Source organism: Microbacterium faecale, from assembly GCF_014640975.1.
GTDB lineage: Bacteria > Actinomycetota > Actinomycetes > Actinomycetales > Microbacteriaceae > Microbacterium > Microbacterium faecale.
The window spans coordinates 2,410,973-2,522,258 of the sequence record NZ_BMHO01000001.1 but is presented as its reverse complement, the minus strand read 5'-3'; the positions used below and the strand labels follow the sequence as shown (position 1 = coordinate 2,522,258).

The window sequence follows — 111,286 nt, the reverse complement described above, 5'->3', positions numbered from 1 at the left end:
GCGTGGAGCCTCCTGGACCCCTTCCACGGCTCTGTGGAATGGACCGGCACCATCGCGCTGCTGTTCATGTCCCTGATGTCCGCCATGATCGGATTCTTCATCTCCGTCTCGTACAAGGCGCAGAAGGGGATCGAACTGCCGGAGGACCGCGAGGACGTCGACGTCGACGATGGGGACCCTGAGATGGGCGAATTCGCGCCGTGGTCGTGGTGGCCGCTCGTGCTTGCCGCCGCGCCCGCCGTGTTCGTCCTCGGACTCGCAACCGCGCACTTCCTCCTCCCGCTCGCGGTCTTCCTTCTCGCGATCTCGCTCGTCGGGTGGGCCTTCGAGTACTACCGCGGGCACTTCGCGCGGTAAGGCGAACCTCGACATCAGCCCCGGAGCTTCAGGCTCCGGGGCTTTGTCGTGTGCGCTGTGCGGCCCTGTGCGCCTCGTGAGGCGGCCCCTGTGCGCCCTGGGCACGTTGTCGGCCGCTTCGCGAGGGTGTCGCGCGCGTTGTCCGGCCGCTTCGCGAGGGCCGGGTGCGGAGGCGCAGTCCCGAGGCGACGCTGCGCGCCGCCTCCCGCCAGGCCCGTTGCCAGCGCCTCCGCACCCGACCCTCGCTCCGCTGCTCGTTCGCATACTTCGAGCGGGGCAGTGCACGTTTACGATAGCTCCGCTCCCGATTCGCGCGTGGCGGGAGGTCGGGACGAGGGACCTGCTTCCGGGTCCGGGACGTGCTTCGGGGCCGAGACGTGCTTCCAGGGCCGGGACGTGCTTCCAGGGCGTGGCAAGCGCCGGGGACAGCGACACGCGCCGGGGCACTGGGAGGGCCCGGGCGACGCGGGATGGCACTTTCGGCGGCGCTCGTACTGTGAACGCTTTCGGCGTCGATACTGTCCAGTTTTCAAGCGCCGCCGAAAGGCGACCCGGGCGCGCAAGGCGTTACGCAGTCGCTACGTGATCCGCTGCGGCTTCGTGCGTGGGGGTCTTTCCGTGCGCAGAGGGGCGTCACGCTGTCGATACGAGGCCTGTTGGCGTTCCGTGTGCGGAGGGGCACTACGCGCGCACTGCGTCGCGGTCCTCGCGATGCGGAGCGCTGGGCGCTTTCCCGCGACTCGCGGTGGGGGATGACTCGGGCACCAGGCGGATGAAGCGTGTCACGACGGTGAGTTCGACGAGCATCGCTCCGCGCGTGTCGTTAGCCGGTAGGCCCGCGGGGCCCGATCGCACGGTGAACATGTCTCTACGAGTGCGTCGACGCCCTTTCCGGTGCGTCAGCGGGCCGGAACGCACTCGCGGCCCTCGCCAGGGCCGGAACGCACTCGCGGGCTATTGACCAGGGCGCGAACGCACTCGCGGGGCCATGCCCATGCGCCAGGCGGGAGCGCACTTGCGAAGCGTTACGGGCGGGCCCGGGGCGCCGACGGCTGAGGCCCCGATCCGGGATGGATCGGGGCCTCAGAGGGGGAGTGGGTGCGAGGCTTAGTGCTTCGCGTCTCCTGACTCGATCTCGTCGTGGCCGCCAGGCTCGCCGTATTCGTGCAGGGCGTGCTTCTGGTGCTCGAGCGCGGCCTGGTACTCCGTGTTCGTGAGCGGCTGCAGACGGTCCTCGAAGAACCAGCGCGACATCGCGGCACGGAAGCGTCCCTTGATCCGTCCCTGGTCGTTCGGGCGGGGGATGAGCGGCTCGTACGTCTCTTCAGCCACGAGCTTCCAGCGCTCGTACTCGTCGACGGGCTTGTGCACTTCCTGGTACTCACCGCCGGGCAGGCGCACGATTCGGCCGGACTCGTAGCCGTGCAGCGCGATCTCGCGGTCCTTCTTCTGAAGCGCGATGCAGATGCGCTTGGTGACGAAGTAGACGAAGACGGTACCGATCGTGAGCAGCGCCTGGAGCGCGTGGATCACGCCCTCCATCGTGAGGCGGAAGTGCGTCGCGATGAGGTCGGACGAGGCCGCCGCCCACAGGACAGCGTAGAACCAGACGCCAGCGGCGCCGATCGACGTGCGCGTCGCCGCGTTGCGCGGACGCTGCGCGATGTGGTGCTCACGCTTGTCGCCCGTGACCCACGCCTCGATGAAGGGGTAGATCGCGACGATCAGGATGAACAGCACCAGCACGACGAGCGGGATCAGCACACCCATCGGATAGACCATGCCGAAGATCTCGATGTCGAGATGCGGCGGCGCGAGGCGCAACGCGCCGTCGGCGAATCCGATGTACCAGTCTGGCTGCGTTCCGGCCGACACAGGGGAGGGGTCATATGGCCCGTAGCCCCAGATCGGGTTGATCTGCACCGTCGCAGCGATGAGCACGAGCGCACCGAACACGATGAAGAAGAAGCCACCCATCTTCGACATGTACACGGGCATCATCGGGAAGCCCACGACGTTGTTGTTCGTGCGGCCCGGGCCGGCGAACTGCGTGTGCTTGTTCACGATCATCAGCACGAGGTGTACGGCGATGAGCGCGATCACGATGAGCGGCAGGATCAGGATGTGCAGGGTGTAGAGGCGTCCGACGATGTCGGTGCCCGGGAACTCGCCACCGAAGAGCAGGTAGGAGGTCCACGGACCGATGAGCGGGATCGCCTTGACCATGCCGTCGATGATGCGGAGGCCGTTGCCCGACAGGACATCGTCCGGGAGCGAGTAGCCGGTGAAGCCCTCGGCCATCGCCAGGACGAAGAGCACGAAGCCGACAACCCAGTTCAGCTCGCGCGGCTTGCGGAACGCGCCCGTGAAGAACACGCGGAGCATGTGCACGCCGATGCCGGCGACGAACGTCAGGGCCGACCAGTGGTGCAGCTGGCGCACCAGGAGGCCGCCGCGGATGTCGAAGCTGATGTTCAGCGTCGACTCCATCGCGGCCGACATCGGAATGCCGCGCATCGGTTCGTGGGCGCCCGTGTAGTACGTCTCGACCATTGACGCCTGGAAGAAGAACGTCAGGAACGTTCCCGAGATCAGGACGACGACGAAAGACCACAGCGCGATCTCGCCGAGCATGAACGACCAGTGGTCGGGGAAGACCTTGCGTCCGAGGGCCTTGATGAAGCCCGACATGCTCGTGCGCTCATCGAGGTAGTTCGCGGTCGCGCCGACGAACCGGCCGCCGAGAGGGGCCTTCTTCTCTTCGGTTTCGGTGGCGGTGCTCAATGCATCTCCCAGAAGCTCGGTCCGACAGGCTCCCTGAAGTCGCTGCGGGCGACGAGGTATCCCTCATCGTCAACGGTGATCGGAAGCTGCGGCAGGGGGCGTGACGCGGGGCCGAAGACGACCTTCGCCTCGTCAGACACGTCGAACTGCGACTGGTGGCACGGGCACAGCAGGTGGTGCGTGTGCTGCTCGTACAGCGCGACGGGGCAGCCGACGTGCGTGCACACCTTCGAGTACGCGACGATGCCGTCGTACGACCAGTCCTTGCGCTCTTCACGCTCGGTCAGCTGCTCGGGGCGCATGCGCACCATGAGCACCATGGCCTTCGCCTTCTCCTCGAGGTAGCCGTTGCTGTGCGACAGCCCGGCGAGCGACTCGGGGATCACGTGGAAAGCACTGCCGAGCGTGACATCGCTCGCCTTGATGCGCGTGCCGGCAGGGTCTCGCGCGAGGTGCTCGCCGGCCGTCCACATCGTCTGCTTGAGCAGGTCGACGGGACTGTTCTCCGCATCGTGCGGCGCGAGACCGCGGAAGAGCGTGACGCCGGGGAGGATCGAGGCGATGAGCGCCGCGAACAGCGAATTGCGGATCATCTTGCGACGACCGAAGCCCGACTCCTCGTCGGCGGTCTTGAAAGCCTCGACGACAGCGGCGCGCGTCTCATCGGAGCCACGTGTCGGGTGGCGCTCCTCGACGTACTCTTTGTCGCTCATGATCGCCTTGGACCAATGGATCGCGCCGATACCGATAGCGAGGAGCGCGAACGCGATCCCGAGACCGATGTACAGGTTGTTCGCTCGGATCGAGGTGTATTCCATGTCCTCGATCGGGAACAGCATGTACGCCGCTACGGCCCAGATGCTGGCGGCCACCGAGATGTAGAACAGTGTGTAAACCGTGCGCTCGGCGCGCTTGGCAACCTTCGGATCCTTGTCCGTCAGCCGCTCGCGGTGCGGCGGAAGCCCGGGGTTCTCGATGGGATCGTCGATCGAGACGGCGAGGCCCGAAGAAGGTCCCTGGACCTTCTCGACACCCTTCGAATCGTCGTTTGACATCGTGCTCCTTGTCACGTCCACTTCGTCAGACATGCTCAGTTCGACTTCGCCGTGATCCAGACGGCGATGCCGATGAGACCGCCGATGCCAAAGATCCAGATGAAGAGGCCCTCAGAGACAGGACCGAGCGAGCCCAGCGTGAATCCACCCACCGGGGTCATCTCCTGCTGGTAGATCAGGTTCGCGATGATGTCCTGCTTGTCTTGCTCGGACAGGTTCATGTTGCTGAACACGGGCATGTTCTGCGGGCCCGTCACCATCGCCGCGTAGATGTTGAGCGCCGAGGTGTCCATGATGTCCGGCGCGAACTTGCCCTCCGTGAGAGCACCACCGGCGGCCGCGACGTTGTGACACATGGCGCAGTTGATACGGAACAGCTCTCCGCCGTGTGCGACATCGCCTTCGCCGCTGAGGATCTCCTCGTCGGGGTAGTCAGGGCCCGGAGCGATCGACTGGACGTACTCCGCCATCGAACGGGTCTGCGTCTCCGTGAACTGCACCGGCTTCTGGTCCGCCTGCGGTCCGTGCATCTGCATCGGCATGCGGCCCGTCGACACCTGGAACTCGACGGCAAGTGCGCCGACGCCGTGGAGCGAGGGACCCACGCCCTCGCGACCCTGCAGGTCCATGCCGTGGCACGTGGCGCAGTTCGCCTGGAAGAGCTTTTCACCCTCTTCGACGCTGGCCTGTGCCGCGGGGGTGTCGTCGGTTGCCGCGACAGCGGCCGACGCACCGGCGTAGATCCCGCCGGTCATGAGGAGGCCGACGCCGATGAGGACGGCGGCGGCCAGGGGGCTGCGGCGGCCGCGTGAGCGGCGCTTGAACTTCGAGAGTGCCATGACGGTGATGTTGCTCCGCTCTTACTGCAGGAAGTAAATGACGATGAACAGGGCGATCCAGACCACGTCGACGAAGTGCCAGTAGTACGACACCACGACCGCGGTCGTCGCTTCCTTATGCGTGAAGCGCTTGACGGCGAATGCACGACCCAGTGCGAGGAGGAACGCGATCAGACCGCCCGTGACGTGGAGGGCGTGGAACCCGGTGGTGATGTAGAACGCCGCGCCGTACGGGTCGCTCGACAGCGTGATTCCCTCGGCGACGAGCTGCGCGTACTCCCACACCTGACCGGAGACGAAGATGGCGCCGAGGGCGAACGTGATCCAGAGCCACGTGATCATGCCCCACGACTTCCACCCCTGGCCCTTGACGTTGTGCGGCTGGAGGCGCTCTGCGGCCCAGACGCCGAACTGACAGGTGAAGGATGAGGCCACGAGGATCGCCGTGTTGATGAACGCGAATGGCACGTTCAACAGCTGCGTCTGCTCCTCCCAGAGACCTGGGGAGGTGCTGCGAAGCGTGAAGTAGATGGCGAAGAGACCGGCGAAGAACATGACTTCGGAACCGAGCCAGACGATCGTACCGACGGCAAGGGTATCGGGGCGCTTCACCGTTCTGGGCGCGGAGGCATGCATAGCTGGGTTCGTCACCCCACCATTATGGCCGATAAACGCGCGTGATTTTTGCACCCGTGAACAGGAGTGGCTGGGGCGCCCGCTATGACCTCGCCGTGAATCTCTCGGGGGTGAGGTGGGAAACCGCAGGTCAGCAGGCGAGAACACCCAATCGACGGGTGTCGATTTTCGTGGCAGGCGAACTTCTACAGCGTGTCGAGAAAATCCCGTGCCCTACTCTGGCGGGTATGACGCACACCACCTGGCCCGACGTTCTGACCGCCGTCGTGAAGGGGGAGGATCTCACCGTCTCGCAGGCGGAATGGGCGATGCGGCAGGTGATGCAGGGCGAGGCGACCGGCGCGCAGCTCGGCGGCCTGCTCATGGCGTTGCGCGCGAAGGGCGAGTCGGTCGAGGAGGTCATCGGTTTCCGTGACGCGATCCTCGACGCGGCCGTCCCGCTCGACGTCGACTCCGACGTGCTCGACATCGTCGGCACCGGCGGCGACCGCTACGGAACCGTGAACATCTCGTCGACGGCGTCCATCATCGTTGCGGCGACGGGGGTCCCCGTCGTCAAGCATGGCAATCGCGCCGTCAGCTCACTCACCGGCGCGAGCGATGTGCTCAGTGAGCTCGGCATCGACCTCCGCCTCAGTCCGGACGGTGTCGCGAGCGTGCTCGAGGACGCCGGGATCACGTTTGCCTGGGCTGCGGCGTTCCACCCGGGTTTCAAGCATGCGGCGCCGGTCCGCGCCGAGCTCGGGGTCCCCACCGCGTTCAATTTCCTGGGGCCGCTCGTGAACCCGGCGCGAGCCGAGGCAAACGCCGTTGGCGTCGCGTCCGCGGACGTGGTTCCGATCATCACCGGCGTGTTCCGCACGCGTGGCGCGACGGCTCTCGTGTTCCGCGGCGAGGATGGTCTCGACGAGCTGACGACGACGGGATACAGCCGGATCTGGCAGGTCTCGAACGGCGACATGCACGAGTTCGACATCCATCCGCGCGACCTCGGCATGAACACGGCGTCGATCGACGACCTGCTCGGCGGCTCGCCGGCCGAGAACGCGGAGACGCTGCGGCGCACGCTCGCGGGCGAACAGGGCGCGGTGCGTGACATCGTGCTGCTCAACGCCGCCGCCGGCATCGTCGCGTACCGGCTGTCGAGGGATCCGTCACAGGTTGACCGGAACATGATCGAGCGGCTGATCGAGGCGAAGGACGAAGCAGCGGCCGCTGTCGACGACGGCCGTGCGACGGCGAAGCTCGCGGCGTGGGTGGCCGCTTCCGCTCGAGCCGGGTCACACTGAGGGTCCGCTCGGCTCGCAGCGCGTACCATTGAAGGACACCACCGGAGGGGGAAACCTATGGAGTGGCTCGTACCAGTTCTGATCGTCGTCGCGGTCCTCGTGATCGCGGGCATCTACCTCTGGGCCACGTACAACTCGCTCGTCTCGCTCGGAACACGGGTCGACGAGGCGTGGAGTGGCATCGACGTGCAGCTCAAGCGCCGCGCCGACCTCATCCCGAACCTCATCGAGACGGTCAAGGGATACGCGGCTCACGAGCGGGCAGTCTTCGAGAACGTGACGCGTGCGCGAGCTGAGACGCTCGACGCGAGTGGCCCCGCGCAGGCTGGCGCCGCCGAGAACCACATGCAGCAGGCGCTGAAGAGCCTGTTTGCGGTCGCCGAGGCGTATCCGCAGCTGCAGGCGAGTCAGAACTACCTTCAGCTGCAGAACGAGCTCGTCGACACCGAGGACAAGATTCAGGCGTCGCGCCGGTTCTACAACGGCGGCGTGCGCGAACTGAACATCAAGATCAAGCAGTTCCCGAACAACCTCTTCGCTGGGGGGCTCGGCTTCACGGAGCGCGAGTTCTTCGAGGTCGAGGACGCGGCCGCGGTGCGTCAGCCGCCGCGCGTGCAGTTCTAAGTTCGTCGCGCGCGTGTTCGCTCCGCTGTCGGCAATAGAATCGGACGGATGAGCGAACATAGCCGGCGGCGCGGGCCGCACGATCGCGCGGCCGCGGGCGAGAGCAGCGGGTCCGCTGACGCGCCTGTCTCTGTGCCCCGTCCGCTCCGCATCGCCGCGGCATACGGGTGGCGGTTGCTCATCATCGTGGCCGTCGTCGCGGTGATCATCTGGCTCATCGTCCAGTTCAAGATCATCATCGTCCCGGTGCTGGTTGCCATCCTCTTCAGCGCTCTGCTGTGGCCTGCGGTCGCGTCGTTGATCGCTCTCCGGGTGCCGCGTCCGCTCGCGATCGTCATCGCGCTGGTCGGGACCGTCGCGATCCTGACGTGCCTGATCTGGCTCGTCGTCTGGCAGGTTGCGGAGCAGTCGGGCATCGTGCGCGAGCGTGCGATCGAGCGGTGGGCCGAGCTGCAGGAGTGGATTCTGTCGCTCGGCGTGCTGCCCGAGGAGTTCGTCAACGAGGTCGTCCTGTTCGTCTCCGGCTTCCTCGTCGACCAGAGCTCCGTGCTGCTCAGCGGCGTAGTCTCGTTCGGCTCCACGCTCGGTCAGGTGGGTGCCGGTGCGCTGGTCGCGCTGTTCACGCTCGTGTGTCTCCTGTACGACGGCGACGGGATCTGGCGCTGGACCACGCGGCTCTTCCCGCGCACGGCGCGCGTCGCGGTCGACCGCTCGGCGCGCAACGGCTGGTCGACCCTCATCAACTATGCGCGCACGCAGATCTTCGTGGCGTCCATCGACGGCATCGGCATCGGCGTCGGTGCCGCGCTGCTCGGCGTGCCGCTCGCCATCCCGATCGGCGTGACGGTCTTCCTGGCATCCTTCGTGCCGTTCCTCGGTGCGATTGTGTCGGGAGCGCTCGCGATCCTCATCGCGCTGGCGTACAACGGGCCGCTGATCGCTCTCGCGATGCTCGCCGTCGTCCTCCTCGTGCAACAGCTCGAAAGCCACGTGCTGCAGCCGCTCGTCATGGGGGCGGCGGTCAAGGTCCATCCGCTCGCGGTCGTCCTCGTCGTGCTGGCCGGATCCCTCGCGGGCGGCATCCCCGGGGCGTTGTTCGCGGTGCCGCTTGCGGCCTTCGTGAACGTCGTGGTGATCACCCTGTCGACGGGCTCATGGCGCACGGGAGACGTTCCCGAGAACGACGTGATCTGGCGCACGGAACCGAAATCGATCGGTCGCGCGAGCGACGAGGAGGAATGATGTCGAGCGTTGACGTACCCACGCTGAGCGAGTTCGAGGAGGCCGCGGCCGGCCTTGCGCCGGTGATCGAGCGCACTCCGATTCAGCAGTCGCAGCATCTCAGCGACCTGCTCGGCGAGAAGGTCGTGCTCAAGCTCGAGAACCTGCAGCGCACCGGATCCTTCAAGGTTCGCGGAGCGACGCACCGCCTCTCGCGCCTCACGGCGGAAGAGCGCGAACGCGGCGTGGTCGCCGCATCGGCCGGCAACCACGCGCAGGGCGTCGCGCTTGCGGCGCGTCAGCTCGGGATCCCCGCCACGATCTACATGCCGCTCGGCGTGCCGGTTCCGAAGCTGCTCGCCACGCGCGGATACGGGGCCGAGGTCGTGCTGGAGGGAGACGCCGTCGACGTCGGCCTGCGGCTCGCCGCAGAGCACGCGGAGCGCGAGGGCGCGGTGCTCATCCACCCGTTCGACCACCGCGACATCGTCGTCGGGCAGGGCACGCTCGGTCTGGAACTCATGGAACAGGTTCCCGACCTCGAGACGATCGTGCTCGGCATCGGCGGCGGCGGGCTGATCGCGGGCGTTGCGGCGGCCGCGAAGGCGAAAGCTCGCGCGATGGCCGCCGGCCGCGAGGTCCACATCATCGGCGTGCAGGCCGAGAACGCCGCGGCGTATCCGATCTCGCTGGAAGCGGGGGAGCCGACGCAGGTCACCACGCGCCCGACGATCGCCGACGGGATCATGGTCAACCGCCCCGGCGACGTGCCGTTCGCGCTGATCCGCGACCTCGTCGACGAGGTCGTCACGGTCAGCGACGACGACATCGCGCGCGCGCTGCTCGCCCTCCTCGAGCGCGCCAAGCAGGTCGTCGAGCCCGCGGGCGCGGTCGGCGTCGCGGCGATCATGGCCGGCAAGATCCGGGCCCACGGAACGACGGGGGTGGTCCTCTCGGGTGGCAACATCGACCCGCTGCTGATGCAGCGCGTCGTCACACACGGACTCGCGGCCGCCGGTCGCTACCTCACCGTGCACATCCCGTTGCCGGATCGTCCCGGACAGCTCGTGCAGGTCTCGGAACTGCTCGCCCAGGCCGGCGCGAACGTCATCGAAGTGATGCACACGCGCCACGGACAGGGCATGCAGATCAGCGAGGTCGTCCTGCAGATCTCCGTCGAGACGCGCGGTGAAGAGCACCGGCAGCTCGTGCTGGAGTCACTCCGCAGCGGAGGGTTCCGCCCGGAGGTCGTCCTGGAGTGACGCGGGCGCCGCGGGTCAGCCCGTGAACGTCTCCACCGCGACGATCTTCACGGGGATCTGCTTGCCGGTGGGTGCCTCGTAGGATCCGGTGTCGCCGACCTTCATACCGATGATCGCCGAGCCGAGGGGGCTCTGCTCGCTGTAGACGTCGAGGTCGGTGCTGCCTGCGATCTCGCGGCTGCCGAGGAGGAACTTCTCCTCGTCGCCGAAGATCGTCGCGGTGATCACCGTCCCGGGGCGCACGGTGCCGTCGGCCTCGGGGGCCTCGCCGATCTCCGCGTCCTTCAGGATCGCGGTCAGCTGGCGAATCCGGGCCTCCTGCTTGCCCTGCTCGTCCTTCGCAGCGTGGTATCCGCCGTTCTCGCGCAGGTCACCCTCATCGCGGGCGGCCTCGATGCGCTTCGCGATCTCCTCGCGGCCAACGGTCGAGAGATGCTCGAGCTCAGCGGCGAGCCGATCGTAGGCCTCCTGGGTGAGGAACGGGGCGTTCTCGCTAGACACGATGGTTCTCCTTCAACAGATCCGATGATCCGACGTGGGAATATCCGAGCAAATCTACCGGAGTCGGCAGTTGTTCACGAATCCCGTCGTCGCGAGCCCGACCGTCGGCACGGTGAGCGTGTGATCGCTCGTCACCGCGCCGCCGGGGATCTCGACGACGTCCCAGCCCACGACAGCGAACGTCTCGTCCATCGCCTCGATGACGCACGCGACGTCGCCCTCGTGGCTGGACGTGACGCGGAATGAGACCTCGACCTCGGCGTCGGAGACGACGGTGAATCCGAGATCGTCGACGTCGACGTTGCGCGCGGTTGACGTGACGACGCTCCATGCGAGCGCCGTGGCAGCGATGGCGCCAAGGACGACGAAGGCGATGATCCACGTGCGCGTGGCGCGGCGGGATCCGCGACCGTAACGGTCGTCGAGCTGTTCCTTCGAAGTCACCGAACGTCCTTCTGCAGCGGGGGAATAGGGTGGGGATGTTCCAGGTTAGTCGCCTTCGCTGTCGGGAGTCTCACGATGCTCAGCCTCGCCATCGTTCGTATGGGTCTCAAAGAGACGCCGGTTCCGACGCCGACCGTCGATCCGGAGTCGGTGACCCCCGGACCCTATGGCTTCCTGGTGGTTGTGCTCCTCGTCGTCGCCGTCGTGATCCTCGTGATCGACATGATGCGTCGTGTGCGTCGCGTGCGTTACCGGGCCGAGGTCAACGAGATGCTCGACGCAGAGGAACGCGCGGCAGAGGATGGTGTCGACGGCGCTGACGATGGGCCTGCCGACGACGACGAGGCGGGGCCTAGAGCGTCAGGTTAAACGCGGGGTCGAGCGCGATGAGCAGCGCCGCCGCCCAGTGGCAGAGGAAGGCGAGCACCGTGCACACGTGGAAGATCTCGTGGAAGCCGAAGTGGCGTGGTGACGGATTCGGGCGCTTGAGCGCGTAGAAGACCGCGCCGGCCGAGTACAGCAGGCCGCCGACGATCACGAGGATCATCATGGCGACGCTCGCGCGGAACAGGTCTGGCATGTACATCACGGCGGCCCAGCCGAGGGCGAGGTAGATCGCAACGTACAGCCAGCGCGGCGCACCGATCCACAGCACGCGGAACAGGATGCCGAGGAGCGCTCCGCCCCACACCGCGGCCAGCAGGATCGTGCCCTTCTCGGGCGGCAGCGCGAGCACTCCGATCGGGGTGTAGGTGCCCGCGATCAGGATCAGAATGTTGGCGTGGTCGATGCGCTTCAGGACGCCTTTGACGCGCGGACCCCAGCGAAAACGGTGATAGACCGCCGACGTGCCGAACAAGAGCAGCGATGCGACGGTGAAGACGGTCGACGCGAGCTTCGCGGGCGTGCCCTGCGCGAGGGTGATGAGCACGATGCCGGCAATCAGCGCGACGGGGGCCGTGCCAGCGTGGATCCACCCGCGCCAGCTCGGCGGTTCTTCGAGCGGCAGCGGTGCGTCGGCCTCGATGAATGGCAGTCGCGGCATGGGGGCGCCCGAGGTCGTCGGGGGGACCGGCTTGTCATGCGTGGCCATCCCGCGACTTTACGCGGGTGAGTATGCCGTCAGCGACACATACCGACGCAGAACCCGGCCGCGTTCACGCCGCGGGGTATCGTCGTGACGTGGTCATCAGCTCGCGAGAGAACGAGGGGACAGGTCCCCTCTACCGGCTGTACGCCTCGCGGCTTCGACGCCAGATTGCCGTGGACCGCGTGCCGGATCATGTCGCGATGATGATCGACGGCAATCGCCGCTGGGCACGCCAGCTCGGGTTCGAGTCGCCCGCCGACGGGCATCGCGCGGGCGCCGACAAGATGGTCGAGTTCCTCGGTTGGTGCGACGAGCTCGGCGTCGGCGTCGTCACGCTGTATCTGCTCTCCAATGACAACGTCATCAAGCGGGATCGCGCAGAGCTGCAGGACCTCATCGAGATCATCGCTGATCTGGCCGGACGGCTCGCGCGACGCGGAGACTGGCAGGTCCAGCACGTCGGACGCGAGGACACCCTGCCCGCGAGCCTGCTCGGCGCGCTGCGCGACGCGGCGACCCAGACGGCCGACAACAAGGGGCTGCACGTGAACCTCGCGGTCGGATACGGCGGCCGATACGAGATCGTCGACGCCGTGCGGAAGATCATCCAGAAGCACGACGAGCGCGGCGGAACGCTGGAGGAGCTTGCCGGAAGCCTCACGCCCGAGGTGATCGGCGAGCACCTGTACACCGGTGGGCAGAAGGATCCGGATCTCGTGATCCGTACGTCGGGGGAGCAGCGACTGAGCGACTTCCTCCTCTGGCAGAGCGCCCACAGCGAGTTCTACTTCCTCGAGGCCCTCGGCCCGGACCTGCGCGAAGTCGACTTCCTCCGGGCGGTCCGTGATTTCGGATCCCGCGATCGCCGCTTCGGAAAGTGAACGCGGTGTGAAACTCGCGACGAGGTCCTTCCGAATTACACGGTTGTGATTTAAATTCGAGGCATCGGGCAGAGCGCCCGGTCGAGTCGGCCTCACGGATCGCGACTCGTGGCCCCCAGGTCGGCTCGTGGTACCGGGCGAGACAGTCCGGCGAGGGGAGTGGGCCCGTGACCGCAGCCACATCCAAGGCCACCCGGAAGCGCTCGAAAGACGCGGCCCCGGCCGACGTCGACCTGCGCACATACGTGCTCGACACGTCGGTGCTGCTGAGCGACCCGCGCGCTCTATTCCGCTTCGCGGAGCACTCCGTCGTCGTGCCGATCGTGGTCGTGACGGAGCTCGAGAAGAAGCGGCACGACCTCGAGATCGGCTACTTCGCGCGTCAGGCGCTGCGGTACCTCGACGATCTGCGCATCGAGCATGGTCGGCTCGACTTCTCTGTCCCGACGCCCGCCGGCGGAACCGTGCGCGTCGAACTCAACAACACGGATCCGACGGTGCTGCCAGGGGGAATGCGGCAGGGCGACAACGACTCGCGGATCCTCGCGGTCGCCGCCCACCTCGCTACCGACGGACACGACGTCACGGTGGTGTCGAAGGACATGCCGATGCGCGTCAAGGCCGCGTCCCTCGGCATCGCTGCCGAAGAATATCTGGCCGAGCAGGCCGTCGACTCAGGATGGACGGGGGTCGCCTCGCTCGCGATGTCCGGTGACGAAATGAGCGATCTGTACGAGGCCGAGGTGACCGTGCACGACGACGTGCGCGGTGTGCCGAGGAACACGGGGCTCGTGATCTCGTCGGAGCGCGGCTCCGCGCTCGGTCGCGTGACGAGCGACGACGGTGAGCTGCGGCTCGTCCGGGGGGACCGAGAGGTCTTCGGGCTCCATGGGCGGTCGGCCGAGCAGCGCATTGCGATCGACCTCCTCCAGGATCCCGAAGTCGGGATCGTCTCGCTCGGCGGACGCGCCGGCACCGGGAAGTCTGCGCTCGCCCTGTGCGCGGGGCTTGATGCGGTGCTGGAGCGCCAACTGCAGAAGCGCATCATCGTCTTCCGGCCGCTCTTCGCCGTCGGCGGCCAGGAGCTGGGGTATCTGCCGGGGGACCAGGGCGAGAAGATGAACCCCTGGGGGCAGGCTGTCTACGACACGCTCGGCTCCGTCGTCTCCGACAATGTGATCGATGAGGTCATGCAGCGGGGCATCCTCGAGGTGCTCCCGTTGACGCACATTCGCGGCAGGTCGCTTCACGATGCGTTCGTGATCGTCGACGAAGCACAGTCGCTCGAACGCAACGTGCTGCTCACGGTGCTGAGCCGAATCGGGCAGAACTCGAAGGTCGTCCTCACGCACGACGTGCAGCAGCGCGACAACCTGCGCGTCGGTCGGCATGACGGGGTTGCGAGCGTCATCGAGACGCTGAAGGGCCAGCAGCTCTTCGGCCATGTCACGCTGACGAGGTCGGAGCGCAGCGAGATCGCCGCGCTCGTGACGAGCCTGCTCGAGTCGGACGAGCTGTCCTGACGCGAGAAGGCCCCGGAGCGCACGAGTGGTGCGCTCCGGGGCCTTTCGTCGTACCGGTCAGCCCGGGTGCGTCATCGACAGCAGATCGAGCTTCTCGTCGAGGTCGGCCTCGGTGAGCTCGCCGCGCTCGACGTAACCGAGATCGATCACGGCCTCGCGGACCGTGATGCCCTTCGCGACCGAGTGCTTCGCGATCTTCGCGGCCGCCTCGTATCCGATGAGCTTGTTCAGCGGGGTGACGATCGACGGGCTCATGCCCGCGAGTGCCGTGACGCGCTCGTGGTTGACCTCGAGACCGTCCACCGTCTTGTCGGCGAGGACGCGGCTCGCGTTCGCCAGCAGGCGGATCGACTCAAGCAGCGACGTGCCCATCACGGGGATCGCGACGTTCAACTCGAACGACCCGGACGCGCCCGCGAAGGCGATCGTCTGGTCGTTGCCGATCACGCGTGCGCAGACCATGAGGACCGCTTCGGGGATCACCGGGTTCACCTTGCCGGGCATGATCGAGGAGCCGGGCTGCAGATCGGGCAGGTGCAGTTCGCCGAGGCCGGTGTTCGGCCCCGAGCCCATCCAGCGCAGGTCGTTGTTGATCTTCGTGAGCGAGACGGCGATCGTGCGCAGCGCGCCGGAGGCCTCGACGAGGCCATCGCGGTTCGCCTGCGCCTCGAAGTGGTCGACGGCCTCCGTGAGCGGCAGTCCGGTCTCGGAGACGAGGTTCGCGATCACCTTCTGCGGGAAGCCGGCCGGGGTGTTGATCCCGGTGCCGACTGCCGTGCCGCCCTGCGGCACCTCGGCGACGCGAGCGATCGTCGCCTCCACGCGCTCGATGCCGAGGCGCATCTGGCGGGCGTAGCCGCCGAACTCCTGGCCGAGAGTGACGGGGGTGGCGTCCATGAGGTGCGTGCGCCCGGCCTTCACGATGCTCTTCCACTCGTCGGCCTTGCGCTCGAACGCTCGCGCGATGTGGTCGAGCGCGGGCACGAGATCCGTGAGGAGCGCCTCGGTGACCGCCACGTGCACGGAGGTCGGGAAGACGTCGTTCGACGACTGCGACGCGTTCACGTGGTCGTTCGGGTGCACCTCGCTGCCGAGTTTCTGCGTGGCGAGCGAGGAGAGCACCTCGTTCATGTTCATGTTCGAGCTGGTCCCGGATCCGGTCTGGTACGTGTCGACCGGGAACTGATCGTCGTATTCGCCGGTGACCACCTGGTCGGCTGCCCAGGCGATCGCGTCGGCGATGGCGCCGTCGAGCGTGCCCAGATCCTTGTTGGCGAGAGCCGCAGCCTTCTTGATGCGCGCGAGCGCGGCGATGTGGCGCGACTCGAGACCCTGGCCCGAGATCGGGAAGTTCTCGACGGCACGCTGGGTCTGCGCACGGTAGAGAGCGTTTGCGGGGACCCGCACCTCGCCCATCGTGTCGTGCTCGATACGGTATTCAGTCACTTCGTTGTCCTCTCCGTTCAGGCCGCCGCGGAATCGTCCGCGACTCCCAGGGTCACATCGGGCACGGCGGCGCCCTCAGCGAGTCGGTAGTTGGCTCCGACGATACCGAGTCGTCCCGAAGCCACGGCATCGCTGATCAGCTCCGACGAGTGCAGGATGGCGGTAATCGTGTCGCGCAGGTGCAGCTGTCCGACGCGCGTCGGGTCGATGGGGGCGTCGTCGTCGCCGTTGGCGATCTGTTCCTGACGCACGCGCCGTGCCGAAGGCACAATGGGCGAGACCTGACGCCAGATCGCCGGAGCGAGCGCCGGGGCATCGAACTCGAGGCTGTCGATCGCCGCGCGCACGGCGCCGCACTCGTCGTGGCCGAGCACGACGATGAGGGGGACCTCGAGGATGTCGACGGCGTACTCGATCGTGCCCATGATCGACTCGCCGGTCACCTGTCCCGCATTGCGAATGACGAACAGGTCGCCGAGGCCCATGTCGAAGATGATCTCCGCGGCGAGACGTGAGTCGCTGCACCCGAACAGCGCCGCCGTCGGGCGCTGCGCGATGGCCACCTCATGGCGTCGGTCCACGTCCTGATGCGGGTGGTTCGGCGTTCCTGCGACGAATCGCTCGTTGCCCTCCTGCATCCGCTGCCATGCCTGTGCCGGGGTGGTTACCATCATCTGACCTCTTCCTGAAGGGATGCGACGGCATCGGCGATGCCGCCGGCGAGGATCGCCGTCGTCTCGGCGTCGGCACTGCCGTAGACAAGGACGAAGTCGGGGCCGACCTCAACACCGAGGGCGTAGGAGATGTTGCGGTTGTCGCTCGGGGTGGAGATCTCGAAGGCGGTCCATTCGATGCCGTCGATCGTCACCTCACCCGTGGGTGCCGCGCCGCCGAGGAGCTGAGACGCCCAGGTGTCGTCGACGTCGAATGCCTGCGCGAACCGCACGAATGCGCGGTTGTCTTCGGGAATGTCGTTGTAGTTGACGGTCCAGACCGCAGGCGAGCCTGGCCCGAGCTCGGCGATGTTCACGCCCCAGCCATCGGGCGCGGGGGGAGTGATGACCGCGCGGTCGAGCTGCGTCGAGATGTCGTCGGCGATCGCGGGGACATCAGGTGGGGCTGGCTGCTCGAGTTCGCCTCGCGGAACGATGAAGTAGACGATTGCGACGATGAGGAGTGTCACGCCCATCGCGATGATGAGATTCGTGAACGTCTTGCTGCGGCGGTAATTTCGCGAGTTCTCCGCCTTGCGGAGACGCTCCTCGTCGGGAGTCTCGGGCCGACCGAGGTGCGCGGCGACGCGCGGCGTGCGCGCCATCAGTCTTCGTCCGCGGAGCCCGCCGCGGCATCGCTCGCGGCGCGCGCCTCGTCGAGGCGACGCTTCGCTCCCAACAGCCACTCCTCGCAACGCGCAGCGAGCGCCTCGCCGCGCTCCCAGAGCGCGAGCGACTGCTCGAGAGTGGGGGCGCCCTGTTCGAGTTCGCTCACGACGCGCACCAGCTCATCGCGCGCCTGCTCGAAGGAGAGCTCCTGGACGTCCGGGGCCTGATCAGTCATCGTGTCCATCCTACGTTTCGTCATGAGGGGTGATCGACGCCGCCGGGCCGCTCGACACGGCGCCGATCGCGCCGTGGTCGAGTGTGACCGTCAGCACGGTGCCGTCGGGTGCGTCGGCGGCGTCTCGCAGGATCGCGCCGTCTGCAGCCTGGGCGATCGCGTATCCGCGGGCGAGCGTCGAAGCGGGCGACAGCGCACGCAGTGAGGCGCGCAGCTCTCCTGTGCGTCGCTCGGCGCGATCGACGACGCGCGCCATGATGTCGCGTCCGCGTGAGACCGAGAGCATGACCTCCTGTTCCCGGTCGCGGAGCATGCGCTCCGGGTCGCGCAGTGACGGGCGTGATCGCACCTGCTCGAGCTGTTGGATGCCGTGCTGCACCTGCTGTTGCAGACGCGTGGAGAGGCGCGACCGCAGCTGGTCGATGATCGTGCGCTGCTCGCCGACGTCCGGCACCACCCGTTTGGCGGCGTCGGTCGGCGTTGACGCGCGCACATCGGCGACCTCGTCGAGCAGCGGTCGGTCATTCTCGTGGCCGATCGCGCTGACGACGGGCGTCGACGCGGCCGCCACAGCGCGGAGGAGGCGCTCGTCGCTGAACCCGAGCAGCGTCTGCGGGTCGCCGCCGCCGCGCGCGATGACGATGACATCGACCTCGGGGTCGGCATCGAGGGTCTCGAGCGCCGCGATGATCTCGCCGACGCTGCGGTCGCCCTGGACCGCGGCGTGGATCGTGCGGAAGGCGACCTGCGGCCACCGGAGCTGTGCGTTGCGCAGCACGTCTTTCTCGGCGTCGGACTGCGCGCCGGTGATGAGGCCGACGCAATCGGGCAAGAACGGAATGGGGCGCTTGCGGGCTGAATCGAACAGGCCCTCCTGACGCAGCTGGCGCCGGAGCTGTTCCAGACGCTCGAGCTGCGCGCCCAGGCCGACGTGCTTCATCGTCGTCACTTGGAACGAGAAGGAGCCGCGCTTGGAGAAGTAGCTGGCCTTGAGATGCGCGACGACATGGTCGCCGACGCGGAACTCGTCGGTGAGCCGCTCCAGCACACTCGACCAGACCTGCAGATTGATCTGCGCGTCGCTCGTGAGGTCTTTCATGCCGCCGAACACGTTGCGGCCGCGCTTGTTCCACTGCGTGATCTCGCCCTCGACCCACACCGCGCCCCAGCGGTCGATGGACGCCTTGATCGTCTGATTCAGGCGCTCGACCGAGGTCGGCGTATCGGGCCCGGAATCGCGTGGGGCGACCGCGTCACTCGGCGGCGCGGCATCGGGAACGGGGTTCGGCTGGAACGAAGTCACGGTTTCAGGGTATTCGGGAGGTCTGACGGTTGGGCGACGTAGGCTGGAGGTATGAGCCAGACCGTCGTTGCACTCCCGAATCCGCGCCTGCCGCAGCGGCGCGAGCGGCTGCAGGATGTGCCTATCGCGGGCGACAAGAAGATCCTGCTCGCCGCACCGCGCGGCTACTGCGCCGGCGTCGATCGCGCCGTCATCACCGTCGAGCAGGCGCTGGAGCGTCACGGCGCTCCCGTGTACGTGCGCAAGCAGATCGTGCACAACATCCATGTCGTGCGCGAACTCGAGGAGAAGGGCGCGATCTTCGTCGAAGAGGTCGACGAAGTTCCCGAGGGCGCGCTTGTCGTGTTCAGCGCCCACGGCGTCTCTCCGGCCGTCGTCGACTCGGCAGCGACGCGCGGCCTCCGCGCGATCGATGCGACGTGCCCGCTTGTGACGAAGGTGCACCGCGAGGCCAAGCGCTTCGCGCGTGACGACTATCAGATCCTGCTCGTCGGGCACGAGGGGCACGAAGAGGTCGAAGGTACGGCTGGCGAGGCTCCCGACCACGTGACGGTCGTGAACAATCCGGATGAAGCGGACACGGTCGAGGTCGAGGATCCGTCGAAGCTGGTCTGGCTCTCGCAGACGACCCTCTCGGTCGACGAGACGATGGAGACGGTCCGCCGACTGCGCGAGCGATTCCCGCACCTGCAGGATCCCCCCTCGGACGACATCTGCTACGCCACGCAGAACCGTCAGGTCGCGATCAAGAAGATCGCCGAGCATTCCGACCTCGTGATCGTCGTCGGGTCTGCCAACTCCTCGAACTCGGTGCGCCTTGTCGAAGTCGCGCTCCAGTACGGGGCGAAGGCCGCCTACCGGATCGACTACCCGGACGAGGTCCGCCAGGAGTGGCTCGACGGCGTCAAGACGATCGGGATCACGAGCGGCGCAAGCGTGCCCGACGTGCTGGTCGAGCAGCTGATGTCCGAGCTGACGCACGCGGGATACTTCGACGTCGAAGAGGTGCGCACGGCGGAGGAGGACCTGATCTTCTCCCTCCCGAAGGAGCTGCGCGGCGACGGTCCGCGTGGCGGCCGACGGGAAAGCGCGTGACCGACGCCGGCGAGCGGCCGCGCCCGCAGTTCGGCGCGTTCGCGACGCCCGAGGAGCAGAGCGTGCGCAGCGGACGTGCCGTCGAGCCCGTCGACCCCGCGCTCGTTCCGCGTGACATGCCGCCGGGCGTCGAGCCGCGGGTGACGCCCGGTGCGCGTCGCGGCAGGTTCGGCGATCGCGTGGCGACGGTCGCGCTGCTCGTGTTCGGCCTCTTCATGGTGCTCGACAGCATCTCGGCGTACACCGATCCCGCAGCGCTCCTCGACGCTCTCCGACTGGATGTCGAACTCGTCGACTACGCGCGCCAGCGCGCAGCCGGCGTGGTCGCTGTCGTCGTGATGCTCATCGGGTGGCTGGCGACGACGTGGTTCGTCTGGCGACGCGGGGTCGCGGGTAAGTCGATGTGGTGGATCGCGCTGATCGCCGGGGTCGTGTTCACGATCATCGGTGGGCTGATCGTCGCGATTCCGCTCGTGTCGGATCCGAACGTCTTCGCGGCTTTCGCCGAGATGCAGGGCGTCGCTCTCTAGTTCCCCCCTACACACACAGAACGGGCCCGGCGAATGCCGGGCCCGTTCTGTGTGTATACGAGTCGTCAGGCGCTGATCGACTTGCCGTGGGATCCGAGCTGCTTCGTGGCCTCGACGACGCGCGCCGCCATGGCCGACTCGGCGACCTTGCCCCAGGCGCGCGGGTCGTACTTCTTCTTGTTGCCGACGTCGCCGTCCAGCTTCAGCACGCCGTCGTAGTTCTCGAACATGTACCCGGCGACCGAGCGCGTGAACGCGTACTGGGTGTCCGTGTCGATGTTCATCTTGATGACGCCGTTTGCGACGGCGGTGGCGATCTCCTGGACGGTGGAGCCGGATCCACCGTGGAACACGAGGTCGAGGGGCTTCTCGCTGGTGCCGAACTTCTCGGCGATGCCGGCCTGGATCTCGCCCAGGAGCTCGGGACGCAGCTTGACGTTGCCGGGCTTGTAGACGCCGTGCACGTTGCCGAACGTCAGCGCCGAGATGTACTTGCCCTTCTCGCCGAGACCAAGCGCCTCGACCGCCTTCGTCACGTCGCCGACGGTCGTGTAGAGCGCGTCGTTCGAGCCCTCGTGGGTGACGCCGTCCTCTTCGCCGCCCACGACGCCGACCTCGATCTCGAGAATCGAGTTGATCGCGTGCATGCGGGGGAGCAGTTCCTGCGCGATCTGGATGTTCTCGTCGAGCGGCACGGCGGATCCATCCCACATGTGCGAGTTGAAGATCGGCTCGCCGCCGGCCTTCACCTGCTCCTCGCTCGCCTCGAGCAGCGGCAGGAGGAAGCTGTCGAGCGCGTCCTTCGGGCAGTGGTCGGTGTGCACGGCGACGGTGACGCCGTAGCTCGCGGCGACCGTACGTACGTACTGGGCCATCGCGATCGCGCCCGTGGCGCGCGCCTTGACCGTGTGGCCGGCGAAGTAGTCTGCGCCGCCCGTCGTCACCTGAATGATGCCGTCGGAACCGGCCTCTGCGAGGCCCTGGAGAACGGAGTTGATCGTCTGGGAACTCGAGACGTTGAATGCGGGGAAGGCGTAGCCGCCCTGCTTCGCCCGCGAGAGCATTTCGGAGTACTGATCCGGAGTTGCAACCGACATGACGCGGCTCCTTCGAGAGGTGGGAAATGGCCCTCCCACCCTATTGCGTGGCGTCGCCCACGGAAACTTGACCGCCGTCCTCGACACACGCGAAAGATTCGCGAATCCTTCGTCGGATCGCGGAGTGAAGAACGCGGAGTGCTGTCATTCGCGCGGCTACGCTCGAGATCATGACTGCCGATCACGAGATCCATGACCCCGACGATCTGATCCCGCTGCAGCCCGACCGCAACATCGCGCTCGAGCTCGTGCGCGCGACGGAGGCCGCGGCCATTCGGTCCGTGCCGTTTATCGGCCGCGGACAGAAGGAGCTCGCTGACGGTGCAGCCGTCGACGGCATGCGCGCGTTCTTGACGACGGTCGAGTTCGACGGCGTCGTGGTGATCGGCGAGGGCGAGAAGGACAACGCCCCGATGCTGTACAACGGCGAGCACGTCGGCACCGGTCGTGGGCGCTCCTACGACATCGCTGTCGACCCGATTGACGGCACGACGCTGACGGCCGAAGGGCGCAATAACGCTCTGAGCGTGATCGCGATGTCGGACCGCGGCACCATGCTCGATGCGTCGAGCGTCTTTTACATGGACAAGATCGTCACCGGACCCGAGGGCGTCGGCGTCGTCGACATCCGTCTGCCGATCCAGGAGAACATCGCACGCCTCGCGAAGGCGCTCCACAAGCCCGTCGAGGAGCTCGTCGTGTCGGTGTTGAACCGGCCGCGCCACGAGCAGTTGATTGCTGACATTCGCGAGACCGGCGCTGGTACGCGTCTCATGAGCGACGGCGACGTCGCGGGCGGGATCAACGCCGCACGCCACGACGCGCGAACGGACCTGTGCGTCGGCGTCGGTGGTAGCCCCGAGGGCATCGTGACGGCGTGCGCCATCAAGGCGCTCGGAGGCCACATCCAGGGCCGGATGTGGCCGCGCGACGACGAGGAACGGCAGAAGGGCATCGATGCCGGGCTCGCGATGGATGAGGTTCTCGAGGCCGACGACATGGTCAGCGGCAGCAACACGATCTTCGTCGCGACGGGAGTCACCGACGGCGCGCTCGTCGCCGGTGTGAAGCGTCAGGGCGGCTACCTGTATACCGAGAGTGTCGTCCTGCGAGGACACTCCGGCACGCTGCGACGCATCTCGAGTGATCACCTCGAGTCGAAGTGGCTTTAAGCCGGCGCGTGAGATACTGGGCGCATGAGCGACAACTCGGAGACGACCCCGTCCGACGGCGCGCGCGCCGTCGTGGCGGACGCGAAGGATCCGGCCAGACGCCCTGACGTCCTCTTCCGCGTGCGGCGTCCCGCAGGCACCGAGCCCAGCATCTGGTGGTCGATCGGCGGATTCGTTTTCGTGTCGGTCGGTGTGCTCGTCTCGCTCAATCTGATTCCGGGCTGACCTCCTCCGCGGCAAGCAATTCTGGCGCGGACACACGCCGCACGGGAGCGTCGATCGCCCCCGGTGATTCGGAGTGGGCGAGCTTCGACGCGTCGATGCCGGGGAATCGGCGCGCCGTCACTAGGACACGCGACTCCAACGACCCCACCAGGTTGTTGTACGCGTCCACGGTGCGTTCGATGGCCCGCCGCATGTCGCTCGCGTGTCCGCCGAGCGTGCCGAGTCGGTCGTAGAGCTGATTGCCGAGGTCGAAGAGAGTCCGCGCTTCTTCCGACACCTCCTGTTGTGTCCACGCGAACGCGACCGTCTTGAGCACGGCCCACAGGTTGACCGGGGAGGCGAGCGCGACGCGCTTGCCGAAGGCGTACTCGAGCAGCGCGGGATCCTCCGCGAGCGCCGCGGAGAGCACGGACTCGCTCGGGATGAAGCAGACGACGAACTCCGGGCTTGCATCGAGGCCCGCCCAGTACGCCTTCTTCGCGAGAGCGTCGACATGTGCCCGCACCGCCCTGACGTGCTTCTGGAGCAGGGCGCTGCGGCGCGCGGCCTCCTCGCCGACGGCGGTGACAGGAATCGCTTCCGCATCGAGGAAAGCCTCGAGCGGCGCCTTGGCGTCGACCGCGATCGACGTGCCGCCGGGAAGATGCACGAGCATGTCCGGTCGCCCCGATCCCGCGTCGGACGTGATCGACGACTGCTCATCGAAGTCGACGCGCGCGAGCAGACCCGCCGACTCGACGATCCGGCGCAGCTGCGTTTCGCCCCACACTCCGCGGGAGGTGTTCGACCGCAACGCCCCGGCGAGCGACTCCGTCGTGGCGCGCAGCTGCTCGTCGATCTTCTGCGCGCTGCGCAGCTGCTCACTCACCTGTCCGAACTGTTCGGTGCGTTCACGCTGCATCTCGTCGACCCGCTGCTGCATCCGGTGCAGCGTTTCACGGACAGGGGAGAGCGCCTGCAGCACCGCGTTCTCACGGCTCTGGCGTTCGATCTGTTCGTGGCGCTCCGCACGATCGCGCTCCAGCGCTTCCGCCGTTCGCCGCTCCTGGCGTTCGAGCGCGGCGCGCAACTCGCGTGCCTCGGCGGTCGCGCTCGCCGCCTCGGCCTCAGCCGATGACGCCCGAGCGGCCCGCGCGAACCAGCCGACCGCCACGCCGACACCGATGCCGATCAGCACCATGAGTACCCAGATCACGTCCATGGGTCCACTCTCGCGCCGACCACCGACAAACGTGGGCGGCGCCCCGCGGTGTGCGGGTTCTCGCCGCGGGGCGCGTGATCACACGGTCTGGCCGCTGTGCCGTCCTTCGGCAACCTCTTCGAGTAGCTTCGCGTTGAAGGCGGGGAGGTCGTCCGGCGTGCGGCTCGAAACGAGGCCCTGATCCACGACGACCTCTTCGTCGACCCAGGTCGCGCCAGCATTGCGAAGATCCGTCTGCAGACTGGGGAAGCTCGTCAACGTGCGTCCGTCGAGCACGTCCGCCTCGACGAGGATCCAGCCCCCGTGGCAGATCACGCCGACGGGCTTGTGCTCGGCGAAGAAGCCGCGCGTGAAGGCTACCGACGGCGTGTCCATGCGGATCGCATCGGCATTGACGACGCCGCCCGGAAGGACGAGAGCGTCGAAACCATTCGGCGACGCATCGGCTGAGACAAGGTCGACAGCCTGGACGTGGCCGTCTTTTCCCGTGACCTCACCAGGCTCTGGCGCCACCATCGTCAGCTGCGCTCCCGCGGCGGCCAGCGCCTGCCAGGGGCTCGTTAACTCGCTGTCTTCGTAACCGTTGGTGGCCAGGAACGCGACCCTGGCCTGACTCAGTTCCATCATCTGTGTTTCCTCCCTGACATCGATCGACTCGTCCGCGCCGCCGGCCGGATGGCGTCGGGACGTCACGCCCGGTCGGCGAGACGATCCTCGCCCTGGTGTTCGGCGCAATGTGCACAGCAGAAGATGCGCTCGCCTGCCTGCACGCCGTGGCCGATGATCCGGCATCCGCAGTGCGCGCACGACGGCGCGAAGGCGTGGATCGCGCACTCGAAGCTGTCGAAAACACCCACGCGATTTGCCTGGGTGATGGTGAACACATCGTCATACGTGTTCCCGCACACGTCACACGTTCCTGTGGTCTCCTCGAGATGGGGTGCGTTGGTCATCGTCGCTCCTCTCGTCTGCCGCCAGTGTCGCCGCACACACCGCGGATGGCACGGGGGCTGACAGCCCTCTTCTCGGCCGGTACACTGCCGCGCTTCGCGAGACGAGTGCAATGAGGAAGCGCGCACCCTCCCCACGTAGACTGTTCTCCCGTGGCTCTGACAATCGGCATCGTGGGACTTCCCAATGTGGGCAAGTCGACCCTGTTCAACGCACTCACCGAGAACGACGCGCTCGCCGCCAATTATCCGTTCGCGACGATCGAGCCGAACGTGGGCGTCGTCGAGTTGCCGGATCCGCGACTCGATCGCCTTGCCGAGATCTTCGGATCCCAGAAGATCCTGCCCGCGCCCGTGTCGTTCGTCGACATCGCGGGCATCGTGCGCGGCGCCAGCGAGGGCGAGGGGCTCGGAAACCAGTTCCTCGCGAACATCCGGGAGGCCGACGCCATCGCGCAGGTCGTGCGCGGCTTCACCGACGACGATGTAACCCACGTCGACGGCGCCGTGGATCCCGCGAGCGACATGGAGACGATCAACACCGAGCTGATCCTCGCCGACATGCAGACGCTCGAGAAAGCCGTGCCGCGCCTCGAGAAAGAGGTCAAGGGTAAGAAGGCGGATCCCGCCGTGCTCGCCGCGGCTACAGAGGCCCTCGCGATCCTGGAGACCGGGAAGACGCTCTTCCAGGCCGGCTTCGACACGACACCGGTGCGCGAGCTCGGGCTTCTCACTGCGAAGCCGACGCTGTTTGTCTTCAACGTCGACGAGGGCGTCCTGACCGACGACGCCCGCATGGCCGAGCTGGCCGACCTCGTCGCGCCCGCCAAGGCCGTGTTCCTCGACGCGAAGGTCGAATCCGAGCTCATCGGACTCGACAAGGAGGAGGCGCTCGAGCTTCTCCAGTCGCTCGGGCAGCAGGAATCCGGCATCGACCAGCTGGCGCGTGTCGGTTTCGAGACGCTGGGACTGCAGACGTACCTCACGGCCGGGCCGAAGGAGGCGCGTGCGTGGACCATCCGCAAGGGGTGGACCGCGCCGCAGGCCGCCGGCGTCATTCACACGGACTTCGAACGCGGATTCATCAAGGCCGAGATCGTCTCGTTCGCAGACATCGATTGCCACGGATCCATGAACGAAGCAAAGTCGGCGGGCCGCGTGCGCATGGAGGGCAAGGACTACGTCATGCAGGACGGCGACGTGGTGGAGTTTCGGTTTGCGCTTTAACCTCTGGTGGCATGGCCGCGGCCTCCCCGCTAGTCGGCTTCGGTCAGCAACACACCCGCCCGTCATCTCTCACGCCACCTTCAAGGTGAGCAGGTGCTTTCGCGCCAGTGCTGATGCTGTCTGACCGTCGCGGTCGGCGATGGCGTCGAGGATGTCCTGGTGTGCGTGCTGGTCGGCATCGCTGCCAAACTCGCCGCGCAGTCGCAACATGTCGATCATGGCTTGGCGGCTGCGCGGAGTGAAGCTATCGAACAGGTCGACGAGGATCGGGTTGTGTGCCGCCGCAATGATCGCTCGATGAAAGGCGATGTCCGCGTCAACGTGCATGTCGATGTCAGTTCGCTGTGCGTCACGTTTATCCGCGGCGTGCCGTATCGCGCGTAGCTCAGCGGGGGAGCGCCGCTCGGCCGCGAGAGCCGCAGCTTCGACTTCGATGGCGATGCGCGCTTCGATCACCGAGTTGATGTCTGCCTTGCGCAGCGCTGTGCTCCAGTCCTCGACGACATCGAGCGCAGCTACGAAGACGCCAGCTCCTTGTCGCGTAGCCAGCACGCCCTGGCCCGCTAGACGGCGAATCGCTTCGCGCACAGTCGACCTGCCGACCCCGAGCTGCGGGCCGAGAGTGTTCTCCCCGGGGAGCTTTGATCCCAGTGGCCACTCGCCAGCCCGAATCCGATCGAGGAGCAGATCTGCCGCTTGCTCTGCGAGCGGGGTGCGTTGCACCTGTGCCATGAAGCCTCCACTTCGCTACTTGTCTGAGAAGTTGTGTAGAGTCTAGCCCATGCCCCAGCGACTCCTCCTTCGCCGCCGCGCCAGGAACTGACCCGACCAGACACCTGCGCGCGGAGTGGCTCACCCTTGCTGGTCTCCCTCACTTCTTGCGCGCCGTGTCTCTGCGCGCTCTGGATCGAAAGAAGCACATGAGCACGACCTCTTCCTCTCCTCGAACCCGCAACCGGCTGGGCCTGTGGGCACTGACCGCCACCCATGCAGCGAATGACTTCTACACCGGCGCAGTGGCAGCGCTGCTGCCGTTCTTCGTGCTCCACGCGGAGTACTCCTATGCCGCAGTTGCAGGCATCACGCTTGCTGCGACCGCACTGTCGAGCGTTGCCCAGCCGATGTTCGGATACCTCAGCGACCGCTACGGGATGCGCTGGATGAGCCTGGCTGGCCTTCTTGCCGCCGGCGCTGGCATCGCCTTGAGTGGCATCTTCGCCGACTCGTATGCGGCCGTGTGGATCGTTGTGGCGATCTCCGGCATCGGCGTCGCCGCGTACCACCCGGCAGCGACAATGGAAGCCCGCGAGCTCGGCGGCGGTACCAGCGGATCGATGAGCCTGTTCTCCGTCGGCGGGAACGTCGGCGTGGCCCTGGCACCGTCGGCCGTGATTCTCGTCGTGGGAACCTTCGGGCTGTCTGGCTCGGGCTTCCTTATCATCCCGGCAGTCGTGCTGGGGCTGGTCTACGTACTGGTCTCGTGGCGACACCTGTTCTCGCGGACGGTGGCTGCCGAGCGGGCACCTGCCGTTACAAAGGTTTCGATCCCCGACGACTGGCGAGCCTTCCTGTGGCTCAGCGCGGTGCTGGCCACCTGGTCGGTCGCCTACGTCGGCACCTCGACCTTCATCTCGCTCTACTCGATCCAGCGATTTGATGTCACCACTGGCCTCGCCTCGATCGCGCTGTCGGTGTTCCCGGCGGCCGGCGCAGTGGGAACCCTCGCCGGCGGCTGGCTCGCGGACCGCGTCGGACGACTGCGCGTCGTCCGTACCGGCTATCTGCTGGCGGCTATCTCCACCATCGCGATCGTGCTCGCACCGTCCCCTGTGGTGGTGATCATCGCGACGGCGATCCTGGGCACCAGCCTGTTCCTGCCATTCGCTGCGCAGATCACGCTGTCGCACTCGTACCTGCCGAACAGGATCGGCATGGCCAGCGGTGTCACGCTGGGACTGACTCTCTCACTGGGAGGCCTGGTCAGCCCGCTGCTGGGATCCATCGCGGACCAGACGAGCGTCCAGTCAGTCTTCGTTATCGTCGCTGTACTGCTGGTAGCTGGCTTCGCGCTCTCGTTCATCCTTAAGGAGCGCCGGAGCGGCCCCGTCCAGAGTCTTCAGCAGCAGGACCAGAGCAGCGAACTGGAGAACGTCAATGACTGACCAGGAGATCCTCCGCCTTGAAGCTGTGGACTTTGTGCGGGAATCCCGTCAGATTCTCACCGGCATCAACCTGACGGTTCGTGCGGGGGAGCGATGGGCGCTGATCGGCCCTAACGGAGCTGGCAAGAGCACCATCCTGAGCATGTGTGGCGCGGTGAAGCACCCGACCCGCGGCAGCGTCCATGTGCTGGGACGTAAGCTCGGCCGAGTCGACATCCGGGAGCTGCGCGAGCGCATCGGACATGTCAATCCCCGCCACCCGCTCAGCTCTCCGCTCACAGTTCGGCAGGTGATTCTCACCGGCGCAACGGGCACGACCGAGCTCATGCCGCGCTGGACTCCCGACCCCGTCACCCAAGCCCGTGTTGACGAGCTGACCGAGATGCTCGGACTCGCAGGGCTCGAAACGGCAACCTGGCCGACGATGTCACAGGGCGAGCGAGGACGGGCTCTCATCGCGCGTGCCCTGCTCCCGGACCCACCGCTTCTGCTACTGGACGAGCCCTCCACAGGACTGGACGTCGCGGCGCGCGAGCAGTTCCTCAGCACCGTGGACCAACTGCACCGGTCCCGCCCGCAACTTTCCACCATTCTGGTGACGCATCACTTGGAGGAGCTGCCCACAACGACAACGCATGCGATGTTGATCAAGGGCGGTCAGGTGCATGCTGCTGGACGAGCCCGAGAGGTCTTGACGACCGAACTGGTGAGCGAGTGCTTCGACCATCCGATCGAGATCGAACACCGCGCTGGCCGCTGGCAGGCACGAGCGCTGGTGAGGGCCTGAATGGTCAGGATGCGCATGGCCGTTGACTCTGCGTATCCAGAGGTTGGTATCTGCGGCGATGTGGTGGAGTTCAGGTTCAACGTGTGAGTCGGAGTCGGCCGTTGTCGGGCGACACTCGTCGCATGCCATAGCTCTGACTTAGGTGGCTCTGCCTGGTTCTCCAATTGGTTGGCGACACGGTTGATATTGCCGGCCGAGGTTCTTATTGCCAGGGGAGTTGTGTGGTTACCGGCTCTGGTGTGGGCGCTGACTGAGTGGCTGCGAGACGCTTGATCGATTGTGGTGGCTCGCCAATTTGGAACGCTGATACGCGTTCGGCGACTCGCACGGTGATGTATGAGCCTTGCTCCGGAACTTCGTCAGGGATCGCGATCTCGTGCTCCCCGGGCGCGAGTACGCCATCGGCGATGATCGCAGAGTGAGGGATCGGTTCCGGGAGCGGCTCGAACGTCGCCCACAGTCCCTCGACCACCACCCGAGCCGTGCTGGTGTGCGTGACCCGGACTACGCGATTGTCGGCGTCGTACTTCACGCCGGGAGGGGTTCCGTCAAAGAATTCCTTCACTTGGGCTGCCAACAGCGCCGCGATGCCCCCTAACCCCTGGATGAAGCTCACATTGGGGTTGAGGTCACGGATCTCCGTTTGCAAGGCTTCTTTAGCCTGCGGTGGCACCATGCCGCCGAAAATCACGAGGGCAACTTCACGCATGTCGTAGTCGTCGAGCACCCGAGCAACTTGGTTCGTCGCATTCGCCGCGTAGCCGCGTTCGCGCAGTATTGAGACCGCGTCGAGGAGCACGGGTGCAGAGCGCCCGATGATCAGAACCCGCTTTGTTGTGTTTGTCATTACATGGCCCTCAGTCGATGGTTCAGTGTTGGTGCGACCAACATAGCTGATGTTGGTCGCACCAACAAGTTGGCAGTACGCTGAAGTATGCGTAAGCACTCCACGCCGGCTCGCACGCCGGACCGACTCAAAGACCGCCCCACGTGGCTGTTGGGGAGAGCCGTAGCTCGGTCCTCGGTACTCCTGACGACCGGGTTCGCGGCTCATGGGGACGGATTGCGCGGCTACCACTACCGTCTACTCGCCTCGCTTGAGCAGTGGGGTCCGGTTAGTCAAGCTGACCTGGGCCGGGATACGGGCATCGACCGAAGCGATGTGACCGCAGCCCTCGTCGACCTGGAATCGCGTGACTTCGTCGTGCGTGACGTTGACCCGAACCATCGGCGTCGCAAGATCGTTGCGATCACCGACTCGGGATCGGCGACGCTGCGCAAGCTTGACGAGGTGCTCGACAGTATCCAAGAGGAGTTGCTCGCACCGCTTACGCCGGCCCAGCGGAGGCAGTTCGCTGAAATCATGCCCCGACTCGGCGATGAGGGTGAGGCCGATGTGTCGCCCGGGGGGTCGTCGACCTAGTGGACTCTGCCTGCGACGCCTTCCTCATGAGGTTGGTTTGTTCCGGAATCTGGTGGAGTTCCGCTTTAACGAATGAGCACGTTCGGGTTGCACTTATGACGCCTGCACGAGTTCTCACCGCAGGTGACCGCGGTGTGCTTGCTGCGATGTCCGGCTTTTTTGCTCGCTCGGGCCAGATGTCGGGCGTGGCACCTCGCTGACGCGAGGGCCGGACGAACCACGAGTCACGACCGTTCGAGAGCGCGGGCCCCGGGTCGGCCAAGGCTCACGGTTACAGGCGATTCAGGCCGCTCCGGTGACGCGGAGAAGGTCGAGCTTGTTCTCGTCTGTGGTGTCTGCGGCAGCGGTATAGGCGACTATGCGCAGATCAGCACCCGGCACGGAGAGGACATCGCAGTCGAGCGTGATCGCGCCGACCTTGGGGTGCTTGATCGTCTTCCGACTGCTCGTGTGCTCGGCCGGTGCGGCGTCGTTCCAGTGCCGGGCGAAATCGGCAGAGACTGCGCGGAGTTCACGCACGAGCGAGGCGAGCCGCCGGTCGCTGGGATATCGGGCCCGTGCATGCTTCAAATCGGCGACGATGCTGCGCTCGAAATCATCGGTTAGCGCCGGCGGCGAGGGGCGCAGGGACCTATGCGCGGCCCCGTCGCCGAAGATCGCCCGAGCAAGATTGCGTTCGGTCTCCGGAAGTCGTCCGGGGGGTCCGTGGAGCGTCGCCCAGGTCGGGTTCCATATCAGCAACGACCAGTCGGCGGCGAAGACGCCGACCGCTGCGTCTCCGAGTCGGGAGACGAGGCGCTGTACGCCGGCCGGGATGAAGTCGGACACCATGCCATCCCTTGGCGGCAGCAGTCCGGCGGAGATGAACAGGGCGTCGCGCTCCGCGCCCGATAGCTGCAATGCTCGGGCAAGCGAGGCGACGACCTGAGCCGACGGGCGGGTCGCCCGGCCGCGCTCGAGACGCACGATGTAATCGACCGACAGTCCCGCGAGCTGTGCGAGTTCTTCTCGCCGCAGGCCGGGGGCGCGACGGCGCAGTCCTGCTGTCAGGCCGACATCATCCGGGGCGAGCCTGTCACGCCACCGATGCACCAGATGCCCGAACTCCGACGCTTCCATGTCCTTCATTCTTGCGCGACCGCGCGCCCGGAGACTAGGCACTGACAGTCCTCCGTCTCAATGGGGCCCTGGCCGTCATGCGGCGGTCGACGAAGACTCGTCTCCGGATCGCTCTACGTCCGTCAGCATCGATGCCAACTGCAAGGAGGAGCCCATGGCTCAGCACACTATCGTCATGACCGGAGCGACACGAGGGATCGGCCGAGTCGCCCTCGACCGCATCGCCGCGCTCGACCCAGACGCCCACCTGGTCCTGCTCGCCCGTGACGAGGCCAGCTCCCGATTGGCAGCCGAACTCACCGCGGCAGGGCACGCGGCGTCGGGTATCGCCGTCGACCTGCTGTCCCTCACGGGCACGCGCCAGGCTGCCGACGAGGTTGTGCGGAGACTGGATGCTGGCGAACTGCCGCCGCTGCGCGGTTTGGTCGGCAATGCGGGGCTGCAAATCACGAACGACCTCACCGAGAACTCCGAAGGCCTGGAGGCGACGTTCGCCGTCAACGTGCTCGCCAACCATGTGCTCCTCCGTCGCCTGCACGATCGCTTCGTGTCAGGGTCGAGGATCACGCTCACGGTCAGCGATACTCACTTCGGCGATTTCCGTCACAATCTCGGTATGGTTCCCGGCCCGTCCTGGCAAGAGCCGGAACGTCTGGCGCGGATCCGCGCCTTCCCTGATCCGGAGAGCGTCGTGGCGGGTCGCACCGCGTACTCGACGAGCAAGTTGGCCGCCATCCATCTCATCCACGAGCACGCGCGCCGTCTGCCGGGCGGCGTTGACATCGTCGGATATAACCCAGGGTTCGTTCCCGGTACCGACCTCGCGAGGGCCGCCGACGCGTTCTCACGTTTCGCGATGCGCAGGGTCATGCCGCTGATGACCTTGACGCCGTTGGCGACCAGCAAGGGCGCAGCCGGGCGCTATCTCGCAGACGCGGCGCTCGGCCGCACGCGGGCGACGACTGCGGCCTATATCAACCGCGGTGCCGAGGAGCGTTCGTCCGAGGAGTCCTACGATCCGACTCGCGAACGTCAGCTCTGGGACACCGCCGAGGAACTCACGCGATCGCTCCACTGAGCGGCGGCGATGGGCGATCCGGTGATGGTCTCTCTGCCTCGTCGTCCTCAGGCGTTGCGGCAGTCGGGGTCGGCAACGCACACGCCCCGATTCCGCGCGCCCTGACCGTGGTGCGCCCACGGGGGAGCGCGTCGCGCGACTCCGACGCGGCCAGCGTTCTTGCGTAGGTACAACGATCGTTGTACCTTGGGTGCATGACTTCGACGCGAGCCGCCATCGTCTCCTCCGCCGAGCGCACCTTCGATCACCATGGCTTCGCGGCCACGGGCATGGACCGCCTGACGGAGGCCGCTGGCGTGTCAACGCGCACACTGTACAAGCATGTGGGAAGCAAGTCGCTCCTGATGGTCGCCGTGTTGGAAGAGCGTGCGGACCGCTTCTTCGCCGCTCTGTTGGTCGAGAGCGTGGACGCGCTGTTCACCGGTCTCGGACAGTGGGTCGCCGAGGAGGGTTCCCGTGGCTGTCTCTTCCTCCGGGCGCAGGGCGAGACTGCCGGCGAGGACGAGGGTGTGTCCGCGGCCGTCGCGTCGTACCGGGACCGGCTCCGCGCGCTGATCCGCCGCGTCGTCGCCCGCGACCTCGGCCACGACGACGAACGAACCGCGACGCAGGTGCTGCTGCTGTTCGAGGGCGCGACCTCGGCCGCCGCCTACCTCGGCCCCGACTCCATCGAACGCGCCCGGGAGGCCGTGGCTGTGTTGATGTCAGCACCTCCCCACGACCACGATTCCGAACGAAAGGCCTGACGTTGCACCTTCTGACCGTCTTCTCCCACCCGGTCGCCGCCTCGTATCCCGCCGCGGTGATGTCCGCTTTCCACGAGCCGTTCCATGAGGCCGGGCACTCGATCGACGTGCTCGACCTGCATCGCGAGGGCTTCGACCCGCGGTTCACCGTGGAGGACCACTCGCACTTCTGGGGCGGCCCGGTCCCGGCAGATGTCGCCGCCATGCACCGGCGCGTCGAGGCGGCCGACCGTCTCGCGTTCGTTTTTCCGGTGTACTGGTGGTCGATGCCGGCGCTCATGAAGGGGTGGGTCGAGCGCGTCTTCACCGGGGGATGGGCCTACCAATATGGTCAGGGCGTCGACGATCGCGGTAAGAAGTCCCTCAATGGTCTTCTGCCGAGCGTGCCGACCGCGCTCGTCGCCATCGGCGGATCCAAACGCTCCACGTACGACAAGTACGGCTATGACGAGGCCATGCGCACCCAGCTCGACGTGGGTGTCTTCGCCTACTGCGGGATTCGCGACGTCGAGAGCCATCTGATCTATGACGTCGAGGGTGACCACAATGCCGCCACCCGCGCTGCCGGTGTGCGGGATGCGCGCCGCATTGGCGCGGACTTCCTCTCGCCGGATCGCGTGCCCCGCGATGCGAAGGCCGAGCACCTTCGGGTACGCCGGGCTGCCAAGGCCGCCTGACGCAGATCGACCCGGCCCGCGGCTTCACCTTTCATGACGTCTGTCCTCTGACGCAGGTGTGGGCCGTCGGGCGGCGGCAGGTAGTCGTGCTTAGTCCCGCGCAACAGCGTCTGACTTCTGACCAGAGCTCATGACGGCCGAGACGAATGCGCCGCCGGCGCGTGATGTGTTTGCGTACCGGAACTCGGTGGAGTTCCGGTTCGACGTCCGATTCCGGCTGGCCTTCCCTCGACACCTCACGCTCGCCACGGACGGCGATCAGGGGATGATGGTCGCGGGTCCTGCGATGAGCGCGGCGTGGTCGAGGGCTTCGACTTCGATGCGGCTGGTGCGGCCCATCTCTACGCCCTGCAGGATGGTGAAGCGGTCTCCGGCGGCGGCTCGCCCGAGTGCTTTCAGGTAGCCGGCGAAGGCCGCGGCGGCCGAGCCCGTGGCAGGGTCTTCCACCACTCCGCCCCAGGGGAAGGGGTTGCGAGAGCGCCATTGGTTCGGTCCGTCGGGGGCGATGAGCTGGATGGTGACCCAGTTCTGCGCAAGGCAGAGGGTGCGCAGCCCGTCGAAGTCATAGTCGAGGTCGGCGAGCTGCTCCACGACTCGGGCGACGAGGACCGGGTGGTGGTTGCCACCGAATCCGACCGCTGGTGGGTAATCGGGGTGCAGGTCTTCGCGGGACCAGCCCAGGTGCTGCAGGAGGGCGTCGAGTAGCACTTCATCGATCGGTGAGCTGGATACCTCCGTGCTCTGGAACGCACCGAGCGTGCGTTCCCCCTCGTGCCTGGCGGAGGCGTGGATCGCCCCGACTCGCGTGCGCAGGAGGTAGTCCCCGGGGCCGAGGGCGTCGCCCAGCGCGACGGCCGTGGCGATCGTCGCGTGGCCGCAGAAGTCGACCTCGGAGTCCGGCGCGAAGTAGCGGACGGACAGCCCGTCCTCAATGGGATCCAGGGGAGAGGTGACGAAAGCCGTCTCGCTGTACCCGACGTCCTTGGCAATGCTCTGCATCTGCGCGTCGGACAGCCTCTGGGCGTCGAGCACGACGCCGGCGGGGTTCCCGAGGGCGGGGCTGTCAGCAAACGCGGCGTAGCGGGAGATGGCGGCGGGCGCGGTCATGTTCGGTCCGTTTCGTTGCTGGGTGCGATGACGCGAGGAGGTCTGTGGCGAAGCAGGGAATGGGGTTCCGTCACCCGTGGGGAGTTCGAGGAATCGGACGGGAGGACCTTTCCCATCCTCGTGCAGAGCGGCGGCACTGACAAGCGTGCGACGACCGCCGAGTACGCAGCGTCACTGCTTCGGCGAATGCTGGAACGTCCGTCGGTAGACGGTCGGCGCAACGTCCATGGCCGCGTGGAAGTGTCGGCGCAGCGACGCGCCTGTGGCGAAGCCGACCTCCTCGGCGATCCGGTCGATGGGGAGGTCGGTGCTCTCCAGCAGATGTCGGGCCCGGGCCACCCGCTGCCCGATGACCCACGCGCCGGGGCTCACACCGACCTCCGCGGTGAACCGGCGCGAGAAAGTCCGAGGGCTCATCCCCGCCCGGCGAGCGAGGGTCGCGATGTCGAGGGTGTCCTGGAGGTGCTCGATGGCCCAGCTGCGCGCGGGCGCGGTGCCGGCGTTGCCGGTGTCCGGGACAGGCTGGTCGACGTACTGCGCCTGCCCGCCGTCGCGGAACGGCGGGACGATGCATCGGCGCGCCACCGCCGCGGCTATCTCGCTGCCGTGGTCCGTGCGGACCAGGTGGAGGCATGCGTCCACGCCCGAGGCGGCGCCTGCCGAGGTGAGGATCCGTCCTTCTTCGACGAAGAGAACGCCGGGGTCGAGCTCGACCCGCGGGAACCGTCGTCGGAAGCGGTCGGCGAGGTTCCAGTGGGTGGTCGCCCGACGGCCGTCCAGGCTCCCCGTCGCGGCCAGGATGAACGCACCCGTGCAGATCGAGACGACGCGTGCATGGGCGGGGATGCGGTCCAGGGCTCCGGCGACGACGTCCGGGAGCTCCTCGGGGATGTTCGGCGGTGCGATCGAGTCGATCACCACGATGTCGGCTGTCTCCAGGAGCTCGGGACCGTGCGGGACGTCGATGGTGAAGTCCGAGGCCGTGCGGACGGGGCGGCCGTCGGCGCTGCAGGTCGAGACCTCGTACAGCCCGTCGGTCGCCTCGAGGATGCGGCTGGGGATGCCGAGCTCGAACGGGTAGACGCCCTCGAGCGCGAGCACCGCCACCTGCTGGATCTTCCCCGAAGAGATAATGGCGCGATCGTATCGAACGATGACCTTCTTGCCATGTCGGATGAGCACCGGACCCGGCAGGCTGGGAGCATGACCACGTCACAGACCATGCGAGCTGCCACGCAGCATTCCCTGGGAGGCCCGGAGGTCCTCGAGATCGTCGAGGTGCCACGTCCCGAGCCCCGTCCGAACGAGGTCCTCGTGCGGGTGCACGCGGCGAGCCTGAACCCCACCGATTGGAAGCATCGTGCGAACGGCGGATTCCTCGGCGCACCGCCCTTCGTTCTGGGCTGGGATCTCTCCGGCGTCGTGGAGGCCGTGGGCGTCGGCGTCACCCGCTTCCGGCCGGGGGACGAGGTGTTCGGCATGCTCCCGTACCCGTTCGGGCACGCCGCCCACGCCGAGTACGTCGCGGCTCCCGCGCGGGTCTTCGCGAGGAAGCCCGAAACGCTCGACCACGTCCAGGCGGCGGCCCTGCCGCTGGTGTCGCTGACGGCGTGGCAGGCCCTGGTCGAGAATGCCGACCTCGGACCCGGGCAGCGCGTGCTGATCCACGCCGCCGCCGGCGGGGTGGGGCACGTGGCCGTACAGATCGCGAAGGCCCGCGGCGCGCATGTGATCGGCACCGCGAGCGGCGCGAAGCACGACGTCCTGCGCGAGCTGGGCGTCGACGAGGCGATCGACTACACGAGCCAGGACGTCTCCGAGGTCGCAGAGGGGGTCGATGTCGTGCTGGACACGATCGGCGGCGAGACCTCGACCCGCTCGCTGCGCACCCTCCGGCCGGGAGGGATCGTCGTCTCGCTCCTCCCCGTCGGCTCCGAGGGCTTCTTCCACGAAGCGGAGCGGCTCGGCGTCCGCGCGGCGAGGATGCTCGTCGACTCCTCGCGTGCCGACCTGCAGTCAATCGCGAAGCTCGTCGACGGCGGGCTGATGCGGCCGATGATCGCCGAGACAGTCCCGCTCGAGAGAATCGCCGACGGGCATCGTCTCGGCGACACCGGCCGCACCACGGGCAAGATCGTCGTCACCATGGTGTGAGTATTCGGCCGCCGGCCAGGCCTCAGGGAGAGGTCGGCGCAGGGCGCTCGAGCAGACCGCGCATCTTCGTCACTGAAGGACCTCGTCGCTGAGCACCACGTGGACCGTGAGCGCGTAGAGGCGCACAAGGAGCGGGGTGCCTGAGTCCAGACATCTCTCTCCATCGCGATGCCGTGGAGTTCGGGTTCAATGAGCAGTCAGCGCCGGGGCTTCAGCTCGAATGCATGCCGACGTTGATCACATTTCCTGATCCATCGCGATAGAAGAATCGCGTGACTCCCCATTCCTCCTGCGTAAGCGGGTGTACGATCTCGACTCCTGCTGCGACAGCGCGGTCGTAAGCGTCGTTGACGTCGTCGACGAAGACGGAGACATCGGGGTTCTCAGGAGCCGTGGCATCTGCCGCGACGATGCTCATCTGATGGCCCTCGGAATCGGCCAGAGTGACGATCCAACCGTGGTCCATCACCACTTCGAGCCCCAGGGTCGTGGCGTGCTCTCCTACCGTTCGGCGGAGGTCTGACGCACTCAGGCCGGGGACGATCCTTTCGATGATCATGACAGCATCTTCCTTGAGCACGGGGCCTCGAACAAGAGGTTGGTCCGTGCCGGAACTCGGTGGAGTTCCCGTTCGATGTGCAGTGCCAGATGCGCTGGCTATGCGCTGATCTCGTGAGAAGGGAGCACGTCATATCGCAGCTGGACCATGCCATTGTCGAATCTCTGTTCATGCTGCAGGTCCAGATCGAGTCGGAGATCCGGCAGGAACCGCAGCCCGCCGCCGACGACGACGGGGCACAAGAGCACGTCGATCCGGTCGACAAGACCGTGTCGAATCGCGTGTGCTGCCACAGTTGGTCCGTCGATCGTCACGTTTCCTTGCGCATCAGCCTTCATCTGCGCGACCTCTTCCGGGTCGAACCGTGTGCGCAGCTGCGTATGCGATGTGTCGACTGCTTCGAGAGTGCGGGAGAAGACCACCTTGTCCGCTTTTTGCCAGATCTGTGCGAACTCTGTGGACTGCGGCGACTGCTCGATCACTTCGGGGTTCGTCTCCCAGACAGCCATCGTCTGGTACATCCGACGACCGAGCAGATAGGTGGAGACCCTCGAGTGCTCGTCGTTGATTGCGGCAAGAACCTGCTCGTCAGGCCTGGCCCACGAGGTGAACTCGCCCGCGGCGTCTGCGACAAAGCCATCAAGCGACACCTGCATGGAGTACACCAACGTGCCCATAGCTCTCCTCAGACTGATTGCGAAACAGGATCAGTTAAAGGCTACGTAGACTGATCGCGTGTTGCAACCAGATGGCGTGGAGATGCTGCAGGTCGGACAAGGCCGATCCGGATGCCCGATCAACATGACGGTCGAAGTGCTCGGCGACCGCTGGAGTCTCGTTGTGCTGCGCGACATCATGTTCGGCGACCGCCGGCGTTTTCGAGAATTGCTGAATCATTCCGAGGAGCGGATTGCCTCCAATGTGCTGGCGAGCAGGCTCAAACGCATGTCGGACGTCGGCCTGCTCGCGCGACATGGCGATCCGACTCATCGCCAGAAGGTCGAGTACCGCCTCACTGAACCCGCGATTCAGCTGGTGCCGGTGATGGCGCAACTCGGTGACTGGGGCGCCCGCTGGCTGCCCACCGCTGCAGAGCTGACCGTCCGCGCGGAATTGCTGGCAGACGGCGGACCTCGACTCTGGTCGCGTTTCATGAGCGAACTTCGGGAGGTGCATCTGCGTGGCGGCGTCTTTCCCGAGGATGGCGTCCTGGCTGAGCTGACCGCCGCGTACGAGCGCGTCGCATCAGCGCACAGGTAGTCGGCGCAGGTGGCGGCCGCAGGTGTCTCTGCATGCCGGAACTCGGTGGAGTTCCGATTCAACGTGTGAAACGTGCACTTCCGCGGTGCCCGATGAGCGCGCTATGCTGAACTCAGCGTCGCGTGTCGGTGGCAGTCCGTGTCAGGCATGGAGGCGTGGGACCCGGAAGAGGTGGGCGATGATGACGCCCCTCCCTCCGCCCTCACGTGACTGAGGGTGAGAAGACCAGGCTGGTGGCCTGGAGCGATGAATTGCGTCACGTGCACGCGCGCTTGCGCGAGGCGCTGGTGATGACACAAGAGGCGGTTGCTCGTGGCGATCCCGAGGTTGCGGCGAGCCGTGATCTGCTGTTGTTCTGCCACGGTTTCTGCAGTGCGCTCACGGGGCATCACGTGGGTGAGGACCGGGACTTGTTCCCAGCTATCGCAGCTGAGCATCCCGAGCTGCGCGAGACGTTGCGCAAGTTGAAACAGGATCACTCGATGATCTCGCACCTAGTGAGCGGGTTGCAGGCCGTCATCGAAGCGAGATCGTCGCCCGAGGAGCTGCTGAAGCACCTTGAAGGCATCGCGGCGATCATGGAGAGCCACTTCCGATACGAAGAGCGGCAGCTGCTCGTCGTGCTTGAGACGCTCGCGCTCGATGCCGATCCTCAGCGCGTGCTGGGGCCGCTCTGAAAGGTTGCCGACCGCGACGACGACCCCGCTGGTGACCACAGCGCTGCGGATGGGACTGCGGCAGCGTGGTAATGGTGGTCATCCCACCCGGTGCTGGCACCCGCATTAAGGGCGGCAGAGATCCGAGGACGGCTCATCCGCAACTGGTTCGAGGCCGTCGACGGCAGAGTTGCCCTAGAGTACGTGATGAGTGACCAGCGCATGCAGGTCGCCTGACGGCACACGTTATTCGGCTACGAAACGTGGTCGAGTTCCGCTTCAACGTTTAGTTGCCCGGTTCATTGATCGCGCCGTGCTGCATGCTTGCGGTAGATCTTGACGGCGGCGGCGACGCGAGGGTGCGGGTCGTCAGCAAGCAGGTCTGCAATGACAAGTCCACGCGCGACGTCGCCATCTGATCCTTTCTTGATGAACCATAATGGCGCGGTGATCGCAGACCGTCGTCGAAGTGGGTCGTCGGATCGTGCAAGGTCTTCGAGGACCCTAAACTCGATCACGTCGCTTAGGATCGGCCACCCGATTACCCGGGGTGCTGCTCGATCAACCATGTCCCATGTCGTGATGGCGTGGTGGTGGTCGAGATAGATTGCGGCGAGGTCCTCACGTTCCTTGGCGGAGAGGCGCCGACGGGCGCGAAAATCGAGGATGCAGAATGCGGCGAGGCGCGGCTCATACGCAGGATGGATGAATAGTCTTTCGAGTTCTGCTGCGGGGATGTCGGTGGCAAGCTTCGCCGTCGCGAACAACGTGCTCATCCGGACACCGATGACCGATTCATTAGTTGCGACTCGGGTTCGAATCCGCTCGGTCTCACGTGGGTCCGACGCGTTCTGTAGTGCCGTGACGAGCTCGTCAGCAGTACTCAGACGCCTTCGCATGGCAGGATTTTAGCAAGGGCTTCAGGGCTGCGTCTTTAGCCCAGCGCGAGCAGCGGGGCAGCGTTAGATCCTTCATGGCGATCCTAGGTGGCGTTGCACATTCGACAGATACTTCGACCGGTCGGAGCGATGGGCACGCCCGCCCGTCCAGCCCGCTAACGTTGTTCCGTGCCGGAACGTGGTTGAATTCGGATTCAATGTCTGGTCAGTGCAATTCATTGTTCTCGTGTGGTTGTGTTGGGGCGCGATGGCGCTACGGACCTGATCGTCCCCGACGTGTCATGATCGAGTGATGGATCACTTCGACAGGCTCGTCGACCTGGGCGAATCAGCAGACGTGTCGGGCTGGGACTTCTCCTGGCTTGATGGGCGCGCGACCGAAGAGCGGCCGCCGTGGGGTTACGCTCGGCAGCTGTCGAAGCGTCTGGGGAGCGCGTACGCGAGCCTCGACATCCAAACGGGCGGGGGAGAGGTTCTCGCCGAGGCAGAGGTCTTCCCTCGCACAGCGGTGGCGACCGAATCATGGCCGCCTAATGTCGCGAAGGCGGCTCGAAAACTGCATCCGCGAGGTGTCGTGGTGGTCGCCGACCCTGATGAGCCTCCCCTTCCATTCGCCAATGATGCGTTCGATCTCGTGACGAGCAGGCATCCAGCGACGGTCTGGTGGACCGAGATCGCGCGAGTGCTGCGACCGGGCGGCACATACTTCGCTCAGCACGTCGGTCCGGAGAGCGCGTTCGAGTTGATCGAATTCTTTCTGGGCCCGCAGCCGGAAGCCCGACGCGGCCGCCACCCCGACGACGAGGCCGCCGATGCCATCGCAGCGGGGCTCGACATCGTCGACCTACGCACGGCGACGCTTCGCATCGAGATTCGTGACGTCGCGGCCGTCGTCTATCTCTTGCGGAAAGTGATCTGGTGGGTGCCGGGCTTCACGGTCGAGAGGTATCGGGAGCGACTTCGTGACCTGCACGAGATCATTGAACAGCAGGGGCCGTTCATCGCTCATTCGACGCGTCATCTCATCGAGGCGCGGAAACTGCCACGGTGAGTCGGATCGCCACGCGGAAAATGTATGAGATGGCACCTCGGTGCCGGAACTCGGCGGAGTTCAGATTTAACGTCTAGTCGAGTTCCAGCCGGACGCTTGCCGACCTCACACGACGGCACGGAGGCGGCCCATCCCGTGGTGTGGTCATTGCGCAGGAGTAGCGTAGTGCGCATGGACGTCACGGCAAGGATCGGGATGGCCGAGATTGCGCCGGATGTCTGGTCGAGGACCTCTCTGCGTCCTCACCGTGCAGATCAGTTCACGGTGCAGTTGCCCCAGCTGATCGATGCTCCAGCGGAGGCCTGGGCGCGCGCGATCTTCGGCGACGTGCCGGACATCGGTCAGCGGTTCATCTTTCAAGCGCTGCTTCGTTACCCGCTCGCCCGCGGACCATCGCCATCCACGATCGCAGGGTGGCCGATCATGGACCAAGGCGACACGTGGGTGCGCCTGGAGAACTGGTCTTCGTCGACGATCTGCCACCTGATCGTGAGCGCCGACAGCGCGAGCGTTTCGCTCACGACGCTCATGCACTACCGCAAACGTTACGGAGCTTGGGTCTGGGGACCGCTCTCGCGTGTTCACCGACGTTTAGCACCCGGCCTGTTGCGTGACGCCGTCCGTACGATCGGCGTCACGGGGTAGCGAGGGTGGTCTCGACATTACGTGCAGCTCGGGCCGGGAGTGAGAGGTTATTCAGCTACGGGACGTGGTCGAATTTAGATTCAATGTATAAAAGTCCTGGTCAGGACTGATTTCTTGACCGTGCCAGTGGCGCTGTAGTGTTTCATTTCAGCATCTGTGGTCACGCTCAAGAGGTGCTTCTCTGACCGGAGATGCACCTTGTGCGGCGAGCCCATCGAGTCGGTTGAAACCAGGAGAAGTGTATGCGCACGCGAGTAGGTGGTCCCGAACAGTTGCAGTCGAACTACGAGCTTCGGCTCGAGCGGCGGGCGCTGCGCGACAAGGTCGCTGCGATCACACCGCCGAAGGTCGCATGATCTCTGGGGTGACCGGCTCGGAGAGTTCTCGTCTGATCATCATCCGCGGGAACTCGGGCAGCGGGAAGTCGCATTTGGCGCAGGCGATCCGAGCTGAGCGACCGCGCGGCGTGGCGATCATCGGCCATGACGTGCTTCGGTGAGAGATCCTCCATGTTCGCGACCATCCGGGTGCGTTGAGCGTGCCGTATATCGATCTGTCGGCGCGGTTCGCGCTCGACAATGGTCTCGACGTCGTGATCGAGGGCATCCTGCACTCCGAGAGCTATGGCGAGATGCTCACTCAGCTGCGAAAGGATCATGCTGGTCTGACTCGCTGCTACTACTTTGAACTCGACCTCGAGGAGACGCTTGATCGGCATCGAACGAAGGCACTGGCCGCGGAGGTATCGGAGGCCGTTGTGGCGTCCTGGTACCGCAGTGCAGACCGGGTCGTCGGCTTGGAAGAGTCAGTATTCGATGCCACGGTGAGCGCTGCTGATGCTCTGCAGCAGGTCCTCGCGGATGCGAGGTGGAGCGAGACTCTCGACATCGGTTCATGACTGGCACTTGTGATGCTTTCCCGACAAGGTGCCGTCGAGTCGGACTCCATCAGCGGTTGCTCTGTACCGGAACTCGGTCGATTTCCGTTTTGCGCTGTAGCCTGTGGCCGGTGTGGCGCGCGGTCGGCGGATTGCTCTAACGCGCCGCATCTGCTCGATCGATTCCGCCGATAGCCTGAACGTTCCGAGAAGACCGGGGGTGGAGTGAGTTCTGAACATTTGGTAGTGGTCCGCCGTGGTACGCCAGCAGATGTTGCTGCCTTGGTCGATCTGCGGGCAGAGATGTTTGAGGCGATGGGTGTTGACGCGTCCGATGAGTCTTGGCGTCGGGCTGCCTGTGAGTGGTTCGAAATGCGGCTCGACGATCCTGACTTCGGAATCTTCGTCGTCGAGGAGGGTGGCGCTGTCGTGGCCTCTGCCGTTGGGGCCATTCGTGACGCAGCGCCTTCGCCGTCGTGTCCTGCAGGGCGCGACGTGCTTATCAACAACGTGTGCACGGCTCCTGTGTACCGCGGGCGCGGGCATGGTTCTGCGGCGTTCGACGCGGTCCTAACCTGGGCGCGCAGGACCGGCGTGCAGCGCGCTGAGCTGATGGCCACCGAGGGTGGTAGAAGCATCTATGAGCGGGCCGGCTTCGTTGAGATCGGTTCGGCTGCCATGAGGGCGATGTTGTGAAGGTGGTCGGCGCGCACCCGGTGCTTCGGTGCGGCGCAGCCTCTTTCCACAAGGATCGAGAGTCACCGAGCCTAAAGGTCCGCTAACCGTGGTGACGCGGTGAAGTTCCGCTTTGACGTCTGGTCGTGTTCCGGCTCGACCACTGGTCGGTTGAGGGTCTGGACGACCTGCACCAGGTGTCCGTCGGGGTCCTCGACCCACGCGATCAGCAGGTGGTCGAGCCACGGCTCGGGAGTCTGGACGGGCTTCGCGCCGAGGGCGACGAGGCGTGCGTAGCCTACGGGAGCATCGTCGGTCCAGAGGATCACCGCCGCGGACGTCCCGCCGGTCGTGGTCCCAGCGCCTGCCGCAGCGCCTTACGGGCATGGTCTCGGTGTCAGCCCGTCGTCGCGCACAACTCATCCAGGATCACCGCCTTCGCGCCCTTGGACGCCGACCGATACCGGATCGCCACCTGCCGGGTGACCGCCTGCCTCTGCGCCATCATCAGCCCCACGCCTCACGCTCGGCCCGCCGACCGTCACCACGGCCCAGGACTTGACCGCAGGAAGTTCCTCGCTTCAGGAGGAAGCACTGAGGCATGCGAAGTACGTGGGCGCGTCGGCGGAGGTCTGGGGCAACCTGCGTGGCCACTTGAAATCGAGCGCCGAAGATACGTCACGGGGCGGCCGCGTCTGGAGTAGGCGGCGGGCGGTCGGCGCAGCCGGGTGGCCTCGCTGTTCTAGCGAGGGCTCAGTCCGGCAGAACTACGCCGACCCTCGATTGTCGAGCTTGGAGGCATTGAACCGAGCCTTCTTTTGACGGTTGCCGCATGTGTTCATGTCGCACCACCTCCGGGTGCGGCTTCGGCTGACATCGAAGAAGGCCGCTTCGCACGATGGTGACGCGCACAGGGCCAGGCGTCCGTCGCGCGCGCCTGCGAGGATGCTGATCGCATCCGCGGCGATCACACTGAGGGCATCGTCCAGGGGAGATTTCCGGCTGAGTTGCCACGCTCGTTTGCCCCCACGCGTCAACATCGCGACGGCGTGACCGCGGGCGCTGCTGTCGTTGATGACCTGGACAGCAGAAGTAGGCGGGTTGTCTTGAAGGGCAGCTGCTGTCGCCGCCAGGTGTATCGACTCTCTCAGGCCCAGAGCGAGATCATACTGACCTGTTGTGCATGACTCCACGAAGAGGTCGTGCAAGGCCAGCCAATCGACGAGTCGTTGCGGTGTGGGAATGCGTTCCACCGAGCTGCCGCGGCGCTCGGTCAGGGTGGCCGTGAAGCTGGTCGCTAGGACGCTGCCGAGGCGAAAGTCAGGGAGCTCTGAGCGCATGGAACCACCATAGCTGGTTGTGACCCAAGGTGAGGAGGTGGTAGAACCGGTTATGACGGTTCTGCGACGATCAGGAGGCCTATGAGACGCCCAACTAGCGAGGTGCGGGCTTTCAGGCCGCGTGCAACTGATGCTGACCTGGATGACCTGCGCGCACGATTGGTCGCGACGCGACTTCCCGAGGCTGAGACGGTGTATCGGGCTGCGCCTGATCCTCGCCGATGGGAGCAGGGCGTTCCTCTCGGCGACATTGTCGATGTTGTGGACTACTGGCGCAGCGAGTATGACTGGCGCTCCTTCGAAGACCGACTTCATCAGATCGGGCAGTTCCGGACGACCGTCGATGGTCTCGGAATCCACTTCCTGCACCGCCGATCCTCACGCGCGGATGCCACCCCGCTCCTCCTCACGCATGGTTGGCCGGGCAGCATTGCTGAGTTCGTCGATGTGGTGGATCAGCTGACGCAACCGGTACACGCCTCTACGCCAGCATTCCACGTCGTGATCCCCTCGTTGCCGGGGTTCGGATACAGCGATCAGCCGACGACGACGGGGTGGGGAGTCGGCAAGATCGCGCGTGCGTGGGTGAAGCTGATGGGTAAGCTCGGCTACCCCGAGTTCGTAGCCCATGGTGGCGACTGGGGAGGTGTGGTCACCACTGTTCTCGCCGGTCTGTTCCCGAAGCAGGTGCTCGGAATCCACACGACGTTGGCGCAGGCGCCGCCCGGCTTGGCGGCCGAAGGTTTGTCGGCCGGCGAACGTGCCTGGGTCGAGGAGACTCGCGCCTTCTGGCAGACTCGCGCCGCGTACGCGAAACAGCAGTCGACTCGGCCTCAGACCATCGGCTATTCGCTCGTTGACTCGCCGGTTGGCTTGCTTGCGTGGATCCTCGACAAGTTTGCTGAATGGACGGACACCGACGACAGCCCGTTTGAGACAGTTTCCCTGGATCGGCTTCTCGACAATGTCACCTTGTATTGGCTGACACGGACCGGAGCATCGTCAGCCCGTATCTATTACGAAAGCCACGGCGGTGTGAACGCGTTCGATACCGAACTTCGAGTCGACGTCCCGGCGGCAATCAGCGTCTATCCCCGCGACATCGAGAAATGTCCCCGTGCGTGGGCGCAGGAGCGTTATCGGCAGATCGTTCGATGGGGAACGCCCGAGCGTGGGGGACATTTCCCTTCGCTAGAGGTCCCCGACTATTTCGTGGAGGACCTGCAGCAAGGCGTCGCGGCAGTCTTGGCCGCGGGCAAACGCTGACCGTACTCCCACCGAGCGGTCGGCGTGAGGTCGCAGTGGCACAGCCCGCCCCTGGTGTGGCCGTCTCGCAGGAATAAGCTGGTGATGTGGACGTCACTGCAAGGATCGGGACGGCCGAAATCTCGCCGGATATCTGGTCCAAAACCTCTCTGCGCCCTCATAGTGCGGATCAGTTCACGGTGCACTTGTCGCAGCTGATCGATCATCCGGCGGAGACCTGGGCGCGGGCAATCTTCGGCGACGTGCCCGACAGAGGGCAGCGGTTCATCTTCCACACACTGCTTCGATACCGGCTCACCGGCGGCCCATCGTCATCCACGATTGCCGGGTGGCCGATCGTGGGAAGAGGCGAGACGTGGGTGCGCTTGGAGAACCAGTCTGCGTCGACCGTCTGCCACCTGATTGTGGACACCGACAGGGCGAGCGTTTCGCTCACGACGCTCACGTACTACCGCAAAAGTCTTGGAGCCTGGGTCTGGCGACCGCTTTCGCGTGTCCACCGCCGTCTCGCGCCCGGCCTGTTGCGTGACGCCGTCCGGGCGATCGGCGTCACGGGGTAGCGAAGAGCGGTCTCGGGCTGGCGGACAGCTCGGGTCAAGAGGGAGCGCATATTCGGCTGCAGAGTGCCGTTCAGGTCCGCTCATAGTCTTGAGCGGTCCCTCTCTCGGCGAATAATCCGACAGAACCGGGCCACGATGATCGGGCGCAGCGCGTGCTCCGGAGATGAGAGTGGGTAGCGAAGGGAGCCGCATGATCGAGATCCTGAACCGTCTGGTCGATGAGGTCGAGCGCCGTCTCGACGATCACATCGATGTCGAGGCGTTCGCTGCGTCGATGGGAACGACGGGCTACCACGTACGCCGCATGTTTTCCTCGTTGGCAGGCATTCCGACCTCCGAGTATGTGCGTCAGCGGCGGATGACCGTCGCCGCCTCGGACGTGATTGGCGATGAGGACCTCCTGACGATCGCCGTGCGCTACGGATACGGTTCGGTCGAGGCCTTCGGCCGGGCGTTCCGTTCCGTGCACGGAGTGACTCACAGTGAAGTCCGTCGCGACGGTGGCCCCCTTCGTGCTCAACCCACCATCAGGTTCCGCCTGACTGTCGAAGGGAGCTCCGCCATGGATGCCCGAATCACCGAACGTCCCGCCTTCCGTCTCATCGGCTATGCCGCACGCGTGCCGCTGATCTACAAGGGCGTCAACCCGCACATCCAGCAACACATTGCGTCTCTGCCAGCCGAGGAACACCAGCGACTCAAAGACCTCAGCGGCGCCGAGCCTCGTGGGCTGCTACAAGTCAGCGCTGATCTCGACCCCGACTACCGAGAGGGGAGCGAGCTCACTTATCTTCATGGTGTCGCGGTCGATGCCGGGACAGAGGTGCCGACAGATCTCGACCTCATCGAGGTCGACCGCGGAGCGTGGGTCGTGTTCCGCACTTCAGGTCCGCATCCGAAGGCACTGCAGGATGCGTACGCCGCATCCGCTGCGCATTGGTTCCCGTCGAATCCCTGGCGGTTGCGACCAGGGCCTTCGATCGTCGCGATCCGCGAACACACCGACGATTTCAGCACGGCGACGTGCGAGCTGTGGTTCCCGATCGAGCGCGATTGACCGGTGTTTCCGGCCCGAGCGCTCGCTTTCGCCTCGAGCCGGTGTGGGAAGGCCGAGCCGCCTGGATTCGTTATCCTGTCCGGGTGTCATCAGCGGTGAATGCGGCGTGGGCCACGTTGCAGGGGACAGGCCGGGTCTCTCTCCCGGGAGAGCCGGCGGTGTGGTCCGGTGCGATGCGATGGCTCTTCCTGGTCTTGTTGACGCTCATCGGTGTGCTCGCGGTCGGTGGCCTCGTCGCCGTTCCGTTTGCCCTCGCGTCGGGAATCGATGTCACGGTGGCTACCGTGCTGGGGTTCCTCGGCGTCTACGCCATGCTGACCGTCGCTGCCCTACTCCTCAACCTGGGATACCGACGGCAGAAGAGGTACCTCACCGTCGAGCGCCGAGCGGTCGTCCTCGACGCCCACGGCATCACTCTGCGCGGCGTGGGGCCGATTCCCTGGCGTGACTTCGGGCTGGCGCAACACCTCATGGTCCGTAACGAGCATTCTGACGGGTGGGTGCGTCGGGCCGTGATGCCCTTGACAGCCTCGGGGTTCGCCGTCGTCAACCAGCGGCTCGCACCCGCGCTCCGCGAACGGATATCACCGCCCACGGGTCCGTTCTGGAACCGCACCCATCGTCACATCTATGTCCCCGGCGTTGAGGAGATGGGACAGGGTGAGGTCATGTGGCTGATCAACGCCGCGCACCAGATGTTCAGCGGTGATGCGCACCGTCCTGCCCCGGGCGCCTCGTGATCGGCCACGCGTCGCACGGTCCACACGTCGACGGGATGTGCGGGTGAAGGGGCGACTTCCCGGTCCCTGCAGAGCACAGTGAGGTCGCGGTCGGGGCCGCTGCCAGTTAGGTCAGGTTGCGGCAGTTCCCTCCGAGCCCAGCCAGCAAGCCCGCATTGGTCGCGACAGCAGCTGATTCCGACCGCCAACCGCTTTCGTGCTCGACCGCGAATGCGATCTCCATCTCGCTTCCGAGCCCGAGCAGCCCGCCGAGGAGGTTGGTGGGCACTGTGGTTCTATAGGTGCCGTCGTCCAGTGCTGTCGTGTTCGACAGCACGCTGAAGCCAGTCAAGGGGGCGAGCACGGACCCGAGACCGCTCGTGGACGCTTCAACGACGATGTCGCCGAGCTCATAACCCTCTGGGAGCTGCCAGTAGATCCGCACTCGAGCCGCAAGGCCGAGAACACCCGGTCGGAACTCGCAGGGTTGCGTCAAGACCGGGGCCGGGATCGTCGCCGCAGAGAACGACGCTGACGCCAGGTCCTTGCCCGTCCAGGAAGCGTCGGTGGATTCGATCGTCGCGGGGAGCACGATGCCGACGAGGAGGAGGGCTGTGGCGGCCGTCGTGGCGAGAGAGGCGCGCAGCTTCGCTCGTGCTGGTCGAGTCGTCACGGAGTCTTGAGCCACTCCTTGCTGGTCGTTGAGAGGACAGCTCCCATCTTACGATTCCGGTGCCGGCATCTATCGTGTATTCGCTCAGCGTCTGAGCGGTGATCGGTCCCTCGACGAGGGGGCTGCTCGAGCGGCGACTCACGCGGCCAACCAACGGAAGCCCGACGGGAGACGGCGTCGATGAACAGCGATACGAGCCGTCATTGAATGAGTCCGATCAGGAGGACGGCCACGGCCGGTGACGAAGGTGCTGTTCCGAGACAGCGTGACTTCTGACTAGGTCGCAACCGGGAGTGTGATGCTCGATCCCGCCAGACGGATCGTGTGCCTATTCGAAACCCGTTCCACGGCGAGCATGGGATTTTCACCAGTCCCGGGGCTCGCCGGAAAGTGCGGGTAGGCACCCCCGGCGATGGCGACTCTGATTCTGTTCCCCGCACTGAACCGGTGTGCGATTGGAGTGAGCTCTATGTGGGCCGTCCCATTCGCACTGACGCGTTGTGCGCCCTGCGCGACGTTCCGTGACTTCCCCTTCGCGTCGACCTCGGAGATCCGTACGAAGATGTTCGAGTCAGGACATTCGGCCGAATGGTCCAGCGCGGCGATCGGTGTTCCATGGACCTCCAGATCCGCCGTTAGTACGTCGGATGCGACGACGAATACGTCCGCGCGCTGTGCCACGGCGGTGTCGTCGGCGTAGCCTCCGCCGAGCAGTAGCGGTCCACCGGGGAAGGTCGGGGCATCAGCGGGGTCGAAGAGGAAAGAAATCTCCCCCGAGGCGGGCACATCCGAAAGCGAACCAGGGGCCAGATGCAGGCGGTGAGGGGCGGTCGCCGGCGGCCAGTAATCGAGGGATCGCCACTCGTCGGCGCCAGTGACATGAAGGTGCACGGGAGCTGTCCGGTTCGAGTCGGTGCCGATCAAGTGCGCGTCGAGCCAATCGAACGTCTCGGCAACCTGCAGAGGACCGCCGCTGGCGCCCCTGTGCTCCCACGGACCGACCGTGAAGGCTGTGTCCACCCCGCGGTTCCGGAGTCGGTCGAACTGCTCGAGGGACTGCGGCAGGAAGAGGTCCTGCCAGCCGCTCGAGATCAGGACAGGGATATCCACGCGGTCGATCGAATCGCTGAGATCAACCGGCTTCCAGTATGGGTCGTCGATCTCATGCACGAGGCGATCCTTTAGCCAGTGCCACTGGCGAGGCATCATCTCGTGGAGGGCCGCATCGATCGGCGCACGGCGCAGGAGCCGGTGGACGGAGGCCGCCTTCGTGACGGCATAGCGGATCGACTGCAGCGGACGGGTCTCCTGCACGTTGATGAGCGCCGCCCATACTGGCAGGGCGGAAGTGAATGTGCCCGTTCCCCAGTGGAACTGCGTGAAGTCGTGCGGTCCGGCGAGGATGATCGCCGCCTTGTGATCGGGCTGCGGGTCGGAGAGTAACGCCCACTGCGTCCAGCCCAGGTAGGAGGCGCCAATGGACGCGAACGCGCCCGCATACCAGCCCTGTTCCCGCATCCATTCAACGACGTCGCGAAAATCGTCGCGTTCGTGGAACATCGGGGAGAACTCGCCCCCCGACCCGAAGGAACCGCGGATGCTCGCGATCAGGACGTGATAGCCCTGAGACGCGTAGACCCCGTAGGTGAAACGCGCGGCGAGTCCGGTGCGCGCGTATGGGGTCATTGCGACGAGGGTGCCCCGGGCTCGGCCGGTTGGAGCGTAGTGGGCCGCTTTCAGGACGGTGCCGTCGGCGAGGACGACGTCGTGATCCGCGACCGAGTATGCGCCGCCTCGGGGGAGTCTGTTGGCACGGTTCACGTAACGATCGAGCAGGCCGTATCGCGCCTTTTTCATGCAGACTCCTCCGAATGGATCGTTGGGTGAGTCATCCCTTTCCTGACCTCGGCGCCGACGACGTGCCGTGCATGAAGTGTATGAGGTCAGGATGTTGTTGACGGTGACAGGAACCACCGATTCTCGTGGTTGTCCGCCGTGTGCGCCATGGGGCCGGTGGTAGTTGCCGGGCGGGTGCGGCGACGCTCGACAAGCCGCTTCCGCCTCGCCACCATTAGCGGCGCATTCCGATGAAGGCCGGCACTCATGCGGTCTGTGAGGCATCGCCGCGCCTTTGTCGGCGCTCCACTCGTCGCCGATCAGCCAGATGGGCGACGCGGAGAGCCTCCAGCGCACGCTCGATGGTTGCGCTTGCGGGATTGACGACGCATACCCACCCGTATGCGCCATACAGGGGATGAGGGAGGAACGAATCTGTCGTGCTGTAATCCGCACCGGATTCGTCGATCTCTTCGGGAGGGTATCCGACGAGATCGGTGAAGGCTTCCGCTCCCACATTCATGTTCAGCCGCCAACGCCCCTCGTGATCGAGGCGACTCTCTGTGTCGTCCAGGTAGTTCTTCGTGACGATCGTTGCGTACGGCTGGCGGTTGCGTGGCACCTGGCCGTCCGGGGCGTAGTAGAAGAAGTGGTCGCCCCACGAGATCTCTGGATGTTCGCTTCCGGGCAGCGGTGCGAGTTCGAGGAGACCGTTGAACGTTCGGACTTCTGACAGGATCTGTTCCATAGACATGGTTCGAGTATGAGCTTGAAGTGCTTATGGAGGGTTTGACCGTATGACGTGCGCGGCTTCCCGTGAGCCCGAGCGATACACGACGAGTCAGCTCGCGGCTGTTTCGGGGTACTCGGCCCAGCAGGTCCGCGATCTCGACCGCCTCGGTGTCATCCCGCCCGCTGACCGGCAGAGCAACGGATATCGACAGTTCGCTGGCCTCCATGTCACCGCACTACGCGCGTACCGCGGCCTGGCAATCGCGGTCGGCCCTGTGGTGGCCCGCGCGACAATGCGTGACATACGTGGTCTGCCCATAGACGAAGCGATCGCCCGCATCGTCGCGCTCCATGTCGATCTCGCGCGTTCGCGAGCCGATGCGGTCGCCGCGCTCCGCGCTCTCGACAGCATCGTCGACGAAAGCGCCCACAACACGCCCGCAGTGCCCGGCGACACGATGACTATCACCGAACTTTCCACCGCGCTCGGCGTGCGCTCCTCCACGCTCCGTTTCTGGGAGCAGGAAGGGTTGATCATGCCTGAACGGGACGAGCCGCTTGCCGCGCGACGCTACCCGCCAGATGCCGTGAGCGACGCCCGGATCGTCGCCACCCTCCGCGCAGGCGGCTACCGGATCCCCGCCATCCAAGCAGTCATGACATCCCTGCACACGCTGGACAGGACCACGGACGCCCGAGAAGCACTCCATAACCGACTGCGAGACATCGCCTTCCGCTCAGACGCACTACTCCGTGCCGGTGCAGACCTCTCCAACATGCTGCACTCGACCGCTGTCAACGACGCCGTGGCCAGGAACCGCTAGGCGCCTTCTCCGGGGAGGCGCCGAGCTCGTTGAGTAGTCGATCAGCGGCTCGGTACGGGCCACCGCGCGCACTGGCGGATCATCGAATCACCCGGAGCTCTACAGCGACATGATGTCGAAGAACAGCGACACGAGCGGTAGTTGGATGAGACCAATCAGGAGGAAAGTGGCCGTCGCTACGATGCCCAGGACCAGTGCTGTCGTACTGCGCCTCATCCGCTTCCTCTTGGCGCCGATTCCGAATAGCAGAGCGACCACGGACAACGCGAGACCGAGCAGTTGGCCGATGAGCGCGATGAGGAGTACGACGAAATTGAAGACGCCGTTCGGATCGTTCCCGAAGACGCCGTCCAGCGTGTGGGTCATCGCGGCGCCCAGTGCGAGATACAAGGTCATGATGGTGTGCCCGACCAGGCCGAGGCCTGCCCAGACAACGGCGGTGATTCCGAGGCCAATGCTCGCCGTGGGCGCCTGGCCCTGGGGGTGCAGCGCAGGAGGCGTGAGGTTCGGTTGCTGAGCAGAGTTCCCGGGGTGATGGGGATGGCCGTGCGGTCGTTGACTCATCGAATGGTCCTCCAAGGTCATCACGTGCGACGGAAGCCGCGCAGCTGTCGGAGATGCTGTGCCTGCGACGAGCGTTGCAGTTACCGTCCGTGCAGGTTGAGCGTATCGGGCGAGTCGGCCAGCGTGAGTCAGGGCGGGCGGTGCCCCTTCCCGTTCGGTCGTCAGCAACCTACAGTCACCTCATGGCGAGACTCACTTTCAGCATGAACGTCACCCTGGATGGTTGCGTCGACCACCAGGTCGGAATCGCGGACGATGAGACGCACGGCTTTTTCACTCGTCTCATGGACGAGCACCACGCAATGCTCTGGGGCCGTACGACCTACGAAATGATGGAGAATTACTGGCCGGCGGTTGCGCGCGGCGACGTCGATGCCCCGGCGGCGGTGCGCGAGTGGGCACTCAAGCTCGAGACGAAGCCGAAGTACGTCGTGTCGTTATCACGCAGCGATTTTCCCTGGACCAACAGTCATCGCGTCGTCGGCGATCTGCGGTCAGCCGTGCAGGATCTCAAGGAGAGCGCTCCGGGCGGAGTGCTTCTCGGGAGCGGCAAACTTGCGACAGAGCTCGACCGACTCGGACTGATCGACGAGTACCGGTTCCTCGTCCACCCCGTGATCGCGGGCCACGGCCCGACCATGTATCAGGACGGACTGCCGAGCACTCGTCGTCTCGACCTGATCTCGTCCGAGCCGCTCGGCAACGGTGTGATCGCGGTGCACTACCGACGGGCCGAATGAGGCCGGTCATATCAGCACCCCAGCTCGAGCGCCGGCAGCCCGTGTTCCTGGATGAAGGTGCGATCTCGATCGGAGCTGAAGTGCGTACCCCTGAGTGCTGAGTACACCTCGGGGACGATCCCCGTGTAGAACTCCGCTGCGTCCATTCGCTCAGGATACGGACGCCCCCGCGTCGTGCGGACGACGAATTCTTTCAGGGCGGAGCCGACGACGTCTGCGTTCGCAGTGCATCGACGTCATCGCGCGGATCTGTGGACGTTGGGTCGAGACACACTCTAGGGTGATGGCGTGGCAGCGGTCGTCTTCATGTGCGGGCCTGCGGGCTCTGGTAAATCGACCATCGCGCGTCGCCTCGAAGCGGATGGCTTCGTCCGCCTGTCGTTCGATCAGGAAGCCTGGGATCGAGGCATCCGTCACATGCCGCTCGACAAGGAGGAACACCGCGATATCGACGCCCGTCTGCGGAAGCGGCTCCTCGATCTCGTCGCGGACGGATGTGACGTCGTGCTCGACTTCTCGTTCTGGTCGCGCGCCATGCGCGAGAGCTGGCGGCGCGCGCTCAAGCCGCGCGGCGTGGTTCCCGAGACCATCTACCTCGCAACTGATCGGGCGACGTGTCTCGGTCGCGTCGCGGCGCGGCGGCGAACGCACGGCGATGACTTCGCACTGGACGAGGAGACCGCCGCAACTTACTTCGATCATTTCGAACCCCCGACTCTCGCTGAGGGCCCCGTGCGTATCGTGGCGGGCTGACCCACTCACGGACGGCATCCGTGCGCCTGTGAAAACCCCCGCGAATTTCGCGCGACCCCAGCAGGTGCGCATGTCGGGTGCGTGGTTGGTGCTCATCGGATCCACGGCCGCACGTATGCCACGCTGGGGAAGGAGCACAGGGCCGCGCGGGTGAACGGCTCGCGGCGTTCACGCCTCAGGAGGTCACATGGTTGCCGTCGAGCTGACGGGGCACTTGATATGCGCGCACGAAGGGGAAGCTGCGACCGTCCGACGCTACTTGCCCCGCCACGTCGAGCTCACCCACGGAGAGCCGGGGTGCCTCCACTTCGAGGTGAAGCCGACCGACGACCCGCTCGTGTGGTCCGTGTCGGAGAGGTTCGTTGACCGCGCGGCGTTCGACGCGCACCAGGCGCGCGTCGCAGCCAGCGAATGGGGCCGGATCACGCGCGGCATCACGCGGAACTTCGTGGTCACGGAGCGCGAGAAATAGATCCCTGGCACCGGCACAGTGGCATGCGCGGGCATCTGGCGGAACTCAGGAGTGACGTTTCCGCGCCTCGTCTCGAATCCCGTATGCGCCGTTCAGACGACGCGTGGGTAGTCGATGGTCAACAGCATCTCATCGCGAACGTCGCGGAGGATGTCCTCGGTCAGCTCGCGGACGTGGATGCCGCGCGCCCGCTCCGGGGTGACGCTGTCCTCCTCAGGGCTCCAGGCGCGCAGAACAGCGACGCGGGACACGTGGGGAACGTTGTCCGGCAGCTCACGCAGCCAACCGAGCCACGCGTCGGCGCTGGTCTCGTCACCCGCGGCAGAATCGCGACCGCACCCGATGAGGGTGCTGCAGTCACACATGTTGTGCGTCAGTGTGAAGACTGCGGACGACTTGCGAACGCGGCTGGACGCGATGTGCATGTCGACCGGCGTCGGTTCGACGCCGATTCGCTCCGCCGTGAAACCGGAGAAGTGAGGAGTGAAAGCCGCGGCGTTCACCGCCCACAGGTTCGTTGCGCACATGGGCCTATTCTCCGACAGGCGTCGCGACTGCCCGGCATTGCTCGGCGCTTACGTACTTCGCGGCGCGAAGACGCGAAAACGATTGCCGTTTGGATCCCGCATGTCGATCCACTGGACACCGCTTTCTTCATGCTCGGCTCCTCGCGTCGCCCCGAGCGCCTCGGCGTGTGCGGGCGGATGACCTCGAGACCGGCCTCCGCAGCGGCATCGCGAGCCCACCCGCCACGTCGTTGACGGTCACGTCGGGCACAATGCGGTCGATGTTCACAGGGTCCGCACACCAGCCCTCCGCCGCCGTGGCCAGAGGGGCGACGGACGCGGTGCTACGGGGTGCCTGTCGCGTGGTCGCGCGCCAGGAGGCGTCGAGTGCGCCCGGGGATCGTCTCCGGCAGTGTTTCGAGGAGGCTTTCGATCGTCACCGCAGCTAGGCTGGTCCGCCATGCTTCGTGAGCTTCGTCCATCGTGGCGGCCAGAGCGCACCGCTCACGGCACTGGTCTGCCGGAAGCGCGCCGCGACCCTGCTGCCTGATCTCCCGACACTGGTACGGGTTTCCTCGACCGTCGATGGCCTCCACGATCTTCAGGACGGTGATGTCGGCAGGTGGCCGCGCCAAACGAAATCCGCCGCGCGGGCCGGTCGTGCCGGACAACACATCCGCTCGGACCAGCAGAGCCAACTGCTTGGCGAGATAGGCCGTCGGAAGGTCGAAATGCTCCGCGAGCTGGGCCGTGCTCACTGCTCCATCCGGCACCTGCGCAATGGCAGTGGTGCAGTGCAATGCCCACTCCAAGCTCGCCGGCAGCTTCATGACCCTCAGGCTAGCCGTTCCGTCTCTCCGTTATTGAACCTCCGTCATCGACGAACCTGCGTGCTCGCGCATCGGGAGTGCGAAAGTTATTGTGGACCTATGAAATCCACAATACGTGACCGTCCGACACGCGTCGCAATCGCGGGGGCCACCGGCCGGATCGGAACGTTGACCCGACTTCTGCTGGAAGAGGCTGGGCACGAGGTTGTTCCTCTCAGTCGACATCACGGGGTGAACCTCGTGACCGGCGCCGGTCTGGATGATGCGCTCAATGGGGTAGGGGCCGTGATCGATGTGACGAACAGCACGTCGCGCGACCGCTCTGAGACGACCGGCTTCTTTCGCACCGTGAGCGCGAACCTCTTAACCCGAGGGCTTCACGCGGGTGTTGGTCATCACGTGGTGCTGTCGATCGCGGGCGTTGGCAGAGTCAACGGAAACGCCCATTACGCCGGTAAACGCGCCCAGGAAGCGGCAGTCGAGGCCGGCCAAGTGCCGTACACGATCGTGCCGGCCACCCAGTTCCATGACTTCGGCGAGATGGTTGCGTCATGGTCCGAAGTGGATGGAGTGGCACGGGTCCCCCCTCTGCTCGTGCAGCCGATCGCGCCGCGAGATGTCGCGGCGATTCTGACCCGCGTGGCGACAGGCCCTGCTCAGGGGCGTCACGTCGATGTCGCCGGCCCCGATCCCCACGACCTCGTGGACATGGCGCGACGCACCCACGAGGCACGAGGTCGCTCGGTCCGGCTCGTGCCGACATGGGACGACGGAGTCTTCGATGCGACGATGGCCGGGAACGTTCTCCTTCCGGCACATGACGTGGAAATTGCCCCCACTTCCTTTGACGAGTGGCTCGGCAGTCAACGGGAGGCGCGCCCCCACGGTCGCTCGTCGTGACGTCGCCGTTCGGGTGCGGATAGACGCGACTCTGTCACACTGTAGGCATGCCCCAGTTCGACGATGAGTTCCGACCGGACCCGAAGAAGATCACGGTCAGAGGTGGCGTATTCTTCAACCCCTGGGTGAACATCTCGGCGTGTGTCGTCACCACGATTGGACTGGGCTGGCTCACCCTGTGGCTTCTGTCGCTCTATTTCGAGGTCACCGAGTCGGCGCCGTATCCCGACCAGTCGCTCGACGCGGTCGGCACCATGATCGGTGTCGTCTTCTTGGGCCTCGCGACGCTCGCCTTGCTGGGGTGCACCATTTTCGTCATCGTGTGGTGGGCTCGACGGACCCGCCACGATCGCGCGCAGCAGGACGACGCCGGCGGGACGGCGTGATCAGGTCATCGCGGCGTCGACACGGATGACCACTGACCCGCTGGGTCTGCACTATCTCTTCGACCTGCGGCACTCGTTGACGGTATGCCGTCGACGGCGGCGCGCCTCCCGATTTTTGAGATGAATCGTCGGGCCTCACGTTGGCCGCCGGTTCGGCGCTACGGTGGGCGCGCGGCACTCCCCGGTATTTCTGGGTGCGCCGCGTTCCTACCGGCCCATTGGCGAAAGCGCGTCGACCGAAGCCCGGCGAGCACCGGGTGGAATAGGCGTGGACACGAGGTGCGCGCGCTTCGCTGTGTGAACCAGGCTGCTGCCGCGAGGACGCTGCTCGTCGTGAGATGGCATCGACCCAGACTCTGAGCGATTCGGGCCGGCGTCTGCTTGCGCGCTGGGCGGTCGACGCGCGTGTTCCCTTCCCTGTGTGCTCAGGCAGACGGCTTGGTTGCGATGCCGTCGAGCCAGAGGGTGTCCGATTCATCGCGGTGCACACCGTCGGTCCCGACGTGCTTGCTGCTGATCGTCGGCCCCTTCTGGATCACATGCACGAGCGCCATGCCGTGGCCCCGTCCGAGGTCATAGTCCTCCTTGAGCCACGTGAGGATCTCGCCCGCCTTCACCCCGGGTGCGTCGAGCCCTTTCTCGCTCGCGATCTCCAGGAGCTGGCGCGGCGTGAGACCGGTCTTCTTCTCGATCGTGTCGAGATAGGCCTGGAATGACATGGGATCCTCCGTTGGAACCAGCGTGTACGGATAGTTTCTACACCACTTCGGAGCGGTTCGTCGCGCGGTGTGCGCATATTCATGTCGAGCGGGTGAGCCACCGAGCGAGGTCGTGACGGAGTTCCGTGGTCGCTTCCAGCGGTACGAGGTGCCCGGCTCGTGGGAACAGACTGATGCCTGTGGTTCCGGGGAGTTTCGCTGCGAGTTGTGACGCCTGCTCAACGGGGATCCACGGGTCGAGATCGCCCCAGCCGATATGCGTGGGGCATCGCACCTCGGCGAGTCGCTCGACGAGGGGGCGGGTATGACGCGGATCCAGCTGCGCGATCTGACTGTAGAAGGCACGTTGACCAGCGCGCGACAGCCAGGGAAGGGCCAGCTTGTCGACCCAGTCAGGGGCGAGAGCGGATCGGGTCGCACCGGCGATGTACTCGCGCACCAGCGCCGCGTGAAGGTTCGCGGGCAGCGCCGCGAACGTCGTCTCGTTCTCGGCGACCAGGCGAAAGAAGGCGGATCCCCACGGGTCGAGGGTGACGACGTCGAGCAGGTACAGCGACGCGAATTCGCTCGCTTCGAACAGGTGCGCGCCGAGGGCGACGGCGCCGCCGATATCGTGCGCGACGACGTGCGGCCGGTCAAGTCGCCAGTGATCGATCAGCGCGGCGAGGCGGCGACTCTGCCGGGGGAGGTCGATCGCGACGTCGGACTCGGAGATCGACCGACCGTATCCGGGCATGTCCCAGAGGAAGACCCGGTGCGTCTCGGCCAGGAGGCGCACCAGGGGCAGCCAGGTGGCTGCCGACCACGGCGTGCCGTGGCACAACACGATGTCGCCGTCCGAGGACATGTCGTGCGCGCCCGCGCGGTACGTCACGATCTCGACGCCGTCGATGGTGACGCGGATCGGGCGGAGCGAGTACTCGTCGGTCATGCCGCCACGCTAGATCTTCAGGTTAACCTGAAGTCAAGGAGGCGTGCGATGAGGATCGGCGAAGCGGCCACCCAGCTCGACGTGGCGACGCACGTCCTGCGGCATTGGGAGGACGAAGGTGTCGTCGTGCCACGACGAACCGCGTCGGGGCACCGCGAGTACGACGAGGAGCATCTCGTGCGCTGCCGCATCGTGCGGTCCTGTCAGGCAGCGGGGCTGAGCCTGGCCGAGATCCGTCGCGTTCTGCACCGTGGTGAGCCCGAGCGCCGTGCGGTGATCGACGAGCGGTTGCGTGCGGTTCGGCGGCAGCAGGCCGTGCTGGATGCCACGGAGACCTTCCTCGTGCACGTTCGCGAGTGCCGTCACGGCCTCGTCACGAGATGTGCGGACTGCTCCGCGTATGCGGCGCCTGCGTCTCCGACGCAACCCTCTCGTGTACGGTCGTCGGCGCGAGTAGAGTGACACGCCCTCCCTCTGTCCACGGGGCACAGGGTCCCGAAAGGAAGGCGATCATGAGCAGCGATTTTGCCGTCGGCGATCACGTTCGTTGGAACTCGGAAGCGGGTGAAGTCACCGGCGTGATCATCAAGAAGCACACGCAGGACACCGAATACAAGGGACACATGCGCCGCTGCAGCGTGGATGATCCGCAGTACGAGATCAAGAGCGACAAGACCGACCACGTCGCCATGCACAAGGCGACGGCGCTCCACCGGGTCAGCTGATCGGAGCATCACGTGAGCGAGCGTCGCGAGATCTGGACGGTCGGGCACTGGACCTCGCCGATCCCCGACTTCCTCGAGCTCTTGGACGAGCACGGGATCGCCATGCTCGTCGACGTGCGCGCGCACCCGGGGTCACGCCGCAGCCCGCAGTTCGGCGCGGACGCCATGGCTGAGTGGCTTGCGGAGAACGGCATCGAGTACCGGCGGATCGCGAAGCTCGGCGGGCGGCGCGGGCGCCAGGATGTCGACCCGTCGGTCAACGCGGCGTGGCAGAACGTCAGCTTCAAGAACTATGCGGACTACACGCTCACCGATGAGTACCGCGAAGGGATCGACGAGCTCACCAGCGTCGCGCGCTCCCGACCCGTCGCGATCATGTGCGGCGAGCCGGTGCCGTGGCGCTGTCATCGCCTCCTGATCGCCAACACGCTTGCCGCGGGCGGGTGGACGGTCACGCACCTGTTCGCGGACGGCGCCGCACGCGAGCACGCTCTTGGCCAGTGGGGCGCCACGCCGTTCGTCGCGGCCGACGGCCTCGTGACCTATCCGGATCCGTCGGACGACTGAACGCGGGGACCGGACTTCGCTGACGGGCTTGGAGAAGCCGCGCAACGCTCGCATCTCGTTGCGGACGACGCCCTCGAACGGCTGCGCGCGCACTTCGACTGAGCGCTCCGCGAGTGCTGTACCGCCCCCTCACAGCGACAAGAGGACGGAACGGCACTCGCGTTTCGCGGAGGTCGCAAGAGGCTATGGTGCACAGAGACGTACCCGACGAAAGGAATCAGACGGTGAAGATCGGCATTATCCTCGGATCCATCCGCACGGAGCGCAAGACGGAGGCGGTTGCGCGATACGTTCATGGCCTGGCGGAGAAGCGCAGCGGTGACACCGCGTTCGAACTCGTCGACCTGGCGGAGTTCGATGTTCCTCCCTTGACGACGTCGGTGCACCCGATGGCGGCGAACAAGAGCTATGACGATGCCGGTGTCCAGCGCTGGTCGGACGCGATCGATGCTTGCGACGCATTCCTGTTCGTCACGCCCGAGTACAACCACGGCGTGCCCGGCGGATTCAAGAACGCCGTCGACTCGCTCGGCCCCGAGTGGGTCGGAAAACCCGTCGCGTTTATCGGCCACGGGTCGGTCGGGGGAGTGCGCGCCATCGAACAGTGGCGTCAGATCGTGGCGAACTTCTCGATGCCCGTCGTGCGGTCTGAGGTCAATTTTAACGGCTTCACTCACTGGCAGGACGGCGAGTTCCAGCCGGAGGACCGGCACGTCGACGAGGTGAATGGCGTCTTCGACGACCTCGAGCATCTCACGCGCACCGTGCGCGACTGACCGCCCCGCGGCCTCCGCTACGGTCGAGCACGTGAAGCATCCCTTCGAGCGCACGGACGTCGCGTTGCCGATGGATCCCGCGATCGCGGCGGCAGTCGCCGACGCTGACCTCGGTCTCGCACGCGGCGCCGTGGAGCTTGCCGCGCCGTCGCCGCGCTGGTCTCCGGCGTACGCTGCGCTCGTCGCCGCATTCGCGCCGACCCGTCCTCACGGTGTCGTGGCGATCGAACACGTCGGATCGACGTCGGTTCCGGGACTGACCGCGAAGGCGATCCTGGATATCGCCGTCGGCATCTCCGAAAAGGAGGCGCCGGACGTGCATGACTGGCTGGTCGAGAGTGGATTTCTGTACCGCGGCGCGAGCGACGACGTCCGACCGGACCGGATGTACGGACTCGAGCGCGAGATCGGCGTCCGTCTCGTCAACGCGCACGTCGTCGTCCATGATGGCCTGGACTGGTGCCGGTATCTCGCGTTCCGCGATCGGCTGCGTGCGAACGACCGGGATCGTGACGCCTACGCTGCGCTGAAGCGACGACTGGCTGCCGAACACCTGGGCGATCGACTCGCCTACATCCGCGGAAAGAGCGGGTTCATCGTCGGCCGACGAGGGTGACCCCGCGGCCTCCGAGCGCGCTGGCAGATTCGCGTGGCGGTGGTCTGCGACGATAGCGATGTGGGCGATGTGACACGCGATCGCGGATGGCGCCGCCGGGAACTCCTGGCCGGCATTCGCGCGTCGCTGTCGGCCGGGCTCGGGCTCTTCCCTCTCGGGATCGCCTTTGGGCTGCTCGTGTACCAGTCGGGGCTTCCGCTGTGGGTTGCGCCGGCGCTGTCGGTCTTCGGGTACGCGGGTTCTCTCGAACTGCTGCTCGTCGGCCTCATGACGACCGCGACGCCGCTCGCGGCGATCGCGCTCACCACTTTGCTGGTCAACTTCCGTCACGTGTTCTATGCGTTCTCGTTCCCCATCGGCGCGATCCGTCACCCGCTCGCGAAGGTCTACTCGGTGTACGCGTTGACGGATGAGACCTACGCGATCACCGCAACGCGGCCCGACACGTGGACCTCGTGGCGTCTCATCGCGCTCCAGGCGTCGCTGCAGTCGTACTGGGTGCTGGGCGGGCTCGCGGGGCTGCTCGTCGGATCCCTGCTGCCGGAGCGCATCGACGGGCTCGAGTTCGCACTCTGCGCGCTGTTCATCACCCTGACGCTCGACGCCGCGCGCCGGTGGGATCAGGTGCCGTCGCTGCTCCTCGCGGGGCTGAGCTTCGCGATCGCGGTCGTCGCCGTGCCCGGGCAGGCGCTGTTCGCGTCGATGCTGCTGTTCCTGCTGCTCCTCGCGATCCGGTTCGCGGTGGCCCGGCAGAGAGGGACGGTCACATGATCGGCACCTGGTACATCGTGGGCGTGCTCGCGATTGCGTTCATCATCACGTTCGCGCTGCGCGCCCTGCCATTCGCGATCCTCAAGCCACTGCGCGAGTCGAAGGTCGTCCGCGCGCTCAGCGTCTGGATGCCGGTGGGGATCCTCGCCATCCTCGCCGCGGAGACGTTCCGCTCGACGATCGTCGCCAATGCCGCGCACGTGATCCCCGCGGCCATCGCGGCGGCGGTCACGATCGCCGCCCATCTGCTCTTCGGGCGGCGCACGCTGCTCAGCGTCGGCCTTGGCACCCTCACCTTCGTGGTTCTGGTCAACGTGCCCATCTGAATCAGCCACGCGCGTAGGCTCGCGACATGAGCAAGATCTTCACCATGAGCTTCGCCTCCGTCTATCCGCACTACGTGAGGAAGATGGAGCGGAAGGGGCGCACGATGGCCGAGCTCCACGAAGCTATCGAATGGCTGACGGGTTTCGACGAAGAGGCCCTGCAGGCTCAGATCTTCTCCGAGAACTCCTTCGAGCGGTTCTTCGACGACGCGACGCTGAATCCGAATGCGTCGCTCATCACCGGCGTCGTGTGCGGGGTTCGTGTGCAGGACATCGAGGATCCGCTCATGCAGAAGATCCGGTATCTCGACAAACTCGTCGACGAGCTCGCGAAGGGAAAGGCGATGGAGAAAGTCCTGCGCGCCTGAGCCGTACGTGTCCCGTCGAAGGCGTAGCGTAGGATGATGCCTCAGCTCGTCGTCCCCGACACCCGGTTTCACGCGTCCTTCCTCGAATCGAACCGCGAATGGGCGGGAGCCACCCAGGACGGCGCCGGGCTCCACGATGACGACGACATCCTCAGCGAAGCAGGGTTTGCGACCTACGTGGCCGAGTTGATCGCCTCCGAGCACACGCCGCGTCGGCCCGGGCTCGTCTGCGACACGTATCGGTGGATCGTCGACGGCGACGAGTACCTCGGCGCCATCTCGTTCCGGCACGAGCTGACCGAGTACCTCGAGAACTTCGGCGGTCACATCGGCTACGGCATCCGACCGTCCGCGCGCCAGCGCGGCCTCGCCTCGTGGGCGCTGGCGCAGACGCTCGACCTGGCGCGTGAGCGCGGTTATCCGCGCGTGCTCGTCACCTGCGTCGACGACAACGTCGCCTCGATTCGCACGATCGAGAAGAACGGCGGCGTGCTCGAGGACAAGCGCGACACGGGCGAGAGGCTCATGCGCCGCTATTGGATCGAGCTGTCGGTACCGGGACGGACGAGTCCCGTCTCGTAGGCGAGCACGACCAGCGCGGCGCGATCGCGCGCGTCGAGTTTGGTGAGCAGCCGACTGACGTACGTGCGGGCGGTCGCGGGGCTGAGGAAGAGTCGCGTGGCGATCTCGTCGTTCGTGAGTCCGGATCCGACGAGCTCGAGGATCTCGCGCTCGCGCGTCGTGAGCGCCGCCAGCGGCGCGGTATCGACCATTGTGCCGGTCACCGCCGCGCGCATGACGGCCGCGGTGACCGCGGGGGAGAGTAGCGCGTCTCCTCCCGCCACGGTCCGGATCGCGGCGCGGAGGTCGCCGGGCGAGACGTCCTTCAGGAGGTACCCGGCCGCGCCGGCGCGGATCGCGGCGTGCACGTTCTCGTCCTCGTCGAAGGTCGTGAGCATGAGCACGCGGATCCCGTTGAGGCTCGCGTCGCGGGCGATCTGCCGTGTGGCCTCGATGCCGTCGACGACGGGCATCCGGATGTCCATGAGGACGACGTCGGGCCGCAGTTCACGCACGCGGGCGAGCCCGGAACGTCCGTCGGATGCCTCGCCGATCACGACGATATCGCCGTCACGTTCGGCGAGCGACCGCAGCCCGGTGCGGACGAGCTCCTGGTCGTCGACGATGACGGCGCGAATCATCGACCCGGTCATGCGTCCTCCTTGTCATGCACAGGGATCCGCGCTTCGACGACGAAGCCGGTGGGCGTTGCGGCGGCGTCGAGCGTCCCGCCGAGGAGCCCGGCGCGCTCGCGCATGCCGCGGATCCCTGATCCCTCGCGAACCGGCCCGGCTGTCCGTCCGTCATCCGCGACCCGGATGACGAGCTCGGCGCCGACGACGTGCACCGCGACGTCCACGACCGTGGCGTCGGCGTGCCGCAGCACGTTGGTGAGCGACTCCTGCACAATCCGGAAGGCGGCGGCGTCGACGGAGGTCGGCATGCCGGTCGCGGACACGTCGACCGTGGCGGAGAGTCCGGACTCGCGGGCCGCCGCGACGACCTCGTCTATGCGCGTGAGGCCCGGTGTGGCACTGGTCCTCGCGGCATTGTCCGAGCGCAGAAACCGCACGGTCCTCCGCAGCTCGCGCAGCGCGTCGCTCGCTGCCGTCCGTACGCGCCCGAGCGCGTCGGCTCGCTGAATGGCATCCGTCGCTTCTGCGGCGACACCCGCGTGCAACGAGGCGACCGACAGCGTGTGACCGATCGTGTCGTGCAGGTCTCGGGCGATGCGCAGACGCTCCTCGTGCATCCTCGCGTCGGCCGCGTGTCGTTCCTGTGCCTCGGTCAGGCGAGCGACCTCCGCCGACCGTTCGCGCGTCTCGCGCGCGAGTCGCACGGCGGATCCGAGCGCGATGCTTGCGGCCGCGAGCGCGAGTTCGGTCACGAGCGAATAGCCGGTGAGCTGGCCGGCTGCGTTCTCAGAGAGTCGGAAGAAGATCGCGACGCCGACGAGGACCGAGGCGGATCCGATCGTCCATCTGGTGCGCCGTTGTTCTGCGCCGGAGAAGAGGGCGCCGATCGCGGGCAGGACCATTCCCACTGGCGGTAGGTCGAGCGTGTAATAGGCGAAGATGCCGAGTACGGTCGCGACCAGCACGACGCGCGAGAGACGTCGCCGCAGGAGCAGGATCGCGCCGAAAGCGACCGCAAACGCATACGCGCCGAGCGCGACCGCGCCCGCCGGATGCGCCGCGATGACGACAGCGAGCATGAGCGCCACGGCGAGCGCGAGTGCGGCATCGCTGACGCGGGGATCAACGGCCGGACGCATGCGTTCAGGGTAGTCCCGACCGGTGTCGCTCCGAGGCGACAATCGGCGTCGTGCAGAAGCGACGGGAGATGACGCCTGTCGCGGGATGTGCGGCCTGGCAGACGAGCAGACGATGGACGTATGACCGCAGAGAACACCTCCCCCACGTCGACTCCTGGCCTGCCCTGGCTTCTCATCGTCGGCCTGTCGTCCCTTGCGTTGCTGTGGCCGCTGACGAGCCTGTTCGGGTTCTCCGGCGGCGCGCCACGCGCCATCCTTCTCATCGTGATCATCGCCGCTGTGTGGATCGGCGTGGTCGGTTTCGCGCGCGTGCCGAACCCCGTCGCTGTCCTCACTCTCACGGGGGTCGGCCACGGCGTGATCACCCTCATCGTGTCGGCGATCGTCGGAGGCGCGACGCGACCGATCTGGGCCTATGCCATGTCGCTCGGCGTCGACGCCTTCTGGGGCGCGATGGCCGGACTCGTCGCACTCGCGATTCAGGCGATGATCGGACGGACGGGGGCAAGCCGATGAGGCGCGCGCTCGCCGCCGGGAGCGTTGCGCTCGTCGTCGCCTCGTCGCTCGCCGCGTGCGGCATGTCGACGAGCGCAGTACGCACCGTAGCATTCGAGCAGGAGCTGCGGATCCCCGAGCTGGCACCCTCGACGCTGGAGAACGGCGTGCGCACGTTCGAACTCACGGCACGCGCGGGCGAGACGGCGTTCCCTGGACGCGACACGGCTACCGGGACGTGGGGTTTCGACGACGATTTCCTCGGCCCCACGCTGAGGGCGAAGCGTGGCGAGACGGTCGCGTTCGAGATCGACAACACGCTGGACGAGAATACGAGCGTGCACTGGCATGGCATGCACCTGCCCGCCGAAATGGATGGCGGGCCGCATCAGGAGATCGAGCCCGGGCAGACGTGGCGTCCGACGTGGACCGTCGACCAACCGGCCGCGAGCCTCTGGTACCACCCGCATCCTCACGGCGCCACAGAGGAACATGTCTATCGCGGCCTGGCCGGAATGTTCCTTCTCGACGACGACGCGAGCGCGGCGGCCGATCTGCCCGCCGACTACGGCGTCGACGATCTTCCCCTCATCGTGCAGGACAGGCAGTTCGATGACGACGACCAGTTCGAACTGAGTGCGGACGGTTCCGAACCGGGAACTCTCGGTGACACGATCATGGTCAACGGTACGGTCGGCGCGTACCAGCAGGTGACCACGGACCGCGTGCGGCTTCGCCTTCTCAATGGCTCGACCGCCCGCACCTACGCCTTCGCGTTCCCGGACCGCGAGATGACCCTTGTCGCCACCGGCGGCGGGCTGATCGACGCTCCGGTCGACCTCGAACGAATCCGTCTGGCGCCCGGCGAGCGCGCAGAGATCGTGGTGCCATTCGAACCGGGGGAGACCGTGCGCCTGCGCTCGGAATCTGTTGACCTCGGCGGGATCCTGATTCCGGCGACCGCTGGCGGCAACGACGATTTCGATGTCCTCGAGTTCCGCGCCGCAGACGAGCTCGCGCCGACACCGGATCCGTCGTGGCCGCGATCCGTGCACGCCGACCACGATGCTGTTGCGGAAGCCGACGCCGTGAACACCCGCGAGTTCGTGCTGAACACACGACAGATCAACGGCGAGCGTATGGACATGTCGCGCACCGACGAGGTCGTGCGCGTCGGTGACACGGAGATCTGGGAGGTGCGCAGCACTCAAGCGATCCCGCACAGCTTCCATATCCACGACGTGCAGTTCCGCGTGCTCACGATCGACGAGGAGGATCCGCCGCCGGAACTCGCCGGACGGAAGGACACGATCTACCTCGAACCGAACCGCCGATATCGGCTCCTCATGCGTTTCGAAGACTATGCGGACCCAGAGATGCCGTACATGTACCACTGCCACATGCTGCTGCACGAAGACGAAGGCATGATGGGGCAGTTCGTCGTGATCGAACCGGGCCAGGAGGACGCCGTCGGATTGCCCGAGGACCACGCTCATGCGGTAGACTGAGCTGCTCGGGATACTTCCCGATTCGTTCGTGCGAAAGCACGATGGCAACTCCACAGCGTGAACTCACTACCCCTTCAGATGAAGGATCACGGGGCTGATCGGTTTCGACAGCGTCTGCTGATCTGCGAGAAGCGGGCCGAGGATGCAGGGTTATCTCGTTAACGCCCCCTGCAAATTGATAAGTGCCAACTCTAAGCGCACTGACTTCTCCCTCGCTGCATAAGCGAGCCAGATAGTCCGTCAGACCGTGGGTGATCCCGACACGGACCCTGGCGTCATCTAGGGATCTTGCTGCGACGTGGCGTCGAGACGCGTCGTGGGACTTTTCCTCGACTGGGCTCGTCGATCTATGTGTCTGTGCTAAAGATCGGAGCCGATGAGAACGCCTCCACAGACTGCGCCCGGAGAAACCCCAGTGAACCAGCGCTGGACGGGGGTTCGATTCCCCCCAGCTCCACCAGGTGTGAGTTCACGCTGTGGCGATGTGCCTCAGCCGCGCCATGTGATCAGGTCGAGAGATTCCTTTGTGTCGGCGAGGGCGACCCAGCCAGAGGCGAACTGGTACGTCATGCCGTACTCGCCCTCTTCGAGGTACCCGACGACGTCCGGATCCTCCGTCAGGTAGACGACGTCGCCGTCCTCCTCGCGAAGCCAGCCGTTGTCTTCGAGGTACTGCTGCAGCTCCGCAGTCTGCTCGGGAGATACCGGTGCCCAGCCGTACATCTGCGCGACGTCTGTGGCGTGCTCGGCATCGCCCCACACGCACTGGATCCCCTCCGCGAGCTCGTGCTCACCGATCCGGAAGGGGCTCTGCTGCGCGCTCCAACCGAGCTCGGCGAGCTGCTCGGCGAACGACGGCCGCAGGATCGTCTCGCACGTCATCGGTCCCGACGCTGACGCGGGCTCCGAGGGTGCCGCGCCGTCGTTCGGGGCGGCGGATCCGGTGCACGCGGTCAGCGTGAACGTCACGGCGACGGCGGCGCCGATTCCGAGAAGCGCGCGCCTGGCTCTCACGTCGCGAACGCTCCGAGCACGTCGTCGTGCAGACGGCCGTTCGTCGCGACCGCCGAGAGCGTGTCGAGGCGGTCGGATCCCTCGCGCGACGTGAAACGGCCTCCGGCCTCGCGCACGATCGCGGCGGCGGCCGCGACGTCGTACTCCTTGACGTCGAACTCCGCCACGATGTCGACTCGCCCTTCGGCGAGGAGCATGTATGACCAGACGTCGCCATAGGCACGGTCGCGCCAGACGCGCTCCTGCAGCGCGAGCAGGGCGTCGAGGTGCCCGGCATCGCGCCACTGCGCGATCGACTGGAAACTGAGCGACGCGTCCTCGAGGCGGTCGACGTCGGAGACGGCGATGCGTCGAGCGCCCTTGTCGCCGTTCGTCCACGCGCCGAGCTCCTCCGCAGCCCACCAGCGGCGAGAGAGGGCGGGCATGCTGACGGCACCGACGCGGATCACGCCATCGATCTCGAGCGCGATCATCGTGCCCCAGGCGGGAACTCCGCGCAGGAAGTTCGCCGTTCCGTCGATCGGATCGATGATCCAGCGTCGTGACGAGTTCGAGGTGGCGCCGTACTCTTCGCCGAAGATGGCATCGTCGGGTCGCGACGCCTCGATGAGGGAGCGGATCGCGCGTTCCGCGGCGAGGTCAGCTTCGGTGACGTGCGACCGGTCGGCCTTCACCGAGACCGACAGATCCGCCGTGTCGAAGCGCGCCATCGTCTCGGCGTCCGCCGCGTCGGCGAGGTGCAGGGCGAGGGTGAGGTCATCCGCGAGAGGGACATCGGCGCTCGTCATCACGTCATCCTATCGAGGGCGCCTCAGCGCAGAACCCACCGGATGAGGTGAGGAGAAAGAAGGTGGTGCGCCCTCAGGGGCTCGAACCCTGGACCCACTGATTAAGAGTCAGTTGCTCTACCGACTGAGCTAAAGGCGCATGTTCACACTCTCGCGCGAACCGAGGAACAACATTACCGACTGTGGGGCCATCGCGCCAATCGGTGTGGCCCCTCGCGTGTCTGAGGAGATGCTGGACGAGGATACGCTGAGCACCGTGACGAACTCGAGACCGCCGTCGATGGCTGACGTCGCCGCGCTCGCGGGCGTCTCCCATCAGACCGTGTCGCGCGTACTGAACGGCAACGCGCACGTGCGGCCAGAGACGCGCGACCGGGTCGCGAGCGCGATCGACCAGCTGGGCTATCGCCGTAATCAGGCCGCGCGCACCCTCGTCACCAGCCGGAGCGCGACGATCGGCATCGTCGCGACGAACACTACCCACTTCGGGCCGGCGTCAACGGTCCTCGCAATCGAGCTCGCGGCGCGGCAGGCCGACCTGTTCGTCTCGATCGCGACCCTCACCTCGTGGGCTCCGCGCGACGTCGCCTCCGCGATCGACCAGCTGATGAGCCAGGGCGTCGACGGCATCGTCGTCGTGGCTCCCATCGCCGACGTCGCGCGTGAACTCGACCGCCTGTCGACGCGGATCCCCATCGTCGCCGTCGCCGCGCGCCGCAACGCACCGACGGACTCCGCGGTCGCCTACGTCTCGGTCGACCAGCACGCCGGCGCCTCGCGTGCGACGCGACACCTCCTCGATCTCGGACACACAAAGCTGGCGCACATCGCCGGACCGCCGGGATGGTTCGACGCCACGGAGCGTGCACGAGGATTCGCGGAGCAGGCGGCCACGTCGGGCGCGCAGACGATGACCGTGCGCGCTGACGGCTGGGATGCGCGGTGCGGATTCGAGGCCGGCCTGCGGCTCGTGGACGAGGTCACGGCGGGTCGCGTCACCGCCGTCGTCGCGGGCAACGACTATCTCGCGCTCGGTGCGATCCGCGCGCTCGGCGAGCGACGGATTCGCGTGCCGCATGACGTGTCGATTGTCGGGTTCGACGACATCGACGGCAGCGCGTTTCTCGTCCCCGCGTTGACGACCGTGCACCAGCCGTTCGCGGACCTGGGCGGTGTGGCGATCGACACCCTGCTGGGGCGACACGCGCCCGCGCAGATTGTGCCCGAGGTCGTCGTGCGCGAGAGCGCGACACTGGCGCGGTCGTGAGCGGACGTTCGCGCCGCGGCGCACCGATCAGTGCGGGGGCGCGCGAGAACCGCCGTCGAGCCCGAAGGCGAGGCGTGTGAGCGCTAACATGAAGAGGAAATCGACCAGAAATGGAGCCCGCAATGACGCAGATGCCACCCGATGACGCGCGTCGCGCCATCCGCAGCGGCGAGACAGCGCTCGGCATCGAGCTCGGCTCGACCCGGATCAAGGCCTGTCTGACGACGCTCGCCGGGGAGACGCTTGCGACCGGTGGGCACGCGTGGGAGAACACGCTCGCCGACGATCTGTGGACCTACCCCCTCGAGGCCGTGCACGACGGGCTCGTCGCGGCGTACACGGAACTCGCTGCCGAGGTCGAGGAACGCTTCGGCGAGCGACTCGCGGATGTCGGGGCCGTGGGCGTTTCGGCGATGATGCATGGCTACCTCGCGTTCGACGCTGACGGCGATCTGCTCGTCCCGTTCCGCACGTGGCGGAACGTCAACACCGCGGCCGCCGCGGCCGAGCTCTCGGACGCGTTGGACATCAACATCCCGCTGCGCTGGACGGTCGCGCATGTGCACCAGGCCGTCCTCGACGGCGAGGAGCACGTCGCGCGTCTCGCCCGCGTCACGACGCTGTCGGGCTACGTCCACGAGCTGCTCACGGGGGAGCGCGTGCTCGGCGTCGGTGACGCATCGGGAATGTTCCCAATCGATTCGGCCACGGGTGACTACGACCGCGACATGCTCCGCACCGCCGACGAGCTCATCCACCGGGCGGGCGCCACCCACCTTCAGCTCGCCGAGTTGCTGCCGACGGTCCGCACGGCGGGGGAGCACGCGGGGCGCCTGACCGACGAGGGTGCACGGCTCCTCGATCCGAGCGGCACGCTCGCATCCGGCGCCGTCGCGGCCCCGCCCGAGGGTGATGCCGGAACCGGCATGGTTGCGACCAACGCCGTGACGCCGCGCACGGGCAACGTCAGCGCCGGAACGAGCATCTTCAGCATGATCGTGCTGGAGCGCCCTCTCAGCTCACGGCACGAGGAGATCGACCTCGTCACGACGCCTGCGGGGCACGCGGTCGCCATGGTGCACTGCAACAACGGCGCGAGCGAGATCGGCGAGTGGGCCGGCGTGTTCGGCGAGTTCGCCCGCGCGCTCGGGCACAATGCGTCCGCGGACGAGGTGTTCAGCGCACTGTTCTCCGGGGCGCTCGCGGGCGGATCCGACGACGGCATCCTCGCCTACAACCACCTGTCGGGCGAGCCGATCGCCCGACTCGACGAGGGGCGCCCGCTCGTCGCGCGTACGCCGTCCTCCTCGCTCACGCTCGCCGGCTTCATGCGCGCGCAGCTGCGCGGATCCTTCGCGACGCTCAGCCTCGGCATGCGCACGCTCGCCGACGAGGGCGTCGAGATCGACGCCATGCGCGCCCACGGCGGCGTCTTCCGGACGGCCGGCGTCGCGCAGCAGCTGCTCGCCGAGGCGGTCGGTGCACCCGTCGCGGTCTCGGCCACCGCGAGCGAGGGCGGCGCGTGGGGAATGGCCCTCCTGGCCGCCTACGCCCACGCACGCACGCGCGATGTCGACGCGACCCTCAGCGGATGGCTCGAAACGGCGATCTTCGCCGACGAGCAGACCTCAGTCGTGACACCTCAGCCCCAAGCGGTCGCCGACCACGCCGACTTCCTCGACCGCTGGACCGCCGGCCTCGCCATTGAGCGTGCCGCGGTCGAGACGATGCCGTGAACGAAGGAGCACGAATGCCCGAAATCGGTCAGATCCCCGACGCGATGCGCGATGCCGTCGACGCCGCCAAGCGGCGCGTTGCCGAGCTGCACGCCGAGCTCCCGCGCTGGGGCCTCGTCGCTTGGACCGCCGGAAACGTCTCCGAGCGCGTCTCCGGTGAGGGCGAGCACCCCGACGTGCTCGTCATCAAGCCATCTGGCGTGAGCTACGACGATCTCGATCCCGACGCGATGGTCGTCTGCGATCTGAACGGCGAACTCATCGAGGGCGGCCGCAGCCCGTCCTCTGACACCGCCGCGCACGCCTACGTGTATCGGCACATGCCCGACGTACACGGCGTCGTGCACACGCACTCGACCTACGCGACGGCGTGGGCCGCGCGCGGCGAGGAGATCCCGTGCGTGCTCACGATGATGGGCGACGAATTCGGCGGACCGATCCCTGTCGGCCCGTTCGCCGTGATCGGCGACGACTCCATCGGACAGGGCATCGTCGAGACGCTTCGCGATCACCGATCGACGGCCGTCCTCATGCAGAACCACGGCCCGTTCACCATCGGAGCGACCGGTCGCGCCGCGGTGAAGACCGCCGTGCTCCTCGAAGAGGTCGCCAAGACGGTGCACGTCACGCGGCAGCTCGGAGAGCCGATCCCGATTCCCCAGGAGAAGATCGATTCTCTCTACCGTCGCTACCAAACCGTCTACGGCCAGCGCTGACGGCCCGCGGGACGCGCTCTCGCGGCGTTGTCGTCGGTCAGCGCACGCCCGGTGCGCTTCCCTTCTCCGCCTTGCGAGAGCACGTCCCGCCGGCCGACGGCCAGCGCACGCGATCCGTCAGTCATCGACCCATCACGTTTGAAAGGAACAGCATGACGAAGCCATACGCAGACAAGAAGGTCTGGTTCCTCACCGGCAGCCAGGGGCTCTACGGCGAGGAGACCCTGCAGCAGGTCGCCGATCAGTCGCGGGCGGTCGCGCGCCTGCTGGACGAGAACGCCGAGGTCGCGGCCCCGATCGAGTGGCGACCGGTGCTCACCGACGCCCCGTCGATCCGTCGTGCCATGCTCGATGCGAACGCCGACGACGACGTCATCGGCGTCATCACGTGGATGCACACCTTCAGTCCCGCGAAGATGTGGATCTCCGGGCTCGAGGAGCTCCGTAAGCCCCTCCTGCACCTGCACACGCAGGCGAACGTCGAGCTGCCGTGGGACACCATCGACTTCGACTTCATGAACCTCAACCAGGCGGCACACGGCGACCGCGAGTTCGGGTACATCCAGACGCGTCTCGGCGTCGCTCGCAAGACGGTCGTCGGCCACGCGAGCGATCCGCGGGTCGTGTCGGAGACGAGCACGTGGATGCGTGCGGCGGCCGGATTCGCCGAGGCACGGAATCTGAAGGTCGCCCGCTTCGGCGACAACATGCGCTACGTCGCCGTCACCGAAGGCGACAAGACCGAGGTCGAGGCGAAGTTCGGCACGCAGGTCAACACCTGGGGCGTCAACGACCTCGTGGAGAAGGTCGAAGCCACGGCGGACTCCCAGATCGACGCGCTCGTCGCAGAGTACCTCGAGCAGTACGAGGTCGCCGACGAGCTTCGGCCCGGCGCAGAGCGCCACGACTCGCTCCGCGATGCGGCGGCGATCGAGATCGGCCTGCGGACGTTCCTCGACGAGGGCGGGTTCAAGGCCTTCACCGACAACTTCGAGGACCTCGGCGCGCTCAAGCAGCTGCCCGGGATCGCCGTACAGCGACTGATGGCCGACGGATACGGCTTCGGTGGCGAGGGGGACTGGAAGACCGCGATCCTCGTGCGCGTCGCGAACGTGATGGGTGCCGGGCTCACCGGGGGCGCGAGCCTCATGGAGGACTACACCTACGACCTCACGCCCGGTGACGGTCGGATCCTCGGAGCCCACATGCTCGAGGTCGCTCCCTCTCTGTCGCAGAAGAAGGCGCGCGTCGAGATTCACCCGCTCGGCATCGGCGGCAAGGCCGATCCGGTGCGCCTCGTCTTCACGGCCGACCCCGGACCGGCCGTCGTCGTCGCGCTGAGCGACGTGCGCACGCGTCTGCGCCTCACGGCGAACGTCGTCGAGCTCGTCACCCCGCCCGAGCTGCCTCACCTTCCGGTCGGTCGCGCGGTGTGGAAGCCCGCTCCCGACCTGCCGACGAGTGCCGCATGCTGGATGGCGGCCGGCGCCGCGCACCACACGGTCATGTCGAATGCCGTCGGCATCGAGGTCTTCCGCGACTTCGCTGAGATGGTCGGCATCGAACTGCTCGAGATCGACGACGAGACGACGGTGCGCGGGTTCCAGAACGAACTGAAGTGGAACCAGGTGTACCACCACATCGCCGACGGCGTCTGAGCCAGGCGAACCGGCCGCGCGTTGCTGTCCGTTTCGCGGCACGAGACGACGCGCGGCCGGTTGTCGCTCGCCGTTTACAACGTTTACCTATAACGTTGTAAATCGCGAGAAGACCACACTGCCGTGCCCTCCTGAGCGCTGCGAGCCGTCGGTAGGGTCGACACGCTCACGGAAGTCTGACGTCGCTCGAAGGAGAAGCTGTGCCCACCGCTCTCATGTCCATCCATCCGCGTTTCACGATCGGCCGGATCCATCGCAACCTCTTCGGCGGCTTCGTCGAGCATCTCGGCCGTCACATCTACGACGGCATCTACGAACCCGGTCACGAGACAGCGGACGCCGACGGCTTCCGCCGCGACGTGATCGATCTCGTGCGTGAGCTCGGCGTGACGACGATTCGCTATCCCGGCGGGAACTTCGTCTCGGGTTTCCGATGGGAGGACAGCGTCGGTCCGCGGGAGGAGCGCCCGCGGCGACTGGACCTGGCGTGGCATTCGACGGAGACGAATGAGGTCGGGCTGCACGAGTTCACGTCCTGGCTCGACAAGGTCGGCAGTGAGCTGATGCTCGCGGTCAACCTCGGTACGCGGGGCACGCAGGAGGCGCTCGATCTGCTCGAGTACGCCAATGTCCCGGCGAAGACCGCACTGACTGATCAGCGCGTCGCCAACGGCCGCCCGGATCCGTTCGGAGTGAAGATCTGGTGCCTTGGCAACGAGATGGACGGGCCGTGGCAACTCGGTCACCGCAGTGCGGACGACTACGGGAAGATCGCCTCGCAGACGGCGAAGGCGATGCGCCAGGTCGACCCCGACCTGGAACTCGTGGTGTGCGGGTCGTCGGGAGCGCAGATGCCGACGTTCGGCGAGTGGGAGCGCACCGTGCTGCAGCACACCTACGACGACGTCGACTACATCTCGTGCCACGCGTACTACCAGGAGCACGACGGGGACACCGCCTCGTTCCTCGCGTCTGCGGTCGACATGGACCGATTCATCGACTCCGTCGTGCAGACCGCGGACCACGTACGCGCCGTCAAGCGTTCCGAGAAGCAGATCAATATCTCCTTCGACGAGTGGAACGTCTGGTACCTGACGCGCTTCGACGACGAGGATAAGATCCAAGACGTCGCGGAGTGGCCGGTCGCCCCGCGCCTGCTCGAAGACGTCTACTCCGTGCTCGACGCGGTGGTGTTCGGCAATCTGATGATCTCGCTCCTCAAGCACGCCGACCGGGTGACGAGCGCCTCGCTGGCCCAGCTCGTCAACGTCATCGCGCCGATCATGACCGAGCCGGGAGGGATCGCCTGGCGGCAGACGACGTTCTTCCCGTTCGCGATCACGTCGCGTCTTGCGCGCGGCGAGGCGCTCGCGGTCACGCTCGACGTGCCGACGTACGCGACGGCGCGCTACGGCGAGGTGCCGCTCGTCGACGCCGTCGCGACGCATGACGCGGAATCGGGGGAGGCCGCCGTCTTCCTCGTCAACCGGTCGCAGACCGAGTCCCTCGAGGTGCGCGTCGACGTATCGGGTCTCGGGGACGTCGACGTACGTGAGACGCACATGATCGCGGACGACGACATTCACGCGACGAACACGCTTGAGCAGCCTGAGCGCGTGGTGCCGTCGGCCAACGACACTGCCCGCGTCGGGAACGGCACGCTCACGATCACCCTGCCGCCCGTGTCCTGGACCGCGGTCGACATCGCGTGACCGAAACGCTCGCACACGGACGCTCGGGCGTCGGACGGCTCGGCCCGCGCGGAGGTTCGCACGGGCCGAGCCGGAAAGAGGGACGATGAAGGCAGAACGCAACTGGGCGGCGAACCTCCGCTACGGAGCCGAGCGAATCGCCCGCCCGCGTACACCGGACGAGCTGCGCCAGACGCTGATGGCCGGCGGCCCGGTACGCGCGCTCGGCAGTCGGCACTCGTTCAACGACATCGCCGATACGACCGGCACGCTCATCTCGCTGGCAGACATGCCGCGCGACATCGACGTCAGCGCGGAGACGGTCCGCGTCTCGGCGGGGGTGCGCTACGGCGACCTCGCGCCGGTGCTCGAGCAGCACGGCCGGGCGCTCGCCAATCTCGCGTCCCTGCCGCACATCTCCGTCGCCGGGGCGGTCGCGACCGGAACTCACGGATCCGGGGATCGCGTGCCATCGCTCGCGGCCGCCGTCCGATCCGTCACGCTGCTCACCGCGAGCGGCGACGAGGTCACCCTTTCTCGCGGCGACGTCGATTTCGGGGGAGCGAGTGTGAACCTGGGATCCTTGGGCGTCGTGACCGCGCTGGAACTCGACACCGAGCCCACCTACCGGATGACGCAGGAGGTGTTCGACGGGCCGCGCTGGGACGCGATCCTCGCCGAGCTCGACGCTGTCACAGCCCTGGGCGACAGCGTCAGCATCTTCACCGCGTGGCGCGACGACGAGTCGGCGGACGCCATCTGGGTCAAGCGCCGCATCAGCAGCACGAGCGTCGGGATCGACGAGGCGCTCCTCACGGGGCTCGGGGCGCGCCCGGCCGACGGGCCGAGACACCCCATCACCGGCGTCGATCCTGCGGCCTGCAACCCACAGGGTGGCGAAGCCGGCGCGTGGTTCGAACGATTGCCGCACTTCCGCATGGAGCACACGCCGAGCGTGGGCGCGGAGCTGCAGAGCGAATTCCTCGTAGCGCGCGAACACGGGGCTGCCGCGATTGCCGCGGTCCGATCCATCGCGAGCACGATCGCGCCGCTGCTTCACGTCTGCGAGATCCGCACCGTTGCCGCGGACGACACCTGGCTCGGTCCGTCATCGGGTCGCGACTCGGTCGCGCTGCACTTCACCTGGCATCCGGACGAGCCCGGGGTTCGCGCGGTGCTGGCGGAGCTCGAGCGGGCGCTCGCTCCCCTCGGGGCGCGGCCGCACTGGGGCAAGGTCTTCGTGCGCGCCGGCCGCGAGATCCGCGACCTCTACCCGCGGTTCGATGACTTCCGCGCGCTGCGCGATCGACTGGATCCTGACGGGCGTTTCCGCAACGCCTTCTCCCGACGAATCGGACTCTGAGGGGAACGGTGGCGACGACGTTGAAGGACGTGGCGGCACGCGCGGGAGTCTCGATCAAGACCGTCTCGAACGTCATTCACGACTACCCGCATATCCGACGCTCGACCAGGCAGCGCGTCGAACAGGCGATCGCCGAGCTCGGGTACACCCCGAACCAGACGGCGCGCAATCTGCGCACCGGGCGCACCGGCGTCATCGCGCTCGCCGTACCGGACCTCGCGCTCAGCTACTTCGCCGAGCTCGCCGGTCGCGTCATCGAGATCGCCGACGAACGCGGCTTCGCCGTGCAGGTCGAGCAGACCGCCGGGACGAGCGAGCGCGAGATCGATCTGCTGCGCGCGCCGCGCCTGCGGATGGCCGACGGCCTCCTGTTCAGCCCGCTGCAGACGACCCGCGCCGATCTCTCCAACCTCGACGTCGACTACCCGCTCGTGCTGCTCGGCGAGCACATCTTCGACGGCCCGACGGACCACGTGACGATGCGCAACGTCGAAGCGGCGCGCGCGGCGACAGAGTTCCTCCTCGACAGCGGCCGCCACCGAATCGCGCTCGTCGGCGCGCACGAGGGGGAGCGGAGCGGATCCGCGGGACTGCGTCTCGCTGGCTACCGGACGGCACTCGAGGCGCGAGGCAGGAGGGTAGACGAGGCGCTCCTCGTGCCGGCGGCAACGTGGCACCGGTCGGACGGACTGCGCGCGGCACGCGACCTCATCGCTCGCGCGGTCGATTTCGACGCGTTGTTCGCTCTCAACGACACCCTGGCCTTCGGCGCGATCCGGGCTCTCGAGGAATCGGGACGCGTCGTGCCGGACGACGTCGCGGTGATCGGCTTCGACAACGTCGATGAAGGAGCGTACTGGCACCCCGCGCTCACGACGGTCGACCCCGGACGCGAGTGGATCGTGCGCCGCGCGGTCGAGGCGCTGATCGAACGCATCGAGGGCTCCGACGCCGCGCCGCGCACGCTGCTCGCCGACTTCCGCATCGTCGAGCGCGAGTCCGCCTGATCCCGCGCGCCGCCGCGGATCCGCCTCAGCGCGTCACTTCTTGCGCGATTTCTTTCGCGCGGTGCCTTCCGCGTTTCCGGACGCCTTGGCGTACTTGTGTTCGTTGCCTGCGATCGGCGAATCGTCGGATACGGGCTCGCCGTGGGATGCCCGGCGGATGTCGCGGATCATCCCGATCGACAGGGCGAACGTGATCGCCCAGCTGATCCACGCGAGCGCGACGCGCCAGGTGAACGGCTGCTGGTCGGATCCCCGCAGCAGCGAGTATGCGCTCGTGAGGGCGCCGATGATGCCGGTTCCGAGGAGGTACTTGCGCATGGGACCACCCTAGCGCGCGGGCGTTAGGCTGACGCCAACGAAGGAGTGTGAGATGTCTCGAGCTGATCTCGTTGTCGTCGCCAATCGCCTGCCCGTCGACCGGGTGGAGGGTCCCGACGGCGAGCCGACCTGGCGGCGTTCCCCCGGTGGGCTCGTCACAGCGCTCGAACAGGTGATGCAGAATCTGGACGGCGCCTGGGTTGGGTGGGGTGGGAAGCCCGACCTCGACGTCGAGCCGTTCGAGTTCGACGGCACGGTGCTCGTCCCCGTCCCGCTCAGCCGCGACGACCTGCGCGACTATTACGAGGGGTTCTCGAACGGCACGATCTGGCCGCTCTATCACGACGTCATCGCGGCGCCCGTCTACAAGCGGTCGTGGTGGGACGCTTACGTCCGCGTCAATCGACGATTTGCGGAGGCCGCTGCGAAGCACGTGCAGGACGGCGGGTTCGTCTGGGTGCAGGACTACCAGCTGCAGCTCGTCCCGCAGATGCTGCGCGAGCTGCGTCCCGACGTGACGATCGGATACTTCCACCACATTCCATTCCCGGCATATTCGCTTTTCGCGCAGCTGCCGTGGCGACGTCAGGTGCTTGAGGGCCTGCTCGGCGCCGACGTGATCGGGTTCCAGCGCGTCGAGGACGCCGGCAACTTCCAGCGGTCGATTCGTCGTCTGCTGCACTACCCGACGAAGGGTGAGACGGTCACGGTCCCGACGATCGAGGACGCCGCTCGCACCGTCATCTCGCGCAGCTACCCGATCTCGATCGATGCGAACCATTTCCTCGAGCTGGCGCAGCGCCCGGACATCATTGCCCGGGCCCAGTCGATCCGCGAACAGCTCGGCGCTGAAAAGCTCATGCTGGGCGTCGACCGGCTCGACTACACGAAGGGGATCCGGCACCGCCTCAAGGCGTATGGCGAGATGCTCGCCGACGGACGCATCACGGGGAAGGACGCGACCCTCGTACAGATCGCGAGCCCGTCACGTCCCGGTGTCGAGGCGTATCAGGAGCTGCGCGACGAGATCGAGATGAGCGTGGCGCGGATCAACGGCGACTATTCGACCGTCGAGACGACGGCGATCCGGTACCTGCATCAGGGCTATCCCCGCGAGGAGATGGTGGCGCTGTATCTCGCCGCCGACGTCATGCTCGTCACCGCGCTGCGCGACGGCATGAACCTCGTCGCGAAGGAGTACGTCGCGGTGCGCGCCGACAACACCGGCGTGCTCGTGTTGAGCGAGTTCGCGGGCGCGGCCGACGAACTCGGCAGCGCGCTGCTCGTGAACCCCCACGACATCGAGGGGACGAAGGACATCCTGTCTCGGTCGCTGCAGATGCCGGTGGCCGAGCAGGCCCGCCGGATGAAGACGATGCGCAAGAAAGTCTTCGACAACGACGTCGTCAAGTGGGGACAGCGATTCCTCGACGACATGGAGACGTCCCGCGCACGGAGGAACGACGCATGACCGACGCGGTGGCTCGTGTCGCGCGCGCTGCGCGCCTCCTCGTCGCGCTCGATTTCGACGGCGTCCTGTCACCGCTCGTGACGGATCCGATGGCGGCGCGCGCCACGCCGGAAGCGAAGCGCGCGGTCGCCGCGCTCATGGACGCCCCCGGAGTGACGGTGGCGTTCGTCTCCGGACGCGCCCTCGGAGACCTCAGAGTGATCGCCGAGCACGACGACGCCTCCCGCGTGTGGCTCGCCGGTTCCCACGGCGCCGAGCACTGGCGCCCTGGGGCCGGCCAGCTCCGCGCGGACGACGACACGGATCCCGCGGACGCGGATGAGATCCGCGAGAGCGCCGAGGCCGCCGCCGCGGCGTTCGAGGGCGCGTGGATCGAAGCAAAACGTTACGGGTTCGCTCTGCACACGCGCACGTCGCCCGACGGCATCGAACCGCGTGCGCAGGCCGCGATCGACGAACTGATGCGCACCGCCGCGCCGGCCTGGCGTCGCCGCGACGGCAAGCACGTGCTCGAGTTCGCCTGGCGACACGAGGGCAAGGACGTCGCCGTCGCCGAACTGCGCCGCGTGACCCAGGCAGACGCCGTCGTCTTCGCGGGAGATGACGTGACGGACGAGGACGCGCTGCGTTCCCTGGAAGAGGGCGATCTCGGCATCCGCGTCGGCCCGGGGGAGACCGCGGCGAGCCTCCGCGTCGCCGACCCGGGCGAGCTTGCCGCAGTGCTCACTCGTCTCGCATCTTTGAGAGCATCCTGACCCTGGATCACGCGACACGATCAGCAAAACGTCGACGTGGTCAGGGGCCCTGGAGACGGGGAATAGACTGCTTGGGTGAGTGAGAACACAGCCAGTGGAATCGACATCAAGCCGCGCAGTCGTGTGGTGACCGACGGGATCGAGGCCACCACCTCGCGCGGCATGCTCCGTGCCGTCGGCATGGGCGACGACGACTGGGACAAGCCCCAGATCGGCATCGCTTCGAGCTGGAATGAGATCACTCCCTGCAACCTCTCGCTTGACCGCCTTGCGCAGGGTTCCAAGGAGGGCGTGCACGCTGGCGGGGGATACCCGCTGCAGTTCGGCACTGTCAGCGTCTCGGACGGCATCTCCATGGGGCACGAGGGGATGCACTTCTCGCTCGTGAGTCGCGAGGTCATCGCCGACAGCGTCGAGACCGTCGTCATGGCGGAGCGCCTCGATGGCACCGTGCTGCTGGCCGGCTGCGACAAGTCGCTTCCCGGCATGCTCATGGCCGCCGCGCGCCTCGAGCTCGCGAGCGTCTTCCTCTACGCGGGCTCCATCGCGCCCGGCTGGGTCAAGCTCGAAGACGGCACGGAGCGCACGATCACGATCATCGACTCGTTCGAGGCCGTCGGTGCCTGCAAGGCCGGCCAGATGAGCGAAGCCGACCTCAAGAAGATCGAGTGCAGCTTCGCACCCGGCGAGGGTGCCTGCGGCGGAATGTACACGGCCAACACCATGGCGTGCATCGCGGAGGCGCTCGGCATGAGCCTCCCCGGATCCTCCACGCCGCTGAGCGCCGACCGCCGTCGCGACATGTATGCGCACCGCTCCGGCGAGGCCGTCGTGGAGATGCTCCGCAAGGGGATTACGACGAAGGACATCCTGACGCGGAAGGCATTCGAGAACGCCGTCACGGTCGCAATGGTGCTGGGCGGATCCACGAACGCCGTGCTGCACCTGCTCGCGATCGCGCACGAAGCCGGAGTCGAGCTCACCCTCGAGGATTTCCGGACTATCGGCGAGCGCTCGCCTCACCTCGCCGACGTCAAGCCGTTCGGCCAGTTCGTCGCGCAGGACTTCGATCGCGCGGGCGGCATGCCTGTCGTGATGAAGGCGCTCCTCGACGCGGGCCTGCTGCACGGCGACGCAATGACGGTCACGGGCAAGACGCTCGCCGAGAACCTCGCCGACCTCGATCCGGAGCCCATCGACGGAACCGTCGTGCGCGACCTGGACGACCCGATCCACGCCACCGGCGGTCTGACGATTCTCGACGGAAGCCTTGCACCCGAGGGCGCCGTCGTGAAGACGGCCGGGTTCGACGCCGAGGTGTTCGAGGGTCCGGCCCGCGTGTTCGAGCGCGAGCGTGCCGCCATGGACGCGCTCACGAACGGCGAGATCAACGCGGGCGACGTCGTCATCATCCGGTATGAGGGGCCCAAGGGTGGGCCCGGCATGCGCGAGATGCTCGCCATCACGGCGGCCATCAAGGGCGCAGGACTCGGCCAAGATGTATTACTCTTGACAGACGGTCGATTCTCAGGCGGCACAACCGGTCTGTGTATCGGCCACATCGCTCCGGAGGCAGTGGACGCAGGTCCGATCGCCTTCGTGCGCGATGGTGATCCGATCCGGGTCGACGTCGCCGCTCGCTCCCTCGACATACTCGTCGATGAGGCCGAGCTCGCCTCCCGCCGTGAAGGCTGGGAGCCGCTGCCCCCGCGCTACACCCGCGGCGTTCTCGCCAAGTACGCGAAGCTCGTACGCTCTGCCGCGTTCGGTGCCGTCACCGGTTGACGACCGACTGTGCCGACAGACGTCCGACACGATTGAGGGAAGCACCATGCCCGCAGATCTGACAACCGCCGTTCCCCGGCCCCCCGCCTCCTCGAACGCCAACCCGCCCGTCATGACGGGCGCGGAGGCCGTCGTCCGCTCGCTCGAGCAGCTCGGCGTCAAGGATGTCTTCGGCCTGCCCGGCGGAGCCATCCTCCCCGCCTACGACGCGCTCATGAGCGAAAATTCGCTCAATCACGTCCTCGTGCGCCACGAACAGGGCGCCGGCCACGCCGCGGAGGGTTACGCCGCCGCGACCGGCCGCGTCGGCGTCGCCATCGCGACGTCGGGCCCCGGGGCGACCAACCTCGTCACCGCGATCGCCGATGCCCACATGGACTCGGTTCCGATCGTCGCGATCACGGGGCAGGTGTTCTCCACGCTGATGGGCACCGACGCGTTCCAGGAGGCCGACATCGTCGGCATCACGATGCCCGTCACGAAGCACTCGTTCCTCGTCAAGCGCGCGGAGGATATTCCCTCCGCGATCGCGCAGGCGTTCGAGATCGCCAGCACGGGACGCCCCGGACCGGTCCTCGTCGACATCACGAAGGACGCACAGCAGGACGAGGCGCCGTTCGTCTGGCCCCCGCGCTACGATCTGCCCGGCTACCGCCCCGTCACGAAAGCGCACGGCAAGCAGATCCAGGCCGCCGCATCGCTCCTGGCCGCTGCCGAGAAGCCGGTGCTGTACGTGGGCGGCGGCGTGATCCGCAGCCAGGCCGCGGAGGAGCTGCTCGCGTTCGCCGAGACGACCGGCGCCCCTGTGGTGACGACGCTCATGGCGCGGGGCGCGTTCCCCGACAGCCACGAGCAACACCTCGGAATGCCCGGCATGCACGGATCCGTGCCCGCGGTTCTCGCGTTGCAGGAGAGCGACCTGCTTATCGCTCTCGGTGCGCGCTTCGACGACCGTGTCACTGGCAAGTCCGCGCTGTTCGCCCCCGAGGCGAAGGTCGTGCACGTCGACATCGACCCGGCGGAGATCGGCAAGATCCGCGCCGCGGAGGTGCCGATCGTGGGCGATGTGCGCGAGGTGCTCGTCGATCTCGAGACGACCTATCGTTCCACCGTCGACGGTGACTTCCCTGACTACGCTGAGTGGTGGCAGTACCTCAACGGTCTGCGCGACCAGTACCCGCTGGGCTACACCGCACCGACCGACGGTCTGCTCGCACCGCAGCACGTCATCTCCCGGATCGGCGAGCTGACCGGACCGGAGGGCGTGTACGTCGCCGGCGTCGGACAGCACCAGATGTGGTCGGCGCAGTTCATCAAGTACGAGCGACCGAACTCGTGGCTCAACTCCGGCGGCGCCGGCACGATGGGCTACTCGATTCCCGCTGCCATGGGAGCGAAGGTCGCTCAGCCCGACCGCCAGGTCTGGGCGATCGATGGCGACGGCTGCTTCCAGATGACCAATCAGGAGCTCGCGACGTGCGCGCTCAACAACATTCCGATCAAGGTCGCGATCATCAACAACTCGTCGCTCGGCATGGTGCGCCAGTGGCAGACGCTGTTCTACGACGGGCGCTACTCGCACACCGACCTCAACACCGGCCACGACACGAAGCGGATCCCCGACTTCGTCAAGCTCGCCGAGGCATACGGATGTCTGGCGATCCGCGTGGAGCGCGAGGACCAGATCGACGACGCGATCACCCTCGCGCTCGAGACGAACGACCGTCCCGTCGTGATCGATTTCGTCGTGTCGAGCGACGCCATGGTGTGGCCGATGGTGCCGCAGGGCGTCAGCAACAGCTACGTCCAGTATGCGCGCGAGAATTCGCCCGCGTTCGATGAGGGGGCCTGATATGACGAAGCACGTTCTCAGTCTGCTCGTCGAGGACACGCCCGGTCTGTTGACGCGCGTCGCCGGGCTCTTCGCCCGTCGCGGCTTCAACATCCATTCGCTCGCGGTCGGCGTGACGGAGATCCCCGGGCTGTCGCGGATCACGGTTGTCGTCGACGTCGAGTCGCAGCCGCTCGAGCAGGTCACGAAGCAGCTGAACAAGCTCATCAACGTCGTGAAGATCGTCGAACTGGATCCGGCCGTGTCGGTGCAGCGTCAGCACATGCTCGTGAAGGTGCGCGCCGACAACTCGACGCGTGGCAACGTCCTCGAGGTCGTCAACCTCTTCCGTGCCAGCGTCGTCGACTACCACCCGGACGCCCTCGTGATCGAGATCACGGGCGACCAGGGCAAGGTCGAGGCGTTCCAGAAGGCCATCACGCCGTTCGGCATCAAGGAGATCTCGCAGTCGGGTCTGCTCGCGCTCGGTCGCGGCCCGAAGTCGATCTCCGAGCGCGCACTGCGCTGACCCTCGTTTATACAGACCCCGCCAACAAAGGAGTAACCAAGTGGCAGAGATCCTCTACGATCAGGACGCCGACCTCTCGATCATCCAGTCGAAGAAGGTAGCGATCGTCGGCTACGGCTCGCAGGGCCACGCTCACGCGCAGAACCTTCGCGACTCGGGCGTCGATGTCACGGTCGCGCTGCGTGACGGATCCAAGTCGGCTCAGAAGGCGTCCGACGACGGCTTCCCCGTCAAGTCGGTCGCTGACGCGACCGCGTGGGCCGACGTCATCATGATCCTCGCGCCGGACCAGCACCAGCGCACGATCTACGCCGAGAGCATCCAGCCGAACCTCGCGCCCGGCAAGGCGATCGCGTTCGCGCACGGCTTCAACATCCGCTTCGGATACATCGAGGCGCCCGCCGATGTCGACGTGATCCTCATCGCCCCGAAGGCCCCCGGGCACACGGTGCGTCGTGAGTTCGTTGCAGGTCGAGGCATCCCCGACATCATCGGTGTCGAGAACGACGCGACCGGCTCCGCATGGGACCTCGCGCTGTCGTACGCCGCCGGCGTCGGTGGCACCCGCGCCGGCGTCATCAAGACGTCGTTCACGGAGGAGACTGAAACCGACCTGTTCGGCGAGCAGGCCGTTCTCTGCGGTGGCATGAGCCACCTCGTGCAGGCCGGCTTCGAGACGCTCACCGAGGCGGGCTACCAGCCCCAGATCGCCTACTTCGAGGTGCTGCACGAGCTCAAGCTCATCGTCGACCTCATGTGGGAGGGCGGCATCGCCAAGCAGCGCTGGTCGATCTCGGACACCGCCGAGTTCGGCGACTACGTGTCGGGCCCCCGCGTCGTGGACCAGCACGTCAAGGACAACATGAAGGCGATCCTCGCCGACATCCAGTCCGGTGCGTTCGCCAAGCGCTTCATCGATGACCAGGACGCCGGAGCGCCGGAGTTCACGAAGCTCCGCGCCGAGGAGGAGCAGCACCCGATCGAGAAGACGGGTAAGGAGCTGCGCGCTCTGTTCTCCTGGCAGAACAGCGACGACGACTACGTTGAGGGCACCGCTGCGCGCTGACCTCAACGTCGTCGGCGAGACGACGGCAGTATGGTCGGCTCGCTGCGCTCGTTCAGAGGGGCCGTTCCCGCGAAATGCGCGGGGGCGGCCCCTCTGCATCTACGGTGGAGAGATGGACGACACTCACCGCGCGGAGTTTCGCGAACTCCTTGCACAGCACCGCGAGAGCGTGCTGCGCGCCCGCCAACGCAGCGATGAGGACCTGAGCGATCTCGCGTCGGCACGATCGGCAGCGACCGCCGACGATGAGCACGACCCTGAGGGCGCGACCCTGTCGGACGAATGGTCTCGACTCGCCGGCCTTGACGCCGAGGCCGAGCGCGAACTCATCGCCATCGACGAGGCATTCGCGCGTCTCGACAACGACACTTATGGCGTGTGCGCCGGGTGCGGCAAGCGGATCCCGGTCGCGCGCCTGCGCATTCGCCCCACCGCCACGATGTGCGTGGAATGCGCGTCGCGCCGCTGAGAGTTCTCCACAGATTCGGCTGATTCGCGGAATCCATGCACATTCGGCTGATTTCCCCACACGCGGCAGCCACGGATCGATCAGGCTTGCCGCATGGTCGATTCAACAATTCTGAACACGCTGCGCGATCGTCCGATGACCGACGACCGCGACCTCACGCGCTTCGTCACGGCGCTGCTCGAACGGGCGGTCGAGCCGCGAGCGTGGCTGCTGTTCATCGACAGCGCCGGATGTATGACCGATGTCATGATGCCGATCGACGGTCTCTCCGGCGACCCCACCGAGACCGTCGCGATGCCCGCGTCCGGCGCCGTCAGCGCGGCAGACCTCCTGGCGACGCGCGTCTCACAGATCGTCGACGAGACTCCGGCGGGCGCGGTCGTCGTCGTGTGGGAACGCCCGGGAGCTCCCGGGGGGAGCCCCGACCTCCGCCGGTGGTCAGAGCCGATGCGGGCGGCGTTCGCGCACCAGCCGGACGGCTTGCGGGCTCAGTTCGTCCTGGCAGACGACGGCGCGCACCTGGTGGGCGAACCCCAGGTGCGCGCCGCGTGAAGCGTGATCAGAACTCGGGCTGCTCGAAGAGCTGGAAGTCCTCGTCGAAGTTCTCGTCGAACAGCTCCGAGTTGTCCTCGTAGAACTGGTCGAGCTCGCCCTGGTAGGAGTCGATGAACACGAACACAGAGATCGTGATGAACACCATGACCGCGCCGACCAAAACGCCGACACCCGCCACGATCAGCGCCGCGATGCTCATGCCCTTGCCGTTCGCCTTCTTCACGAGGGCGATGATGCCGAGAATCAGCGCGACGATGGCGATGACCACACCGCCGAAGGCAGCGAACGGGATGAAGCAGAGCAGCGCCCCGACGATCGCGAGCACGAGCGCCGTGATCGCGAGTCCCTTGCCACCCTGGTTTTGCGGGGGCGTGCCGACACCGTACGGAGCAGGCGGCGGCGGCGAGATGGAGCCGGGCTGAACACCGTATGGCTGTGGCGTCGTCGGCTGCGGAGCGTTGTAGGGGGGCTCCGGGGGAGCGGGCGGCGTCGGCGGCATGGGCGGCGCACCGGCCCCAGTGTCGGGCACTCCGGGCTCTCCTGTGTCGTATGCGGGCTGTTCGCCAGGCCCGGGCTGCGACGGGCCACCGTTCTGCGCGGGCGCGTTCGGGTCGTGTGGCTGGTTGTTATCGGACATGTCGCTCCTTCTCCCCGTGATTCATGCTCGGAACCACGTTACCGACGTGGTGAGACCCTGTGTGCCGATTCCGTGGGGAGAAGTCTCCATGCGGGTGCTTCGATCCCACTCGTTGCGTGGATCTGAGCCGGTTTCGCGTGCTATCCTGAAGTGTCACGCGTGCGCGCGTCGCCGCGTCGGATCTGCGGATCCGTCGTCCAGACTGTCGCGTGACGGGCGAAATCTCATCCAATCGCTTCGAATCCGCGAAGACTGCTGATGCGTGCGGAGACGCGCATCCGGCCGGATCCGGAGCCCGACACAACAACCCCTGAAGGCTAACTACTACATGACTAACGCAACGACCGCCTCGGCCACCACGCAGGTCGCCATTAACGACATCGGATCTGCGGAAGACTTCCTGGCCGCGGTCGAGAAGACTCTGAAGTTCTTCAACGACGGCGACATCATCGACGGCGAGATCGTCAAGATCGACCGCGACGAGGTTCTGCTCGACGTCGGATACAAGACCGAGGGCGTCATCCCCTCGCGCGAACTCTCCATCAAGCACGACGTCAACCCCGACGACGTCGTCAAGGTGGGCGACCACATCGAGGCCCTCGTTCTCCAGAAGGAGGACAAGGAAGGCCGTCTGATCCTGTCGAAGAAGCGTGCTCAGTACGAGCGCGCCTGGGGCGACGTGGAGCAGATCAAGGAGAACGACGGTGTCGTCAAGGGCACGGTCATCGAGGTCGTCAAGGGCGGTCTCATCCTCGACATCGGTCTCCGCGGCTTCCTTCCTGCCTCGCTCATCGAGCTGCGCCGCGTCCGCGACCTGACGCCGTACCTCGGCCAGGAGCTCGAGGCGAAGATCCTCGAGCTCGACAAGAACCGCAACAACGTCGTGCTCTCGCGTCGCGCGCTCCTCGAGGAGACGCAGTCGGCCACGCGTGCGCAGTTCCTCAACGGTCTGCACAAGGGTCAGGTCCGCAAGGGTCAGGTCTCTTCGATCGTCAACTTCGGCGCGTTCGTTGACCTCGGCGGCGTGGACGGCCTCGTTCACGTGTCCGAGCTCTCGTGGAAGCACATCGACCACGCCAGCGAGGTCGTCGAGGTGGGCCAGGAGGTCACCGTCGAGGTTCTCGAGGTCGACCTCGACCGCGAGCGCGTCTCGCTGTCGCTCAAGGCGACGCAGGAGGACCCGTGGCAGGTCTTCGCTCGCACGCACCAGATCGGTCAGATCACGCCCGGTAAGGTCACGAAGCTCGTTCCGTTCGGCGCGTTCGTTCGCGTCGCGGACGGCATCGAGGGCCTCGTGCACATCTCCGAGCTGTCGCACAAGCACGTTGAGATGGCCGAGCAGGTCGTCTCGGTGGGCGAGGAGCTGTTCGTCCGGGTCATCGACATCGACCTCGACCGTCGCCGCATCTCGCTGTCGCTCAAGCAGGCCAACGACATGGTCGACCCGAACGGCACCGAGTTCGACCCGTCGCTCTACGGCATGACCACGGAGTACGACGAGAACGGCGAGTACAAGTTCCCCGAGGGCTTCGACCCCGAGACCAACCAGTGGCTCGACGGGTACGACGAGGCTCGCGAGGCGTGGGAGCAGGAGTACGCTCAGGCGCAGGCTCGCTGGGAGAAGCACAAGGAGCAGGTCGCCCGTGCCATCGAGGCCGAGGCGAACGCCGACGACACGGCCCCCGCGGCCAGCTCGTCCGGTGGCTTCTCGTCCGAGTCCGCCGGTGCCGGTGCGCTCGCGGACGACGAGGCGCTTGCCGCGCTCCGTGAGAAGCTCGCGGGCAACTAACCGCAGCGCTCGAGAGAACGGGCCGGGTCCTTCGGGATCCGGCCCGTTTTGTCTTCTCTACCTTCCACAAATGCACCCAAAAGCGCGCGTATGGGTGCATTTGTGGAAGGTAGACACGCCCACTGATCCCGCTCCCGGAAAACCGTTGACAATATCAACGGACCCGCTAGTGTGGACCTGCACCCGAAAAGGCCACACTAAATCTGTCTCGTGGTCGCAAAACAGTAGCCGTCAACGCCGACGCCATGGAGAGTCCCTCATGCGCAAGACCATTACCGCCATCGCTTCCCTCGCGGCCGCAGGTCTCCTGCTCGCGGCATGCGGAGCCAGCCCCAACGCCCGCCCCGCCGACAATGCGTCGGGCTCCGACTCCGACGGTCCGTCGGAGCTCGTGTTCGCGGTCGTTCCCACCGACAACAGCGAAGAGCTCGAGGCATCCTTCGAGCCGATCGTCGCCGCGATCGAAAAAGAGACGGGGATCCCCACCTCGATCGAGGCCGTGAGCAACAACGCCGGCGTCATCGAAGCGCAGGTCGCCGAGCGCGTCGACATCGCCGTGTACGGCGCCTTCTCGTACTACCTCGCCGCGGACGTCGCCGACGTGACGCCCGTCGCGATGGACCAGCTCACCCCCGAAGCCGGCTCGGGCGCCGTCGAAGCGCTCGGCGTCGTCCCGGGCGGATCCGACATCACGAGCATCGAGGAGGTCGCCGGAGCGGACGTCTGCTTCACGGATCCCGCCTCGACGACCGGTTACCTCGCGCCGATCGCCGGCTTGATGGACGCGGACATCGACCCGGAGAACGACATCACGCCGGTCTTCGCGGGATCGCACGACGTCGCGGTGACCCAGATGCTCGCCGGCGACTGCGACGCCGCTTTCGTCGCGGGCACCTTCATCACCGACCTCCTGCCTGCGCGTGGCGTCATCGAAGACGGCGACACCGAGACGATCTGGACCTCGCCTGACATCCCCGGCACGCCGCTCGTCGTCGGAAACTGGCTCGACGAGGATCTGCGCGACCTCATCGCCGAGACGGTGACGACCACTTATAACTCGGTCACGGCCGCGGAAGCGGGCCTGTGCGAGGGTGCCGAGCGCGAGGCGCCGGCGCCGTGGGGCGACGAGTACGCCGGCACCATGGCCTGCGAGTGGGGCGGCACGGGAGCCTTCGGCTTCGAGCCGGCCTCCGACGCGAACTACGACACCATCCGCGACATCTGCGAGAAGACCGGCGCCGAGGTGTGCCGCAGCGAATGATCACGGACGTCGTCTCGCCCATGACCGAGAACCACACTCCGAGCCTGCGGATCCGCGATCTGCGCATGAGCTTCGGTGACAAGGCCGTTCTGAGTGGCATCGACTTCGATGTCCACCCCGGGCAGTTCGTCGCGCTTGTCGGCCCGTCTGGCGCTGGCAAGTCGACGCTGCTGCGGCTCATGAACGGCAGCCACACCCCGACCGGCGGATCCGTGTCTGTGCTGGGCGCGGATCCGTCTCGGTGCGGCCGGCGCGAGCTGCAGCAGCTGCGCACCCGCATCGGCTTCGTGTTCCAGCAGTTCGGCCTCGTCGGGCGCCTCAGCGCTCTTGAGAACGTCCTGATGGGATCCCTGGGGTCGCTGCGGCTCCCGCGCTACGGCGTCGCCAGCTACCCGCGGGCGCTGCGGGAGAAGGCCGTCGCGAACCTCGAACGCGTCGGTCTCGCCGCCGAGCGGTTCCAGCGCGCCGACACGCTCTCGGGCGGGCAGCAGCAGCGCGTCGCGATCGCACGCACGCTGATGCAGGATGCCGAAATCGTGCTGGCCGACGAACCGGTCGCATCGCTTGACCCGCGCGCGAGCCTGTCTGTGCTGACGACCCTGCGTGCGCTGAGCGCCGAGGACGGGTTCACGGTTGTGTGTTCTCTGCACCAGGTCGACCTCGCCCTGCAGGTGTCGGATCGCATCGTCGCCGTCCGCGACGGTGCGCTCCTGCTCGACAGGCCGACCGCCGAGACCTCGGAGGCGCAGATCCGCGCGGTCTATGACGACCAGACGGAGGCGTGAGGTGGCTGACGTTCTCGATCGGGTGAAGAGGCCCTCCGCGTCAACCGGACGCCCGTCGCCCCTCGCCGCGCTCGCGATTCCCCTCGCGTACGTCGCCGTGACGCTCTTCGGCATGTGGTGGATCGACATCCGCCCCGCGGCCGTGGCGGCCGGCTTCGGCGACATCGCGAACCTTCTGACGCGCATGCTGCCGCCCACCACGGGCGACGTGCCGAGTCTGCTGTCGCTCGCGGTCGAGACGCTCTGGATCGCCATCGCCGGAACAGGCCTGGCGACGCTCGCGTCCGTCGTGCTCGCGGCGGCGGCATCGCGCCGGTTTACCGGCCCGCGCGTGATCTCGTGGCTCGCGCGCGGCATCATCATCGTCACGCGAGCGGTGCCCTCGCTCGTGTTCGCAATCATCTTCGTGCGCATCTTCGGTCTCGGCCCGCTCGCGGGAGCCATGGCGATCGCGTTCCACTCCGTCGGCATGATCGGCAAGATGATGGCGGACATCTTCGAGGAGCAAGATCAGGCTCCGCGCGAGGCTATCTCCGCCGTGGGGGCGAATCGCGCGCAGAACTTCCTCGCGACGACCCTCAGTCGGGCGTTGCCCGCCGTGACATCGGTCGTGCTCTACCGCCTGGACATCAACATCCGCGCTTCCGCGGTGCTCGGGCTCGTCGGCGCGGGGGGAATCGGCGTCGCGCTGCAGACGGCCATCGGTTCGCTCGACTATCGCCGCGCGGCCGGCATCATCTGCGTCATCGTCGTGATGCTGCTCGTGTTGGAGCTCATCTCCTACCTCGTTCAGCGCGCCGTCTCCGAACATGCCGACGAGCACACCGTCTCTCAGCTCTACGCACCCACCGCCGACCCTGCGGGAATCGGCTGGAACCGCGGCCGCACGCTGCGCACCGCCGGCGCCGCGGTCGCGGTCGTGCTCCTGCTGATCTCCCTCACACAGTTGTCGTTCACTCCGGATCGTCTGCTGCGCGCGTGGGAGAACGTCGGCGCACTGCTTGCCGGGTTCATCCCGCCGATCATCACGGTCGACGTCGCGATGGGGATCTTCGAGAGCGTCATCATGGCGCTCACGGCCACGACCTTCGGTGTCGTCAGCGGGCTCGTGATCGCCGTGCTGTCGACACGCCACCTCGTCCGGTTCGCGCCGCTGTCGTTCGCGCTGCGCGGGCTCGTCGTGCTCATGCGGGGGATCCCCGACATCGTGTACGCGCTCGTCTTCGTGGCGGCGCTCGGGCTGGGACCGTTCGCGGGGTTCCTCGCGCTCGCCATCTCCTGCACGGCGCTCGCGTCGAAGTTCTTCACTGACTCGCTGCAGAACGTTGACCCGGCGCCGATCCGCGCGCTCGAGGCAACGGGCGCGAACCGCCTGCAGGTCTTCGTCAGCGGCGTCTGGCCGCAGTTCGTGCCGAGTTTCATCGGAAACAGCCTGTTCACGTCCGACCTCGCGCTGCGCGAATCGGCCGTGCTCGGGATCGTGGGGGCGGGCGGCATCGGCTTCCTGCTCGAAGAGTCGGTCGCGACGCTGAACTACCAGGTCACGGCAGGGATCCTCGTCGGTCTCGTGGTCGTGGTCGTCGCGCTCGAATCGGCCGCCCGCTGGGCGAGAAAGAGGGTGATCTGATGGCGACGTGCCCCTTCGGCTACTCGAGTTCAGAGGGATCAGTCGACACGCGTGCACGGGACGAACGCGCGTCCGAGTGGATTCCGGATCCGGAAGAGGACTTCGGCAGCGCGCACCGCGACTACGCGGCGCTGCGCACGGAGAACCCGTTCCCGTGGAGCACCGAGTACGGCGGGTTCTGGGCGGCGACGACGTATGAGGACGTCACGCGCATCACGCAGGACGATGAGATGTTCATCACGTCCGTGCAGAACGTCGTGCCGCACGTGCCGAGGTCCTCGCGTCGACCCCCGCTGCACTTCGATCCGCCTGAGCACGACGCCTACCGGGCCGCGATCGACCCCGTGCTGCGCCGATCGGTCGTGCGCGAGCACGAGCCGGCGTTCCGTGCGAGCGCCGAGCGCCTCGTCGCGGACATGCTCGCGTCCGAGAACCCCGATGCCGTCCGTGACCTCGCCGCGCCGTTCGCGATGGACTGCTTCGCCGCGTTCCTCAGCGTGCCGCCGTCCCTGACGCGTCACATCCGAGACGTCGGCGTGCGCTACTCGTTTGCGATCCAGGACATGGACGACGCCGTGATCGCCGAGTGCAGCGCGGAGCTGTACCGTATCGCCGAGCAGGTGTACCGGGACCGGCTGGCCGCGGACGCGGATCCGACGCGCGATCTCGTCGCCAGCCTGCAGCGCGCTGTCGAGGATCCCGACAACCACATCACCGAGAAGACGGCGATCGCGACGGTCCGTCAGATGATCGTCGCCGGAATGGGGGCGCCGCAGGCCGTCCTCGGCAGCATCGTCGTGCATCTCTCGCGCGACCGTGAACTGCAGGACCTCCTGCGCACGGATCCGGGGGAGATCCCGGCCGCGATCGAGGAGCTGCTGCGGCTGCACGCGCCCTACCGTGTCTTCGCTCGCACCGCGCGGCGCGACATCGAGGTGAGCGGGCGCCTCGTCCGCGAGGGCGAGCCGATCGCCCTGCTGTTCCCGTCGGCGAATCGTGACGAGACGGTGTTCGACGATCCGAACGACTTCGTGCTGCGTCGCCCGAACAACTCACACCTCGCCTTCGGTCGCGGGGCGCACCGGTGTCCCGCCGCGACCATGGGGCGCATGGAGATGGTCGTCGCGGTGCAGGTACTGCTCGAGCGCACCGAATCGTTCGAGCCCGACGGCGACGTCGTCATGATGAACTGGCTCGAGTATGGCCCGCGATCCGCTCCCGTCCGGCTCGTGCCGCGCGGCGAGAGGGCCGGGCGGTGACCCGACCGGATGACGACGACCGAGACGCCGCTGCTGCCGCGGTTCCAACAGGATCCGCGCTCGCAGCAGCTGTTGACGGTGCTGCTGGGCGACTACTGGTTCGCGCGCGAGGATCCGATTCCGTCGAGCGCCCTCGTCGAGCTTCTCAGCGTGTTCGACGTCACACCGCGAGCTGCGCGCGCCGCCATCCAGCGCCTCGCCCAGCGCGGATTCCTCCGCAGCGAGAAGAACGGCCGGCGCACGGCCTACGCGGTCTCGCCGAAGAGCCGCGAGCAGATCGAGGGGCACGTGCGCGCGCTGTTCCCGCCGCGGGTTCCCGCCGCGTGGGACGGCACGTGGACGCTCGTGGCGTATTCGCTTCCGCACGAGGCGCGGGAAGCCCGACGGATGCTCCGCGAGCAGCTGCGCCTGCGCAATTTCGGGAACCTCTACGACGCCCTCTGGATCCGCCCCGGCGATCAGACGGAGCAGTTGATGGAGATGGGGCGCGAACTCGACGCCATCCATCCGGACCAGGTGACGGTGTTCACCGGCGCGCAGCTTCCGGCGAGCATGAGCGCGCGAGCCGTCCGTGCCGCGTTCGGGCTCGACGACGTCGCGGAGGCGTATCGTGCGTTCGTGTCGCGCTGGCGCCTTACGGCGGAACGTGTCCGCGAGCTGGCGTCCGGGGATCCGAGCGGGGAGGACGCGCTGCGCACGCGCACATCCATCATGACGGACTGGCGCGCGCTGCGCCGGCGGGATCCGCACCTGCCGCGCGAACTGCTGGGCGAGAAGTTCCCCGCGCACGAGGCCCGTGACGTGTGCGCCAGCGTTTATGACGACCTGGGACCCCGTGCTGAATCGGTGGTCCGGCGCATCCTCGCGCCCCACGATGGCGACCTCGCCGAGCGAGTCAGCCACCACACCTTCGCAGCGTCCGATTCGCTGCTCGGCGACGCCTGAGCGCGCCGCCCACCACATCACGCCGAGTCCGGCCAACGACGAGCGGGCTCAGGAAGGACCACATCGTGTCCACACGCATTTCCGTCTTGCGCGCCGTCGCCGCGACCGGTGCCGCGGTCGCCCTCGCCGCCTCACCCGGCATCGCCTCCGCGGCGGTCGGCCCCGATGCCCACCGTGGGGAGCTGCCGTCGGGCGGCGCCTACGTGATCCACGAGCCCGCCTCCTGGAACGGATCCGTGCTCGTCTGGAGTCCCGGATACGGCGGCGGACATGGACAGGAGCCTGCCGCCGCACCGTCCGATGGTCTGGTCGACTGGGCGCTCGACGAAGGCTACGCGCTCGCGGGCACGTCGACCGCCGAGGGCGGCTGGGTCGTCGAGAACCTTCTCGCCGACCAGCAGGACCTCGCCCGGATCGTCGCGGACGAGCTCGGCGAACCGGAGCACGTCATCGCCTGGGGCGCCTCGATGGGCGGCCTCACCTCGGCCGCGCTCATGGAGGCCGCGCCCGACGCCTTCGATGCCGCGCTGCCGTTGTGCGGATCCGTCGCCGGCTCGGTGCCGATGCTCAACGGATCCCTCGACGGCACGTTCGCGTTCAAGACTCTGCTGGCGCCGGCCGACGACCGCCTCGAGCTCGTCGACGTCTCTGACGAGATGGCCCGTCAGGCGGCGTTCAGCGAGGTGTTCGACGAGGCGAAACAGACGCCGGAGGGTCGCGCGCGCCTCGCGCTCGCGGCGAGCCTCGCTCAGATCCCGACCTGGACGCAGAGCGGGACCGAGCGCCCGTCGCGTCACGACCACGAGGCGCAGCAGGAGCAGCTGTTGTCCGCATTCCTCTGGGGCGCCGTCTCGCCGCGTCAGCCGCTCGAGGAGCGCGCCGGCGGAAACTTCTCCTGGAACACGGACGTCAACTACCGGGTATCGCTCGCGCGTTCCGGTCAGAGCCACCTCGTGCGGACGCTGTACCGGGAGGCTGGCCTGTCGCTGAACGACGACCTCGGCGTCCTCGCTGACGCCGACCGTATCGAGGCGGATCCGGATGCCGTCGATTACATGCGCCGTAACGCGACGCCGACCGGTGATATCGCCGGGCCGGTCCTGACGCTGCACGAGAGCGGAGACACCGCGCCGACCATCGCCCAGGCGCGCACCTATGCGGATCGCGTGCGCTCGAACGGCGCGAACTCGCTGCTGCGCCAGGCGTTCGTCGACCGGCCGGGGCACTGCGGCTACGCCGACGCCGAGGTCGCCGCCGCGCTGACGGCACTCGACACCCGGCTCGAGATGGGCCGCTGGGCGAACGTCGCGACCGCGCGTGCGCTCGACCGTGTGGCGGACCGGATCGCCCGTGACACCGGCCTCGACCGCGGCGACGGATCGTTCGCGAACCTGCGCCCGGACCGGATGCTGCGCCCCGAGCGCTGAGCACTCCGCTGAGCCGCTCCACCTTCCACAAATGCACCAAAAACTGCGTCGTTGGGTGCATTTGTGGAAGGTAGAGCGACGCCACGTCCCCGACCTTCCACAAATGCACCTATCCGGCCGAATAATGGTGCATTTGTGGAAGGTGATGGGGCGCCTGTGGATAACTTTCGAGGCGCGATGCCGATTTCCTCTAGCCTGTTCGGCATGCTGCGCAGAGCTTTGGGAGTCGGATCCCTCGCGATCGTCCTCGGTGCGCTGTCCGCATGCGCCACTGAACCCGACCCCAACCCTGCGTGGACCGAAGAAGAAGCGTACGCCGCGGCGGAAGAGACATTCCGCGCCTACATCGGCATCGCCGACCCGACGGATGACGATAGTGCTCGCCCGTACGTAACTGGGGACCTCGCGGAACTGCATGAGGGGGAGAGCTCCGATGAGCTGAAGAACATGCAAGTGCGTGGCGAATCGGTCGTGCTTTCGTTTGACGCGACCGACTTCCGCACCGTGGGGGAACACGCGACGGTATCAGGGCAAGCGTGCGTCGACAATTCGTCGATTGAGGTCAACCTCGATGGCGAGGAATGGTACCAACCCCGTGAGGACCCGGTGTTCGGACTTGAAATGGAGTTCGCATCGGTCGATGGCGGGATGTTGTTGTCGCATCTCGACGAAACGGCTGATGATTCATGCTGAGGTCCGGCGCCGTGCTGTTGTTGGTCGTCGTAGCGACGAGCGCGACGTCGTCGACTGATGACTTAGCCGTACCCGTCGAAGGCGGATGCGATATTGCGCAGGTTCTCGCAGGCCTCTGCGACGGCGATGGGAACGACGAGCTCGAGATCGAGGGGGAGGAGACCGAGGGCGGAGGCTCCGATCCTGGTGGGCCGGGTGCGCCGGCGCCCGAGCCGCCGCCGGAGGCGGATCCGAGGCCGGACGGCGAATCACCGGACGGTGACGACGGCGGGTGGTCCTGCCTCGACGGCGAGGGGAACCTGATCGGTCCCGGCTGCATCGACGATCCTCCGCCCGAGGACGACGACGAGCCGGACGACATCCCGGAGATCTCCTGGCGTGATGTGGCCTCGTTCGCGCCGACGCCCTCCGCCCCGGCGATCGAGCCGTTCGGTGTCGCGATCGCCCGCGCTCCGATGAACGTCGCGATCGCGGCCGCGCCGCACACGGTGGGCGGCGAGCTGTTCGGTCACCCGATGGCGGTGACGTTCACGCCGGAACTGTTCACGATCGATTACGGCGACGGCACGACGTTGCAGACCGCGGATCCGGCGCCGACGTGGGTGCAGCTCGGGCAGGAGCAGCTCACCCCGACCGCCACGAGCCACGTCTACGCCGAGCGCGGGATGGCGACGGTGACCGTCGAGATCTCCTACTCCGCGACGGTCGACTTCGGCGCGCTCGGGGTGTATCCCGTCAACGGGTTCATCGTCTCGGCAGGCAGCCCCGTCGACGTGCGGATCCATGAGAAGCAGTCGTACCTCGTCGACGGGACCTGCGCGGAGAACCCCACCGCTCCCGGGTGCTGATCCGCGCGAACCGCGCATCGCGGCCGTCTATCCTGGCCGCATGCCTCTCATCGCGCTGACCGGTGGAATCGCGTCCGGCAAGTCGACGATCGCGAGACGCCTCGCCGAACACGGCGCCGTCGTCGTGGACGCCGACGGGGTCGTGCGGGATCTCCAACAGCCGGGGCAGGCCGCGTTCGACGAGATCGTGCGGGCCTTCGGCTCCGACGTCGTCGCAGGTGACGGGTCCCTCGACCGCGCCGCGCTCGGCGCCATCGTGTTCGCCGACGCGGCCAAGCGGGCGCAGCTCGAGGCGATCGTGCACCCCGCCGTCAAGAGCGAATCGCAGCGTCGTTTCCGCGAAGCCGGACCGGACGCGGTCGTCATCTACGACGTGCCCCTCCTCGCCGAAGCGCGCGGCACGGGGGAGTGGGACGCGGTTGTCGTCGCACACGCGCCCGCCGAGATGCGGATCCGGCGGATGATCGACGAGCGCGGCATGACGCGCGAGGACGCGACGGCGCGCGTCGCGAGTCAGGCGAGCGACGACGAACGTCTCGCGGTGGCCGATGTCGTGATCGACACGAGCGGCACGATGGCCGAGACGCTGCGCCAGGCGGACGAGCTCTGGCATCGTTTCTCCGGCTGACTCGCGCGAACCGGCCTCGTGTGTCAGTGGTTCGCAATACCCTGTGAACATGCAGACGACACGCAGCGTCCGGCCGTTCGAGGTTGTCAGCGACTACGAACCGTCGGGTGATCAGCCAGGGGCGATCGACGAGCTCGCCGCCCGCATCAACGCGGGCGAGACCGACGTCGTGCTGCTCGGTGCCACCGGTACGGGAAAGTCCGCGACCACGGCGTGGCTCATCGAGCGGATCCAGCGGCCGACGCTCATCCTTGCCCACAACAAGACCCTCGCCGCGCAGCTCGCAAACGAGTTCCGTGAGCTGCTGCCGAACAACGCCGTCGAGTATTTCGTGTCGTACTACGACTACTACCAGCCCGAGGCGTATGTACCGCAGTCCGACACCTTCATCGAGAAGGACAGCTCGATTAACGCCGAGGTCGAGCGCCTGCGTCACTCCACCACCAACTCTCTGCTGAGCCGCCGCGACACGGTCGTGGTCAGCACGGTCTCGTGCATCTACGGCCTCGGCTCGCCGGAGGAGTACCTGCGTTCCCTCGTCGCCCTGCAGGTGGGGGAGCACTACGACCGCGACGCACTCATCCGGCACTTCATCGCGATGCAGTACAACCGCAACGACGTCGACTTCTCGCGCGGAAACTTCCGGGTTCGCGGCGACACGATCGAGATCATCCCGGTGTACGAGGAGTACGCGATCCGCATTGAGCTCTTCGGTGATGAGATCGAGCAGCTCCAGCGGCTCCATCCACTGACGGGCGAGGTCGTCGAGAAGCTCGACGCCGTCGCCGTGTTCCCCGCGACGCACTATGCGGCGGGCACCGACACCGTCGCGCGCGCGATCAAGACAATCGAGGAGGAGCTGGCAGAGCGCCTCCCGGAGCTCGAGAAGCAGGGAAAACTGCTCGAGGCGCAGCGTCTCCGGATGCGCACGACCTTCGACCTCGAGATGCTGCAGCAGATCGGGTTCTGCTCCGGCATCGAGAACTACTCGCGTCACCTCGACGGCCGAGCAGCCGGAGAGCCGCCGCACACGCTGCTCGACTTCTTCCCCGACGACTTCGTCATGGTGATCGATGAATCGCACGCGACCGTGCCGCAAATCGGTGCGATGTACGAGGGCGACGCGTCGCGCAAGCGCACGCTCGTCGAACACGGCTTCCGCCTGCCGAGCGCGCTCGACAACCGCCCGCTGCGCTTCGACGAGTTCAAGGAGCGCATCGGGCAGACGGTCTACCTCTCGGCGACGCCCGGCAAGTACGAGATGGGCATCGCCGACGGGGTCGTCGAGCAGATTATTCGTCCGACGGGTCTCGTCGATCCGGAGATCGTCGTCAAGCCGAGCGAAGGGCAGATCGACGACCTCTTCGAGGAGATCCGCACGCGCGCGGAGAAGAACGAACGCGTGCTCGTCACCACTCTCACCAAGAAGATGGCCGAGGAACTGACCGACTTCCTCGATGAGAACGGCGTGCGCGTGCGATACCTGCACAGCGACGTCGACACCCTCCGCCGCGTGGAGCTCCTCACCGAGCTGCGGCAGGGAATGTTCGACGTGCTCGTCGGCATCAACCTCCTGCGAGAGGGCCTCGACTTGCCCGAGGTGTCGCTCGTGGCGATCCTCGACGCCGACAAGGAGGGCTTCCTCCGCAGCGAGACGTCGCTCATCCAGACGATCGGCCGCGCGGCGCGCAACGTGTCCGGCCAGGTGCACATGTACGCCGACCGGATCACCGACTCGATGAGGCGCGCCCTCGACGAGACGGATCGACGGCGTGAGATCCAAATCGCCTACAACACCGAGCACGGCATCGATCCGCAGCCGCTGCGCAAGCGCATCGCCGACATCACCGACTCGCTCGCGCGCGAGGAAGCAGACACGGCCGAAATGCTCGCGGGGCGCCGGGACCCGCGGGTCAAGGACGGCGGTCGCGGCCGCACGGCGACACCGGTGCGCAAACACGAGGGGATCGCCGCGGAGGGCGCGGAGCAGCTCGAGGAGACGATTGCGGACCTCACCCAGCAGATGGTCCATGCGGCGGAGGAACTGAAGTTCGAACTCGCGGCCCGACTGCGAGACGAATTGCAAGACCTCAAGTCGGCGCTGCGCCAGATGGAGAAGGCAGGCCACGCGTAGGGTGAGGGCATGCACTGTCGCAGCATCGCCGTAGACGGATGAGGCGCTGGATCGGCGCCGTCGCCGTCACGGCTCTTCTCGTGCTGGCGATGGTCGCAGCCGCCACCCAGGGCGCTGCGCGGTTCGATCCGCCCGACTTCTCGTTCGGTCCGATGCCCGCGCCCTCGCCAGTGATGCCCACGCAGGCGCCACCCGAGGGTCTGGCCCCGCCCGACGACGCCGGGGACGGAGGAGCGGCCGCGGTCGTCACATTCATCCTCATCGCCCTCGTCGCGGCGGTCGTCATCTTCGTGATCGCGCGGGTCGTCCGCGCTCTCCTCCGTGCCTGGCGCGAACGACTTCCCGTTCGCCCGTCCTCGGCGGTCGCGGAAGGCACCCTCGTCGCGGACGACGACCCCGATCGCGCCGCCCCGGCGCTTCGGCGCGGGATCGCCGCCGCCGTCGAGGCGATCGACGGGCATCGCGATCCGGGCGACGCCATCGTCGCCGCGTGGGCGGGTCTCGAGCGCAGCGCGACGGACGCGGGGCTGACGCGCGGCGTGAGCGAGACACCGGCCGAGTACACGCTGCGGATCATCGCGCACCGAACGGCAGCCGACGGCGACGTCCGCGCGCTGCTCGTCCTGTACGAACGCGTGCGGTTCGCCGGCGACGCCCCCGGCGAAAGTGAACGCGCCGCCGCCCGCCGCGCCCTCTCGGCGATCGAGGAGGTCTGGCGATGACCGTCGGACGACTGATGGGCGCGGCGATCACGACAGCCGCGACGACGGTCGCACTCTGGGTGCTCGGACTCGAAGCGCTGTTCGCGCTCAGCGCGGGAGTGCTTATCGGGACGATCGTGATCGCGGCGTCGCTGCGCGACAGCGAAGCGGCACCCGAACTGCAGGACGAGACCACGGCGGCATGGCGCGGATCCGCCGTCTCGCGGCTCGCATGGGGCTTCAACCCGCGCACGGACGTCGCGGGAGAAATCGTCGCGCGGCGCGTCCGAGCCCTGCTGCGGCGCCGGCTCGAGCGGCTCGGCATCGACATCGACGACCCCGCCCAGACGGGTCGTGTGGATGCGGCGATCGGCGACGGCATCTGGGACAGGCTCTGCACACGCACGGCGACGCGCGCCGACATCGAACACGCGCTCGATCGAATCGAACGAAGAGACGGAGATCGCTCATGACCACCACGACAGAGGTCGCGCAGACCGGACGCCGCGTGCTCGAGGCGGTGCGCACCGTTGTCGTCGGGATGGACGGACCGCTCGAGTTCGCGCTCGCGACGATCCTCGCGGGAGGTCACGTCCTGTTCGAAGACGTGCCAGGGCTCGGAAAGACCGTGGCCGCCCGCAGCCTCGCGTCGGCGCTCGGACTGGACTTCCGGCGCCTGCAGTGCACGCCCGACATGCTCCCCGGCGATGTGACCGGATCGTACGTGTTCGCCCCCGACACCGCCGACTTCGTCTTCCGCCCCGGTCCGATCTTCACCGGCCTGCTGCTGGCGGACGAGATCAACCGTACGACCCCGAAGACCCAGTCGGCGATGCTCGAGGCAATGGCCGAGCGCCAGGTGACCGTGGAGGGCACGAGCTTCCCCCTCGCGAAGCCCTTCCACATCATCGCCACCTCGAACCCGATCGAATTCGAGGGCACCTACGCGCTCCCGGAGGCGCAGCTCGATCGCTTCATGGTGCGCCTTGCGGTGGGATACCCCGATCCCGACGACGAGACGGCCATCCTCGTGGGAAGGCTCGACCGCCGCCAGGAGGAGACCGACGTGGCGCCGGTCATCGACGCCGACGGTCTGCGCGCGCTCCAAGCGGCCGTCGAGGAGATCCGAGTCGACGCCGACGTCGCCCGCTACTGCGTGGACATCGCGCGGGCGACGCGTCACGCGCAGCACGTGGAGGTCGGAGCCTCCCCACGCGGATCCCAGTCGCTCCTGCTGCTGTCGCGTGCGATCGCCGCGCTCGACGCGCGAGATTACGTGCGGCCCGACGACATCAAGCGCGTTGCGGTGTCGGCGCTGGCCCATCGGCTCACCCTCACGCCGCAGGCGTGGGCGCAGGGCGTCGATCCGGACCAGATCATCGCGCGGGTGGTGAGTGAGGTCGCCGTGCCGCCCACCGTGGGAACCGCGTCGTGACGACCCGAGGCGACGCCTGGCGGTCATCAGCGAGCCTGCGGATCGCTGCCGTCAGTGCGATCGTGCTTGCCGGCGGCGGGATCGCCACCGCGCGCCCCGACCTCATCGCGCTCGCGGTGCCGCTCGCGCTCTGGACGGTCCTGCAGCGCCTCACCTCGACGGATCCGGTCGAGCCGCTGACGATCGCGGTGCGCCCGCATGCGGAGCAGCATCAGGGTCGCCTCCGCGAGGAGATCGTCGTGAGCGGTGCGGGCGAGATCGCGGAGCTGTCGATCACACAGGCTGAACGCCGCAAGACGCGGGTCGTCGTGCCCGTGTCGTCGAGGATCCTCGTCGACAGCCGACCAGGGCACTCCGGGCCGGTCGAGGCGGTCCGCGTGATCGGGCGCTCGGCGGCTGGCGACGGCGCCCGCCTCGCGGGGGAGACTGTTTCCGCGACGGCCCGCCGCACGGTCACCCCCGCGATGCGCATGCTGCCCAGACTGCCCCTCGCACCGCGACTGACGGGGCTCCACGGCGCGCACGAGGGCTCCCGGCCGGGACAGGGCGGCGATTTCCGCGACATCCACCCGTTCGCTCCCGGCGACGAGCTGCGGAGGGTCGACTGGCGCGCGACCGCCCGGGCTGCGCGTCGCCCGGGGGAACTGCTCGTGCGCCGCACCAACACGCTCAGCGACGCCTCCGTGGTGCTCGCCGTCGACACCGCGGAGGACCTTGGCGAGGTCGTTGCTACGTGGGGTGGCGACGACCTGTCGCGCGCGGGAACGACCTCGCTTGACCTCGCGCGCGAAGCCGCCCGGTCGCTCGCCTCGGCCGCGATCGCCGTGGGGGACCGCGTCGCCTACCACGCGCTCGCGCCCGGGGGACGCTCGGTGCGCGGCGCGACGGGATCCCGGCACCTCGCGCGACTGACGACCGCCATTGCGGCGACGGGGGCCGCTGGCGATGACCGTCGATACCGGCGCACGCCGCCGGTGCCGCACGGATCCGTGATCGCCGTACTGTCGACCTTCTTCGACGGCGCGGCCGCGGAGCTCGCGCTGATGTGGCGCGCGGCCGGTCATCGCGTCATCGCGGTCGACACGCTGCCCGACCTCGATCGCGGCCGGCTGTCTCCGCAGCAGAGCCTCGCGCTCCGAATCGTCCTCGCTGAACGCGAGGACATCTTCGCGGGGCTCGCCGAAGCCGGCGTCGAGACACTGCGCTGGGCCGCGGATCCGGTGGTCGCGCTCACCGCGCTGGCCCGCGCGCGGACGGGAGGGCGGCGATGAAGGACGACGTCCTCCTCATCGGGCGCGCCGTCCCGGGCGCGCTGATCCGTGCGGCCAGCGCCGGCGTCTCGATCGCCGGCGTGTGGCTGGTCGGCGCGCCGCTGTTCTGGATCGCCGTCGCGGCCGTTGCCGCCGTCGTCGGCGCCATCGTCCCGCGCACGATGTTCGCGTGGATCGCGCTCGCCGCGCTCCCGGTCGCCCTCACCCTGCAGTCGCCGGACCTCGGACACACGTGCGTCGCCGTCGCGGCGCTTCACCTCGGTCATGTGCTCGCGACGCTCAGCGGCGTCGTCTCCCTCCGCTCACGCGTCGCGCTGCGCGCACTCATCCCGACGGCGCGACGCGTCCTCATCGTCCAGGTCGTCGCGCAGGCGGCCGCGCTGTTCGCCTTCGCGATCCCGGCCGCAGACGGTCGCGGTGCCGCGTGGATCGCGCCCGTCGGCGCTCTCGCGGTCGCGGCGACGGCTGTGATGCTGGTGCGCGGAATCTCGCAGAAAAAACACGGACGCCGCTGACCCACGCGAACAAAGTTTCGAATAGGATCGAACTCGTGCCGATTATCCCCGTCTCCTCAGACCAGAAGATCACCGTGCGCGGCGCGCGCGTGCACAACCTCAAGAACGTTGATCTCGAGGTGCCGCGCGACAAGATGATCGTCTTCACCGGGCTCAGCGGATCCGGCAAGTCGAGTCTCGCGTTCGACACGATCTTCGCGGAGGGACAGCGACGCTACGTCGAGTCGCTCAGCTCCTACGCGCGGCAGTTCCTCGGACAGATCGACCGACCCGACGTCGACGCGATCGAGGGGCTGAGCCCCGCGGTCTCGATCGACCAGAAGTCAACCAACCGCAACCCGCGATCGACGGTCGGCACGATCACCGAGATCTACGACTACATGCGTCTGCTGTGGGCGCGAGTCGGCATTCCGCACTGCCCCGAGTGCGACGCGCAGATCGAACGGCAGACGGTGCAGCAGATCGCCGACCAGCTCATCGCGCTTCCCGAGGGAACTCGCTATCAGGTCGTCGCCCCCGTTGTCAGCCAGAAGAAGGGCGAGTTCGTCGACCTGTTCGCCGAGCTCGGCGCCAAGGGCTTCTCGCGCGCGATCGTCGACGGTGACGTGATCCAGCTCTCTGAGCCGCCGAAGCTCAAGAAGTCGTACAAGCACGACATCGCGGTCGTCGTCGACCGGCTCGTCGCGCGCGGCGAGAGCATCATCGGTCGCGTCACCGACTCGGTCGAGACCGCGCGCGATCTCGCCGGTGGGGTGATCCAGATCAACTACGTCGACGAATCCGGAGACGAGGCGTGGCAGTCGTTCAGTGAGAACCTCGCCTGCCCCAACGGACACCAGGTGCACCTCACGGAGGTCGAGCCGCGCACCTTCTCGTTCAACGCGCCGTTCGGCGCGTGTCCGGCGTGCTCGGGCCTCGGCACGAAGATGTCGGTCGACACCGACCTCATGCTCGGAGACGACGAGCTGTCGATCGACGAGGGCGTCATCATTCCGTGGACGACACAGGGAAAGGGTCTCTCGCAGTACTTCGAGCGCCTGCTGATCGGCCTCTCCGACGACCTCAACTTCTCGCTCCACACGCCATGGGCCGCGCTGCCCGAGGTCGTGCGCGACGCGGTGCTGCGCGGCCAGGACTACAAGGTCAACGTGCGGTACAAGAACCGCTGGGGGCGCGAGGTGCGTTACGCAAGCGGTTTCGAGGGCGTCGTGCCGTACATTGAACGCCAGTATGCGCAGGCCGAGACCGACACGCAGCGCGCGCGATGGGCTGACTATCTGCGTGAGATCCCGTGCGCCGTGTGTGGCGGCGCGCGCCTGAAGCCCGAAGTCCTCGCGGTGCGCGTCGACGGGCGGTCGATCGCCGAAACCGCCGACCTCAGCCTCGAGGACGCGATGGAGTTCGTCTCGTCGATCGATCTCACCGAGCGCGAGGCGATGATCGCGGCGCAGGTGCTGCGCGAGATCCGCGTGCGTCTCGAGTTCCTGCTGCGCGTCGGGCTCAACTACCTCACGCTGAGCAGGTCTGCGGGCTCCCTGTCGGGCGGCGAGGCCCAGCGGATCCGTTTGGCGACGCAGATCGGCACGGGACTCACGGGCGTGCTGTACGTGCTCGACGAGCCGTCGATCGGCCTCCATCAGCGGGACAATCGGCGGCTGATCGGCACGCTCGAGGCGCTGCGCGATCTCGGCAACACGCTCGTCGTTGTCGAGCACGATGAAGAGACGATTGAGTCGAGCGACTGGGTGGTCGACATCGGGCCGCACGCCGGCGAAGGCGGGGGAGAGGTCATCCACTCCGGTCCCTACACCGATCTGATGACCGACGAGGGCTCGATCACGGGCGACTACCTCGCAGGGCGGCGCGAGATCCCGACGCCCGATACGCGCCGCACGGTCGATCGCAGCCGCGTGCTCACCGTCACCGGCGCACGTGAGAACAACCTCAAGAACGTCGACGCGACGATCCCGCTCGGCCTGTTCACCGCGGTGACGGGCGTGTCGGGGTCCGGGAAGTCGACGCTGATCAACGACATCCTGTACCAGGTGCTCGCGCAGAAGCTCAACGGGGCGCGCACGGTGCCAGGCAAGCACAAGCGCGTGACGGGCCTCGAACACCTGGACAAGGTCGTGCACGTCGATCAGGCGCCGATCGGACGCACGCCGCGATCGAACCCCGCCACGTACACGGGAGTGTTCGACCGAATCCGCACGCTGTTCGCCGAGACGCCGGAGGCGAAGGTTCGCGGGTACCTGGCAGGGCGCTTCAGCTTCAACGTCAAGGGCGGGCGTTGTGAGGCATGCTCGGGCGACGGCACGCTCAAGATCGAGATGAACTTCCTCCCCGACGTGTACGTCGACTGCGAGGTGTGCGAGGGCAAGCGGTACAACCGCGACACGCTGCAGGTGCACTACAAGGGCAAGAACATCGCCGAGGTGCTGGAGATGTCCATCGCGGAGGCCGCCGAGTTCTTCGAGCCGATCCAGGCGATCTACCGCTACATGAAGACGCTCGTCGATGTCGGGCTCGGCTACGTTCGGCTCGGTCAGGCCGCCACCACGCTCTCGGGCGGGGAGGCGCAGCGCGTCAAGCTCGCGACCGAGCTGCAGAAGCGCAGCCGCGGTCGCAGCATCTACGTGCTCGACGAGCCGACGACCGGTCTGCACTTCCACGACGTGCAGAAGCTGCTGCAGGTGTTGAACGGCCTCGTAGAGAAGGGCAACTCGGTTGTGGTCATCGAGCACAACCTCGACGTCATCAAATCGGCCGACTGGATCATCGATCTGGGCCCCGAGGGCGGATCCGGCGGTGGCACGATCGTGGCGACGGGCACCCCTGAGCAGGTCGCGACGATCGAGGAGAGCCACACGGGTCGCTTCCTCGCCGAGACGCTGGGACGCGTGGAGCGGAAGCGCAGCGCATAGCAATGGCCGACCAGCTCGCGTACAAGCCCGCGGCGGGGGAGATCCCGACCAACCCGGGCGTGTACCGCTTCCTGGACGGCGACGGGAAGGTGCTCTACGTCGGCAAGGCGAAGAATCTGCGCCAGCGTCTTGCGAATTACTTCGCGCCGTTGCACACGCTCCACGAGCGCACGCGGCGCATGGTGACGCTCGCCGAGAAGGTCGAATGGACCGTCGTCCCCACCGATGTCGACTCGCTCCAGCTCGAGTATCAGTGGATCAAACAGTTCGATCCACCGTTCAACGTCAAGTACCGCGACGACAAGTCCTATCCGTTCCTCGCGGTCACGCTCGGGGAAGAGGCGCCGCGGATCATGGTCACGCGCAACCGGCGGATCCGTGGAGCGAAGTATTTCGGGCCGTACCCGAAGGTCTGGGCCGTGCGCGAGACGATCGACCTGATGCTGAAGGTCTTCCCGGTTCGCACGTGCAACGACGCGCAGTACAAGCGCGCCATGCAGTCCGGCCGGCCATGCTTCCCCGGCCAGATCGGCAAGTGCGGCGGTCCCTGCTCGATGACGGTCACGCTCGAGGAGCACCGCCGGATGGTCGATGACTTCGTTGCCTTCATGCAGGGGGGCGACGAGCGCTTCACGCGCGACCTGACCGCGCGGATGAAGGAGGCCGCCGCCGCGCTCGACTTCGAGGCCGCCGCGGCGTATCGCGATCGACTCGAATCGATCGACGCCGTGCTCACCAAGAGCGCGCTGGTGCTTTCCGACAAGGTCGACCTCGACGTGTTCGGCGTCGCGGAGGACGAACTCGACGCGGCCGTGCACGTGTTCGCGATCCGCGGCGGTCGGGTGCGCGGCGTCTGGTCGCACATCGTCGACAAGGAGCTCGACATCTCGGGCGGCGAGCTGATCGACCAGGTGCTGCAGCGCGCCTATGGCGACGCCGAGGCCGCCGCGATTCCCCGTGGCGTCCTCGTACCGACGCTGCCGACGGCCAGCGCCGAGCTCGAGCAGTTCCTCGCCGAGAGGCGCGGGCGCAAGGTCGAGATCCAGGTCGCTCAGCGCGGCCAGCGCGCGGATCTGCTGCGCAACGCGACGCTGAACGCACAGCAGACGCTCGTGCGCCACAAGTCGAAGCGCACCTCCGATTTCGCGACCCGCTCGCAGGCGCTCGCCGATTTGCAGGAGGCGCTCGGTATGACCGAGGCTCCGTTGCGCATCGAGTGCTACGACATCTCGCACCTGCAGGGCACGAACGTCGTCGGATCCATGGTCGTGTTCGAGGACGGGCTGCCGCGTAAGGACCAGTACCGCTCTTTCTCGATCGCCGAGACGACAGACGACACCGACAGCATCCACCAGGTCCTCACGCGCCGCCTCGCCCACCTCGACGACCCCGACGACGTCCCCGTTCCCGCGGCGGAGCTCGCGGTCCGTGACGAGGAGGACATCGTGACCGAGCAGGCCCCGCGCCGCCGGTTCGCGTATCCACCGCAGCTGCTGCTCGTGGACGGCGGTGAGCCGCAGGTGAACGCCGCGGCACGGGCGCTCGCGGAGGCGGGCCGTTCGGACATCGCACTCGCGGGCATCGCGAAGCGTCTCGAGGAACTGTGGCTCCCCGGGGACGCCTACCCCGTGATCCTGCCACGGACCTCGCAAGCGCTCTATCTCGTGCAACGACTGCGCGACGAGGCGCACCGGTTCGCGATCCGGCATCAGCGCGGCCGCCGCCGACGCGACATCCGGTCGGTGTTGAGCGAGATCCCGGGGCTCGGGGACGCGCGCATCCGGGCGCTGCTCCGGCACTTCGGATCCGTGGCGGCGCTGCGGCAGGCGAACGCCGAGGAGATCGCCGTGGTGCCGCGGATCGGACCGGGGCTGGCCGAGACGATCCGGACGCGCCTCGCGCGGGACTG

122 protein-coding genes, 1 tRNA gene, 1 other RNA gene and 1 pseudogene (2 of these 125 cut by a window edge) are annotated in these 111,286 nt (G+C 66.9%); 82 read left to right on the top strand and 43 right to left on the bottom strand.

Going from position 1 to position 111,286, the window contains the following annotated elements:
* On the top strand, positions 1-357 hold the 3' portion of the coding sequence (gene ctaF, locus IEW87_RS12080) for an aa3-type cytochrome oxidase subunit IV (RefSeq protein ID WP_188712438.1). The gene continues 69 nt to the left of window position 1, outside the view; only the last 357 of its 426 coding nucleotides appear in the window; the start codon falls outside the window, past its left edge; the stop codon is at positions 355-357.
* Between the two features lie 1,107 nt (positions 358-1,464).
* Here ctaF and qcrB read toward each other — a convergent pair.
* Genes qcrB through ctaE form a run of 4 tightly spaced genes read right to left on the bottom strand, consistent with a single transcriptional unit; the run spans position 1,465 to position 5,671 of the window.
* Complete coding sequence (qcrB, locus tag IEW87_RS12075; protein WP_229731132.1) at positions 1,465-3,141, bottom strand: cytochrome bc1 complex cytochrome b subunit; 1,677 nt, start codon at positions 3,139-3,141, stop codon at positions 1,465-1,467.
* Positions 3,138-4,196, bottom strand: coding sequence for a cytochrome bc1 complex Rieske iron-sulfur subunit (gene qcrA / locus IEW87_RS12070; RefSeq protein WP_188712437.1), 1,059 nt, complete (start codon positions 4,194-4,196; stop codon positions 3,138-3,140). Before qcrA ends, qcrB begins: the two co-directional genes overlap by 4 nt.
* A 35-nt stretch (positions 4,197-4,231) precedes the next feature.
* The gene (qcrC, locus tag IEW87_RS12065) at positions 4,232-5,035 is read right to left on the bottom strand and encodes a cytochrome bc1 complex diheme cytochrome c subunit (RefSeq protein WP_188712436.1); all 804 of its coding nucleotides are present in this window, start codon (positions 5,033-5,035) and stop codon (positions 4,232-4,234) included.
* A 21-nt stretch (positions 5,036-5,056) separates the two neighbouring features.
* Entirely contained in the window at positions 5,057-5,671 is a 615-nt protein-coding gene (gene ctaE, locus IEW87_RS12060) for an aa3-type cytochrome oxidase subunit III (protein WP_188712787.1), read from the bottom strand.
* Positions 5,672-5,898: 227 nt separating this feature from the next.
* On the opposite strand from ctaE, the gene trpD reads away from it, so the two are divergent.
* The 4 genes from trpD to ilvA are packed head-to-tail and all read left to right on the top strand — an operon-like array spanning position 5,899 to position 10,067.
* Positions 5,899-6,960: an anthranilate phosphoribosyltransferase gene (gene trpD, locus IEW87_RS12055; protein WP_188712435.1), complete on the top strand. Its 1,062-nt coding sequence runs from the start codon at positions 5,899-5,901 to the stop codon at positions 6,958-6,960.
* Between the two features lie 57 nt (positions 6,961-7,017).
* Positions 7,018-7,584, top strand: coding sequence for a LemA family protein (locus IEW87_RS12050; protein ID WP_188712434.1), 567 nt, complete (start codon positions 7,018-7,020; stop codon positions 7,582-7,584).
* 48 nt (positions 7,585-7,632) lie between these two features.
* The gene (locus IEW87_RS12045; RefSeq protein WP_188712433.1) at positions 7,633-8,826 is read left to right on the top strand and encodes an AI-2E family transporter; all 1,194 of its coding nucleotides are present in this window, start codon (positions 7,633-7,635) and stop codon (positions 8,824-8,826) included.
* On the top strand, positions 8,826-10,067 hold the full coding sequence (gene ilvA, locus IEW87_RS12040; RefSeq protein ID WP_188712432.1) for a threonine ammonia-lyase: 1,242 nt from the start codon (positions 8,826-8,828) through the stop codon (positions 10,065-10,067). Before IEW87_RS12045 ends, ilvA begins: the two co-directional genes overlap by 1 nt.
* 15 nt (positions 10,068-10,082) lie before the next feature.
* Here ilvA and greA read toward each other — a convergent pair whose 3' ends face one another.
* Together greA and IEW87_RS12030 are read right to left on the bottom strand one after the other, a co-directional pair.
* Positions 10,083-10,568 carry a transcription elongation factor GreA gene (gene greA, locus IEW87_RS12035; RefSeq protein ID WP_188712431.1) on the bottom strand — a complete coding sequence of 162 codons (486 nt, stop codon included), beginning with the start codon at positions 10,566-10,568 and terminating at the stop codon, positions 10,083-10,085.
* A 54-nt stretch (positions 10,569-10,622) separates the two neighbouring features.
* Positions 10,623-11,012 (bottom strand): DUF4307 domain-containing protein, encoded by a 390-nt coding sequence (locus tag IEW87_RS12030; RefSeq protein WP_188712430.1) that lies wholly within the window; start codon positions 11,010-11,012, stop codon positions 10,623-10,625.
* Between the two features lie 75 nt (positions 11,013-11,087).
* Between IEW87_RS12030 and IEW87_RS12025 the strand changes: the two genes are divergently transcribed.
* Positions 11,088-11,381 (top strand): hypothetical protein, encoded by a 294-nt coding sequence (locus IEW87_RS12025; protein WP_188712429.1) that lies wholly within the window; start codon positions 11,088-11,090, stop codon positions 11,379-11,381.
* Here IEW87_RS12025 and trhA read toward each other — a convergent pair.
* A complete protein-coding gene (trhA, locus tag IEW87_RS12020) occupies positions 11,365-12,057 on the bottom strand; it encodes a PAQR family membrane homeostasis protein TrhA (protein ID WP_188712786.1) in 693 nt (230 codons plus the stop codon). The two genes, IEW87_RS12025 and trhA, sit on opposite strands and share 17 nt — an antisense overlap.
* Positions 12,058-12,200: 143 nt before the next feature.
* Between trhA and IEW87_RS12015 the strand changes: the two genes are divergently transcribed.
* Both IEW87_RS12015 and phoH2 read left to right on the top strand, forming a co-directional pair.
* Complete coding sequence (locus tag IEW87_RS12015) at positions 12,201-12,983, top strand: isoprenyl transferase (RefSeq protein ID WP_229731204.1); 783 nt, start codon at positions 12,201-12,203, stop codon at positions 12,981-12,983.
* Positions 12,984-13,150: 167 nt separating this feature from the next.
* Positions 13,151-14,506 (top strand): RNA 5'-3' helicase PhoH2, encoded by a 1,356-nt coding sequence (gene phoH2, locus IEW87_RS12010; RefSeq protein ID WP_188712427.1) that lies wholly within the window; start codon positions 13,151-13,153, stop codon positions 14,504-14,506.
* A 57-nt stretch (positions 14,507-14,563) separates the two neighbouring features.
* On the opposite strand, the gene IEW87_RS12005 is transcribed toward phoH2, so the two are convergent.
* The 5 genes from IEW87_RS12005 to xseA are packed head-to-tail and all read right to left on the bottom strand — an operon-like array spanning position 14,564 to position 18,812.
* Entirely contained in the window at positions 14,564-15,952 is a 1,389-nt protein-coding gene (locus IEW87_RS12005; protein ID WP_229731131.1) for a class II fumarate hydratase, read from the bottom strand.
* A gap of 17 nt (positions 15,953-15,969) precedes the next feature.
* Entirely contained in the window at positions 15,970-16,626 is a 657-nt protein-coding gene (locus tag IEW87_RS12000; protein WP_229731130.1) for a carbonic anhydrase, read from the bottom strand.
* Positions 16,623-17,270, bottom strand: a complete 648-nt coding sequence (locus IEW87_RS11995) for a DUF4245 family protein (RefSeq protein ID WP_188712426.1) — start codon at positions 17,268-17,270, stop codon at positions 16,623-16,625. The genes IEW87_RS12000 and IEW87_RS11995 overlap by 4 nt, the downstream gene beginning before the upstream one ends.
* Positions 17,270-17,518 carry an exodeoxyribonuclease VII small subunit gene (locus IEW87_RS11990; RefSeq protein WP_188712425.1) on the bottom strand — a complete coding sequence of 83 codons (249 nt, stop codon included), beginning with the start codon at positions 17,516-17,518 and terminating at the stop codon, positions 17,270-17,272. The genes IEW87_RS11995 and IEW87_RS11990 overlap by 1 nt, the downstream gene beginning before the upstream one ends.
* A gap of 1 nt (position 17,519) precedes the next feature.
* Entirely contained in the window at positions 17,520-18,812 is a 1,293-nt protein-coding gene (gene xseA, locus IEW87_RS11985; protein WP_188712424.1) for an exodeoxyribonuclease VII large subunit, read from the bottom strand.
* A gap of 51 nt (positions 18,813-18,863) precedes the next feature.
* On the opposite strand from xseA, the gene IEW87_RS11980 reads away from it, so the two are divergent.
* On the top strand, positions 18,864-19,907 hold the full coding sequence (locus IEW87_RS11980; protein ID WP_188712423.1) for a 4-hydroxy-3-methylbut-2-enyl diphosphate reductase: 1,044 nt from the start codon (positions 18,864-18,866) through the stop codon (positions 19,905-19,907).
* Positions 19,904-20,437, top strand: coding sequence for a DUF6264 family protein (locus IEW87_RS11975; RefSeq protein WP_188712422.1), 534 nt, complete (start codon positions 19,904-19,906; stop codon positions 20,435-20,437). Before IEW87_RS11980 ends, IEW87_RS11975 begins: the two co-directional genes overlap by 4 nt.
* Before the next feature lie 65 nt (positions 20,438-20,502).
* Here IEW87_RS11975 and fbaA read toward each other — a convergent pair whose 3' ends face one another.
* The gene (gene fbaA / locus IEW87_RS11970) at positions 20,503-21,534 is read right to left on the bottom strand and encodes a class II fructose-bisphosphate aldolase (RefSeq protein ID WP_188712421.1); all 1,032 of its coding nucleotides are present in this window, start codon (positions 21,532-21,534) and stop codon (positions 20,503-20,505) included.
* 170 nt (positions 21,535-21,704) lie between these two features.
* Here fbaA and glpX point away from each other — a divergent pair, with 170 nt between their 5' ends.
* Both glpX and IEW87_RS11960 read left to right on the top strand, forming a co-directional pair.
* A complete protein-coding gene (glpX, locus tag IEW87_RS11965; protein WP_188712420.1) occupies positions 21,705-22,706 on the top strand; it encodes a class II fructose-bisphosphatase in 1,002 nt (333 codons plus the stop codon).
* A 24-nt stretch (positions 22,707-22,730) separates the two neighbouring features.
* Positions 22,731-22,931, top strand: coding sequence for a UDP-N-acetylmuramyl pentapeptide phosphotransferase (locus tag IEW87_RS11960; RefSeq protein ID WP_188712419.1), 201 nt, complete (start codon positions 22,731-22,733; stop codon positions 22,929-22,931).
* On the opposite strand, the gene IEW87_RS11955 is transcribed toward IEW87_RS11960, so the two are convergent.
* From IEW87_RS11955 to IEW87_RS11945, 3 genes are all read right to left on the bottom strand, one after another.
* Positions 22,912-24,132: a DNA recombination protein RmuC gene (locus IEW87_RS11955; protein ID WP_188712418.1), complete on the bottom strand. Its 1,221-nt coding sequence runs from the start codon at positions 24,130-24,132 to the stop codon at positions 22,912-22,914. The two genes, IEW87_RS11960 and IEW87_RS11955, sit on opposite strands and share 20 nt — an antisense overlap.
* Positions 24,133-24,210: 78 nt before the next feature.
* On the bottom strand, positions 24,211-24,759 hold the full coding sequence (locus IEW87_RS11950; protein ID WP_188712417.1) for a type 1 glutamine amidotransferase domain-containing protein: 549 nt from the start codon (positions 24,757-24,759) through the stop codon (positions 24,211-24,213).
* 62 nt (positions 24,760-24,821) lie between these two features.
* Positions 24,822-25,085, bottom strand: a complete 264-nt coding sequence (locus tag IEW87_RS11945) for a metallothionein (protein ID WP_188712416.1) — start codon at positions 25,083-25,085, stop codon at positions 24,822-24,824.
* 150 nt (positions 25,086-25,235) lie between these two features.
* Here IEW87_RS11945 and ychF point away from each other — a divergent pair, with 150 nt between their 5' ends.
* On the top strand, positions 25,236-26,309 hold the full coding sequence (gene ychF, locus IEW87_RS11940) for a redox-regulated ATPase YchF (protein WP_188712415.1): 1,074 nt from the start codon (positions 25,236-25,238) through the stop codon (positions 26,307-26,309).
* 69 nt (positions 26,310-26,378) lie between these two features.
* On the opposite strand, the gene IEW87_RS11935 is transcribed toward ychF, so the two are convergent.
* On the bottom strand, positions 26,379-27,041 hold the full coding sequence (locus IEW87_RS11935) for a FadR/GntR family transcriptional regulator (RefSeq protein WP_188712414.1): 663 nt from the start codon (positions 27,039-27,041) through the stop codon (positions 26,379-26,381).
* A 188-nt stretch (positions 27,042-27,229) separates the two neighbouring features.
* Here IEW87_RS11935 and IEW87_RS11930 point away from each other — a divergent pair, with 188 nt between their 5' ends.
* Complete coding sequence (locus tag IEW87_RS11930) at positions 27,230-28,471, top strand: MFS transporter (RefSeq protein WP_188712413.1); 1,242 nt, start codon at positions 27,230-27,232, stop codon at positions 28,469-28,471.
* On the top strand, positions 28,464-29,258 hold the full coding sequence (locus tag IEW87_RS11925; protein ID WP_188712412.1) for an ABC transporter ATP-binding protein: 795 nt from the start codon (positions 28,464-28,466) through the stop codon (positions 29,256-29,258). Before IEW87_RS11930 ends, IEW87_RS11925 begins: the two co-directional genes overlap by 8 nt.
* A 202-nt stretch (positions 29,259-29,460) precedes the next feature.
* Here the strand turns inward: IEW87_RS11925 and IEW87_RS11920 are convergent, their stop codons facing one another.
* Positions 29,461-30,105, bottom strand: coding sequence for a hypothetical protein (locus tag IEW87_RS11920; protein WP_188712411.1), 645 nt, complete (start codon positions 30,103-30,105; stop codon positions 29,461-29,463).
* 87 nt (positions 30,106-30,192) lie between these two features.
* Here IEW87_RS11920 and IEW87_RS11915 point away from each other — a divergent pair, with 87 nt between their 5' ends.
* Positions 30,193-30,681 carry a MarR family winged helix-turn-helix transcriptional regulator gene (locus IEW87_RS11915; RefSeq protein ID WP_188712410.1) on the top strand — a complete coding sequence of 163 codons (489 nt, stop codon included), beginning with the start codon at positions 30,193-30,195 and terminating at the stop codon, positions 30,679-30,681.
* A gap of 282 nt (positions 30,682-30,963) precedes the next feature.
* Here the strand turns inward: IEW87_RS11915 and IEW87_RS11910 are convergent, their stop codons facing one another.
* A complete protein-coding gene (locus IEW87_RS11910) occupies positions 30,964-31,800 on the bottom strand; it encodes a helix-turn-helix transcriptional regulator (protein ID WP_229731129.1) in 837 nt (278 codons plus the stop codon).
* Between the two features lie 154 nt (positions 31,801-31,954).
* Between IEW87_RS11910 and IEW87_RS11905 the strand changes: the two genes are divergently transcribed.
* From IEW87_RS11905 to IEW87_RS11895, 3 genes are all read left to right on the top strand, one after another.
* Positions 31,955-32,878 carry an SDR family NAD(P)-dependent oxidoreductase gene (locus tag IEW87_RS11905; protein WP_188712408.1) on the top strand — a complete coding sequence of 308 codons (924 nt, stop codon included), beginning with the start codon at positions 31,955-31,957 and terminating at the stop codon, positions 32,876-32,878.
* 194 nt (positions 32,879-33,072) lie between these two features.
* Positions 33,073-33,624, top strand: coding sequence for a TetR/AcrR family transcriptional regulator (locus IEW87_RS11900; protein ID WP_188712407.1), 552 nt, complete (start codon positions 33,073-33,075; stop codon positions 33,622-33,624).
* A gap of 2 nt (positions 33,625-33,626) precedes the next feature.
* Entirely contained in the window at positions 33,627-34,301 is a 675-nt protein-coding gene (locus tag IEW87_RS11895) for an NAD(P)H-dependent oxidoreductase (RefSeq protein ID WP_188712406.1), read from the top strand.
* A gap of 258 nt (positions 34,302-34,559) precedes the next feature.
* On the opposite strand, the gene IEW87_RS11890 is transcribed toward IEW87_RS11895, so the two are convergent.
* On the bottom strand, positions 34,560-35,408 hold the full coding sequence (locus tag IEW87_RS11890) for a PhzF family phenazine biosynthesis protein (RefSeq protein WP_188712405.1): 849 nt from the start codon (positions 35,406-35,408) through the stop codon (positions 34,560-34,562).
* A gap of 171 nt (positions 35,409-35,579) precedes the next feature.
* Positions 35,580-36,590 (bottom strand): GlxA family transcriptional regulator, encoded by a 1,011-nt coding sequence (locus IEW87_RS11885; protein ID WP_229731128.1) that lies wholly within the window; start codon positions 36,588-36,590, stop codon positions 35,580-35,582.
* A gap of 21 nt (positions 36,591-36,611) precedes the next feature.
* On the opposite strand from IEW87_RS11885, the gene IEW87_RS11880 reads away from it, so the two are divergent.
* Positions 36,612-37,562 (top strand): NADP-dependent oxidoreductase, encoded by a 951-nt coding sequence (locus tag IEW87_RS11880; RefSeq protein ID WP_188712404.1) that lies wholly within the window; start codon positions 36,612-36,614, stop codon positions 37,560-37,562.
* A gap of 211 nt (positions 37,563-37,773) precedes the next feature.
* On the opposite strand, the gene IEW87_RS11875 is transcribed toward IEW87_RS11880, so the two are convergent.
* Both IEW87_RS11875 and IEW87_RS11870 read right to left on the bottom strand, forming a co-directional pair.
* Entirely contained in the window at positions 37,774-38,121 is a 348-nt protein-coding gene (locus tag IEW87_RS11875; RefSeq protein WP_188712403.1) for a VOC family protein, read from the bottom strand.
* A 98-nt stretch (positions 38,122-38,219) separates the two neighbouring features.
* Positions 38,220-38,798: a dihydrofolate reductase family protein gene (locus IEW87_RS11870; protein ID WP_188712402.1), complete on the bottom strand. Its 579-nt coding sequence runs from the start codon at positions 38,796-38,798 to the stop codon at positions 38,220-38,222.
* A gap of 58 nt (positions 38,799-38,856) precedes the next feature.
* Here IEW87_RS11870 and IEW87_RS11865 point away from each other — a divergent pair, with 58 nt between their 5' ends.
* Positions 38,857-39,381, top strand: coding sequence for a winged helix-turn-helix transcriptional regulator (locus IEW87_RS11865; RefSeq protein WP_229731127.1), 525 nt, complete (start codon positions 38,857-38,859; stop codon positions 39,379-39,381).
* Positions 39,382-39,614: 233 nt separating this feature from the next.
* Positions 39,615-40,058 (top strand): hemerythrin domain-containing protein, encoded by a 444-nt coding sequence (locus IEW87_RS11860; RefSeq protein WP_229731126.1) that lies wholly within the window; start codon positions 39,615-39,617, stop codon positions 40,056-40,058.
* A 278-nt stretch (positions 40,059-40,336) separates the two neighbouring features.
* On the opposite strand, the gene IEW87_RS11855 is transcribed toward IEW87_RS11860, so the two are convergent.
* Positions 40,337-40,936, bottom strand: coding sequence for a DNA alkylation repair protein (locus IEW87_RS11855; protein ID WP_188712400.1), 600 nt, complete (start codon positions 40,934-40,936; stop codon positions 40,337-40,339).
* Positions 40,937-41,228: 292 nt separating this feature from the next.
* On the opposite strand from IEW87_RS11855, the gene IEW87_RS11850 reads away from it, so the two are divergent.
* The 5 genes and pseudogenes from IEW87_RS11850 to IEW87_RS11830 all read left to right on the top strand — a co-directional run bounded on the left by IEW87_RS11850 (position 41,229) and on the right by IEW87_RS11830 (position 44,205).
* Positions 41,229-41,987 carry a class I SAM-dependent methyltransferase gene (locus IEW87_RS11850; protein ID WP_188712399.1) on the top strand — a complete coding sequence of 253 codons (759 nt, stop codon included), beginning with the start codon at positions 41,229-41,231 and terminating at the stop codon, positions 41,985-41,987.
* 171 nt (positions 41,988-42,158) lie between these two features.
* A complete protein-coding gene (locus tag IEW87_RS11845) occupies positions 42,159-42,632 on the top strand; it encodes a hypothetical protein (RefSeq protein WP_188712398.1) in 474 nt (157 codons plus the stop codon).
* A 272-nt stretch (positions 42,633-42,904) separates the two neighbouring features.
* Positions 42,905-42,988 (top strand): annotated as a pseudogene (locus IEW87_RS11840) (HigA family addiction module antitoxin); the annotation flags it as partial.
* 176 nt (positions 42,989-43,164) lie between these two features.
* On the top strand, positions 43,165-43,530 hold the full coding sequence (locus IEW87_RS11835; RefSeq protein WP_188712397.1) for a P-loop NTPase family protein: 366 nt from the start codon (positions 43,165-43,167) through the stop codon (positions 43,528-43,530).
* A gap of 261 nt (positions 43,531-43,791) precedes the next feature.
* A complete protein-coding gene (locus IEW87_RS11830; RefSeq protein WP_229731125.1) occupies positions 43,792-44,205 on the top strand; it encodes a GNAT family N-acetyltransferase in 414 nt (137 codons plus the stop codon).
* Between the two features lie 71 nt (positions 44,206-44,276).
* On the opposite strand, the gene IEW87_RS11825 is transcribed toward IEW87_RS11830, so the two are convergent.
* Both IEW87_RS11825 and IEW87_RS11820 read right to left on the bottom strand, forming a co-directional pair.
* Positions 44,277-44,513 (bottom strand): VOC family protein, encoded by a 237-nt coding sequence (locus IEW87_RS11825; RefSeq protein ID WP_188712396.1) that lies wholly within the window; start codon positions 44,511-44,513, stop codon positions 44,277-44,279.
* A 438-nt stretch (positions 44,514-44,951) separates the two neighbouring features.
* Complete coding sequence (locus IEW87_RS11820; protein WP_188712395.1) at positions 44,952-45,524, bottom strand: CGNR zinc finger domain-containing protein; 573 nt, start codon at positions 45,522-45,524, stop codon at positions 44,952-44,954.
* A gap of 81 nt (positions 45,525-45,605) precedes the next feature.
* Here IEW87_RS11820 and IEW87_RS11815 point away from each other — a divergent pair, with 81 nt between their 5' ends.
* The 4 genes from IEW87_RS11815 (at position 45,606) to IEW87_RS11800 (ending at position 49,147) form a co-directional block, all read left to right on the top strand.
* Complete coding sequence (locus IEW87_RS11815) at positions 45,606-46,790, top strand: epoxide hydrolase family protein (RefSeq protein WP_188712394.1); 1,185 nt, start codon at positions 45,606-45,608, stop codon at positions 46,788-46,790.
* 86 nt (positions 46,791-46,876) lie between these two features.
* A complete protein-coding gene (locus IEW87_RS11810; protein ID WP_188712393.1) occupies positions 46,877-47,350 on the top strand; it encodes a hypothetical protein in 474 nt (157 codons plus the stop codon).
* 190 nt (positions 47,351-47,540) lie between these two features.
* Complete coding sequence (locus tag IEW87_RS11805; RefSeq protein ID WP_188712392.1) at positions 47,541-48,407, top strand: AraC family transcriptional regulator; 867 nt, start codon at positions 47,541-47,543, stop codon at positions 48,405-48,407.
* An 83-nt stretch (positions 48,408-48,490) separates the two neighbouring features.
* The gene (locus IEW87_RS11800; RefSeq protein WP_188712391.1) at positions 48,491-49,147 is read left to right on the top strand and encodes a YdbT family protein; all 657 of its coding nucleotides are present in this window, start codon (positions 48,491-48,493) and stop codon (positions 49,145-49,147) included.
* Between the two features lie 106 nt (positions 49,148-49,253).
* Here the strand turns inward: IEW87_RS11800 and IEW87_RS11795 are convergent, their stop codons facing one another.
* The 3 genes from IEW87_RS11795 to IEW87_RS11785 all read right to left on the bottom strand — a co-directional run bounded on the left by IEW87_RS11795 (position 49,254) and on the right by IEW87_RS11785 (position 52,389).
* Positions 49,254-49,799, bottom strand: coding sequence for a hypothetical protein (locus tag IEW87_RS11795; RefSeq protein WP_188712390.1), 546 nt, complete (start codon positions 49,797-49,799; stop codon positions 49,254-49,256).
* 276 nt (positions 49,800-50,075) lie between these two features.
* Entirely contained in the window at positions 50,076-51,992 is a 1,917-nt protein-coding gene (locus IEW87_RS11790) for a CocE/NonD family hydrolase (RefSeq protein WP_188712389.1), read from the bottom strand.
* Positions 51,901-52,389, bottom strand: a complete 489-nt coding sequence (locus tag IEW87_RS11785) for a DUF6194 family protein (protein ID WP_188712388.1) — start codon at positions 52,387-52,389, stop codon at positions 51,901-51,903. The genes IEW87_RS11790 and IEW87_RS11785 overlap by 92 nt, the downstream gene beginning before the upstream one ends.
* A gap of 43 nt (positions 52,390-52,432) precedes the next feature.
* On the opposite strand from IEW87_RS11785, the gene IEW87_RS11780 reads away from it, so the two are divergent.
* Complete coding sequence (locus IEW87_RS11780; RefSeq protein ID WP_188712387.1) at positions 52,433-53,191, top strand: MerR family transcriptional regulator; 759 nt, start codon at positions 52,433-52,435, stop codon at positions 53,189-53,191.
* A 99-nt stretch (positions 53,192-53,290) separates the two neighbouring features.
* On the opposite strand, the gene IEW87_RS11775 is transcribed toward IEW87_RS11780, so the two are convergent.
* Positions 53,291-53,755, bottom strand: a complete 465-nt coding sequence (locus IEW87_RS11775; RefSeq protein ID WP_188712386.1) for a hypothetical protein — start codon at positions 53,753-53,755, stop codon at positions 53,291-53,293.
* A 182-nt stretch (positions 53,756-53,937) separates the two neighbouring features.
* Between IEW87_RS11775 and IEW87_RS11770 the strand changes: the two genes are divergently transcribed.
* Positions 53,938-54,495, top strand: a complete 558-nt coding sequence (locus IEW87_RS11770; protein WP_188712385.1) for a dihydrofolate reductase family protein — start codon at positions 53,938-53,940, stop codon at positions 54,493-54,495.
* An 11-nt stretch (positions 54,496-54,506) separates the two neighbouring features.
* Here the strand turns inward: IEW87_RS11770 and IEW87_RS15150 are convergent, their stop codons facing one another.
* Positions 54,507-54,641 carry a hypothetical protein gene (locus IEW87_RS15150; RefSeq protein ID WP_268234601.1) on the bottom strand — a complete coding sequence of 45 codons (135 nt, stop codon included), beginning with the start codon at positions 54,639-54,641 and terminating at the stop codon, positions 54,507-54,509.
* Between the two features lie 142 nt (positions 54,642-54,783).
* Here IEW87_RS15150 and IEW87_RS11765 point away from each other — a divergent pair, with 142 nt between their 5' ends.
* Positions 54,784-55,248, top strand: coding sequence for a P-loop nucleotide/nucleoside kinase family protein (locus IEW87_RS11765; protein ID WP_229731124.1), 465 nt, complete (start codon positions 54,784-54,786; stop codon positions 55,246-55,248).
* Between the two features lie 187 nt (positions 55,249-55,435).
* Positions 55,436-55,720, top strand: coding sequence for a putative quinol monooxygenase (locus IEW87_RS11760; protein WP_188712384.1), 285 nt, complete (start codon positions 55,436-55,438; stop codon positions 55,718-55,720).
* 92 nt (positions 55,721-55,812) lie between these two features.
* Here IEW87_RS11760 and IEW87_RS11755 read toward each other — a convergent pair whose 3' ends face one another.
* The 3 genes from IEW87_RS11755 to IEW87_RS11750 all read right to left on the bottom strand — a co-directional run bounded on the left by IEW87_RS11755 (position 55,813) and on the right by IEW87_RS11750 (position 57,056).
* The gene (locus IEW87_RS11755; protein WP_188712383.1) at positions 55,813-56,247 is read right to left on the bottom strand and encodes a hypothetical protein; all 435 of its coding nucleotides are present in this window, start codon (positions 56,245-56,247) and stop codon (positions 55,813-55,815) included.
* Between the two features lie 48 nt (positions 56,248-56,295).
* Positions 56,296-56,466, bottom strand: a complete 171-nt coding sequence (locus IEW87_RS15235) for a VOC family protein (RefSeq protein WP_373285117.1) — start codon at positions 56,464-56,466, stop codon at positions 56,296-56,298.
* A gap of 104 nt (positions 56,467-56,570) precedes the next feature.
* On the bottom strand, positions 56,571-57,056 hold the full coding sequence (locus IEW87_RS11750) for an RrF2 family transcriptional regulator (RefSeq protein ID WP_188712382.1): 486 nt from the start codon (positions 57,054-57,056) through the stop codon (positions 56,571-56,573).
* Between the two features lie 231 nt (positions 57,057-57,287).
* Here IEW87_RS11750 and IEW87_RS11745 point away from each other — a divergent pair, with 231 nt between their 5' ends.
* Both IEW87_RS11745 and IEW87_RS11740 read left to right on the top strand, forming a co-directional pair.
* A complete protein-coding gene (locus IEW87_RS11745) occupies positions 57,288-57,956 on the top strand; it encodes an SDR family oxidoreductase (protein ID WP_229731123.1) in 669 nt (222 codons plus the stop codon).
* A 47-nt stretch (positions 57,957-58,003) separates the two neighbouring features.
* Positions 58,004-58,342 carry a hypothetical protein gene (locus tag IEW87_RS11740; RefSeq protein ID WP_188712381.1) on the top strand — a complete coding sequence of 113 codons (339 nt, stop codon included), beginning with the start codon at positions 58,004-58,006 and terminating at the stop codon, positions 58,340-58,342.
* Positions 58,343-58,767: 425 nt separating this feature from the next.
* Here IEW87_RS11740 and IEW87_RS11735 read toward each other — a convergent pair whose 3' ends face one another.
* Positions 58,768-59,061 carry a DUF4287 domain-containing protein gene (locus IEW87_RS11735; RefSeq protein ID WP_188712380.1) on the bottom strand — a complete coding sequence of 98 codons (294 nt, stop codon included), beginning with the start codon at positions 59,059-59,061 and terminating at the stop codon, positions 58,768-58,770.
* Between the two features lie 79 nt (positions 59,062-59,140).
* Positions 59,141-59,992 carry an alpha/beta fold hydrolase gene (locus IEW87_RS11730; protein ID WP_188712379.1) on the bottom strand — a complete coding sequence of 284 codons (852 nt, stop codon included), beginning with the start codon at positions 59,990-59,992 and terminating at the stop codon, positions 59,141-59,143.
* 48 nt (positions 59,993-60,040) lie between these two features.
* On the opposite strand from IEW87_RS11730, the gene IEW87_RS15230 reads away from it, so the two are divergent.
* The 9 genes from IEW87_RS15230 (at position 60,041) to IEW87_RS11685 (ending at position 64,723) form a co-directional block, all read left to right on the top strand.
* Positions 60,041-60,454, top strand: a complete 414-nt coding sequence (locus tag IEW87_RS15230) for a MerR family transcriptional regulator (RefSeq protein ID WP_188712378.1) — start codon at positions 60,041-60,043, stop codon at positions 60,452-60,454.
* A 50-nt stretch (positions 60,455-60,504) separates the two neighbouring features.
* Complete coding sequence (locus tag IEW87_RS11720; protein ID WP_188712377.1) at positions 60,505-60,717, top strand: hypervirulence associated TUDOR domain-containing protein; 213 nt, start codon at positions 60,505-60,507, stop codon at positions 60,715-60,717.
* A 12-nt stretch (positions 60,718-60,729) separates the two neighbouring features.
* Positions 60,730-61,284, top strand: a complete 555-nt coding sequence (locus IEW87_RS11715) for a DUF488 domain-containing protein (protein WP_188712376.1) — start codon at positions 60,730-60,732, stop codon at positions 61,282-61,284.
* Between the two features lie 224 nt (positions 61,285-61,508).
* A complete protein-coding gene (locus IEW87_RS11710) occupies positions 61,509-62,060 on the top strand; it encodes an NADPH-dependent FMN reductase (RefSeq protein ID WP_308420924.1) in 552 nt (183 codons plus the stop codon).
* A 31-nt stretch (positions 62,061-62,091) separates the two neighbouring features.
* Positions 62,092-62,676 carry a GrpB family protein gene (locus IEW87_RS11705; protein WP_188712374.1) on the top strand — a complete coding sequence of 195 codons (585 nt, stop codon included), beginning with the start codon at positions 62,092-62,094 and terminating at the stop codon, positions 62,674-62,676.
* Between the two features lie 60 nt (positions 62,677-62,736).
* Entirely contained in the window at positions 62,737-63,447 is a 711-nt protein-coding gene (locus IEW87_RS11700; RefSeq protein WP_308420923.1) for an AzlC family ABC transporter permease, read from the top strand.
* A complete protein-coding gene (locus IEW87_RS11695; RefSeq protein ID WP_188712372.1) occupies positions 63,444-63,773 on the top strand; it encodes an AzlD domain-containing protein in 330 nt (109 codons plus the stop codon). Before IEW87_RS11700 ends, IEW87_RS11695 begins: the two co-directional genes overlap by 4 nt.
* Before the next feature lie 26 nt (positions 63,774-63,799).
* Positions 63,800-64,141, top strand: a complete 342-nt coding sequence (locus IEW87_RS11690; RefSeq protein ID WP_188712371.1) for a DUF2200 domain-containing protein — start codon at positions 63,800-63,802, stop codon at positions 64,139-64,141.
* A 36-nt stretch (positions 64,142-64,177) separates the two neighbouring features.
* Positions 64,178-64,723, top strand: coding sequence for a GNAT family N-acetyltransferase (locus IEW87_RS11685; RefSeq protein ID WP_188712370.1), 546 nt, complete (start codon positions 64,178-64,180; stop codon positions 64,721-64,723).
* Here the strand turns inward: IEW87_RS11685 and IEW87_RS11680 are convergent.
* Positions 64,675-65,343 carry a response regulator gene (locus IEW87_RS11680; RefSeq protein ID WP_188712778.1) on the bottom strand — a complete coding sequence of 223 codons (669 nt, stop codon included), beginning with the start codon at positions 65,341-65,343 and terminating at the stop codon, positions 64,675-64,677. The genes IEW87_RS11685 and IEW87_RS11680 overlap by 49 nt on opposite strands.
* Positions 65,344-65,351: 8 nt before the next feature.
* Positions 65,352-66,476, bottom strand: a complete 1,125-nt coding sequence (locus IEW87_RS11675) for a sensor histidine kinase (RefSeq protein ID WP_188712369.1) — start codon at positions 66,474-66,476, stop codon at positions 65,352-65,354.
* 120 nt (positions 66,477-66,596) lie between these two features.
* Here IEW87_RS11675 and IEW87_RS11670 point away from each other — a divergent pair, with 120 nt between their 5' ends.
* The 3 genes from IEW87_RS11670 to ssrA all read left to right on the top strand — a co-directional run bounded on the left by IEW87_RS11670 (position 66,597) and on the right by ssrA (position 68,939).
* Entirely contained in the window at positions 66,597-66,992 is a 396-nt protein-coding gene (locus IEW87_RS11670; protein WP_188712368.1) for a hypothetical protein, read from the top strand.
* Positions 66,989-68,479 carry a multicopper oxidase family protein gene (locus tag IEW87_RS11665; protein WP_188712367.1) on the top strand — a complete coding sequence of 497 codons (1,491 nt, stop codon included), beginning with the start codon at positions 66,989-66,991 and terminating at the stop codon, positions 68,477-68,479. Before IEW87_RS11670 ends, IEW87_RS11665 begins: the two co-directional genes overlap by 4 nt.
* A 90-nt stretch (positions 68,480-68,569) precedes the next feature.
* Positions 68,570-68,939: a transfer-messenger RNA gene (gene ssrA / locus IEW87_RS11660) on the top strand.
* A 29-nt stretch (positions 68,940-68,968) separates the two neighbouring features.
* Here ssrA and IEW87_RS11655 read toward each other — a convergent pair.
* The 3 genes from IEW87_RS11655 to IEW87_RS11645 form a co-directional block, all read right to left on the bottom strand.
* Entirely contained in the window at positions 68,969-69,493 is a 525-nt protein-coding gene (locus IEW87_RS11655) for a hypothetical protein (RefSeq protein WP_188712366.1), read from the bottom strand.
* On the bottom strand, positions 69,490-70,281 hold the full coding sequence (locus IEW87_RS11650) for an inositol monophosphatase family protein (protein WP_188712365.1): 792 nt from the start codon (positions 70,279-70,281) through the stop codon (positions 69,490-69,492). Before IEW87_RS11650 ends, IEW87_RS11655 begins: the two co-directional genes overlap by 4 nt.
* A gap of 63 nt (positions 70,282-70,344) precedes the next feature.
* Positions 70,345-70,420: transfer RNA gene (locus IEW87_RS11645), tRNA-Lys, on the bottom strand.
* Between the two features lie 117 nt (positions 70,421-70,537).
* Here IEW87_RS11645 and IEW87_RS11640 point away from each other — a divergent pair.
* The 7 genes from IEW87_RS11640 (at position 70,538) to IEW87_RS11610 (ending at position 79,719) form a co-directional block, all read left to right on the top strand.
* The gene (locus IEW87_RS11640) at positions 70,538-71,548 is read left to right on the top strand and encodes a LacI family DNA-binding transcriptional regulator (protein ID WP_229731121.1); all 1,011 of its coding nucleotides are present in this window, start codon (positions 70,538-70,540) and stop codon (positions 71,546-71,548) included.
* A 122-nt stretch (positions 71,549-71,670) separates the two neighbouring features.
* Complete coding sequence (locus IEW87_RS11635) at positions 71,671-73,284, top strand: xylulokinase (RefSeq protein ID WP_229731120.1); 1,614 nt, start codon at positions 71,671-71,673, stop codon at positions 73,282-73,284.
* 14 nt (positions 73,285-73,298) lie between these two features.
* A complete protein-coding gene (locus IEW87_RS11630) occupies positions 73,299-74,000 on the top strand; it encodes an L-ribulose-5-phosphate 4-epimerase (protein ID WP_188712364.1) in 702 nt (233 codons plus the stop codon).
* Between the two features lie 152 nt (positions 74,001-74,152).
* A complete protein-coding gene (gene araA / locus IEW87_RS11625) occupies positions 74,153-75,658 on the top strand; it encodes an L-arabinose isomerase (RefSeq protein ID WP_188712363.1) in 1,506 nt (501 codons plus the stop codon).
* A gap of 215 nt (positions 75,659-75,873) precedes the next feature.
* A complete protein-coding gene (arfA, locus tag IEW87_RS11620; protein ID WP_188712775.1) occupies positions 75,874-77,370 on the top strand; it encodes an arabinosylfuranosidase ArfA in 1,497 nt (498 codons plus the stop codon).
* 85 nt (positions 77,371-77,455) lie between these two features.
* Positions 77,456-78,712 (top strand): D-arabinono-1,4-lactone oxidase, encoded by a 1,257-nt coding sequence (locus IEW87_RS11615; RefSeq protein WP_188712362.1) that lies wholly within the window; start codon positions 77,456-77,458, stop codon positions 78,710-78,712.
* An 8-nt stretch (positions 78,713-78,720) separates the two neighbouring features.
* The gene (locus IEW87_RS11610) at positions 78,721-79,719 is read left to right on the top strand and encodes a LacI family DNA-binding transcriptional regulator (protein WP_188712361.1); all 999 of its coding nucleotides are present in this window, start codon (positions 78,721-78,723) and stop codon (positions 79,717-79,719) included.
* A 33-nt stretch (positions 79,720-79,752) separates the two neighbouring features.
* Here IEW87_RS11610 and IEW87_RS11605 read toward each other — a convergent pair whose 3' ends face one another.
* On the bottom strand, positions 79,753-80,037 hold the full coding sequence (locus tag IEW87_RS11605) for a hypothetical protein (RefSeq protein WP_188712360.1): 285 nt from the start codon (positions 80,035-80,037) through the stop codon (positions 79,753-79,755).
* A 52-nt stretch (positions 80,038-80,089) separates the two neighbouring features.
* On the opposite strand from IEW87_RS11605, the gene IEW87_RS11600 reads away from it, so the two are divergent.
* The 8 genes from IEW87_RS11600 (at position 80,090) to IEW87_RS11565 (ending at position 88,495) form a co-directional block, all read left to right on the top strand.
* Positions 80,090-81,508, top strand: a complete 1,419-nt coding sequence (locus tag IEW87_RS11600; RefSeq protein ID WP_188712359.1) for an alpha,alpha-trehalose-phosphate synthase (UDP-forming) — start codon at positions 80,090-80,092, stop codon at positions 81,506-81,508.
* Positions 81,505-82,263, top strand: a complete 759-nt coding sequence (gene otsB / locus IEW87_RS11595; protein WP_188712358.1) for a trehalose-phosphatase — start codon at positions 81,505-81,507, stop codon at positions 82,261-82,263. Before IEW87_RS11600 ends, otsB begins: the two co-directional genes overlap by 4 nt.
* A gap of 75 nt (positions 82,264-82,338) precedes the next feature.
* Positions 82,339-84,048 (top strand): dihydroxy-acid dehydratase, encoded by a 1,710-nt coding sequence (ilvD, locus tag IEW87_RS11590; RefSeq protein ID WP_188712357.1) that lies wholly within the window; start codon positions 82,339-82,341, stop codon positions 84,046-84,048.
* Between the two features lie 46 nt (positions 84,049-84,094).
* Positions 84,095-85,900: an acetolactate synthase large subunit gene (locus IEW87_RS11585; RefSeq protein WP_188712356.1), complete on the top strand. Its 1,806-nt coding sequence runs from the start codon at positions 84,095-84,097 to the stop codon at positions 85,898-85,900.
* Position 85,901: 1 nt separating this feature from the next.
* The gene (gene ilvN, locus IEW87_RS11580) at positions 85,902-86,408 is read left to right on the top strand and encodes an acetolactate synthase small subunit (protein WP_188712355.1); all 507 of its coding nucleotides are present in this window, start codon (positions 85,902-85,904) and stop codon (positions 86,406-86,408) included.
* 40 nt (positions 86,409-86,448) lie between these two features.
* Complete coding sequence (gene ilvC, locus IEW87_RS11575; RefSeq protein ID WP_188712354.1) at positions 86,449-87,474, top strand: ketol-acid reductoisomerase; 1,026 nt, start codon at positions 86,449-86,451, stop codon at positions 87,472-87,474.
* A 112-nt stretch (positions 87,475-87,586) separates the two neighbouring features.
* Positions 87,587-87,943, top strand: a complete 357-nt coding sequence (locus tag IEW87_RS11570; RefSeq protein ID WP_188712353.1) for a TraR/DksA family transcriptional regulator — start codon at positions 87,587-87,589, stop codon at positions 87,941-87,943.
* 93 nt (positions 87,944-88,036) lie between these two features.
* Positions 88,037-88,495, top strand: a complete 459-nt coding sequence (locus IEW87_RS11565) for a hypothetical protein (RefSeq protein ID WP_188712352.1) — start codon at positions 88,037-88,039, stop codon at positions 88,493-88,495.
* 7 nt (positions 88,496-88,502) lie between these two features.
* Here IEW87_RS11565 and IEW87_RS11560 read toward each other — a convergent pair whose 3' ends face one another.
* Positions 88,503-89,135, bottom strand: a complete 633-nt coding sequence (locus IEW87_RS11560) for a DUF4190 domain-containing protein (RefSeq protein ID WP_188712351.1) — start codon at positions 89,133-89,135, stop codon at positions 88,503-88,505.
* Positions 89,136-89,463: 328 nt separating this feature from the next.
* On the opposite strand from IEW87_RS11560, the gene rpsA reads away from it, so the two are divergent.
* The 18 genes from rpsA to uvrC all read left to right on the top strand — a co-directional run.
* On the top strand, positions 89,464-90,924 hold the full coding sequence (gene rpsA, locus IEW87_RS11555) for a 30S ribosomal protein S1 (RefSeq protein WP_188712350.1): 1,461 nt from the start codon (positions 89,464-89,466) through the stop codon (positions 90,922-90,924).
* A 259-nt stretch (positions 90,925-91,183) separates the two neighbouring features.
* Positions 91,184-92,185: a phosphate/phosphite/phosphonate ABC transporter substrate-binding protein gene (locus IEW87_RS11550; RefSeq protein WP_188712349.1), complete on the top strand. Its 1,002-nt coding sequence runs from the start codon at positions 91,184-91,186 to the stop codon at positions 92,183-92,185.
* 20 nt (positions 92,186-92,205) lie between these two features.
* On the top strand, positions 92,206-92,970 hold the full coding sequence (gene phnC, locus IEW87_RS11545) for a phosphonate ABC transporter ATP-binding protein (RefSeq protein ID WP_229731119.1): 765 nt from the start codon (positions 92,206-92,208) through the stop codon (positions 92,968-92,970).
* Position 92,971: 1 nt separating this feature from the next.
* Positions 92,972-94,597 (top strand): phosphonate ABC transporter, permease protein PhnE, encoded by a 1,626-nt coding sequence (gene phnE / locus IEW87_RS11540; protein WP_188712347.1) that lies wholly within the window; start codon positions 92,972-92,974, stop codon positions 94,595-94,597.
* A complete protein-coding gene (locus IEW87_RS11535) occupies positions 94,597-95,856 on the top strand; it encodes a cytochrome P450 (protein WP_188712346.1) in 1,260 nt (419 codons plus the stop codon). Before phnE ends, IEW87_RS11535 begins: the two co-directional genes overlap by 1 nt.
* Before the next feature lie 9 nt (positions 95,857-95,865).
* Positions 95,866-96,801 carry a PaaX family transcriptional regulator gene (locus tag IEW87_RS11530; RefSeq protein ID WP_188712345.1) on the top strand — a complete coding sequence of 312 codons (936 nt, stop codon included), beginning with the start codon at positions 95,866-95,868 and terminating at the stop codon, positions 96,799-96,801.
* A gap of 65 nt (positions 96,802-96,866) precedes the next feature.
* Positions 96,867-98,228: a prolyl oligopeptidase family serine peptidase gene (locus tag IEW87_RS11525; protein WP_188712344.1), complete on the top strand. Its 1,362-nt coding sequence runs from the start codon at positions 96,867-96,869 to the stop codon at positions 98,226-98,228.
* Positions 98,229-98,432: 204 nt separating this feature from the next.
* On the top strand, positions 98,433-98,921 hold the full coding sequence (locus IEW87_RS11520; protein ID WP_188712343.1) for a hypothetical protein: 489 nt from the start codon (positions 98,433-98,435) through the stop codon (positions 98,919-98,921).
* The gene (locus IEW87_RS11515; protein WP_188712342.1) at positions 98,915-99,769 is read left to right on the top strand and encodes a hypothetical protein; all 855 of its coding nucleotides are present in this window, start codon (positions 98,915-98,917) and stop codon (positions 99,767-99,769) included. The genes IEW87_RS11520 and IEW87_RS11515 overlap by 7 nt, the downstream gene beginning before the upstream one ends.
* Before the next feature lie 40 nt (positions 99,770-99,809).
* The gene (gene coaE / locus IEW87_RS11510) at positions 99,810-100,397 is read left to right on the top strand and encodes a dephospho-CoA kinase (RefSeq protein WP_188712341.1); all 588 of its coding nucleotides are present in this window, start codon (positions 99,810-99,812) and stop codon (positions 100,395-100,397) included.
* 49 nt (positions 100,398-100,446) lie between these two features.
* Entirely contained in the window at positions 100,447-102,531 is a 2,085-nt protein-coding gene (gene uvrB / locus IEW87_RS11505) for an excinuclease ABC subunit UvrB (protein ID WP_188712340.1), read from the top strand.
* A gap of 38 nt (positions 102,532-102,569) precedes the next feature.
* Positions 102,570-103,253, top strand: coding sequence for a DUF4129 domain-containing protein (locus IEW87_RS11500; RefSeq protein WP_188712339.1), 684 nt, complete (start codon positions 102,570-102,572; stop codon positions 103,251-103,253).
* Entirely contained in the window at positions 103,250-103,705 is a 456-nt protein-coding gene (locus IEW87_RS11495; protein ID WP_188712338.1) for a hypothetical protein, read from the top strand. The genes IEW87_RS11500 and IEW87_RS11495 overlap by 4 nt, the downstream gene beginning before the upstream one ends.
* Positions 103,702-104,667 carry an AAA family ATPase gene (locus IEW87_RS11490; RefSeq protein WP_188712337.1) on the top strand — a complete coding sequence of 322 codons (966 nt, stop codon included), beginning with the start codon at positions 103,702-103,704 and terminating at the stop codon, positions 104,665-104,667. The genes IEW87_RS11495 and IEW87_RS11490 overlap by 4 nt, the downstream gene beginning before the upstream one ends.
* Positions 104,664-105,938, top strand: coding sequence for a DUF58 domain-containing protein (locus IEW87_RS11485; RefSeq protein ID WP_229731118.1), 1,275 nt, complete (start codon positions 104,664-104,666; stop codon positions 105,936-105,938). The genes IEW87_RS11490 and IEW87_RS11485 overlap by 4 nt, the downstream gene beginning before the upstream one ends.
* Positions 105,935-106,453: a hypothetical protein gene (locus IEW87_RS11480; protein WP_188712336.1), complete on the top strand. Its 519-nt coding sequence runs from the start codon at positions 105,935-105,937 to the stop codon at positions 106,451-106,453. Before IEW87_RS11485 ends, IEW87_RS11480 begins: the two co-directional genes overlap by 4 nt.
* Before the next feature lie 35 nt (positions 106,454-106,488).
* Positions 106,489-109,377, top strand: coding sequence for an excinuclease ABC subunit UvrA (gene uvrA, locus IEW87_RS11475; protein ID WP_188712335.1), 2,889 nt, complete (start codon positions 106,489-106,491; stop codon positions 109,375-109,377).
* Positions 109,378-109,379: 2 nt separating this feature from the next.
* Positions 109,380-111,286 carry the 5' portion of an excinuclease ABC subunit UvrC gene (gene uvrC / locus IEW87_RS11470; protein WP_188712334.1) on the top strand. 1 nt of this gene lie beyond the right edge of the window, so 1,907 of the gene's 1,908 nt are visible here — the first part of the coding sequence; it begins with the start codon at positions 109,380-109,382; only part of the stop codon is in view: it crosses the right edge, with 2 bases visible at positions 111,285-111,286.

Bases quoted from the DNA above. Each gene is read 5' to 3' on its own strand.
- qcrA (WP_188712437.1), bottom strand. From the start codon at position 4,196: ATGTCAAACGACGATTCGAAGGGTGTCGAGAAGGTCCAGGGACCTTCT.
- qcrC (WP_188712436.1), bottom strand. From the start codon at position 5,035: ATGGCACTCTCGAAGTTCAAGCGCCGCTCACGCGGCCGCCGCAGCCCC.
- ctaE (WP_188712787.1), bottom strand. From the start codon at position 5,671: ATGCATGCCTCCGCGCCCAGAACGGTGAAGCGCCCCGATACCCTTGCC.
- trpD (WP_188712435.1), top strand. From the start codon at position 5,899: ATGACGCACACCACCTGGCCCGACGTTCTGACCGCCGTCGTGAAGGGG.
- IEW87_RS12050 (WP_188712434.1), top strand. From the start codon at position 7,018: ATGGAGTGGCTCGTACCAGTTCTGATCGTCGTCGCGGTCCTCGTGATC.
- IEW87_RS12045 (WP_188712433.1), top strand. From the start codon at position 7,633: ATGAGCGAACATAGCCGGCGGCGCGGGCCGCACGATCGCGCGGCCGCG.
- ilvA (WP_188712432.1), top strand. From the start codon at position 8,826: ATGTCGAGCGTTGACGTACCCACGCTGAGCGAGTTCGAGGAGGCCGCG.
- IEW87_RS12025 (WP_188712429.1), top strand. From the start codon at position 11,088: ATGCTCAGCCTCGCCATCGTTCGTATGGGTCTCAAAGAGACGCCGGTT.
- trhA (WP_188712786.1), bottom strand. From the start codon at position 12,057: ATGCCGCGACTGCCATTCATCGAGGCCGACGCACCGCTGCCGCTCGAA.
- IEW87_RS12000 (WP_229731130.1), bottom strand. From the start codon at position 16,626: ATGATGGTAACCACCCCGGCACAGGCATGGCAGCGGATGCAGGAGGGC.
- IEW87_RS11995 (WP_188712426.1), bottom strand. From the start codon at position 17,270: ATGGCGCGCACGCCGCGCGTCGCCGCGCACCTCGGTCGGCCCGAGACT.
- IEW87_RS11990 (WP_188712425.1), bottom strand. From the start codon at position 17,518: ATGGACACGATGACTGATCAGGCCCCGGACGTCCAGGAGCTCTCCTTC.
- IEW87_RS11980 (WP_188712423.1), top strand. From the start codon at position 18,864: ATGAGCCAGACCGTCGTTGCACTCCCGAATCCGCGCCTGCCGCAGCGG.
- fbaA (WP_188712421.1), bottom strand. From the start codon at position 21,534: ATGTCGGTTGCAACTCCGGATCAGTACTCCGAAATGCTCTCGCGGGCG.
- glpX (WP_188712420.1), top strand. From the start codon at position 21,705: ATGACTGCCGATCACGAGATCCATGACCCCGACGATCTGATCCCGCTG.
- IEW87_RS11960 (WP_188712419.1), top strand. From the start codon at position 22,731: ATGAGCGACAACTCGGAGACGACCCCGTCCGACGGCGCGCGCGCCGTC.
- IEW87_RS11955 (WP_188712418.1), bottom strand. From the start codon at position 24,132: ATGGACGTGATCTGGGTACTCATGGTGCTGATCGGCATCGGTGTCGGC.
- IEW87_RS11950 (WP_188712417.1), bottom strand. From the start codon at position 24,759: ATGATGGAACTGAGTCAGGCCAGGGTCGCGTTCCTGGCCACCAACGGT.
- IEW87_RS11945 (WP_188712416.1), bottom strand. From the start codon at position 25,085: ATGACCAACGCACCCCATCTCGAGGAGACCACAGGAACGTGTGACGTG.
- IEW87_RS11935 (WP_188712414.1), bottom strand. From the start codon at position 27,041: ATGGCACAGGTGCAACGCACCCCGCTCGCAGAGCAAGCGGCAGATCTG.
- IEW87_RS11930 (WP_188712413.1), top strand. From the start codon at position 27,230: ATGAGCACGACCTCTTCCTCTCCTCGAACCCGCAACCGGCTGGGCCTG.
- IEW87_RS11925 (WP_188712412.1), top strand. From the start codon at position 28,464: ATGACTGACCAGGAGATCCTCCGCCTTGAAGCTGTGGACTTTGTGCGG.
- IEW87_RS11920 (WP_188712411.1), bottom strand. From the start codon at position 30,105: ATGACAAACACAACAAAGCGGGTTCTGATCATCGGGCGCTCTGCACCC.
- IEW87_RS11915 (WP_188712410.1), top strand. From the start codon at position 30,193: ATGCGTAAGCACTCCACGCCGGCTCGCACGCCGGACCGACTCAAAGAC.
- IEW87_RS11910 (WP_229731129.1), bottom strand. From the start codon at position 31,800: ATGGAAGCGTCGGAGTTCGGGCATCTGGTGCATCGGTGGCGTGACAGG.
- IEW87_RS11905 (WP_188712408.1), top strand. From the start codon at position 31,955: ATGGCTCAGCACACTATCGTCATGACCGGAGCGACACGAGGGATCGGC.
- IEW87_RS11900 (WP_188712407.1), top strand. From the start codon at position 33,073: ATGACTTCGACGCGAGCCGCCATCGTCTCCTCCGCCGAGCGCACCTTC.
- IEW87_RS11890 (WP_188712405.1), bottom strand. From the start codon at position 35,408: ATGACCGCGCCCGCCGCCATCTCCCGCTACGCCGCGTTTGCTGACAGC.
- IEW87_RS11880 (WP_188712404.1), top strand. From the start codon at position 36,612: ATGACCACGTCACAGACCATGCGAGCTGCCACGCAGCATTCCCTGGGA.
- IEW87_RS11875 (WP_188712403.1), bottom strand. From the start codon at position 38,121: ATGATCATCGAAAGGATCGTCCCCGGCCTGAGTGCGTCAGACCTCCGC.
- IEW87_RS11870 (WP_188712402.1), bottom strand. From the start codon at position 38,798: ATGGGCACGTTGGTGTACTCCATGCAGGTGTCGCTTGATGGCTTTGTC.
- IEW87_RS11855 (WP_188712400.1), bottom strand. From the start codon at position 40,936: ATGCGAAGGCGTCTGAGTACTGCTGACGAGCTCGTCACGGCACTACAG.
- IEW87_RS11850 (WP_188712399.1), top strand. From the start codon at position 41,229: ATGGATCACTTCGACAGGCTCGTCGACCTGGGCGAATCAGCAGACGTG.
- IEW87_RS11845 (WP_188712398.1), top strand. From the start codon at position 42,159: ATGGACGTCACGGCAAGGATCGGGATGGCCGAGATTGCGCCGGATGTC.
- IEW87_RS11820 (WP_188712395.1), bottom strand. From the start codon at position 45,524: ATGCGCTCAGAGCTCCCTGACTTTCGCCTCGGCAGCGTCCTAGCGACC.
- IEW87_RS11815 (WP_188712394.1), top strand. From the start codon at position 45,606: ATGAGACGCCCAACTAGCGAGGTGCGGGCTTTCAGGCCGCGTGCAACT.
- IEW87_RS11805 (WP_188712392.1), top strand. From the start codon at position 47,541: ATGATCGAGATCCTGAACCGTCTGGTCGATGAGGTCGAGCGCCGTCTC.
- IEW87_RS11785 (WP_188712388.1), bottom strand. From the start codon at position 52,389: ATGTCTATGGAACAGATCCTGTCAGAAGTCCGAACGTTCAACGGTCTC.
- IEW87_RS11780 (WP_188712387.1), top strand. From the start codon at position 52,433: ATGACGTGCGCGGCTTCCCGTGAGCCCGAGCGATACACGACGAGTCAG.
- IEW87_RS11775 (WP_188712386.1), bottom strand. From the start codon at position 53,755: ATGAGTCAACGACCGCACGGCCATCCCCATCACCCCGGGAACTCTGCT.
- IEW87_RS11770 (WP_188712385.1), top strand. From the start codon at position 53,938: ATGGCGAGACTCACTTTCAGCATGAACGTCACCCTGGATGGTTGCGTC.
- IEW87_RS15150 (WP_268234601.1), bottom strand. From the start codon at position 54,641: ATGGACGCAGCGGAGTTCTACACGGGGATCGTCCCCGAGGTGTACTCA.
- IEW87_RS11760 (WP_188712384.1), top strand. From the start codon at position 55,436: ATGGTTGCCGTCGAGCTGACGGGGCACTTGATATGCGCGCACGAAGGG.
- IEW87_RS11755 (WP_188712383.1), bottom strand. From the start codon at position 56,247: ATGTGCGCAACGAACCTGTGGGCGGTGAACGCCGCGGCTTTCACTCCT.
- IEW87_RS11750 (WP_188712382.1), bottom strand. From the start codon at position 57,056: ATGAAGCTGCCGGCGAGCTTGGAGTGGGCATTGCACTGCACCACTGCC.
- IEW87_RS11740 (WP_188712381.1), top strand. From the start codon at position 58,004: ATGCCCCAGTTCGACGATGAGTTCCGACCGGACCCGAAGAAGATCACG.
- IEW87_RS11735 (WP_188712380.1), bottom strand. From the start codon at position 59,061: ATGTCATTCCAGGCCTATCTCGACACGATCGAGAAGAAGACCGGTCTC.
- IEW87_RS11730 (WP_188712379.1), bottom strand. From the start codon at position 59,992: ATGACCGACGAGTACTCGCTCCGCCCGATCCGCGTCACCATCGACGGC.
- IEW87_RS15230 (WP_188712378.1), top strand. From the start codon at position 60,041: ATGAGGATCGGCGAAGCGGCCACCCAGCTCGACGTGGCGACGCACGTC.
- IEW87_RS11720 (WP_188712377.1), top strand. From the start codon at position 60,505: ATGAGCAGCGATTTTGCCGTCGGCGATCACGTTCGTTGGAACTCGGAA.
- IEW87_RS11695 (WP_188712372.1), top strand. From the start codon at position 63,444: ATGATCGGCACCTGGTACATCGTGGGCGTGCTCGCGATTGCGTTCATC.
- IEW87_RS11690 (WP_188712371.1), top strand. From the start codon at position 63,800: ATGAGCAAGATCTTCACCATGAGCTTCGCCTCCGTCTATCCGCACTAC.
- IEW87_RS11685 (WP_188712370.1), top strand. From the start codon at position 64,178: ATGCCTCAGCTCGTCGTCCCCGACACCCGGTTTCACGCGTCCTTCCTC.
- IEW87_RS11680 (WP_188712778.1), bottom strand. From the start codon at position 65,343: ATGATTCGCGCCGTCATCGTCGACGACCAGGAGCTCGTCCGCACCGGG.
- IEW87_RS11675 (WP_188712369.1), bottom strand. From the start codon at position 66,476: ATGCGTCCGGCCGTTGATCCCCGCGTCAGCGATGCCGCACTCGCGCTC.
- IEW87_RS11670 (WP_188712368.1), top strand. From the start codon at position 66,597: ATGACCGCAGAGAACACCTCCCCCACGTCGACTCCTGGCCTGCCCTGG.
- IEW87_RS11665 (WP_188712367.1), top strand. From the start codon at position 66,989: ATGAGGCGCGCGCTCGCCGCCGGGAGCGTTGCGCTCGTCGTCGCCTCG.
- IEW87_RS11650 (WP_188712365.1), bottom strand. From the start codon at position 70,281: ATGACGAGCGCCGATGTCCCTCTCGCGGATGACCTCACCCTCGCCCTG.
- IEW87_RS11635 (WP_229731120.1), top strand. From the start codon at position 71,671: ATGACGCAGATGCCACCCGATGACGCGCGTCGCGCCATCCGCAGCGGC.
- IEW87_RS11630 (WP_188712364.1), top strand. From the start codon at position 73,299: ATGCCCGAAATCGGTCAGATCCCCGACGCGATGCGCGATGCCGTCGAC.
- araA (WP_188712363.1), top strand. From the start codon at position 74,153: ATGACGAAGCCATACGCAGACAAGAAGGTCTGGTTCCTCACCGGCAGC.
- arfA (WP_188712775.1), top strand. From the start codon at position 75,874: ATGTCCATCCATCCGCGTTTCACGATCGGCCGGATCCATCGCAACCTC.
- IEW87_RS11615 (WP_188712362.1), top strand. From the start codon at position 77,456: ATGAAGGCAGAACGCAACTGGGCGGCGAACCTCCGCTACGGAGCCGAG.
- IEW87_RS11605 (WP_188712360.1), bottom strand. From the start codon at position 80,037: ATGCGCAAGTACCTCCTCGGAACCGGCATCATCGGCGCCCTCACGAGC.
- IEW87_RS11600 (WP_188712359.1), top strand. From the start codon at position 80,090: ATGTCTCGAGCTGATCTCGTTGTCGTCGCCAATCGCCTGCCCGTCGAC.
- otsB (WP_188712358.1), top strand. From the start codon at position 81,505: ATGACCGACGCGGTGGCTCGTGTCGCGCGCGCTGCGCGCCTCCTCGTC.
- IEW87_RS11585 (WP_188712356.1), top strand. From the start codon at position 84,095: ATGCCCGCAGATCTGACAACCGCCGTTCCCCGGCCCCCCGCCTCCTCG.
- ilvN (WP_188712355.1), top strand. From the start codon at position 85,902: ATGACGAAGCACGTTCTCAGTCTGCTCGTCGAGGACACGCCCGGTCTG.
- IEW87_RS11570 (WP_188712353.1), top strand. From the start codon at position 87,587: ATGGACGACACTCACCGCGCGGAGTTTCGCGAACTCCTTGCACAGCAC.
- IEW87_RS11565 (WP_188712352.1), top strand. From the start codon at position 88,037: ATGGTCGATTCAACAATTCTGAACACGCTGCGCGATCGTCCGATGACC.
- IEW87_RS11560 (WP_188712351.1), bottom strand. From the start codon at position 89,135: ATGTCCGATAACAACCAGCCACACGACCCGAACGCGCCCGCGCAGAAC.
- rpsA (WP_188712350.1), top strand. From the start codon at position 89,464: ATGACTAACGCAACGACCGCCTCGGCCACCACGCAGGTCGCCATTAAC.
- IEW87_RS11550 (WP_188712349.1), top strand. From the start codon at position 91,184: ATGCGCAAGACCATTACCGCCATCGCTTCCCTCGCGGCCGCAGGTCTC.
- phnC (WP_229731119.1), top strand. From the start codon at position 92,206: ATGACCGAGAACCACACTCCGAGCCTGCGGATCCGCGATCTGCGCATG.
- IEW87_RS11535 (WP_188712346.1), top strand. From the start codon at position 94,597: ATGGCGACGTGCCCCTTCGGCTACTCGAGTTCAGAGGGATCAGTCGAC.
- IEW87_RS11530 (WP_188712345.1), top strand. From the start codon at position 95,866: ATGACGACGACCGAGACGCCGCTGCTGCCGCGGTTCCAACAGGATCCG.
- IEW87_RS11520 (WP_188712343.1), top strand. From the start codon at position 98,433: ATGCTGCGCAGAGCTTTGGGAGTCGGATCCCTCGCGATCGTCCTCGGT.
- IEW87_RS11515 (WP_188712342.1), top strand. From the start codon at position 98,915: ATGCTGAGGTCCGGCGCCGTGCTGTTGTTGGTCGTCGTAGCGACGAGC.
- coaE (WP_188712341.1), top strand. From the start codon at position 99,810: ATGCCTCTCATCGCGCTGACCGGTGGAATCGCGTCCGGCAAGTCGACG.
- uvrB (WP_188712340.1), top strand. From the start codon at position 100,447: ATGCAGACGACACGCAGCGTCCGGCCGTTCGAGGTTGTCAGCGACTAC.
- IEW87_RS11500 (WP_188712339.1), top strand. From the start codon at position 102,570: ATGAGGCGCTGGATCGGCGCCGTCGCCGTCACGGCTCTTCTCGTGCTG.
- IEW87_RS11495 (WP_188712338.1), top strand. From the start codon at position 103,250: ATGACCGTCGGACGACTGATGGGCGCGGCGATCACGACAGCCGCGACG.
- IEW87_RS11490 (WP_188712337.1), top strand. From the start codon at position 103,702: ATGACCACCACGACAGAGGTCGCGCAGACCGGACGCCGCGTGCTCGAG.
- IEW87_RS11480 (WP_188712336.1), top strand. From the start codon at position 105,935: ATGAAGGACGACGTCCTCCTCATCGGGCGCGCCGTCCCGGGCGCGCTG.